The 115343-nt window shown below is 62.4% G+C and carries 102 protein-coding genes and 1 pseudogene (2 of these 103 only partly in view); 58 read left to right on the top strand and 45 right to left on the bottom strand.

The window, feature by feature from the left end:
• From ACSW29_RS01405 to ACSW29_RS01390, 4 genes are all read left to right on the top strand, one after another.
• On the top strand, positions 1-344 hold the end of the coding sequence (locus tag ACSW29_RS01405) for an alpha/beta fold hydrolase (RefSeq protein WP_448276183.1). Its footprint begins 613 nt before the window's first position; only the last 344 of its 957 coding nucleotides appear in the window; the start codon falls outside the window, past its left edge; the stop codon is at positions 342-344.
• A gap of 33 nt (positions 345-377) precedes the next feature.
• Entirely contained in the window at positions 378-1334 is a 957-nt protein-coding gene (locus ACSW29_RS01400) for an SMP-30/gluconolactonase/LRE family protein (RefSeq protein ID WP_317827075.1), read from the top strand.
• Positions 1335-1402: 68 nt separating this feature from the next.
• Positions 1403-2461, top strand: a complete 1059-nt coding sequence (locus ACSW29_RS01395; RefSeq protein ID WP_230816232.1) for a Dyp-type peroxidase — start codon at positions 1403-1405, stop codon at positions 2459-2461.
• Positions 2458-3252, top strand: coding sequence for a family 1 encapsulin nanocompartment shell protein (locus ACSW29_RS01390; protein WP_230816233.1), 795 nt, complete (start codon positions 2458-2460; stop codon positions 3250-3252). The genes ACSW29_RS01395 and ACSW29_RS01390 overlap by 4 nt, the downstream gene beginning before the upstream one ends.
• Here ACSW29_RS01390 and ACSW29_RS01385 read toward each other — a convergent pair.
• The 3 genes from ACSW29_RS01385 to ACSW29_RS01375 are packed head-to-tail and all read right to left on the bottom strand — an operon-like array spanning position 3241 to position 4905.
• Complete coding sequence (locus ACSW29_RS01385) at positions 3241-3567, bottom strand: hypothetical protein (RefSeq protein ID WP_019746170.1); 327 nt, start codon at positions 3565-3567, stop codon at positions 3241-3243. The genes ACSW29_RS01390 and ACSW29_RS01385 overlap by 12 nt on opposite strands.
• Positions 3564-4388, bottom strand: a complete 825-nt coding sequence (locus ACSW29_RS01380) for a DUF692 domain-containing protein (RefSeq protein ID WP_448276182.1) — start codon at positions 4386-4388, stop codon at positions 3564-3566. The genes ACSW29_RS01385 and ACSW29_RS01380 overlap by 4 nt, the downstream gene beginning before the upstream one ends.
• Positions 4389-4434: 46 nt before the next feature.
• Positions 4435-4905: an Lrp/AsnC family transcriptional regulator gene (locus ACSW29_RS01375; protein ID WP_230816236.1), complete on the bottom strand. Its 471-nt coding sequence runs from the start codon at positions 4903-4905 to the stop codon at positions 4435-4437.
• A gap of 154 nt (positions 4906-5059) precedes the next feature.
• Here ACSW29_RS01375 and pdhA point away from each other — a divergent pair, with 154 nt between their 5' ends.
• From pdhA to ACSW29_RS01350, 5 genes are read left to right on the top strand one after another with little or no spacing between them, the layout of a single operon-like run.
• Positions 5060-6187 (top strand): pyruvate dehydrogenase (acetyl-transferring) E1 component subunit alpha, encoded by a 1128-nt coding sequence (gene pdhA, locus ACSW29_RS01370; RefSeq protein ID WP_448276181.1) that lies wholly within the window; start codon positions 5060-5062, stop codon positions 6185-6187.
• Between the two features lie 2 nt (positions 6188-6189).
• Positions 6190-7194, top strand: a complete 1005-nt coding sequence (locus ACSW29_RS01365; protein ID WP_448276180.1) for an alpha-ketoacid dehydrogenase subunit beta — start codon at positions 6190-6192, stop codon at positions 7192-7194.
• The gene (locus ACSW29_RS01360; RefSeq protein ID WP_448276179.1) at positions 7191-8495 is read left to right on the top strand and encodes a dihydrolipoamide acetyltransferase family protein; all 1305 of its coding nucleotides are present in this window, start codon (positions 7191-7193) and stop codon (positions 8493-8495) included. Before ACSW29_RS01365 ends, ACSW29_RS01360 begins: the two co-directional genes overlap by 4 nt.
• Positions 8495-9889 (top strand): dihydrolipoyl dehydrogenase, encoded by a 1395-nt coding sequence (lpdA, locus tag ACSW29_RS01355; RefSeq protein ID WP_448276178.1) that lies wholly within the window; start codon positions 8495-8497, stop codon positions 9887-9889. The genes ACSW29_RS01360 and lpdA overlap by 1 nt, the downstream gene beginning before the upstream one ends.
• 24 nt (positions 9890-9913) lie before the next feature.
• Entirely contained in the window at positions 9914-11017 is a 1104-nt protein-coding gene (locus ACSW29_RS01350; protein WP_448276177.1) for a Glu/Leu/Phe/Val dehydrogenase dimerization domain-containing protein, read from the top strand.
• On the opposite strand, the gene ACSW29_RS01345 is transcribed toward ACSW29_RS01350, so the two are convergent.
• From ACSW29_RS01345 to ACSW29_RS01330, 4 genes are all read right to left on the bottom strand, one after another.
• Positions 10946-11854 carry a TIGR04222 domain-containing membrane protein gene (locus ACSW29_RS01345; RefSeq protein ID WP_448276176.1) on the bottom strand — a complete coding sequence of 303 codons (909 nt, stop codon included), beginning with the start codon at positions 11852-11854 and terminating at the stop codon, positions 10946-10948. The two genes, ACSW29_RS01350 and ACSW29_RS01345, sit on opposite strands and share 72 nt — an antisense overlap.
• A complete protein-coding gene (locus tag ACSW29_RS01340) occupies positions 11851-12774 on the bottom strand; it encodes a TIGR04222 domain-containing membrane protein (protein WP_448276175.1) in 924 nt (307 codons plus the stop codon). The genes ACSW29_RS01345 and ACSW29_RS01340 overlap by 4 nt, the downstream gene beginning before the upstream one ends.
• Positions 12771-13550 (bottom strand): TIGR04222 domain-containing membrane protein, encoded by a 780-nt coding sequence (locus ACSW29_RS01335; RefSeq protein ID WP_448276174.1) that lies wholly within the window; start codon positions 13548-13550, stop codon positions 12771-12773. Before ACSW29_RS01335 ends, ACSW29_RS01340 begins: the two co-directional genes overlap by 4 nt.
• A gap of 139 nt (positions 13551-13689) precedes the next feature.
• A complete protein-coding gene (locus tag ACSW29_RS01330) occupies positions 13690-14367 on the bottom strand; it encodes an SDR family oxidoreductase (protein ID WP_317827066.1) in 678 nt (225 codons plus the stop codon).
• Between the two features lie 77 nt (positions 14368-14444).
• Here ACSW29_RS01330 and ACSW29_RS01325 point away from each other — a divergent pair, with 77 nt between their 5' ends.
• From ACSW29_RS01325 to ACSW29_RS01310, 4 genes are all read left to right on the top strand, one after another.
• Positions 14445-15371, top strand: a complete 927-nt coding sequence (locus ACSW29_RS01325; RefSeq protein ID WP_448276173.1) for a metal ABC transporter substrate-binding protein — start codon at positions 14445-14447, stop codon at positions 15369-15371.
• Positions 15368-16102, top strand: coding sequence for a metal ABC transporter ATP-binding protein (locus ACSW29_RS01320; RefSeq protein ID WP_448276172.1), 735 nt, complete (start codon positions 15368-15370; stop codon positions 16100-16102). Before ACSW29_RS01325 ends, ACSW29_RS01320 begins: the two co-directional genes overlap by 4 nt.
• A gap of 3 nt (positions 16103-16105) precedes the next feature.
• Entirely contained in the window at positions 16106-16984 is an 879-nt protein-coding gene (locus tag ACSW29_RS01315; protein WP_317827064.1) for a metal ABC transporter permease, read from the top strand.
• Between the two features lie 149 nt (positions 16985-17133).
• Positions 17134-18684 carry a diguanylate cyclase gene (locus ACSW29_RS01310; protein ID WP_448276171.1) on the top strand — a complete coding sequence of 517 codons (1551 nt, stop codon included), beginning with the start codon at positions 17134-17136 and terminating at the stop codon, positions 18682-18684.
• Here the strand turns inward: ACSW29_RS01310 and ACSW29_RS01305 are convergent.
• Positions 18681-19433 (bottom strand): cyclase family protein, encoded by a 753-nt coding sequence (locus tag ACSW29_RS01305; RefSeq protein ID WP_448277388.1) that lies wholly within the window; start codon positions 19431-19433, stop codon positions 18681-18683. The two genes, ACSW29_RS01310 and ACSW29_RS01305, sit on opposite strands and share 4 nt — an antisense overlap.
• A 131-nt stretch (positions 19434-19564) precedes the next feature.
• Entirely contained in the window at positions 19565-19975 is a 411-nt protein-coding gene (locus ACSW29_RS01300; protein ID WP_347873169.1) for a TIGR03668 family PPOX class F420-dependent oxidoreductase, read from the bottom strand.
• Positions 19976-20035: 60 nt separating this feature from the next.
• Here ACSW29_RS01300 and ACSW29_RS01295 point away from each other — a divergent pair, with 60 nt between their 5' ends.
• Positions 20036-21037, top strand: coding sequence for a PHP domain-containing protein (locus tag ACSW29_RS01295; RefSeq protein WP_448276170.1), 1002 nt, complete (start codon positions 20036-20038; stop codon positions 21035-21037).
• Between the two features lie 74 nt (positions 21038-21111).
• Here the strand turns inward: ACSW29_RS01295 and ACSW29_RS01290 are convergent.
• The 4 genes and pseudogenes from ACSW29_RS01290 to ACSW29_RS01275 form a co-directional block, all read right to left on the bottom strand.
• Positions 21112-22492, bottom strand: a pseudogene (locus tag ACSW29_RS01290) (DUF222 domain-containing protein).
• A 119-nt stretch (positions 22493-22611) separates the two neighbouring features.
• Positions 22612-22878, bottom strand: coding sequence for a hypothetical protein (locus ACSW29_RS01285; protein ID WP_317827059.1), 267 nt, complete (start codon positions 22876-22878; stop codon positions 22612-22614).
• A gap of 265 nt (positions 22879-23143) precedes the next feature.
• Positions 23144-23341 (bottom strand): hypothetical protein, encoded by a 198-nt coding sequence (locus ACSW29_RS01280; RefSeq protein ID WP_448276169.1) that lies wholly within the window; start codon positions 23339-23341, stop codon positions 23144-23146.
• A gap of 114 nt (positions 23342-23455) precedes the next feature.
• The gene (locus tag ACSW29_RS01275) at positions 23456-24154 is read right to left on the bottom strand and encodes a haloacid dehalogenase type II (protein ID WP_317827057.1); all 699 of its coding nucleotides are present in this window, start codon (positions 24152-24154) and stop codon (positions 23456-23458) included.
• A 110-nt stretch (positions 24155-24264) separates the two neighbouring features.
• On the opposite strand from ACSW29_RS01275, the gene ggh reads away from it, so the two are divergent.
• The gene (gene ggh, locus ACSW29_RS01270; protein WP_317827056.1) at positions 24265-25602 is read left to right on the top strand and encodes a glucosylglycerate hydrolase; all 1338 of its coding nucleotides are present in this window, start codon (positions 24265-24267) and stop codon (positions 25600-25602) included.
• Positions 25603-25658: 56 nt separating this feature from the next.
• A complete protein-coding gene (locus ACSW29_RS01265; protein ID WP_084325600.1) occupies positions 25659-26405 on the top strand; it encodes a glycoside hydrolase family 25 protein in 747 nt (248 codons plus the stop codon).
• Between the two features lie 3 nt (positions 26406-26408).
• On the opposite strand, the gene ACSW29_RS01260 is transcribed toward ACSW29_RS01265, so the two are convergent.
• Positions 26409-28490, bottom strand: coding sequence for a PhoX family protein (locus ACSW29_RS01260; RefSeq protein WP_448276168.1), 2082 nt, complete (start codon positions 28488-28490; stop codon positions 26409-26411).
• A gap of 234 nt (positions 28491-28724) precedes the next feature.
• Between ACSW29_RS01260 and ACSW29_RS01255 the strand changes: the two genes are divergently transcribed.
• The 7 genes from ACSW29_RS01255 (at position 28725) to ACSW29_RS01225 (ending at position 34210) form a co-directional block, all read left to right on the top strand.
• Complete coding sequence (locus ACSW29_RS01255; protein WP_317827054.1) at positions 28725-28961, top strand: hypothetical protein; 237 nt, start codon at positions 28725-28727, stop codon at positions 28959-28961.
• Complete coding sequence (locus tag ACSW29_RS01250; RefSeq protein WP_317827053.1) at positions 28958-29896, top strand: ABC transporter ATP-binding protein; 939 nt, start codon at positions 28958-28960, stop codon at positions 29894-29896. Before ACSW29_RS01255 ends, ACSW29_RS01250 begins: the two co-directional genes overlap by 4 nt.
• Entirely contained in the window at positions 29893-30684 is a 792-nt protein-coding gene (locus ACSW29_RS01245; protein WP_317827052.1) for an ABC transporter permease, read from the top strand. Before ACSW29_RS01250 ends, ACSW29_RS01245 begins: the two co-directional genes overlap by 4 nt.
• A gap of 21 nt (positions 30685-30705) precedes the next feature.
• On the top strand, positions 30706-31848 hold the full coding sequence (locus ACSW29_RS01240) for a sensor histidine kinase (protein ID WP_448276167.1): 1143 nt from the start codon (positions 30706-30708) through the stop codon (positions 31846-31848).
• Positions 31845-32459, top strand: a complete 615-nt coding sequence (locus ACSW29_RS01235) for a response regulator transcription factor (protein ID WP_230817765.1) — start codon at positions 31845-31847, stop codon at positions 32457-32459. The genes ACSW29_RS01240 and ACSW29_RS01235 overlap by 4 nt, the downstream gene beginning before the upstream one ends.
• A 153-nt stretch (positions 32460-32612) precedes the next feature.
• Complete coding sequence (locus tag ACSW29_RS01230; protein ID WP_230817763.1) at positions 32613-33020, top strand: YciI family protein; 408 nt, start codon at positions 32613-32615, stop codon at positions 33018-33020.
• An 8-nt stretch (positions 33021-33028) separates the two neighbouring features.
• Positions 33029-34210 (top strand): RNA polymerase sigma factor, encoded by a 1182-nt coding sequence (locus ACSW29_RS01225; RefSeq protein WP_448277387.1) that lies wholly within the window; start codon positions 33029-33031, stop codon positions 34208-34210.
• Here ACSW29_RS01225 and ACSW29_RS01220 read toward each other — a convergent pair.
• From ACSW29_RS01220 to ACSW29_RS01170, 11 genes are all read right to left on the bottom strand, one after another.
• Positions 34196-34942, bottom strand: a complete 747-nt coding sequence (locus ACSW29_RS01220; protein WP_020909781.1) for an amino acid ABC transporter ATP-binding protein — start codon at positions 34940-34942, stop codon at positions 34196-34198. The genes ACSW29_RS01225 and ACSW29_RS01220 overlap by 15 nt on opposite strands.
• 4 nt (positions 34943-34946) lie before the next feature.
• On the bottom strand, positions 34947-36764 hold the full coding sequence (locus ACSW29_RS01215) for an ABC transporter substrate-binding protein/permease (RefSeq protein WP_317827050.1): 1818 nt from the start codon (positions 36762-36764) through the stop codon (positions 34947-34949).
• A 151-nt stretch (positions 36765-36915) separates the two neighbouring features.
• Complete coding sequence (locus tag ACSW29_RS01210; RefSeq protein WP_448276166.1) at positions 36916-37830, bottom strand: SMP-30/gluconolactonase/LRE family protein; 915 nt, start codon at positions 37828-37830, stop codon at positions 36916-36918.
• Between the two features lie 31 nt (positions 37831-37861).
• Positions 37862-39061, bottom strand: coding sequence for a GTP-binding protein (locus tag ACSW29_RS01205; protein ID WP_230817760.1), 1200 nt, complete (start codon positions 39059-39061; stop codon positions 37862-37864).
• Between the two features lie 99 nt (positions 39062-39160).
• Positions 39161-39799 carry a nitrile hydratase subunit beta gene (gene nthB / locus ACSW29_RS01200; protein ID WP_448276165.1) on the bottom strand — a complete coding sequence of 213 codons (639 nt, stop codon included), beginning with the start codon at positions 39797-39799 and terminating at the stop codon, positions 39161-39163.
• 26 nt (positions 39800-39825) lie between these two features.
• The gene (gene nthA, locus ACSW29_RS01195) at positions 39826-40449 is read right to left on the bottom strand and encodes a nitrile hydratase subunit alpha (RefSeq protein ID WP_347873161.1); all 624 of its coding nucleotides are present in this window, start codon (positions 40447-40449) and stop codon (positions 39826-39828) included.
• A gap of 73 nt (positions 40450-40522) precedes the next feature.
• Positions 40523-42088 (bottom strand): amidase, encoded by a 1566-nt coding sequence (locus ACSW29_RS01190; protein ID WP_448276164.1) that lies wholly within the window; start codon positions 42086-42088, stop codon positions 40523-40525.
• 114 nt (positions 42089-42202) lie between these two features.
• Entirely contained in the window at positions 42203-43609 is a 1407-nt protein-coding gene (locus tag ACSW29_RS01185) for a substrate-binding protein (protein ID WP_448276163.1), read from the bottom strand.
• Positions 43610-43654: 45 nt separating this feature from the next.
• Positions 43655-44023, bottom strand: coding sequence for an ArsR/SmtB family transcription factor (locus ACSW29_RS01180; protein WP_230817753.1), 369 nt, complete (start codon positions 44021-44023; stop codon positions 43655-43657).
• Positions 44024-44137: 114 nt separating this feature from the next.
• Positions 44138-45199: an aliphatic aldoxime dehydratase gene (oxdA, locus tag ACSW29_RS01175; protein ID WP_317827043.1), complete on the bottom strand. Its 1062-nt coding sequence runs from the start codon at positions 45197-45199 to the stop codon at positions 44138-44140.
• 204 nt (positions 45200-45403) lie between these two features.
• Positions 45404-46384 carry a helix-turn-helix domain-containing protein gene (locus tag ACSW29_RS01170; protein WP_448276162.1) on the bottom strand — a complete coding sequence of 327 codons (981 nt, stop codon included), beginning with the start codon at positions 46382-46384 and terminating at the stop codon, positions 45404-45406.
• Positions 46385-46559: 175 nt separating this feature from the next.
• Between ACSW29_RS01170 and ACSW29_RS01165 the strand changes: the two genes are divergently transcribed.
• From ACSW29_RS01165 to ACSW29_RS01155, 3 genes are read left to right on the top strand one after another with little or no spacing between them, the layout of a single operon-like run.
• Positions 46560-47195: a TetR/AcrR family transcriptional regulator C-terminal domain-containing protein gene (locus ACSW29_RS01165; protein WP_347873157.1), complete on the top strand. Its 636-nt coding sequence runs from the start codon at positions 46560-46562 to the stop codon at positions 47193-47195.
• A gap of 36 nt (positions 47196-47231) precedes the next feature.
• The gene (locus tag ACSW29_RS01160; protein WP_448276161.1) at positions 47232-48737 is read left to right on the top strand and encodes a class I adenylate-forming enzyme family protein; all 1506 of its coding nucleotides are present in this window, start codon (positions 47232-47234) and stop codon (positions 48735-48737) included.
• A 10-nt stretch (positions 48738-48747) separates the two neighbouring features.
• The gene (locus tag ACSW29_RS01155; protein WP_448276160.1) at positions 48748-50454 is read left to right on the top strand and encodes an acyl-CoA dehydrogenase family protein; all 1707 of its coding nucleotides are present in this window, start codon (positions 48748-48750) and stop codon (positions 50452-50454) included.
• Here the strand turns inward: ACSW29_RS01155 and ACSW29_RS01150 are convergent.
• A complete protein-coding gene (locus ACSW29_RS01150; RefSeq protein ID WP_448276159.1) occupies positions 50451-51329 on the bottom strand; it encodes a LysR family transcriptional regulator in 879 nt (292 codons plus the stop codon). The two genes, ACSW29_RS01155 and ACSW29_RS01150, sit on opposite strands and share 4 nt — an antisense overlap.
• Positions 51330-51475: 146 nt before the next feature.
• Between ACSW29_RS01150 and ACSW29_RS01145 the strand changes: the two genes are divergently transcribed.
• From ACSW29_RS01145 to ACSW29_RS01135, 3 genes are read left to right on the top strand one after another with little or no spacing between them, the layout of a single operon-like run.
• Positions 51476-52846: an MFS transporter gene (locus tag ACSW29_RS01145; RefSeq protein WP_448276158.1), complete on the top strand. Its 1371-nt coding sequence runs from the start codon at positions 51476-51478 to the stop codon at positions 52844-52846.
• Positions 52846-54561: an acyl-CoA dehydrogenase family protein gene (locus tag ACSW29_RS01140; RefSeq protein ID WP_448276157.1), complete on the top strand. Its 1716-nt coding sequence runs from the start codon at positions 52846-52848 to the stop codon at positions 54559-54561. Before ACSW29_RS01145 ends, ACSW29_RS01140 begins: the two co-directional genes overlap by 1 nt.
• A complete protein-coding gene (locus ACSW29_RS01135; RefSeq protein ID WP_347873151.1) occupies positions 54558-55787 on the top strand; it encodes a CaiB/BaiF CoA transferase family protein in 1230 nt (409 codons plus the stop codon). The genes ACSW29_RS01140 and ACSW29_RS01135 overlap by 4 nt, the downstream gene beginning before the upstream one ends.
• On the opposite strand, the gene ACSW29_RS01130 is transcribed toward ACSW29_RS01135, so the two are convergent.
• Positions 55709-56503 carry an LLM class F420-dependent oxidoreductase gene (locus ACSW29_RS01130; RefSeq protein WP_283305533.1) on the bottom strand — a complete coding sequence of 265 codons (795 nt, stop codon included), beginning with the start codon at positions 56501-56503 and terminating at the stop codon, positions 55709-55711. The genes ACSW29_RS01135 and ACSW29_RS01130 overlap by 79 nt on opposite strands.
• Before the next feature lie 248 nt (positions 56504-56751).
• On the opposite strand from ACSW29_RS01130, the gene ACSW29_RS01125 reads away from it, so the two are divergent.
• Together ACSW29_RS01125 and ACSW29_RS01120 are read left to right on the top strand one after the other, a co-directional pair.
• On the top strand, positions 56752-57360 hold the full coding sequence (locus tag ACSW29_RS01125) for a ClpP family protease (protein ID WP_020909763.1): 609 nt from the start codon (positions 56752-56754) through the stop codon (positions 57358-57360).
• Positions 57361-57364: 4 nt separating this feature from the next.
• Positions 57365-57952: an ATP-dependent Clp protease proteolytic subunit gene (locus tag ACSW29_RS01120; RefSeq protein ID WP_003945993.1), complete on the top strand. Its 588-nt coding sequence runs from the start codon at positions 57365-57367 to the stop codon at positions 57950-57952.
• Here ACSW29_RS01120 and ACSW29_RS01115 read toward each other — a convergent pair whose 3' ends face one another.
• The 3 genes from ACSW29_RS01115 to ACSW29_RS01105 all read right to left on the bottom strand — a co-directional run bounded on the left by ACSW29_RS01115 (position 57953) and on the right by ACSW29_RS01105 (position 59701).
• Positions 57953-58321: a helix-turn-helix domain-containing protein gene (locus ACSW29_RS01115; RefSeq protein WP_448276156.1), complete on the bottom strand. Its 369-nt coding sequence runs from the start codon at positions 58319-58321 to the stop codon at positions 57953-57955. It abuts the gene before it with no gap.
• A gap of 61 nt (positions 58322-58382) precedes the next feature.
• Positions 58383-58880 (bottom strand): TIGR04338 family metallohydrolase, encoded by a 498-nt coding sequence (locus tag ACSW29_RS01110; protein ID WP_347873149.1) that lies wholly within the window; start codon positions 58878-58880, stop codon positions 58383-58385.
• On the bottom strand, positions 58877-59701 hold the full coding sequence (locus ACSW29_RS01105) for a DUF2786 domain-containing protein (protein ID WP_317827033.1): 825 nt from the start codon (positions 59699-59701) through the stop codon (positions 58877-58879). Before ACSW29_RS01105 ends, ACSW29_RS01110 begins: the two co-directional genes overlap by 4 nt.
• 114 nt (positions 59702-59815) lie before the next feature.
• On the opposite strand from ACSW29_RS01105, the gene ACSW29_RS01100 reads away from it, so the two are divergent.
• The 6 genes from ACSW29_RS01100 to ACSW29_RS01075 all read left to right on the top strand — a co-directional run bounded on the left by ACSW29_RS01100 (position 59816) and on the right by ACSW29_RS01075 (position 66909).
• Positions 59816-60889, top strand: a complete 1074-nt coding sequence (locus ACSW29_RS01100) for an ABC transporter ATP-binding protein (protein ID WP_003946073.1) — start codon at positions 59816-59818, stop codon at positions 60887-60889.
• Between the two features lie 170 nt (positions 60890-61059).
• On the top strand, positions 61060-62349 hold the full coding sequence (locus ACSW29_RS01095; RefSeq protein WP_448276155.1) for an ABC transporter substrate-binding protein: 1290 nt from the start codon (positions 61060-61062) through the stop codon (positions 62347-62349).
• A gap of 20 nt (positions 62350-62369) precedes the next feature.
• A complete protein-coding gene (locus tag ACSW29_RS01090) occupies positions 62370-63545 on the top strand; it encodes a carbohydrate ABC transporter permease (protein ID WP_007735224.1) in 1176 nt (391 codons plus the stop codon).
• On the top strand, positions 63542-64378 hold the full coding sequence (locus ACSW29_RS01085) for a carbohydrate ABC transporter permease (protein ID WP_003946046.1): 837 nt from the start codon (positions 63542-63544) through the stop codon (positions 64376-64378). Before ACSW29_RS01090 ends, ACSW29_RS01085 begins: the two co-directional genes overlap by 4 nt.
• Positions 64379-64397: 19 nt before the next feature.
• Positions 64398-64607 (top strand): hypothetical protein, encoded by a 210-nt coding sequence (locus ACSW29_RS01080; protein WP_230817733.1) that lies wholly within the window; start codon positions 64398-64400, stop codon positions 64605-64607.
• Between the two features lie 112 nt (positions 64608-64719).
• A complete protein-coding gene (locus ACSW29_RS01075) occupies positions 64720-66909 on the top strand; it encodes a transglycosylase domain-containing protein (RefSeq protein ID WP_347873146.1) in 2190 nt (729 codons plus the stop codon).
• Positions 66910-66934: 25 nt separating this feature from the next.
• Here ACSW29_RS01075 and ACSW29_RS01070 read toward each other — a convergent pair whose 3' ends face one another.
• The 5 genes from ACSW29_RS01070 to ACSW29_RS01050 all read right to left on the bottom strand — a co-directional run bounded on the left by ACSW29_RS01070 (position 66935) and on the right by ACSW29_RS01050 (position 74156).
• Positions 66935-68233, bottom strand: coding sequence for a T3SS (YopN, CesT) and YbjN peptide-binding chaperone 1 (locus ACSW29_RS01070; RefSeq protein WP_448276154.1), 1299 nt, complete (start codon positions 68231-68233; stop codon positions 66935-66937).
• 160 nt (positions 68234-68393) lie between these two features.
• Positions 68394-69806, bottom strand: a complete 1413-nt coding sequence (locus ACSW29_RS01065; RefSeq protein WP_317827031.1) for a rhamnulokinase — start codon at positions 69804-69806, stop codon at positions 68394-68396.
• 4 nt (positions 69807-69810) lie between these two features.
• The gene (locus ACSW29_RS01060) at positions 69811-71856 is read right to left on the bottom strand and encodes a bifunctional aldolase/short-chain dehydrogenase (RefSeq protein ID WP_448276153.1); all 2046 of its coding nucleotides are present in this window, start codon (positions 71854-71856) and stop codon (positions 69811-69813) included.
• Between the two features lie 8 nt (positions 71857-71864).
• Entirely contained in the window at positions 71865-73031 is a 1167-nt protein-coding gene (gene rhaI / locus ACSW29_RS01055) for an L-rhamnose isomerase (RefSeq protein WP_448276152.1), read from the bottom strand.
• Positions 73032-73154: 123 nt separating this feature from the next.
• Positions 73155-74156, bottom strand: coding sequence for a LacI family DNA-binding transcriptional regulator (locus ACSW29_RS01050; RefSeq protein WP_411742546.1), 1002 nt, complete (start codon positions 74154-74156; stop codon positions 73155-73157).
• Positions 74157-74562: 406 nt separating this feature from the next.
• Between ACSW29_RS01050 and ACSW29_RS01045 the strand changes: the two genes are divergently transcribed.
• Positions 74563-76035: an AMP-binding protein gene (locus ACSW29_RS01045; RefSeq protein ID WP_230817726.1), complete on the top strand. Its 1473-nt coding sequence runs from the start codon at positions 74563-74565 to the stop codon at positions 76033-76035.
• A gap of 67 nt (positions 76036-76102) precedes the next feature.
• Here ACSW29_RS01045 and ACSW29_RS01040 read toward each other — a convergent pair whose 3' ends face one another.
• Entirely contained in the window at positions 76103-78427 is a 2325-nt protein-coding gene (locus tag ACSW29_RS01040; protein WP_448276151.1) for an alpha-L-rhamnosidase-related protein, read from the bottom strand.
• Positions 78428-78910: 483 nt separating this feature from the next.
• Between ACSW29_RS01040 and ACSW29_RS01035 the strand changes: the two genes are divergently transcribed.
• The 4 genes from ACSW29_RS01035 to ACSW29_RS01020 all read left to right on the top strand — a co-directional run bounded on the left by ACSW29_RS01035 (position 78911) and on the right by ACSW29_RS01020 (position 84102).
• On the top strand, positions 78911-80392 hold the full coding sequence (locus ACSW29_RS01035) for an ABC transporter substrate-binding protein (RefSeq protein ID WP_448276150.1): 1482 nt from the start codon (positions 78911-78913) through the stop codon (positions 80390-80392).
• Positions 80393-80501: 109 nt separating this feature from the next.
• A complete protein-coding gene (locus ACSW29_RS01030) occupies positions 80502-81443 on the top strand; it encodes an ABC transporter permease (protein ID WP_448276149.1) in 942 nt (313 codons plus the stop codon).
• The gene (locus tag ACSW29_RS01025) at positions 81440-83251 is read left to right on the top strand and encodes a dipeptide/oligopeptide/nickel ABC transporter permease/ATP-binding protein (RefSeq protein ID WP_448276148.1); all 1812 of its coding nucleotides are present in this window, start codon (positions 81440-81442) and stop codon (positions 83249-83251) included. Before ACSW29_RS01030 ends, ACSW29_RS01025 begins: the two co-directional genes overlap by 4 nt.
• Positions 83248-84102: an ATP-binding cassette domain-containing protein gene (locus ACSW29_RS01020; RefSeq protein WP_448276147.1), complete on the top strand. Its 855-nt coding sequence runs from the start codon at positions 83248-83250 to the stop codon at positions 84100-84102. The genes ACSW29_RS01025 and ACSW29_RS01020 overlap by 4 nt, the downstream gene beginning before the upstream one ends.
• A 90-nt stretch (positions 84103-84192) precedes the next feature.
• Here the strand turns inward: ACSW29_RS01020 and ACSW29_RS01015 are convergent, their stop codons facing one another.
• Positions 84193-85251 (bottom strand): SDR family oxidoreductase, encoded by a 1059-nt coding sequence (locus ACSW29_RS01015; RefSeq protein WP_448276146.1) that lies wholly within the window; start codon positions 85249-85251, stop codon positions 84193-84195.
• A gap of 91 nt (positions 85252-85342) precedes the next feature.
• Here ACSW29_RS01015 and ACSW29_RS01010 point away from each other — a divergent pair, with 91 nt between their 5' ends.
• A complete protein-coding gene (locus ACSW29_RS01010; RefSeq protein ID WP_230817715.1) occupies positions 85343-85654 on the top strand; it encodes an ArsR/SmtB family transcription factor in 312 nt (103 codons plus the stop codon).
• Between the two features lie 149 nt (positions 85655-85803).
• Positions 85804-87195, top strand: coding sequence for an amidase (locus ACSW29_RS01005; protein WP_448276145.1), 1392 nt, complete (start codon positions 85804-85806; stop codon positions 87193-87195).
• On the opposite strand, the gene ACSW29_RS01000 is transcribed toward ACSW29_RS01005, so the two are convergent.
• Entirely contained in the window at positions 87097-87918 is an 822-nt protein-coding gene (locus tag ACSW29_RS01000) for an MBL fold metallo-hydrolase (RefSeq protein WP_448276144.1), read from the bottom strand. The genes ACSW29_RS01005 and ACSW29_RS01000 overlap by 99 nt on opposite strands.
• Before the next feature lie 115 nt (positions 87919-88033).
• Here ACSW29_RS01000 and ACSW29_RS00995 point away from each other — a divergent pair, with 115 nt between their 5' ends.
• Complete coding sequence (locus ACSW29_RS00995) at positions 88034-88579, top strand: hypothetical protein (RefSeq protein ID WP_448276143.1); 546 nt, start codon at positions 88034-88036, stop codon at positions 88577-88579.
• Here the strand turns inward: ACSW29_RS00995 and ACSW29_RS00990 are convergent.
• Genes ACSW29_RS00990 through ACSW29_RS00980 form a run of 3 tightly spaced genes read right to left on the bottom strand, consistent with a single transcriptional unit; the run spans position 88547 to position 91093 of the window.
• Positions 88547-89206 carry an enoyl-CoA hydratase-related protein gene (locus ACSW29_RS00990; protein ID WP_317827019.1) on the bottom strand — a complete coding sequence of 220 codons (660 nt, stop codon included), beginning with the start codon at positions 89204-89206 and terminating at the stop codon, positions 88547-88549. The two genes, ACSW29_RS00995 and ACSW29_RS00990, sit on opposite strands and share 33 nt — an antisense overlap.
• The gene (locus ACSW29_RS00985; RefSeq protein ID WP_448276142.1) at positions 89203-89862 is read right to left on the bottom strand and encodes a TetR/AcrR family transcriptional regulator; all 660 of its coding nucleotides are present in this window, start codon (positions 89860-89862) and stop codon (positions 89203-89205) included. The genes ACSW29_RS00990 and ACSW29_RS00985 overlap by 4 nt, the downstream gene beginning before the upstream one ends.
• Positions 89863-89905: 43 nt before the next feature.
• Entirely contained in the window at positions 89906-91093 is a 1188-nt protein-coding gene (locus ACSW29_RS00980; protein ID WP_347872318.1) for a CaiB/BaiF CoA transferase family protein, read from the bottom strand.
• 283 nt (positions 91094-91376) lie between these two features.
• On the opposite strand from ACSW29_RS00980, the gene ACSW29_RS00975 reads away from it, so the two are divergent.
• From ACSW29_RS00975 to ACSW29_RS00965, 3 genes are all read left to right on the top strand, one after another.
• Positions 91377-92492 carry an XdhC family protein gene (locus tag ACSW29_RS00975; RefSeq protein ID WP_448276141.1) on the top strand — a complete coding sequence of 372 codons (1116 nt, stop codon included), beginning with the start codon at positions 91377-91379 and terminating at the stop codon, positions 92490-92492.
• Between the two features lie 102 nt (positions 92493-92594).
• Positions 92595-94238: a PucR family transcriptional regulator gene (locus ACSW29_RS00970; RefSeq protein ID WP_347872320.1), complete on the top strand. Its 1644-nt coding sequence runs from the start codon at positions 92595-92597 to the stop codon at positions 94236-94238.
• A gap of 148 nt (positions 94239-94386) precedes the next feature.
• Positions 94387-95820, top strand: a complete 1434-nt coding sequence (locus tag ACSW29_RS00965; protein ID WP_230817701.1) for a uracil-xanthine permease family protein — start codon at positions 94387-94389, stop codon at positions 95818-95820.
• 87 nt (positions 95821-95907) lie between these two features.
• Here ACSW29_RS00965 and ACSW29_RS00960 read toward each other — a convergent pair whose 3' ends face one another.
• From ACSW29_RS00960 to upp, 4 genes are all read right to left on the bottom strand, one after another.
• Positions 95908-97419: a carboxyl transferase domain-containing protein gene (locus ACSW29_RS00960; protein WP_317827013.1), complete on the bottom strand. Its 1512-nt coding sequence runs from the start codon at positions 97417-97419 to the stop codon at positions 95908-95910.
• The gene (locus ACSW29_RS00955; protein WP_230817699.1) at positions 97416-98642 is read right to left on the bottom strand and encodes a CaiB/BaiF CoA transferase family protein; all 1227 of its coding nucleotides are present in this window, start codon (positions 98640-98642) and stop codon (positions 97416-97418) included. The genes ACSW29_RS00960 and ACSW29_RS00955 overlap by 4 nt, the downstream gene beginning before the upstream one ends.
• 269 nt (positions 98643-98911) lie before the next feature.
• The gene (locus tag ACSW29_RS00950) at positions 98912-100609 is read right to left on the bottom strand and encodes a PucR family transcriptional regulator (RefSeq protein WP_003946020.1); all 1698 of its coding nucleotides are present in this window, start codon (positions 100607-100609) and stop codon (positions 98912-98914) included.
• 91 nt (positions 100610-100700) lie between these two features.
• Positions 100701-101324 (bottom strand): uracil phosphoribosyltransferase, encoded by a 624-nt coding sequence (gene upp, locus ACSW29_RS00945; RefSeq protein ID WP_230817696.1) that lies wholly within the window; start codon positions 101322-101324, stop codon positions 100701-100703.
• A gap of 223 nt (positions 101325-101547) precedes the next feature.
• On the opposite strand from upp, the gene bar reads away from it, so the two are divergent.
• From bar to ACSW29_RS00895, 10 genes are all read left to right on the top strand, one after another.
• A complete protein-coding gene (gene bar, locus ACSW29_RS00940) occupies positions 101548-102657 on the top strand; it encodes a barbiturase (protein WP_448276140.1) in 1110 nt (369 codons plus the stop codon).
• A 137-nt stretch (positions 102658-102794) separates the two neighbouring features.
• Complete coding sequence (locus tag ACSW29_RS00935) at positions 102795-104273, top strand: amidase (protein WP_347872323.1); 1479 nt, start codon at positions 102795-102797, stop codon at positions 104271-104273.
• A gap of 40 nt (positions 104274-104313) precedes the next feature.
• Positions 104314-105537, top strand: coding sequence for an aminotransferase family protein (locus ACSW29_RS00930; RefSeq protein ID WP_448276139.1), 1224 nt, complete (start codon positions 104314-104316; stop codon positions 105535-105537).
• A 292-nt stretch (positions 105538-105829) separates the two neighbouring features.
• Positions 105830-107269, top strand: a complete 1440-nt coding sequence (locus ACSW29_RS00925; RefSeq protein ID WP_448276138.1) for a uracil-xanthine permease family protein — start codon at positions 105830-105832, stop codon at positions 107267-107269.
• Positions 107270-107358: 89 nt separating this feature from the next.
• Entirely contained in the window at positions 107359-108261 is a 903-nt protein-coding gene (locus ACSW29_RS00920; RefSeq protein WP_317827006.1) for an FAD binding domain-containing protein, read from the top strand.
• Positions 108262-108263: 2 nt separating this feature from the next.
• The gene (locus tag ACSW29_RS00915; protein ID WP_029256750.1) at positions 108264-108908 is read left to right on the top strand and encodes a (2Fe-2S)-binding protein; all 645 of its coding nucleotides are present in this window, start codon (positions 108264-108266) and stop codon (positions 108906-108908) included.
• On the top strand, positions 108905-111427 hold the full coding sequence (gene cutA, locus ACSW29_RS00910) for an aerobic carbon-monoxide dehydrogenase large subunit (RefSeq protein WP_448276137.1): 2523 nt from the start codon (positions 108905-108907) through the stop codon (positions 111425-111427). The genes ACSW29_RS00915 and cutA overlap by 4 nt, the downstream gene beginning before the upstream one ends.
• On the top strand, positions 111424-112095 hold the full coding sequence (locus tag ACSW29_RS00905) for an SRPBCC family protein (protein ID WP_095971644.1): 672 nt from the start codon (positions 111424-111426) through the stop codon (positions 112093-112095). The genes cutA and ACSW29_RS00905 overlap by 4 nt, the downstream gene beginning before the upstream one ends.
• Positions 112096-112376: 281 nt before the next feature.
• Entirely contained in the window at positions 112377-114476 is a 2100-nt protein-coding gene (locus ACSW29_RS00900; RefSeq protein WP_230815769.1) for a hydantoinase/oxoprolinase family protein, read from the top strand.
• On the top strand, positions 114476-115343 hold the beginning of the coding sequence (locus ACSW29_RS00895) for a hydantoinase B/oxoprolinase family protein (protein WP_448276136.1). It continues 1073 nt past the right edge of the window; only the first 868 of its 1941 coding nucleotides appear in the window; its start codon is at positions 114476-114478; the stop codon falls past the right edge of the window. Before ACSW29_RS00900 ends, ACSW29_RS00895 begins: the two co-directional genes overlap by 1 nt.

The raw sequence follows: 115343 nt of genomic DNA, 5'->3' as shown, positions 1-115343 counted from the left end.
CATTGCCGTGGTCGTGGCTCACCGAGGACGATCTGGATGTTTATGTAAAGGCCTTTACTGCAACAGGTTTCACAGGTGGCTTGAACTGGTACCGAGCGTACGACGCCAACTGGGAACGCAGCGCGGATCTGGACGGAGCGCACATCGACGTCCCGACGCTCTTCGTCGCGGGCGCCGAGGATCCGGTCATCGCGATGAGCGGCCCCAAGGCATTGGACCGCATGAAGGACACCGTCCCCGACCTGCGGGGTGTGCACCTTCTCAGCGGCGCGGGGCACTTCGTACAACAGGAACGTGCTACCGAGGTCAATGAACTTTTGATCTCTTTCCTTCGGTCGCTCTAGGCGAAATCGGGCCGAAGGTCTAGCGTTGCGCAGATGCGCACCAGGATCTTCGATCGCGGTATTCGGGTAGGTATCACCGGTGCTCTTGTTGCCGGTTCGCTTCTGGCTCTGGGTGTGTCCGGTGCCGCGGCCGCGCCGCCCTGCCCTGGATCGTCCCCCGCAATCCTCAGCGCCCAGATTCCGGGCGCAGCCCTCGAGGGTGTCACCGTGGACGGGCAGGGTCGCCTGTACACGACAGACCTGGTGAGTGGTCGAATCTTCCGCGTCGACGCGCCTGGTCAGGCTGCAGTTCCGATCGCGACGGTTCCCGGCGGCGCGGGCGCACTCGCGTGGAGCCCGGACGGTTCACTGCTGGTGGGTACCGGAGCAAACGCCGGCGTGCTGATCGGCGATCTGACGCGTGCTGCGTCGGTCGCGCGTGTGGACGTGAACTCGGGTGCCGTGACGCCGATCGCCGGTGGTCTGAGCGCTGCAAACGGCCTCGCCGTCGCGCACGACGGAACAATCTATGCCACCAACGATTTCGGTTCGTTGATCGGTAAGGTCAGCCCAGGCGGCGCCGTCGACCCGGCGTGGGCAACCTTCCCGAGTGCAAACGGCGCCGCCCTGAGCGCCGATAATCGCTGGCTCTACGTTTCGCGCACGTTCGCAAACCCGGGTGTCAGCCGCATCTCCGTCGACAATCCAGGGTATTCGGAATCGTTGGTCGATCTCGGCGGTCTCGAAACCTTCTCTGCCCCAGATGGTTTGACCCTGGACTCGCGAGATCGCGCAATCGTTCCCACGGACATCAGTGGTGAGGTGTGGCGGATCGACGGACCCGGCCAGTACTGCTCGCTCACCAGCGGACTGCAGGCGTCGAGCGTGTTGACCTACGGGCGCGGCAATTCCGGTTTCGCGGGCGGGCATCTCTACCGCGCCGGGTTCGACGGAAAGATCTTCGAGATTCCGGCTGGCTTCGACGCGGGCGCCCAGGCGGCAACCCCGTAACGCGACATCCTGACGCGACTTACCCACTACTGATGCCGGGACTGCCGGAATCGTCCATACTGGTCTGCATGGCGGAAACGAGTGAGATCGACGAGGCCGAGGTGGCCCTTCCCGCGATACCGCAGCCGTTGCTGACCCCGCTCACGGAAGCTGCGATCTTCCTGGTTTTCACCATCGACGAGGGTGGTGAGCAGGCAGTTCACGACGTTCTGGCGGATATTTCCGGGCTGCAGCGCTCGATCGGATTCCGGGTGCCTGCAGGTGGCTTGGCCGCCGTCGTCGGCATCGGTTCGGACGCGTGGGACCGGCTTTTCGAGGGGCCACGGCCGGCAGAATTGCATCCTTTTGTCGAGTTGACCGGTGACAAACACCACGCTCCGCGTACGCCGGGCGATCTGTTGTTCCACATCCGGGCCCGTCAGATGGACCTGTGCTTCGAGTTCGCCACGGTCGTGACCAACAGGTTGGCCGGCGCCGCGTCGGTGATCGACGAGGTCCACGGGTTCAAGTACTTCGAGCAACGCGATCTCATGGGTTTTGTCGACGGCACCGAGAACCCGTCCGGGCAGGCCGCATACGTCGCGGTCACTGTCGGTGACGAGGATCCGGACTTCGCGGGCAGCAGTTATGTCATCGTCCAGAAGTACCTCCACGACATGTCTGAGTGGAACTCACTGCCCGTCGAGGAGCAGGAGAACGTCATCGGACGCTCCAAGCTCGAAGACCTCGAGATGGACGACGACACCAAACCTGCCAACTCCCACACCGCACTCACCGTCATCGAGGACGAATCCGGTGAGCAGATCCAGATCCTGCGCGACAACATGCCGTTCGGCCACGTCGGCTCCGCTGAAATGGGAACCTACTTCATCGGTTACTCGGCGTCCCCGACGGTCACCGAGCAGATGCTCACCAACATGTTCATCGGGAATCCCGTCGGGAACTACGACCGCATTCTCGACTTCTCCACCGCCGTCACCGGAATCAACTTCTTCGTTCCGACGGCGGACTTTCTCGACGATCCCCCGGACTTGCCGACCAGGCTCGTTCCCGAAGCGACGTTCACAGCGCCCATCTCTGACGGTTCTCTCGGAATCGGCAGCCTCAAAAGGAGTGCCCAGCAATGACAAACCTGCACCGCGACCTAGCACCCATTTCGGCAGCAGCCTGGGCCGAGATCGAGGAAGAGGCCAGCCGTACCTTCAAGCGTCACGTCGCCGGTCGTCGTGTCGTGGACGTGGAGGGACCGTCGGGTGACGATCTCGCGGCCATCCCGCTGGGGCATCAGGTGCCGATCAATCCCTTGGCCGACGGCGTCATCGCACATGCTCGTCAGTCGCAGCCGATCATCGAACTGCGGGTTCCGTTCACCATCAGTCGACAGGCCATCGACGACGTCGAACGCGGCGCCAAGGACTCCGACTGGCAGCCCGTCAAGGACGCGGCCAAGCAGATCGCTTTCGCCGAGGACCGCGCCATCTTCGAGGGATACCCCGCAGCCAGCATCACCGGCGTCCGGGCCAGCGGTTCCAACCCGGAACTGAAGCTCCCCATCGACGCCAAGGACTACCCGGAGGCCATCAGCCAGGCGATCACGTCGCTGCGCTTGGCCGGTGTCAACGGACCGTACTCACTGCTCCTGAATGCCGACGCGTTCACCGCGATCAACGAGACCTCCGATCACGGCTACCCCATCCGCGAGCACCTGCGACGCGTTCTCGACGGCGAGATCATCTGGGCCCCAGCCATCGACGGCGCTTTCCTGCTGTCGACGCGTGGTGGCGACTACGAACTGCATCTGGGCCAGGACCTGTCCATCGGCTATCTCTCGCACGATGCGAACTCCGTCGAGCTGTACTTCCAGGAATCGATGACGTTCCTTATGTACACCAGCGAAGCTGTTGTCTCACTTGCGTAAGAGCCTTCGAAACCTCTGATGCCAGGGCGAGCGAGGCAGTTCGCCGATGTCCTGGAGGTGGGCGACAAAGGCCTGGGCATCCGCATGCGAAGACGTCTTCGGCCGTCCGTCCGCCCACGCTGTGAACAACCGAAGATAGCGATCGCCGAGGGTGTGGCGCACGACCGGAAGGTGGTGCGCCACTTCTCCTGCGCGCTTTCGGAGCAGTGCCGTCGAGACAACGGCAGCATCGTCTTTGTCGAAGCCTTCGGGTAGTTCGCCGCCCGCCACCAGAGCGCGAATCAGCGCCTCTTGACGCTCACCGAGCGTGCTCATGTGCGTGACCAATCGGTGCCGGCCGTGATGCGATCCAGACCAGCTGCGTCGGCAATGGCATCGAGCTCGTCGAGCAATTCCACTGCCGGCGGATAGTTGCCGTCTCGCTCGAGCATGATCGCGGGATGGTGACCGGCGGCGGTGAACTGCGCAAGGAGTTCCAGCACTGCTTCGGGCACCGGATCGGTGTGCGTGTCGTGGTATTTGCCGTCGCTGATACTGCCACCGGCGATGTGGCAGTATGCGATTCGCTCGAGTGGCAGTCGGCTCAGCTCGGCCCACGGATCACGCCCGCGGTTGAGGGCATTGGCATAGACGTTCGCGATGTCGAGAACCAGCAGGGCCCCGGTTCGTTCGACGATTTCCGCGAGAAACTCCCCTTCGGTCAACTCGTCGTCGGGCCAGTCGAAAAGGGCGGCAACGTTTTCGACGGCAAACGGTACCGGTAGACCGTCCTGAGTGCGGGTGATGTTGCATACCAAGGCGTCGACGGCTTCGTAGGTGCGCGGCAGTGGGAGCAGGTGCCCGGCCTCGATGCCGCCCGCCCGCACGAAGGCGATGTGCTCGCTCGCCAAGGGAGCGCCCAGTAGCCGGGCTGCATGCGCAAGGTGATCGATCCGTGCCTGATCTACCGCCTCGGCTCCGCCAAGCGAGAGCGAGATTCCGTGCGGGATCACCGGAACTCCCAGCGAACCGAGGTGCGGCGGTACCTCGTTACCGATGGATTCGGCAATGACTTCGCAGAATGCCAGGCCGTCTAGCTGCGCGATGATTCCGGAGACCTCGGGACGCCAACCGATTCCCAATCCGTACAGGGCCATTCGAGTCACCTCCCGTGTGCAACTGCTAACGGCGACTATAGACGGATCAGGCGGGCAGCCAGTTGGGCCCCGGTCCGTTTCCCTCTTCGAAGATCAGCCACGTTTTGGTCGAGAGAACCCCGTCGAGCCCCTGGAGTTGTTCGAGAACGGTGTGGCGTAGTTCCTGATTGTCCGGGGCGCGGACCAGCACCAGAACGTCGAAGTCGCCACCGAGGAGGGAGAAATGCTCGACAAACGGCAGGGCCTTCAAGGATGCCGCCAGACCCCGCCACGAGTGCTGCCTGATCGAGAGCGCCACGTACGCCGAGGAGCCGAGCCCGGCCTTCTCGTGGGCGATCCGCGTCGTGAACCCGGTGATGATTCCGGCGTCCTCGAGCCTTTCGATGCGGACATAGGCGTGAGCGCGGGATATGTGCGCCTTTTCGGCCAGTGCACGCATGGAGATGCGACTGTCTGCGACCAGTTCGGCGATGATGCGGCGGTCGATCGCATCGAGAGCGTGCGGTTCGGTGGCCATCTGTCCATTCCTGCTTCGGTAGTTGAGTCGGTTGATGGACATATTGCTGCCCGAATCCCCATGATAAGCCGTTTGTCTTGAATCTTCGACGCCTTCTGCCATTACGTCGTCGAAGTGCGAATACTGATGGACACAACGTCTTCTGGAGGTAGAAGTGACTCTTGTCGAGCCCTTGGGGGAACTGCGGTATCAAAAGTTCCTGCCGGCCGATTCCGCGGTGCAGTACCTCGACCCTGCCGGAGAACTGACGCGCAGCGAGGCCCGCTACGCAAAACCGAGCGACGATCGCCTGATCGAGATGTATCGAAAGATGTTCCTGGGCAGGCGCTTCGACCAGCAGGCGACGGCGCTGACCAAACAGGGGCGCCTGGCCGTGTATCCGTCCTCGCGAGGGCAGGAGGCATGTCAGATCGCGGCAGCGATGAGTCTGGAGCCGAGTGACTGGCTCTTCCCCACCTATCGGGATTCGATGGCGTTGGCTGCCAGGGGTGTCGATCCGGTGCAGATTCTGAGCATGCTTGCCGGCGACTGGCACTGCGGATACGACCCGGTAGCGCTTCGCAGTGCGCCGCAGTGCACCCCGCTGGCGACGCAATTGCTGCATGCAGCGGGGGTGGCCTACGGGGAGTCCCGACGGGGCCTGAAGACCGTCGCGCTCGCGCTCTGCGGTGACGGGGCCACCAGCGAGGGTGACTTCCACGAAGCACTGAACTTCGCCGCCGTCTTCAAGGCGCCGGTGATCTTTCTGGTGCAGAACAACGGATTTGCGATCAGCGTCCCGTTGTCACGTCAAAGCGCAGCACCGACGTTGGCGCACAAGGGCGTCGGCTACGGGATCGGCAGCGAGCAGGTCGACGGCAACGATCCCGTCGCGATGATGGCCGTCATGGACGAGGCTGCGCGCTTCGTCCGCAGTGGCAACGGACCGGTGGTCGTCGAGGCACATACTTATCGCATCGACGCGCATACCAATGCCGACGACGCCACCCGCTACCGCGACAGCGCCGAGGTGGAAGCCTGGCTGGGGCGAGATCCGTTGCCGCGTCTCGAAAAGTATCTGCGCGCACACGATCTGATCGACGGCGCGTTCGTGGAATCACTGACCGCAGAGGCAGAAGCCGAGGCCGCCACACTGCGCGCCGGCATGAACGTCGACCGCCCACACGATCCGCTCGATCTGTTCCGGTACGTCTTCGCCGAGCAGACACCGCAATTGCGTGAGCAACAAGCGCAACTGGAGACCGAACTTGCCGCCGAAGCTGCTGATACAGGGGGAAACTGACAATGCCCATGCTCACGATGGCCCAGGCCCTCAACACCGCACTACGGGATGCGTTGACCGCCGACGACAACGTTGTCGTCTTCGGTGAGGACGTCGGTACCCTCGGTGGCGTATTCCGCGTCACCGACGGCCTCACCCGCGACTTCGGCGACGACCGATGCTTCGACACTCCCCTCGCCGAGTCCGGCATCATCGGATTCGCAATCGGTATGGCCATGGCCGGTTTTCGTCCGGTCGTGGAAATGCAGTTCGACGCGTTTGCCTATCCGGCATTCGAGCAGATCGCCTCCCACGTCGCAAAGATCCGCAACCGCACCAAGGGTGCGCTATCGATCCCGATCGTGATCCGCGTTCCTTTTGCCGGTGGTATCGGCGGGGTGGAGCATCACTGTGATTCCAGCGAGGGCTACTACGCACACACGCCCGGCCTGAAGGTCGTGGCGCCGTCCACGGTGGAAGATGCGTACTCGCTGCTACGTTCGGCGATCGAGGACCCCGACCCGGTGATCTTCCTCGAACCCAAGAAGCTGTATTTCTCCCGTGCAGATGTCGAACTGACCGCACGTGAGCCGATCGGTCGCGCGGTCGTCCGGCGCCCCGGCCGTGATGCGACGCTCATTGCCTACGGACCGTCCGTGGAGGTTGCACTGAAATCCGCCGAGGCCGCTGCGGCCGAGGGCCGCGACATCGAGGTGATCGACATCCGCTCGATAGTGCCGTTCGACGACGAGACGGTCACCGCGTCGGTGCGAAAGACCGGACGCTGCATCGTCATCCAGGAGGCGCAAGGTTTTGCCGGCGTTGGCGCGGAAATTGCTGCCCGCGTGCAGGAGCGGTGCTTCCACCATCTCCACGCCCCGGTGCTCCGGGTCAGCGGATTCGACATCCCCTACCCCGCGCCGAAGCTCGAGCGTCACCACCTGCCCAGCGTCGATCGCGTCCTCGATGCCGTCGATCGACTGCAGTGGAACGACACTCCCGACACCCGTTGGGCGGTGACGGCATGAGCAATCAGGTATTCATGCTCCCTGACCTGGGTGAAGGACTGGCCGAGGCCGACATTGCGGAGTGGCACGTCAAGGTAGGCGACGTGGTCACCATCGATCAGATCGTCGTCGAGGTCGAGACTGCGAAAGCTGCTGTGGATGTGCCCATCCCGTTCGCCGGGACCGTCGTCGAATTACACGGCAAGGACGGCGACACCTTGAAGGTGGGCACGCCGTTGATCACTGTGAGCGGTGGTGGCGGGGCAGACGACAGTGTCGACGTGGTCGTTTCGGCTAACCACGAGCGTTACCGTGAAGAGGAACGCGCGGGTTCGGGTAACGTCCTGATCGGCTACGGCACCAGCGAGGATGCACCGAGACGCCGACGCACCGTCGCCACACAGACTCCGCCCGCGACGACGCCGACGATACCCACAGTGTTTCCGCCTTCGTCAACCTCACGTTTTCTCTCACCTATCGTGCGCCAGCTCGCCAATCAACATGGCTTGAACGCTTCCGATCTAAAAGCAACCGGGACCGGTGGAGTCCTCGTCCGCGCGGACGTAGAACAAGCAATAAACGGTTCTCCAATTAGCATCCTGGCCACGCCTGCGCCCGGTACGGCTGTCGATACCCGGATCCCGATCAAGGGACTACGCAAGGTGGTTGCCGACAAGCTGTCCACCAGCCGCCGCGAGATCCCGGACGCAACAACCTGGGTCGACGTCGACGCCACCGAACTGTTGGCGGCGCGTGCCGAGATCAACAAGTCACTGCCCGATTCCGACAAGATCAGCCTGATGGCGCTGCTGGCTCGGCTGACCACCGCGGCGTTGGCGCAGTACCCCGAACTGAACTCGTCGGTCGACACGGCCCGAGGCGAGATCGTCCGACACGCCCGCATCCACCTGGGAATCGCCGCACAGACACCGAAGGGATTGATGGTGCCGGTCATTCGCAATGCCGATACCCTGAGCACTGTCGAACTCGCACAAGCACTTCGGGTGACCACCGACCTTGCCCGCGACGGCAAACTCGAACCCGCCCGCCTGACCGGCGGCACGTTCACACTCAACAACTACGGGGTATTCGGCGTCGACGGATCGACTCCGATCATCAACCACCCCGAGGCGGCAATTCTGGGGATCGGACGCATCATCGACAAGCCGTGGGTGGTGAACGGCGAGTTGACCGTCCGTAAGGTCACTCAGATCTCGTTGAGCTTCGACCACCGCGTCTGTGACGGCGGCGAAGCCGGCGGATTCCTGAGGCTGTTCGGTGACTACATCGAGAACCCGATCCGCATCCTGGGAAGGCTCTGATGACCAAGGCCCCGATGACTACTGGCGAACGGCACAGTGATGTCGTGATCCTCGGTGGAGGATCGGGCGGCTATGCCTGCGCCATCCGCGCCGCCCAACTCGGATTGTCGGTCACGATGATCGAGGCAGACAAGGTCGGCGGAACGTGCCTGCACCGCGGATGCATCCCGACCAAGGCACTGTTGCATTCCGCCGAGGTTGCCGATTCTGCACGCACAAGTGAGCAATTCGGAGTCCGGGCAACATTGGACGGCGTCGACATGGCAGAGGTGCACAAGTACAAGAGCGGGACAGTCGAGCGGCTGTACGCCGGCTTGCAGGGATTGCTGGCGCAACACAAGGTCACCATCGTCAACGGATGCGGAACGTACGTCGGTGAGCGAAGCATCGACGTCGACGGAACCCGCTATACCGGAACATCACTCGTTCTGGCCACCGGATCGTATCCGCGGGAACTGCCCGGCATCGAACTCGGCCGCCGGATCCTCACCAGTGACCAGGCGCTCGAACTCGACCGGGTGCCCACCAGCGCGACAGTACTCGGTGGCGGTGTCATCGGCGTCGAGTTCGCGAGCCTCTGGCGCTCGTTCGGCGCCGAAGTGACGATTGTCGAAGCACTCCCCCGACTGATCGCCGCGGAGGACCCGTGGTCGTCGAAGCAGCTCGAGCGGGCCTACCGGAAACGCGGAATCGTCTGTAAGACAGACACAAAGATCGTTTCCGCGAAAGAAGGAGCCGATTCGGTCCGCGTCGAACTGGGCGACGGAACGATATTCGATACCGACCTACTGTTGGTCGCCGTCGGCCGCGGACCTCGCACGGACGACTGCGGGTTCGCCGAAAACGGAATCAGTCTCGAGAAGGGATTTGTCGACGCCGACGAACGACTCCGTACCTCCGTAGCCGGTGTGTACGCGGTCGGCGACATCGTGCCCGGTCTTGCGTTGGCGCACCGAGGTTTCCAACAAGGAATCTTTGTGGCTGAACAGATCGCGGGGAAGGATCCGATACCGGTCGCCGAACATCTGATTCCTCGCGTGACGTACTCACATCCCGAAGTTGCATCAGTCGGGCTCGGCGAAGAGGCGGCGCGCACGCAGCACGGCGACATCTCCACCGTCACCTACGACCTGGCGGGCAACGGCAAGAGTCAGATCCTGCGAACTACCGGAGGAATCAAAGTGATTCGCCGCGGAGCGAAAGGCCCTGTTGTCGGTGTCCACTTGGTGGGAGATCGCGTTGGCGAACTGATCGGTGAGGCGCAGTTGGCCGTTGCCTGGGAAGCACTTCCCGATGAGGTGGGGCGCTTCATCCACGCACACCCCAGCCAGAACGAAGCGTTGGGCGAGGCCATGCTCGCCCTCGCGGGAACACCACTGCACGCGCACAGCTGACCCATAACCAGGAGAGGATCTGCAATGAGCATCGACGAACTGTGCTGGGACGGTGAACTGACCGTCACCCGACATGATCGGGAGACCGGCACGACATTCGTGATTCGAATCGACTCCACCCGCCTGGGACCGGCGTCGGGTGGCACGCGGGCGGCGCATTATCCCTCGATCGGTCACGCTCTGGCGGACGCCGGGAAGTTGGCCGGCGCAATGACTTTGAAGATGGCGGTCTCGGACCTGCCGATGGGTGGCGGGAAGTCGGTGATAGCACTGCCCGCACCGCGCAATCAGATCGACTCGGCGACTTGGACTCGTATCCTCGACATTCACGCGGAGAACATCGACAAGCTCGAGGGAAACTATTGGACCGGTCCTGACGTCAACACCAATTCGTCCGACATGGATCAGCTCAGTCGCACCACCAAGTACGTCTTCGGGCGTTCGGTCGACAACGGTGGCGCCGGTTCCAGCGCGCACGCTACGGCCCTGGGCGTGTTCGAAGCGATGAAGGCCACGGCGCGACGTCGTGGACTCGGAACACTCGACGGCCGAACGGTACTGGTGCAGGGACTCGGCGCCGTCGGCGGGAAAGTTGTACGTCTCGCAGCGCAGGCCGGGGCACGCCTGTTGGTTGCAGATACGGACCTGCAGCGCCTCGAGGCTGCTTCTCTCGCGGGGCACACGGTCGTTCCTGTGGACGAGGTACTCCGAACACCGTGTGATCTCTTCGCTCCCTGCGCGATGGGAGGCATCATCGATTCCACTGCTGCTGCGTCGATTCCGACTCTGGCCGTGGCGGGCGCAGCAAACAACATCTTGACCGATGCCGCGGCGGGCGAGGTTCTGCGAAGCCGCGGGGTTCTCTGTGCCCCTGATTTCGTCGCGAACGCGGGCGGAGCCTTTCATCTCGTGGGGCGAGAAGTCTTGGGGTGGAACGAAGACGACGTCGTCGAACGAACCCGAGGGATCGGTCGAACTCTGATTGAGGTGTATTCGTTGAGTGAGGAACGTGGCATCACTACCGAGGCCGCAGCGCTTCTGCTCGCCCGGGCGCGGCTATCCCCCGCATCCACCACCGCCGCCGCCACATCCGCCGCCCCCGCTGCAACTGCCGCCTCCCCCGTCTGAACTACCACCGTCCGAACCCCCGCTACCTCCGCTGCCGTCGGCACCGATTCCGGCGGCGGAGGCCAGGGCGGGATTGATCATCAGCATCGCCGATCCGGCGAAGAGGGCGGCGGACATTCCCGCCAAGCGCGGTCCGTAGGCGGAGAAGGCAGGCTTGTTGCGCGGGGACAGGTAGGCGTGTGCCGTGGTGAGTTCCGAACGTGCCGCATTGCCCGAGGTGGTGCGATCGAAGTTGAGCCCGAGCAGCGGGATGCTGAACCCGGTGACGAGTACGGCGAGAATCAGAAACTCGACGGGTTTGTCGTTGTGCAGTCCGAAAGCAATGCGGACGATACCCACGGCCACCAGGATCTTCAGCGGAACTGTGGAGAGAAAGATCGAACGCCTGGTGCTGTCGGAGGTCAGGTATCCCCGGTCCGCCAAAGAGTTTCGTAGGCGAGCTGTTTCCACCGTCATGCGCTCGGCGAGTTGCCGCCGACGATGGGGTAGAGCCTGCTGGGCCAGGCGCTGGTACACGGTGAGGGTGTACCAGTCCAGGGTTTCGTCGCCAGGGCCCAATGGGCGCAGGACAGCGCCGTCGGTGGTGATCAGATCAGCGCTACGCAGGATTGCCAATGATGCTGCGATGGCGCGTGACTCGCCGGTGAGCATTCCGACTTCCGGAGGGGTCAGCTGCTCGTCGGAATACCCGTGCTCGTCGGAATACCCGTACCGGCGTGCCCGAATCATCAGACGCCACACCAGAGTGAGAACCATGAGCGTGACCGAAACGGCTATGTAGCCGTACAGGAAATCCTCGCTGGGGATCCCCCACGTGTCGGCTGCATGAGTGCTCATCCCCCACACCCCCCGCCGCCGCAACTGCTTCCGCTGCCGCCACCGCCGTCCGAGCCGGATGATCCGGAAGAGGAGCCACAACTGTAGTAGCTCGAACTTCCGCCGCCCGGGCTGTACGCGGCGCCCGCAGCCACCGCTCCTGCCAGCGCCGGATCGATCAGAACCAGAGCGCCCGAACCGAAGAGCGCCGCCGAGAGCCCGGCGAGCGAGGGACCGTAGCTCGTGTACGCGGGCCGCAGTTTCGGTGAGAGGTAAGAGTTTTCGTGCTTGAGACGTCGAAGCTCGCTGTCGCCCAAAGCTGTCCGACGACGCTTGATGCGAAGAAGTGGAATCATCAGCGCGAGAACGATGATGGTGAGGAGCAGAAACCCGACCGGCTTACCGCCGGCGATGCCGGCGACGAGACGGACTACGCCGAGACCAATTACCGCCAGGATCGGAACGGTCCGAAGGGCAGCAGTCAGACCGTCCTGCGGGCGTTGCAAGTATCCCTCGTCGATCAGCGTCGTACGTAGTTGTGCGAGTGCGACGTTCAGTCGTCCCATCAGGCGCACCTGTCGCAGCGGTACTTTTCCGTTGCCGAGCCGCTTGTGCACCGTACGGGTGAACCAGTCGAGACGACTCTTGTCCTCAGCGGTGAGCGCCAGCTTGGTCTTGCCTTCGGTGCTGATCAGCTCGGCGCTGCGCAGAATAGCCATCGACGCCAGCACCGCTTGGTAGTCACTGGTTAAAGCGCCGATCTCGGGAGGAGAGAGCGGCCGACGCACCGCGTCGACGACCACGGGTGACCGGCGCGCAGACATTCGGCTGTAGAGCGAGAGCCCGATCGCGACGGCGGCTGCCACCAGGTACCACTGAAGGAAGGTCTGGCTGGGGATCCCCCACGTGTCAGCTGAGTAGTAGTTGTTCACAGCACTCACCCCCCACAGCTGACGGTGCTGGAGAAGGTCGAGCAACTGGACGGTGAAGACCCGCCGCCACATCCGGGTGCCCAACTGCCGTCGCGACCTGGACCGAAGAGTGCCGCCGCAATGCCCGCCGACGTCGCCCCGTAGGTGGCAAACGAGGGTCGGGAAATCGGTGTGAGGTAGGAGTATTCGTCCTTCAGGCGGCGCAGTTCGACCTGGCCGAAACGGGTGCGTCGACTCACGCGGAGAAGGGAGACGACAATCAGGGCCAGGCAGATGACAACGAGCGGAAGGTATCCCGCCGGGTTCTCGTTCACGAGAGTGAATCCGGTTCGGATCGTGCCGACCACGGCGACGATCATGACCGGTACCACGGACAACTGCATCAGAGTGCGTTCACGATTGCCGTTCAGGTAGCCGGCTTTCACCAGGTCGCTACGAAGTTCCAACAGCGGAAGGGGAAGTGTCGGCACGAGCTGCGAGGGCACGGCAGTTCCACTGGCGTCGTCGATCCGCTGGCGGACGATGCGGGTGAAGCGATCGTGTTGACCCTGGCCGGCAGGATGTGCAGCACTCTCGAGTTCTGCCACGGCAGCGCGTACTGCACGCTCGTCGCTGGTCAGTACACCCATCTCCGGCGGTGTGAGCGTGCGCAATTCCGGTGTGGGCTTGCGCAGGGCGACGCCTCTGATCACAAGCGCGATCACCACCGCTCCGGTGGCAGCGGCGACGTACCACCCAAGGAAAGCCTCGGTGGAAATTCCCCACGCATCCGTATGATTATGCATTGCCCACCACCTCTCGATGAACTCCTGAGAACCAGTCCAGTCTCTTTGTCCGACAACTGATGTCAGTATCGGGCCAGTGCCCGGAAAAGCGATATCCGGGTGGCCATCGTCATCATTCCGTTACCGGCGAACTGGGGATTTACCGGCCGGTAGGTCGGAGCACGATCTCCGTGGGGTGTGCGTCCGACGGTGTTTCGACGGCAGTGAGTACGGCACGCGCCACAGTGGAGGCCTTCAGGAAGCGCTCAGGGTCGTACTCGTTGCCCTCACCGGCGACGATGTCGCGCTGCATATCGGTGTCGATCCGGCCGGGGTGAATGGAGGTGACCCGCAAGGACTGCTCTTCCAGGCGCAGTGCGTCTCCGAAAGCGCGCAGCGCGAACTTGCTGGCCGCGTACGACCCCCATCCAGCGTTGGCGCGCAACCCGGCACCCGAATTGATCAGCACTACGTGGCCTCCGGCTGCACGAAGTGCGGGCAGGAGCACACGCGTGAGCTCGGCGACGGCGATGACGTTGGCCTCGAGGGTTCGTCGCCACTGATCGACCGAGGATTCCTCGATGGTGCCGATGTCGGCCACGCCGGCGTTGTGTACCAGCACGTCGAGCGTCGTGATGGAGGAGGCTGCGGCCGCGACGGCGTCGTAGTCCGTGAGGTCGAGGGGTAGGGGCGTAGACCCGGGCAGTTCGGCGCAGATCGGCTCGAGGGCCTGCGCGGATCGTGCACCGAGCAGCAGGTCGTGGGTCGGCGCCAGTTCGCGTGCGATGGCAGCTCCGAGGCCGCGACTGGAACCGGTGATCAAGGCAGTTGGACGCATGGTCCGAGCCTATCGAGTGGGAAATGTTCGGCTAGACGAACTTGTGTATTTGTTTACCCACATATTAGAGTTTGATCATGACGACTCGCGACGCGAAGAATTTCCGCCGCCTGGGAATTGCTGCCCTCGCCGCCCTGCTTCTTTCCAGCTGTTCGGCAATGAATTCCTCTTCCGACGACGACCGCCCGGTAGTGCTCACCACGTTCACCGTGCTCTCGGACATCGCCCAGAACGTCGCTGGCGATAATCTGCGCGTCGAGTCGATCACCAAGGCGGGAGCGGAGATTCACGGTTACGAGCCGACGCCTGGCGACATTCGCCGGGCCAACGAAGCCGATCTGATCCTCGACAACGGCATGAACCTCGAAGCATGGTTCGCCAAGTTCGTCGACGGACTGGATGCGCCACACGTCGTTGTCAGCGACGGCGTCGAAGGCATTCCGATCGCCGGCGATGCCTATGCGGGCAAGCCCAATCCGCATGCGTGGATGTCTCCATTGAATACGCAGATCTACGTCGACAACATGGTGTCGGCGTTCAGTGACCTCGATCCGGACAATGCCGCGGCATTTGCGGAGAACGGCGCGAAGTACAAGGCGGAACTGCAAGCGGTGCAAGACGGCCTGGTCAGTGGCCTGGCGGCGTTGCCCGCAGGTCAGCGGGCGCTTGTCAGCTGTGAGGGTGCGTTCTCCTATCTGGCCAGGGATGCGGGACTCGACGAGGCGTACATCTGGCCGGTCAACGCCGAGCAGCAGGCGACGCCGCAGCAGATCATCGCCGCGATCGACTTCGTCCGGGCCAATTCGGTTCCCGCAGTCTTCTGCGAGTCGACGGTCTCGGATGCTCCCATGCAGCAGGTCGTCGGGGCGACCGGGGCGAAATTCGGTGGGACGTTGTACGTCGACTCGCTGTCCGAAGCCGACGGTCCCGTGCCCACCTACCTGGACATGATTCGCCACGACACCGACGTCATCCTCGGCGGCCTCACCGGCGGTAAATCATGACGGAACAAGCCATTCGCGTCGAAAATGTCAGCGTTCACTACGGTGAGGTCCACGCACTGGACCACGTCGATCTGACCTTGAACTCGGGTAGCGTCTGCGGACTGATCGGCATGAACGGTTCAGGCAAGTCCACCTTGTTCAAGGTCATCATGGGAATGATCAAGCCGGACAACGGCTCTGTGACAATCGCCGGCCTCGACGCAGCCGCTGCGCGCAAGAGCGGGCGCGTCGGATACGTGCCGCAGAGTGAAGACGTCGACTGGACCTTCCCGATCAGTGTCCGTGACGTCGTGATGATGGGCAGGTACGGCCACCTCGGGTTCTTGCGACGTCCGCGGCGTGCAGATCGCGAGGCGGTGGCCGAGGCCCTCGAGCGGGTAGAACTCACCGAATTTGCGGATCGTCAGATCGGTCAGCTCTCGGGTGGTCAGAAGAAGCGCGCCTTCGTCGCACGCGGTATCGCACAGGACGCATCGATACTGCTGCTGGACGAGCCGTTTGCGGGCGTCGACAAGCGTTCCGAGGCAACGATTTCGACACTGCTACGAGAGTTGGCTTCCGACGGCCGATCGATCTTGGTCTCGACCCACGATCTTCACGCGGTGCCGAAACTCTGCGACGAGGCGGTACTGCTCATGCGCACGGTCTTGGTGCATTCCGACCCGGACACCGTTCTTCAACCGGAAAACCTCGCCCTGGCTTTCGGTCTCGACGTGATGGACAGGACCTGATCGATGAACCTCGTAGAACTCCTACTTGATCCTCTCCAGTACGGATTCATGGTGCGCGCGTTGGCCGTTGCCGTTGTGGCTGCGGTCGTCTGCGCGGTGCTCAGCTGTTGGTTGGTGCTCATCGGGTGGTCACTGATGGGCGATGCCGTCTCACACGCCGTCCTGCCCGGTGTTGTCCTCGCTTACGTCGTCGGCGCTCCATTTGCCATAGGGGCCTTGATCTTCGGGTTGATCGCCGTCGCACTGATCGGGCTGATCCGGAACACCAGCCGCGTCAAGGAAGACGCCGCGATCGGTATCGTCTTCACGACTCTCTTCGCGTTCGGTTTGGTTCTGATCTCGGTGACCCCCAGCCAGACCGATCTCAACCACATCATTTTCGGCAACCTGCTGGGGGTGAGTTCGTCCGATCTTATGCAGGTCGCGATACTCGGCGCGTTGGCGTTGAGCATTCTGTTGATCAAGCGTCGTGATCTGACGTTGTTCGCTTTCGACCCGGTCCATGCCAACGCGATCGGTCTCTCGCCCAAACGTCTCGGCGCCTTACTCCTCGGGGTTCTCGCACTCACCTCGGTAGTGGCGCTGCAAGCTGTCGGGGTTGTGCTGGTGGTGGCGATGCTGATCATCCCTGGGGCGACGGCCTACCTTCTCACCGACAAGTTCTCACGGATGCTGGTGATAGCTCCCGTCGTCTCCGCAATATGCGCGATTACCGGCATCTACGTCAGCTACTACCTCGACACGGCTTCCGGTGGCATGGTCGTGATGACGCAGGGCATCGTGTTCGCCCTGGTGTACCTGTTCAGTCCGTCGCAAGGGGTCATCGCGAAATGGACTTCGCAGCGGCGTAGGGCCCGGGTGGAACACAGCGCCATGGCGTAGCGGGCGGACTTGATCGTTCGTCCAGTTAACAATCCGCTACCAAATCGGGTAGGTTCGTACGGGCATTCGTCACCACAAACATTTCGGCCGCAACGATGCCGGCTGCAAGACAATCGGTGGTGACGCCTTGAACACCGATGGGTTCTTCGATGACGCAGTTCCGAGCGCGACGCACGTGGCTGGTTCTCGGCGTCGTAGTCGCGGTCATCGTCCTCGCCGGATCCGGGCTGCTCAGCCCACGAACTTCGGTTCTGGTGGACGATATCGCCCAGCTCGTCGGGGGCGCCACCGCGACTGCGGTCTGTTGGTGGACATCGCGGCGCCATCACGGCGTCGAGCGTCGATGGCGAACTCTGATGGCTCTGGGTATGGCCGGCTGGACTCTCGGGATGTTCTTTTGGGCGTTCTACCGCTCGGTTCTGCACGTTTCCCTTCCATCGCCGTCAATCGCGGACATCGGTTTCTTCATGTTCCCGGTGTTTGCCGTGCCGGCGCTTCTGTCGTTGGTGCGCCAGTCGCCCCGGCGTGAGGCGATCGGTCCGATCCATCTGTGGCTGGTGCTGACGCTCGACGGTCTTGTCGTGATCGGTGGGTTGTTCATCCTCACGTGGACGACTGCCCTCGGCGCCGTCGTTCATACCGGTCCTACGGGGTCTCTCGGGTTTCTCGTCGCGGTGATGTACCCGATTACCGACTTCGTTCTGATCGCGATGGTCTTGCTGATGGTCATCGGACCGAAGGCAGTTGCCGAGGTTCGCGAACCGCTGACGTTCCTCGGGTGCGGGTTGGTGATGCTCTCCCTTTCGGACAGCGTGTACGCGTACTTGGTGGCGATCGGCGCCGAGAGTATGCCGACCATCGCCGACGCCGGGTTCATCGCCGGCCCGCCGTTGATCGCGCTGGCGGCGTTGGCCGAACGAGCCGAGCCCCGACCGCGCGCAGCCCTACAACCTTGGCGAAGCGATCGGACTCAATTGCTGCTGCCGTATCTCTTGATCGCGGTCATCGCGACGATCGTGACGGTTCAGGCACTCATCGTCGGCAACCTCGATGTCGTGGTCGTGATACTCGGCGTCGTCGTGCTGGTTCTCGCGCTGGTGCGCCAAATTCTCACGCTCCTCGAGAACGACGCGCTCCTCCAACAGATCTCCGCTGCCCAGGACGAGCTCCGGTACCGAGCGCATCACGACCCACTTACCGAGCTCGCCAACCGGGCCGCGTTCGACGAACACTTCGCGAGTGCCGTCGAAGACTACCGCCTCACGAAGACCGGACGGGTGCTGATGCTCGTTGATCTGGACGATTTCAAGCAGGTCAACGATCGATACGGGCATCCGGCCGGTGATCGTTTACTGGTTGCTCTCAGTGCGCGTTTGCGCGAGGCGGTTCCCGAAAGTGCGTTTGTCGCTCGATTCGGGGGCGACGAGTTCACTGTGCTCCTGCAGGGCCCGCTCGACGATGCCGTCGTCGTCGCTCGGAGGATCGTCGACGCCCTCAGCAGCGATGGGATTGCAGGCGAGAAATCGGTATCGGTGGGTGCGAGCGTCGGTGTCGCGGTCTTCGGGGCCGCGGGGTTCGGGTCCGCGGATGAGCCGCTCAGCGCACACACTCTGCTTCGCCAAGCAGATGCGGCGATGTACGAGGCGAAGAGAAGTGGGAAGGGCGCTGTCGTCGTCTACGGGGATCGCGGCGAAGCCTAGCGCCGCAGGAGAGCGAAGATCGTTGCCGGCGAACCAGATCCGGCTCTGTTGATGGCGCTACCGACGAGGATGCTCGCCCCGGTGGTTGGCAGGGCGGCAAGATTGTTCAAGTTCTCCAGGCTGATTCGACGCTTGTCGTACAGGAGCGTCGAGACGGGGTAGGTTTCGTCGTTTCCGAGGTCGGGACCGAATGTGTCGGTTCCCAATGCGCCACGCGTGCCCAAGCGCCCGGTGTCTATCAGCCACTGCGCTGCGTCCACCGAGAAGCCGGGTTGGTGGGTGACACCCTCGGCGTCGGCGTTGGCATATTCTTCGGTACCCCAGCGCGATTCCCATCCGGTCCAGAGGACTACGGCCGCTCCATCGGGAATCCTGCCGTTACGCCTCTCCCACTCCTCAAGGTCTGCGACGGTGAGGGCGTAGTCCGATTCGGCGGCAGCCTTGTCCCGGATGTCGATCTTCACTGCGGGTAGGAAGAGGTCGGCCGGATCGAGTTGGTCGGCTGTGAGTCCACCTTCCTGAAAGTGCGCGGGTGCGCCCCAATGCGTACCCGTGTGTTCACCTTCCTTGACGTACTGGAGGTAGTAGCCGTCGTCGGCAATGGTTGCCGCTGTTTCGAGAGTGAACTCGGGATCGCCGGGAAAAATCGGCGTCGACGCTGGGTCGTTCACGTGTGAGAGCGAAACAACCGACAAGAGCTCGTTCAACGGCGTTGTTGCGTCTTGACTGCTTCCGGAACTGCTACCCATGTCGATCACCTGAGGCCCCGCTACCAGCGCCAGGCCTGTGGCTGCGCGCTGAAGTAACTGTCGTCGTTTCATCGATCCCCCACCATTTTGCCCGAATTGAGAGTGTTGCAATCACTTTCGCTCCCTAAACCTTAGGCTGCTGAGGACCATGACGACCACTCCACATCGCGGACAGCTATCACTTGTCCGTGCGGTCGGTGATCCACGTACTGCGGATACTTTGCGGCCAAAGCATCGATTGCGCTCTCGGACTCCTTGGTGCCGGGGTCGAGGACCTCTGCGCGGCCGTCGACGCGGACCCACCAGAGGGCGGACCAGTCGTCGTCGTAATGATCGACCAGCAGGCTCGCACGCCCCGTCTCTGTGATGTTCCGGAGCCGGCGAAGAGCAGTCGTGGTTTTCGGCTTGTGGTCGACGCAGGAATAGACGGTATCGCCGAGTAGGGCGAATACGAGGGGCACAATGTGCGGAACGCCGGCTGCGTCAGCCGTCGCCAGGTGAGCCACCCGCGCGGCTTCGAAGCGTGCTCTCGGATCGTCCATAACCACAGCGTAAGTGGATCAAGGGTTGCCGCAAGCCGCTGCTGACGGAACAGTGGTCTCATGGAACCGGATGAAGCGCTTCGGGAGATCGCCTACTGGCTCGAACGATCACGCGCCGAAACGCACCGCGTCAAGGCCTATCGCCGAGCCGCGGAGGTCTTTGCGGGATTGTCGGACGAGCAGAAGGAGTCTCGCCGGAAATCCGACAGTTGGAAGGCTCTCACCGGCATCGGGCCCAAGACTGCAATGATCATCGCCCAGTCGTACGACGGCGTCCCCGAATATCTCGCAGAATTGCGCGAGCAGGCCGAGCCCATCGGCGACAGCCCATTGCGACAAGCCCTGCGCGGCGATCTCCACACACACTCCGACTGGTCCGACGGTGGAAGCCCCATCGAAGAGATGATGCGACGCGCAGCAGCACTGGGCCACGACTACTGCGCCCTCACCGACCATTCGCCTCGGCTCACAGTCGCCAACGGGTTGTCCGCGGAGCGACTACGTTCTCAACTCGACGTCATTGCAGGGTTGAACGTCGAGCCGGCCCCCTTCCGCATCCTCACTGGAATCGAAGTGGACATTCTCGAAGACGGTTCACTCGACCAAGACCCCGATCTACTCGACGAACTCGACATCGTGGTGGCGAGCGTGCACTCGAAGCTGCGGTCCGAACGTGCGGTGATGACCCGCAGAATGCTTGCTGCAGTGCGAAACCCGCGTGTCGATATTCTCGGACACTGCACCGGGCGTCTCGTCGAGGGTGCTCGCGGAACCCGCCCCGAGTCGCAGTTCGACGCGGAAAAAGTGTTCGAGGCCTGCCGCGAATCAGGCACCGCCGTCGAGATCAACTCCCGACCGGAGCGTCGTGACCCGCCTTCGCGTTTGATCGAGTTGGCCCGCGATCTGGATTGTCTTTTCTCCATCGACACCGACGCCCATGCTCCTGGTCAGCTGGCCTGGCAGGGCTACGGCTGTGACCGGGCCGAAAAGTGCGGTGTCGAAGCGGATCGGGTGATCAATACCTGGACCGCCGAAGATCTTCTGGAGTGGGCGGGCAATTGAGATCACAGGCAGTTGAGAGCACTCCGAGCACGCCGGAATGGGTCACCGAGGCGTGTGCTCGGTGACCTCCGGGTTCAGAGTCGTGTGGTGGAGCGGCGGGGTTTTCGGTCGGGGTCGATGCCTGGCGGTGGGATGAACCAGGGCAGGTGATCAGCGCCTATCTGGATTTCCCATTGTCCGGTGAATCCGGGTTTTCGGTGCATCCGGGTTTTCGGTGCATCAGGGTGTGGTGGGTTCGGCAGAGTAGGACCAGGTTGTCCATGACGGTTGGTCCTCCTTTGGCCCAGTGTTTGATGTGGTGGGCGTCGGTCCAGGCGGGACGCAGTCGCAGCCGAGGAAGGCGCATCCTTTGTCGCGGGCGATCAGGGCGGTGCGTTGTGCCGCGGTGACAAGCCTTTTCAGTGGGGTGACATCGAGTGGGGCGCCGTTTTCGTCGAGGAGGACGGCGCCGAGCATGCAGTCGCAGGCGATCATGCGGGTGCGGCCGACGCTCAGCGGTCCCATCCAGGGCATGTGGCCGACATCGAGATCGTGCATGTCGGGATCCGGCATGCCGGGATCGTCGTCCTCGGACGGGCCAGGTGTTGAGCCATCACCCGTTGTGGCGCATTCACGGTGGTAGGCCAGGTCTTTGGCGTTGATGTGCACGTTCAGGTGCGGGCGTTGGCCGCCGTCGATACCGGTGGCAGCGTTGTCGAGGTAGCGCCGGATCAGCTCTGCCATGGCGTCTGCGTTGCGTGTGGCGGCGGGTCGTTTGTCGGGTGCGCCGTCTGTGCCGGGGGTGGGCATCGAGAGGTTGGAGAGGGCGGAGAGAAGCATCTCGCCGGTCACTCCGTCGAAATCGCCTCGGACGGCCACTCTTCCGTTGAGGGTCGCGGAGATGCGTAGTTCGTTGCGGTCGGTGTCTTCGCTTGGCGGTACGTCGTCGGATTCGAACATGTGCTCGAGGACGCTGATGGCGTAGCGCAGTTTGACCGTGGTCGCTTCGACGCCGGATGCTGCCGCGAGGAGTGTGTCGCGGCAGTACGGTAGCGCGGCGTCGGGCATTGCCTTGGGTGGGGATTCGCAGAACGCCACGATCAGTGCTGCGTGCTCGAAAGTGAGGTCGCCGGCATCGAATTGGTCCTCGACCTCAGGGAACGACCGTAGGGCTTTGCCCAGGGCTGCGATTCTTCTGCCGGCGGAGATTTGCAGCATGGTGTGGTTCGCGAGCCATTCTCCGGTGCCGCGGTAGCAGAGTACTTGTTCGTCCGGGTTCAATGTCAGGGTGTCGATGGCGGCCACTCGAATGGCTTCCAGGCGAAGGATTTCCGCTGATACGGCGATGGCGATCTCGCGGACGTCGGTGGGGTGCAGCCGCCACAATCGTCCGCGCACACCCACGGCGGAGCTGTTGACCACGTCGGTGACAGCATCTTCGCCGGTGACAGCGTCGTCGGTGATGTTGATCGTCATGAGAACCCCCCGTTCCATCTCCCATCATACTCGAACAAACTTTCGAGTCAAGGATTCTTCCGGGAAGGCGAAGACGATCGCGTTGACGTGATTCTGTTGTTCGAGAGCAGATCCCGTCGCTAGAGCATCAGCGCCGGATCTGTGGTCAGTTCGATGTTCAGCCATGGTTCGTAGGGAAGGTAGGCGAGGTTGGTGGCGAACGAGCGTCGTGCTGCGTCTTCGCCGTCGATGTCCCAGCTGTACGGTGCGACCATGAACGTCGCTTCGATATACAGCTTGCGGCCCACCTTGCTCATGGTGTGAGTCGGAACGTGTTCTCCGGGAGTGCCTTCGAGGGGTTCGGTCAGTGCGGTTCGCAGAAGTGCGTACGGTTGTGGGGCCAACATCGCGCAGCCCGAGGAGGACTAAGACGGAGTCGACATATCGGTCGGCGTCGGAGAAGTCGTTGCGGCCCAATATATTGCGACGACAGCACCGACTGCGACCAGCGCACTGAAGGCAGCCGACGCTCCCCACTGCCTGGCTTCGGCGACGAGCAGATCGGATGTGTGACGTCGGCCCCGCCCGCGAGGATGACACGAACTGCCTCGACTGTGGCGTAGGCGAGCGTCGCCAGTAGTGCCATGCCCTGGACCGCGATGACTACCGGGATCAATGCCTCCTTACCGAACGGGAAGCGCGCCGTGGGCCCGAGTCGGCTATCCGCGAGACCCATAGCGACAACGCTGTCAGCACCATTCCGATGAGGGCGGACACACCGTCGAGAAGTATCACCTGGGACTGTGAGATCCAGCCCCAGAATGCGGCGAGAACAGCCAACGCCGGGGCGACCACGAGCGAGTACCGCATGGCCTTGCTTTCGCGGGTAGCGCTGTCTTGCTTGGTTCCCCTGAATTCCAAACCGCCTGTGCGTTTCGATATTCCTTCACGTAGGGATACCAGCAACGACGCGCAGCGACGGCATCAGAGAACCAATTGCGCTGCCAGATCGAGAAAGTCCTCGGCGTTGATGTCGAACTCGTCGGAGAATGACACATCGGGATTGCCCCTGGCTCCGAATTCGAGGGGTCGGGCGATGAAGGCGGTGCGGAATCCGAGAGTTTTGGCCGCCCGAATGTCGTATTTGTGGCTGGCAACCATCATGATCTCGGCCGGGTCGTATCCGAGGTATCGAGCAGCCAGATGGTAGATCTTCGGATCGGGTTTGAACACGCCGGCCATCTCGGCGGTGAAGACGGCATGCCAGGGCAGGTTTCCGTGCCGCGAGATGCTGACTGCAGCGTTCACGTCGGCGTTGGACAAGGCAGCGACGGTGTACTGCTGACGCAGGGTTGTCAGACCGGCGACGGTGTCCGGCCAGGGGTCCAGGAATTTCCAGGCGGCGGTCAGTTCTTCCTGTTCCGCGTCCGAAAGTTCGATGTCCTCACGGGCCAGCAGCTTGCGCAGGGCCTCGCGGTACACCGAATGTACTGTCACCCACTCGCCTGTAGCGTCACCGGCGTCGGAGGTGTTCGCAAAGTATTCAGCGCGCCAGAGATTGACGAATTGCGGCCAGTCGACGTCGGCGTCGGTGATTCGACCGGCCTCTCTACAGAGAGTGCTGTGAAAATCTGTTGCTGTGCCCTGGACGTCGAACAGCAGTGCTTTGATCTTCTCGCGCACAAGGCCTCCAACCCGAGATCGCCTGACGGTGATGCCACCCTAGCGCGGGTGCAGCGCCCGATTCGTGCTCGATGAGCGCAAAGGCTCGACGCGTCGCAAAATAGACATCTATGGCCGACCGCGGATTCACCCCGACTCAGCTCGCCGCCCGAGCTGCCTACCTGCTGCGCGGAAACGACCTGGGCACGATGACCAGCGCCGCCCCGAAGCTGTATCCCCACATGTGGAGCTGGGACGCGGCGTTTGTCGCGGTAGGTTTGGCGCCGCTCAGCGTCGAACGGGCGGTGGTAGAGCTCGATACTTTGCTCTCTGCTCAGTGGAAGAACGGGATGATTCCGCACATCGTGTTCGCGAACGGTGTCGACGGCTACTTCCCCGGGCCGACGCGGTGGGACGTCAACGCCTTGGCAGCGCATGCGCCTTTGGGCACCGCTACGTCGGGAATCACCCAACCCCCCGTCCATGCGATCGCGGTGCAGCGGATTCTCGATCATTCGCGTCGGCACGGACGTACGACGCGTGCGGTGGCCGAAGAGTTTCTCGACCGTCGCTGGAGCGATCTTGTTCGGTGGCACCGGTGGTTGGCGGAGGCGCGGGATCTCGACGGTAACGGCCGCATCGCGCTCTACCACGGGTGGGAATCGGGGATGGACAATTCCCCGCGCTGGGATCTGGCCTACGCGAATGTTGTTTCGGGACGAGTGCCTGCGTATCAGCGGGCGGATCTCGCGGTGGTGACCGACCTGTCTCAGCGGCCCACAGATCACGAATACGACCGCTACCTTTGGCTTCTCGAAGAGATGAAGGCCGTGCGGTACGAGGACTCGCAGCTTGCCACGGCCATGAGTTTTGCCGTCGAGGACGTGTTTGTCAGCGCGGTTTTCTCGATGGCGTGCGACGTCCTGGCGACGATCGGCGAGGAGCATTCCCGGCCGAACTCCGACGTCCGAGATCTACGCGGGTGGGCAGATCGCTTCCGACAGGGCGTGATTGCCACCACCGATGAACGATCGGGTGCAGCAAAGGATTTCGACCTGCGCACTGGACGGTGGGTTCATACCGAGACCATCGCGATGTTTGCGCCGTTGCTCTGCGGCGGTTTGAGTCGCGATGCCGAGCGCGCTTTGTTGCGCACTTTCGAGGGGCCTAAATTCTGTGGGCACCCGGACATGCGTTTTGCCGTTCCGCCGTCGACGTCTCCGGTTTCCGGTGATTTTCGCCCGCGCGAGTATTGGCGTGGTCCGGTGTGGCCGGTCATCACGTGGTTGTTCTCGTGGGCGTTCGCGCGCCGGGGATGGGCCGAGCGATCACACGTCTTGCGTTCGGAGGGGCTGAGGCAGGCCAGCGACGGTACATTTGCCGAGTACTACGAGCCTTTCACCGGAGAACCGTTGGGGAGCATGCAACAGTCGTGGACCGCGGCGGCCGTTCTCGACTGGCTCGGTTGAGTGAACATTCCCTGAATTAGCCGACAAAACGGACCAATTGACCTTACCCTCGGGAAATGGCCGAGCGACGGATCGTCAGGACACTGGGCAAGCTCACCCCGATCGCGATGGCTGCTGCCATCGCGATCACGGCACCCGGCCTCGCCGCGGCCGACGCTCCACGCGGCCCAGACGTCTCTTCGTGGCAGCACGTGGACGGAACCGGAATCGACTGGTTCCAGGTCAAGGCGTCAGGGCACGAGTTCGCGATGGTCAAGGCCACCGAGTCGCTCAACTACGTCAATCCGTACTTCATCCAGGATTGCCTGGTCATGCGTGCTGCCGGTGTCTCGCGCGGGGCGTACCACTACGCAGATGTTCGCCAGTCCCCCGAAGCCCAGGCCGCTTTCTACTCGGCGATCGTCTTGGGTATCAACGGACCTGGCGACCTCCCGCCCGTCCTGGATCTCGAGGACGCAAAGGGACTGCCCGCCGGACAGGTCATCGACTGGACTCATCGCTACCTGAATACAGTCCAGGCACTCACCGGGCGGCAGCCCATCATTTACACGTACCCCAACTTCTGGCGCACTCAGATGGCCAACACCACTGAGTTCAACCACTACCCGCTGTGGATCGCCGATTACAACGGGCAGAATGCCCCGGGACCGCTACCCGGTGGTTGGTCCAACTGGACCTTCTGGCAGTACACCAGCACCGGACGCATCCCCGGTATCACCGGGAATACCGACATCAACGTCTACAGCGGAGCCCAGGGCGATTTCGATCGTTATGCCAACAGCGTGGGGTTCGGGAGTAGCTGACCTCTACGAGCCGAGACGAGATCCGTCCTTCTTCCACGCTGCAACTACCGACGGGCGTGGCTGTGATGAACCGCCGTCGGGCCAATGGGATGCGGGGCTTTCGATGCTGGCGTCGTCGGTCTCGCCGGGGTGCTGGACGCAGACGATGACGCGCTTCTCGTCCACAATCGGTCCGCAGGTTTCGGCGCCGACGGGGACGGTGAGGAACTGCTTGGTCTCACCCCGATTTTCGCCTTCGAGGACAACACTGAACAGTCCGTCGTTGGACTTGAGGGCGTTGCCGTCGGTGGAGATCCACAGGTTTCCGTGCGGGTCGAAGGCAAGGTTGTCCGGGCACGAGATGGGACTGACCTTGCTCTTGTCGAATCCACCGAAGTAGGTATCGGCTGTGGCTGGATCTCCGCAGACGAGAAGCAGATTCCAGCCGAAGGTGGTGCCGGCGTGGTCGTCGGTGATTTCGAGGACCTGGCCGTTCTTGTTGTTGTTGCGCGGGTTCGCCTCGTCGGCCGCTGCGCCGCCGTCGACGCCGCGCTTGGTGTTGTTGGTCAGTGCGACGTAAACCTTGCCACTCTTGGGGTTTGCCTCGAAGTCCTCGGGGCGGTCCATCTTCGTTGCCCCGACCTTGTCGCCGGCCTGGCGGGTGAAGACGGCTACCTCTTCGGCGCTCATGCCGTCGACCAGCGATTCACCCTTGCCGTCTTCGCCGGTGCGCAGGATGGCTACCCATTCGCCGCTTCCGTCGAACTTGCCGTCCGAGGGGAGCTTGCCGCTGCCGTCGATCTCACCGGCAGAGTTTCCGCTGAGCTTTGCGACGTACAGCGTTCCGGCGTCGAGCAGAGTCATGTTGTGACGCATGGCTGCTTGACTCTTGCCGTCCTGCATCTTTCGGCTGGAGACGAACTTGTACATGTAGTCGAAGCGCTCGTCGTCGCCGCTGTAGGCGACGACGGTGCCGTCCGACGTGATGTAAATGGTGGCGGCTTCGTGCTTGAAACGTCCGAGCGCTGTGTGCTTGATCGGAGTCGACGACGGATCCCAGGGATCGATCTCGACGACGTATCCGAATCGGTTGACCTCGTTAGGTTCTGCGACCAGATCGAACCGCTTGTCGTAGCGTTCCCACTTGCGCTCGGAAGCGGCGCCGGCAAGACCGTAGCGCTTCAGTCGCGCTCCGACCGTGGGATCGGTGACACCCTCGGCGTTCGCGAAGTACTGGTTGAAGTTCTCTTCGCCGGAAAGCACTGTGCCCCAAGGCGTGACGCCGCCGGCGCAGTTGTTGAGGGTGCCGAGCACTTTGGTTCCGGTGGGATCGGCGCTCGTCTTGAGGAAGTCGCTACCGGCAGCGGGGCCGGTCACGACAAATTCCGTGGTTCCGGTGATGCGGCGGTTGTTCGATCCGATCTCGGGCACCAGCTTGCCGTTGTCGGATTCTCCCTTGACCTGGACGACCGACAATCCGTGGCTGGCCAGGCCGATCTTGAACTGCTCCTCGGTCGGGTTCTCCGCATCGTAGCCGCGGAACATCGCGGGCTCGGTGGAGTATTCGTGGTTGACCACGAGTAGGTAGGTGTTGGGCTGCCCGTCGACCGGAAGCAATCCGGCGAAGTCGTTGTTGAATCCGAACTGCAGTTCCTGCGCTGCTGCAGTCTGTTTGTCGAAGTCGAAGGCCGGGGCACCGGCGAGAACGGCGTCACCCCAACGAATCACGACGGCCTGATCGTATCCGTCAGGGACGGTGACCTTGTCTTCTTTGTTGGGAGCGACAGCGCTGAAGTTCGTTCCCGCCGGTGTCGATCCGCTGCTGCTGCCACTCGTCGAACCGGTTCCCGTTTCGGCACTTGCAGATTCGTCCGAACACGCGACGAGGGCGCTACCAGCTCCCACCGCGAGGACCGCCATGCCGCTGCCCCGAAGCATGCCGCGACGAGTCAGTGCCGTGCGTGCGATGTCGCGGAAGTACTCGCCGCCCGAGGTGTTGGGGGCCTCGTGAGAGCACGCATTTCCGCACTTGTACTGGCAGGTGATCGACGCGCGTGCAGACACACCGTCGTGTTTGACGAACAAGGCCAAAGGCTTGATAGCCACCGTGAACTCCCGAGATTCGATGTACGGACTTCGGGAACCGTAGAAGCTCTAAGCGAGGGTAAAGGAACGTCAAAATGAACAGTAAAACAACGAGTCGACCCTTACCTGCAATTTGCGACGCGTCCCGGCGGGAACCTCGCATGACATTTGTCATCGCCGATCCATGACGGTGTCACCGCAGGTGATGACGCTGTGCACTGTTTTCGTGGCGGACTTCCCGCGAGGCTTGGAGGCATGAGAGAACCACATGAGGGAAGCCTCCTGACGGACCTGATGGATATCGGACCCGCACCCACGATGGGCCGCGAACTTGTAGTGATCGTCGTGAACATCGCGATCATCGGAGTGGTGTTCGCGATCATCGGTTCCAATCCGGTGTTCTGGATTCTTGTTGCCGCTCTCGCTGTCTACGCGGGTATTCGATTCGCGATCGGACTGCGCGCCTGGAACCGAGAGGAGGCGCAGCGATGAAGGGCGATCCCGTGATCGACGTTGTCGGAATGTCGCGGCGTTACGGCTCCGGTAAGGAGGCATTCGATGCTGTTCGCAATCTGGATCTGAGTGTTCAGGAAGGCGAGCTGTTCGGCCTCCTCGGAACAAATGGTGCCGGCAAGACGTCCACTCTCGAAGTAATTCAAGGTCTTTCACGAGCCAGTGCCGGTACGGTGCGCGTTCTGGGCATGGATCCGGTGCGCAACCGCAAGCAGATTCGCCCGTCGCTTGGCATCATGCTCCAGAAGGGTGGCTTGCCTCAAGACCTGACTGCTCGTGAGAGTTTGGCGATGTGGGCCGGGACGTGCTCGAATCCGCTTCCCGTCGACGAGGTGCTCGAGCGCGTGGACATGCGTGACCGTGGGGAGACCCGCGTGAAGTTCCTCTCGGGCGGTGAAGCGCGGCGACTGGATCTGGCGTGCGCGATCATCGGTCGGCCACTCGTCCTGTTTCTCGACGAACCGACTACTGGTTTGGATCCCGAAAGTCGTCGTAACACTTGGCAATTGATCGCTGATTTGAAAGCGTCGGGCGTCACCATCATGTTGACGACGCACTACCTGGACGAAGCCGAGTCCTTGTGCGACCAATTGGCGATCATGCACCGTGGGGCGGTGGTGCGTAGCGGTACCGTGGCGGACGTCGTCGCGGATCATCCTGCTCAGATCAAACTGCACCGTCCAGGTCTTCCGCTCCCCGCCCTGGTCGGCGCCGAGATACGCGTCGAAAACGATCTTGTGGTCATCACGACTCGTACAGTCCAGGAGACCCTGACGGAACTGCTGCTGTGGGCGCAGCACAACAACATCCTGCTGACCGGCTTGGATGCCCGCGCGGCATCCCTGGAGACCGTATTCCTCTCCATTGCAGACCAATTCGATCATCACGCAACTCTCGAAGGAGTGTCGGCATGAACCGCATAGCAACCTTGTCTCGTTCGGAGTTCACGCTCCTGGGACGAAATCGACTGTTGCTCTTCAACGCAATCGTCCTCCCGTTGATCTTTCCCGTGGGAATGCTGTATCTGTCGCGAGATGGCGGGCTGTCGGACAAGTCGGTGTCGGCAGGCCTCGAGGTGTTTGCGCTCTTCCTTCTCGTTTTTGTGGTCTTCTACAACCTCCTGTCGGTGTATGCGACGCGTCGTGACGAGTTGGTTCTCAAGCGACTACGCACCGGGGAATGCAGCGATGCCGAGATCCTTGCGGGCCCGGCAGTGCCGTCGTGGGTTCTCACCGGCCTGTTGACGGTGGTCATCGGAATTGCCGTGATGGTTCTCGGCGGAAGTGCTCCGGTCAATCCGGTGCTGGTGCTGGTCGCGGTGATCGGCGGCGCTGCGCTCTTCACCGCGCTGGCGTTGATCACTTCGGCTGTCACTCGGAACGCAGAGGCGGCGCAGATCACCTGCATGCCGATTCTGATTCTGGCGACGGCAGGTATGTCTTCGATCAGGAACGTCGTGCCGGACAACGTTGCTCGCATTCTCGATTTCACTCCGCTGGCCGCGATAGTCGACCTTCTCAATCTTGGATGGCTGGGGAGAACCACTGGCGAACTGGCCGATCTGGGCGATGCGCCCGGTGCTGCGGCCGGATTTGTCGACACCTTCGGTTCGGCTGGGCAACCGCTGTTGGTCATGCTGGCGTGGATCGTCGGTTCGGTTCTGATTGCGAACGTCCACTTCCGCTGGGAACCGCGTTCGTAGAACTCTGAGAAGGTAGTGGGCATGATCGCGCAGAACTTCGGACGCTGGAATCCGAGACGGACATGGCGAACCGCGTCGAACGTCGACAAGGTACGTCTCTACACGCGGCAGTCGTTCATCATGTTCGCCTTCGTCTTCGGTGGCTTCGGTACGTTCACCGAGATCGTGACGGATCGGTATCTGTCGGGGGCATTCCTGGGAATCAGTGCGATTGCGTGCGCCGTCGCCGTGTCCCGGATGCCTGATCTGGGCGGGATCGTGGCGAAGCCCGTCCAGATTCCTCTTGCCGTGATGACGTTGTCGGCGTTCTGCTCGGCGGGAATTGCCTTGGGAAGCAATGCCGAGAACGGCCCGTACTTCTGGCTGGCGGCAATCCTTGTCGTTCCCCTTGCGGGGTTGACGTCGTTGCGCTGGTTGATCGTGGGTTCGGTGGCCGCCGGGGTTGTACTGGGCCTGCTTGCGGGTCCGGAAAGTGGAGTGTCCGTCGGAATCGTCGCTGGCTTCATGGGGCTGACCGTCTACATGTCGGTGTGGCTGCTTCGCATGGTCACCGAATTGGACGAGGCACGCGGAGCCGCCGCCGCTCTGTCCGTCGCCGAGGAGCGGTTGCGATTTTCGCGCGATCTCCATGACGTCGTCGGGCGGGCACTGTCTGCAATTGCTGTGAAAAGTGAACTTGCAGCCACGCTTTCACGACGCGGCGACGATCGTGCCGCCGCGCAGATGGACGAAGTGCGCGACCTTGCGCAAGATTCACTCGACGAAGCGCGCGAGTTGGTTCGGGGATACCGGTCCATCGCCTTGGCGTCCGAGCTGGCCGGTGCGCAGTCGCTGCTCGAGGCCGCCGGAATCTCCACTGCGATACGTGGATCGGCAGATCAACTACCGGTGGAACTGGCCGAAGCCGCTGCCTGGGTCGTCCGTGAAGGCGTGACCAACATTCTCCGGCACTCCAGTGCCGAGAATTGCGGCATCGAGGTGTTCGCGGACGGCGTCGTGATCGCCAACGACGGCGCACGTATCGCAGAGCCGACCAATGGCACTGGCCTGAACGGATTGCGCGAGCGCGTCGGCGCCGTCGGAGGAACTGTCGAAACCGTGCAGGACGAAGATCGCTTCACCCTCACCGCCCACTTTCCGTCCCGAACGAAGGAGTCTCGGTGACCGAGCCGATCAAGGTACTGCTGGCCGACGACGAGAACCTGATCCGCTCGGCTCTGGCCATGATGTTGTCGCTCGAGGACGACATCGTTGTCGTGGCAGAAGCCGAATCCGGCGAGGACGCTGTGATCGCTGCTGCGAAGCATCAGCCTGACGTAGCCGTGCTCGACCTTCAGATGGCGGGTATCGACGGCATCGAGACGGCGCAGCAGATTGCGCAGACGGTCCCGGGGTGCGTCTCGATCATCGTGACTAGCCACGGGCGTCCTGGGTACCTGAAGAAGGCACTGTCAGCAGGTGTCCGCGGATTTCTACCGAAGACTACGCCTGCGGCGACGCTCGCCGAGGTGGTCCGCAGCGTCCATGCCGGCGGGCGGTACGTCGACCCGTCGTTGGCTGCCGAGGCAATCGGCGCCGGCGACTCACCGCTTACTCCGCGCGAAGCGGACGTACTCGAGTACGCGGCCGACGGAGCATCCATCGAGCAGATCGCTTCCCGGGCACACCTGTCTGCGGGTACCACCCGAAACTATTTGTCGTCAGCTGTCACGAAACTCGGTGCTGCGAATCGGCACGAGGCTGCAGTGATCGCCCGCCGGCAGGGGTGGATTTAGGGCCTCCGGCCCCCGTGCGCCTTTCTGGTTGCGGGCACTACCAAAAAGGCGCACAGGGCCGAAGGCCCTGCGATGTCGAGAATCCCCGACTTGCTTCGTCCCTGTAGTGACGTGCGACCAGAATGGGTGGCACCGACACAGAGGAGATTCACGATGGCCAAGTACTTGCTGCTCAAGCACTACCGCGGCGCTCCGGCTGCAGTCAACGACGTGCCGATGGACCAGTGGACGCCGGACGAGATCACGGCCCACGTGAAGTACATGCAGGACTTCGCGGATCGGCTCGAGGGGACGGGCGAATTCGTCGACGGTCAGGCTCTCGCTCCTGAGGGCACCTTTGTCCGGTACGACGGTGAGGGTCGCCCGCCGGTCACCGACGGCCCGTTCGCGGAAACCAAGGACCTCATTGCCGGCTGGATGGTGATCGACGTCGACAACTACGACCGCGCCGTCGAATTGGCCGGCGAGCTTTCGGCCGCACCCGGCGCAGGCGGGAAGCCGATTCACGAATGGCTCGAACTGCGTCCGTTCCTGACCGAGCCGCCGACCATCACGGACTGACCACTGTCATGGACGACGCCTTGCTTCGGAGTCTGACTCCGAGCGTGCTCGGCATCCTCGTCCGCCGCGGAGCAGATTTCGCGTCGGCCGAGGACGCCGTGCAGGACGCTCTGCTCGAGGCGGTCAGGGTCTGGCCGGACAACCCGCCGCGGGACCCGAAGGGCTGGCTGGTCACAGTGGCCTGGCGGCGGTTCCTCGACGGGATCCGGTCGGATGCGGCTCGCCGTAAGCGGGAGTTTCTTGTTGACGAGCAGCCAGGCGAGCGACCGGTCGGTGGGTCGGTGCCGGGCGTGGACGACACACTCCAGCTCTACTTTTTATGCGCGCACCCGTCGTTGACGCCGTCGTCCGCCGTTGCACTCACGCTGCGCGCTGTCGGCGGGCTGACCACTCGCCAGATTGCGCAGGCCTACCTGGTGCCCGAAGCGACGATGGCTCAACGCATCAGCCGGGCCAAGCGCACGGTCTCCGGCGTGCGGTTCGACCAACCCGGCGACGTCGCGACCGTTCTGCGCGTTCTCTATCTGGTCTTCAACGAGGGCTACTCCGGTGACGTCGACCTGGCCGCGGAGGCGATACGGCTCACCCGGCAGCTCGCGGCCGCGATCGACCATCCCGAAGTCGCGGGGTTGCTCGCGCTCATGCTCCTTCACCACGCTCGCCGCGCCGCGCGCACTGCCGCGGACGGCAGCCTGGTTCCGCTAGCGGAGCAGAATCGCAGCCGGTGGGACACCGATTCGATTGCCGAAGGAGTCGTGATCCTCCAGGCAGCTCTCGCTCGCGACCGGCTCGGTGAGTTCCAAGCCCAGGCCGCGATTGCCGCACTTCATGCCGACGCTCTCACAGCAGACGAGACCGATTGGGTGCAGATCGTGGAGTGGTACGACGAACTCGCAGCCCTGACCGACAGCCCGATCGTCCGGCTCAACCGAGCGGTGGCCGTCGGCGAGGCGGACGGACCACGCGCCGGCTTGGCAGCTCTTGCAGCGCTGGACGATTCACTTCCACGCCATGCCGCAGTCGAGGCCTATCTCCGTGAACGCGATGGAGACCTGGAGACGGCGGCGAGGTTGTATGCCGATGCAGCGCACAAGGCATCCAACCTCGCCGAACGTGACCATCTGATGCTTCAGGCGTCCAGGATCAACGCCCGTCGATCTCTGAAGCGTCCCGAGTCAGAGAACCTGTGACAGGAACGCCTGCAGTCGATCGGTTTCGGGATCGTCGAAAAGCTGCTCAGGAGTTCCGGTTTCGACGACGGCGCCACGATCCATGAAGAGCACCTTGTCGGACACCGAGCGAGCGAAGCCCATTTCGTGCGTCACGACGACCATGGTCATGCCGGACTTCGCCAGGTCGGCCATCAACGCCAGAACGCCCTTGACCAGCTCGGGGTCCAGAGCCGACGTCGCCTCGTCGAAGAACATGACCTCGGGCTTCATCGCCAAGGCGCGGGCAATGGCGACGCGCTGCTGCTGGCCTCCCGAAAGGTTGCCGGGCCGCGAGTCGGCCTTCTCCTTGAGCCCCACCAGATCCAGCTGCTCGAGTGCGAGCGCCCGAGCTTGCTCCTTGGACAACCCCTTGAGCTTGTTCGGCCCCAGTGCGATGTTCTCGGCGACGGTCTTGTGCGGGAACAGGTTGAAGTGCTGGAACACCATGCCGATTCGCTGGCGAAGCTCGTCCGGGTTGTCCTTCAAGACGGACTTCCCGTCGAGCAGTACGTCACCCTGCTCGGGCTCGTGGAGACGGTTCAGCACCCGCAGGAGCGTCGACTTGCCCGAACCGGAGGGCCCGATGACGGTGACGGTGTTTCCGGCGTCGACGTGCAGGTTGACGCCGCGAAGCACCTTGTTGGTACCGAAGGACAGATGCAGGTCCTTGCCGGTGAGCGATACGGACTTCAATTCAGAGCTGGTGGTCATGTCCTCAGCCCCTTTCCACGACGATGGCCTGCTCGAGCGGATCCAACGTGCCTGAAGTGTCGGCGCGTCCGGTCCGGAGCCGGTTGTCGATGTAGTTGACGAGGTGCGTCAGCGGGATGGTCAGAGCAAGGTAGAACAAGCCTGCCGCAACGAGCGGGGACAGGCTGCCGGTCTGGGCGTTGAGGTCACGTCCGACGGCAAAGAGTTCCCGCTGGGTGACGAGGAGACCGAGGAAGTAGATCAGCGACGAGTCCTTGATCAGCGAGATGAACTGGTTCATCAACGCCGGCAGAACGCGTCGTACACCCTGCGGGATGACGACCAGCGACATGGACTTGCGGTAGCTGAAACCGAGGGCACGTGAAGCCTCGAGCTGCCCGGACTCGACGCTCTGGATACCGGATCTGAAGATCTCACCGATGTACGCCGACGCGAGCAGCGACAGCGCCGCGACACCCAGCCAGTACGGATTGCTGCCGGTGATTCCCTTGACGATCGGTCCGACGCCGAGCCCGATGATCAAGATGATGACGACGGCGGGCAGGCCACGGAAGATGTCGGTGTAGACGCGGGCCGGCCAGCGCAGCCAACGGGTGCGCGAGATACCGGCCACAGCGAGCAGCATGCCGAGGATCGTGCCGATGATGCCCGACGCGAGCGCGAGGATCAGGGTGTTGGGCAGACCGGTCTTGAGGAGATCGGGGAATGCCTTCTTGTACAGATCCCAGTCGAAGAACGTGTCCTTGAGCTGTTCGAGCGTCGACTTCGGTTGGTACGACGCGGTATCTCCACCGTCGCCGTTGGCCGCGTTTTCTGCTGCGAGGGCTGCGAAGTCGGGCAGCTCCGGGGTGGCCGCGGCCTTGGATCCGGGCTTCCAGCCTTCGGGGAGTTGGCGCGGTACCCAGTCGGCGTACAGCTGAGACCAGGTTCCGTCGTCGATGACTGCGTCGAGGCCCGAGTTGAGGGCGTCGATCAGCGGCTGGTTCTCCTTGTTCACCGCCCAGCCGACGAAGTTGTTGACCGAGAAGGTGTTCTGGATGATCGAGGTCGGATCACCGGGAGCGATTGCGCCTTCGGCCTGCTGAGACGGAGCTACCCAGGCGTCGATCTGGCCGGACTTGAGGTTCGCGTACGCCGTGGCGTAGTCGGGGAACTTCACGGGATCGAGCTTGAGCGTGTTCACGACGTAGTCGTCCTGAACGGTTCCCTGCACGACGCCGATGCGCTTGGACGCGTCCAGGTCGCCGAAGCCGGTGATGGCGCTGCCGTTAGGTACGACGAGGGAGAAGTATCCGAAGTCGTAGCCGTTGGTGAAGCCGACGGTGTTGCGACGGTCGTCTGTGGTGGTGATGGACGACGAGCCGACGTCGAAGCGTCGGCCGGCAACCTGGGCGAGAAGCCCGGCGAACTCGGTGCCGACGAACTCGACCTTCAGGCCCAGCTTGTCCGCGACGGCTTTCAGCAGCTCGTTGTCGTATCCGGTGTACTGATTCTCGGAGTTGACGCAGATGCTCGGGGGCGCGTCACCGAGCGTGCCGACCGTGATGACCCCGGGTTTGATCAAGTTCAGCTTCGAGGTGTCGATCTGATCGACCGGGGTGACGGTGGCCGTAGTGTAGCGGTCTTCGGCGCCCGCACCCGCTGCCGCGTCCAGATTGGTGGGCGCCGCGGTTGCGGCTCCCACTCCAGGAGGTGCGCACAGGTCTGTGGGGGCTGCCGACGAATCCGAGCCACTCGAGCACGATGACAGAGTCAGCGCCAGGAGGGCAGTGAGGAGCAGTGCCACCACCAGGCGGATCTTCGCTGCGACGGAAGAAAACATGCGTGCAGCGTAAACCTAAGGGTAGCCATTTCTCCGTGTAGAACTGTTGACAGTTTGCGGACAAGCGGCCGTTGCGCTGCGGGCATGCATTCAAATCAGCGTGATTTTAAGTATCGCCAGGTCGGAGAATCTCGTGCTGAAGAGATCGGCGTCAGCGGACGGGTGCGAGTTCGACGCCCGACGGAGGTACCAGGCGACGCAGCGTCCCGTCGAACCCGGTGACGTAGAGCGCCCAGCCGTCGCCGTCCTGTCCTATACGCACTGAACTCGGTCCGGTCCACCCATTCGAAAGACCCGAAGCGACGACGCAGGACGCGCCGGTTTCAGGGTTTACGCGATAGATCGAGCCTTCGACGTGAGCTGCGGCGTAGAGCATTCCATCCTGCGACATGGTCAAATCGTCGAGGCCGGGTATCAGGCTCGGGACCGTCGCTACAACTGTCCACGAGTCAGGGGTATCCAAGGGGACCCGGATGATCTGACCGGTGAACAGATCATCTGTGTACACGGCTCGCTGATCCGGACTGAGTGCGAGTCCCTCCGAACGCGGCACTGCAGACCAATTGGGTACGACGGTTCCGGAGTCGTGGTCATAGCGCGACACACCCTTCGACTGGCCGCCTTCTGTTCCGACCCACGTGGTCAGTAGATCGCCGTCGGGTAGGCGGAGCAGGCCGTTGCCCGCGAAGTCGACGGGTGCGGACAGCTGATCCGTCGTGGTGTCCAGGTGCCACAGCTTGCCGTCCTGTCTGGTGAGGAAGGACAGCCTCGAACCATCGAGTTGCAAACCGCCAGGGGCAGCCATGCCGTCGAGGACAGTTCGCACCTGCCCTGCGGCGTCGACGTGATAGATCTTCGACTCGCCGGAGAGGTAGAACCCGCCGTTGTCATCGGCCTCGAGGTTTTCGAGCTGCTCCAACCCTTGCGCTACGGTTTCGACCCGCCACTCGCCGCACATCGGCGCGACTGTCCAGGTGGCCCCCGCCGGCGTAGCTGCGGCCACGGTCCCGGCTGCGATCGCCGCGACGATCAACAACGCCCGAGTTCGGTTGCGTGATACCCCCATTGCGCACAACTTACGGCAAACCGCACCAATATCAAACGGTCTGGTCGGTATAGCCGACGCCCAGGGGGTCGCTCCAGGTGGTCCACACGTCTGGCCCGAGTTCGATCTCGGCTGTGGTGAGTAGGCAGGCATCGAGTTCATCGTGAAGTCGAGCCGGGTCGATGGCTTGGCCGATGAAGACGAGTTCTTGTCGGCAGTCTCCGACGGGTTCTTCCCACTTGTCGAGGATCCCGTCGCGACGGTACTCGTCGGCGGGCCAATGGTCGTGGGGCAGGAATTTCCACCAACGGCCGACGTATCCGTGGCGAATGAGATGCCCGGCTTGAGAAATACTCCCGATCTCGGTGAACCGACCGGCATTCCAGTAGTAGCCCTTGGCGCGAAGTAGCTTCCCGTTGGTCCACTCGCTGCTCAGGAATTCGTGTAGCCGTTGGGGGTGGAAGGGCGCGCGCTCGCGGTACACCACCGAACTGATTCCGTACTCTTCGGTTTCGGGGATGTGTTCACCCTGGAGTTCTTGTAGCCATCCGGGGGCCTGTGCAGCTTTCTCGAGCGAGAACAAACCGGTATCGAGAATCGTGTCGAGTGGGATGCGGCCAAGCGTCATCGGCACTATCGCGGCAGTGGCATTCAAAGATCGTAGGACCGCGGTCAGCTCGATCAGATGCTCCCGCGAGACCAGATCGGCCTTGCTCACCAGGATCACATCGGCGAATTCGATCTGATCGACAAGCAGATCCGCGATGTCTCGTTCGTCTTCCGGGGCATCGGCTTCGACTCGGCCCCCTGTGGCGTAATCCTGGAGAAAACTGTGGCCGTCGACGACGGTGACCATGGTGTCGAGCCGGGCGATGTCAGCCAGAGCGTGACCGTCGGTGTCGATGAAGGTAAACGTTTCGGCGACGGGAAGCGGTTCGGAGATGCCCGAAGATTCGATGAGCAGATAGTCGAATCGGCCATCGGCGGCCAAGGCGCTGATCTCGGAGAGAAGATCCTCTCGCAGAGTGCAGCAGATGCAGCCGTTGGTCATCTCGACCAGCTTCTCCTGGGATCGACTCAGCGAGATCTCGCGTTCGACTTCCGCACTGTCGATGTTGATTTCGCTCATGTCGTTGACGATCACCGCGACTCGACGACCCTCCCGATTGCGCAGGATCTCGTTGAGTAGCGTCGTCTTCCCGGCGCCCAGGAAACCTGACAGCACCGTGACCGGAAGTCGTGTGTCGACCATGATTTCCAGTGTCCTTCCGAATGAGTGAATCGCTGTGGGCAGACGGCGGTCATGCGAAGCGCTGTGATCGCATGACCGCCGACCGGCATTGCTGGAAGATCAGGCCGCCGGCTCGAGGTAACCCTCGAAGAGGTCGACCACGACGCTCCCGCCATCGGTGTCGCTGCCGAACAGTTCCTCCGCAGCGAACGTCACGTGGTAGGTGGGCTCTTCGCCGGCGTCGTTGCGGCCGTGACCGATTGCGTCGGGGAACGGCCACTTCTCGGTGGTCCGATGAGAGACAATTCCCACCCGTCCACGGCAATAAGCAGGCATTCGAATATGCCCGGGAACGTATTCGTCTCGCACACGTACTCGCTGACCGACCTCGAAGGTGCTTGTGTCGGTGCGAGCCGGTCGGCCTTCGGATTCGCTGGGCCGTGAGAGTGGGAACGGGCCTCCCGCAAGGCTTTCGAGCTCGTCCTGCGTCAGGATTCCCTTTTCGACCATCAGAGCCGCGACGCCGATGACGTACCTCTCGTAGTACGGGGTCATCATGTAGTGGCGGGGCTCCATCCGCTCGACGACGTATCGAACTTCGTCGACGCTGAATGCTCCGAGTTCGGCGACGCCGGCGAACATCAGGCTGTACGGAAGGTGTTCCCATTCCGCGTGAAAGGTGGGGCCGATGTCGGCGTTGACGGTATGCGGGACTTTGCCGAAGCCTTGAACTCCGGCAAGATCGTGTACTCCATCCATGGTGTGCTTCCTTCTTGTCGGGGTGATCAGACGGTGGGAACCTGCGGGATTGCAACCCCGATCAGGCAGTCCTTGGTGACGATTTCCTGCAGTTGTTCCTGGTTCCAGCCTTCGGTGCCGGCGGGACGCTGCGGGAGGACCATGTAGCGAGTTTCGGCGGTGGTGTCGTAGACGCGGATCTCGATGTCCGACGCGATCTCGGTTCCCATCTCGGAGAGAACCTTCCGTGGTTCACGCACCACGCGCGCACGGTATTCGAAGCTCTTGTACCAGGTAGGTGGCAGACCGAGGATGGGCCACGCGGTGCATGAACACAGCGAGCACACGATCACGTTCTTGAGTGTCGGGGTGTCTTCGACTGCCACGATGTATTCGCCCTGGGGGCCCAGGTATCCGTACTGGGCAACCGCGGCGGTACCGTCGGTGAGAAGCAGCTGCCGGAACTCGGGGTCGGTCCATGCGCGCGCTACCAATTCCGCTCCGCGCCTTGGACTGAAGTCCTCCTCGAAGGTCTTCTTCCATCCCTCGACGTATCCGTCGGGTACCAATCCCTTGCCGTCTAGTGCGCGGAACAGTGCCCACGCCCGGTCGGAGACCGGCGCCTGGGCCGGTGCGGCGTTCTCCGTTGTGTGGTCGATCGTTACTGACATCTGGTTCACCTTTTCTATGCGGGCTGATCATGTGTGAATCGGTGGAATTCGTTGTGCAAGTGCGGATACAGAACTAGGTGAGGCTGAGTTGTGATGCAGAATCGGAGGTGCGGTATGCAGGCGTCGGAAACGCGCCGCGAAGCTTTTCGAATGCGCGCCCGACCCGGAGGACCGTCGCATCGTCGAAGGTCTTGCCGGTGATCATCATTCCGACCGGAAGCCCGTTTACCAGGCCGGCCGGAACGGACAAGGACGGATGTCCGGTCACGTCGAATGGTGCTGTGTTGGCAATCATCCCGAGAGCCTTCGTGATGAAGGTGGCGCGGTCCACGTCCTTTGCCGGCAACTCGGATGCGACGTAGGGCACTGTGGGCATCACCAGGACGTCGAACTGTCTCAAGGCAGTGTCGTAGGCGGCGCGGGCGAGCGGCACCAGGTTGCGCGCTTTGCCGTAGCTCGCGCCACCGAGGGAGGTGATGCCGTGGTGGCCGGTCAGGGCCACCAGTTTGACGGTTTCGGACAGAGCGTCGGCGTGCTGAATGCGTCGAGAAGCAAAGTGTGCCATCAGTTCCGGATCGTACAAACCCTCCGCGTTCATGCCGTATCCGTTGCCGTCGAGCATCTGGTAGGCGCCACCGTCAGTGGCGATCACGTTCCAGATATGGAAAGCATGCAGGTGCCACGGGATGCTTACTTCCTCTACTGTGCAGCCGATTTCGCTCAGACTGTGTGCCGCTGCGCGGACTGCGTCGTCGACCTCGGGTTGTGAGACCGCGTGCCCGAAACCTTCTCGAACGATCCCGATTCGCAGGCCGTCCACATCGGAGTCGAGGGTGGACAGATAGTCACTCGCTTCGACACTGTCCGGCTGACGTGGGTCGTTGCCGTCGCGGCCGGCGATAACCGAGAGCATGAGTGCGGCATCGTGGACCGTGCGTGTGATCGGGCCGAGATGGTCGATTGTTCGCTCGATGGGAAATGCACCGGTATACGGGACGAGCCCGAACGTCGGCTTGTGTCCGACGACGCCGCAGAATGCCGCCGGGATTCGGATCGATCCGCCTTGATCCCCGCCGATGGCAAAATCGACGTCACCGTTTGCGACGAGAGCTGCACTGCCACCGGATGATCCACCTGCTTCGCGCTGTGGGTCCCATGGATTGCGGACCGGTCCGCTTGCCGGCGTGAAGCTCGAACCGGAGAAACACAGGTCCTCACACACAGCTTTGCCCGCGACAGTTGCACCGGCCGCCAGTAGTCGAGTGACCACTGTCGCGTCGCGAGACGGAGTGAATCCCTCTACTGTCCGAGATCCGTTCATCATCGGAACTCCGGCCACGGTCACGTTGTCCTTGATCGCCACGCGTCGGCCGGTCAGTACGCCGTCCGACGTCGGCGGGATGCTGGTGGTCACATACCAAGCGCTCAAGGGGTTTTCGCTCGCAGTTGGCACCTCGTGCTCGCGTGGCGTGGTCGGCGGGGTTGCCTCGTCGGCATACAGTTGGTCGACTACGTCGTAGGAGCCCAGTGCTCCGTCGATCAGTGCCGGCCACTCGAGCCGGGCTGATTGGTCGAGAGTGATGCCGTAATGCCTTGCGGCGGCGTCTATTGCTTTGTCGTTCGGTCGGATTGTCGCCATGAGAAGTGTGCTCCTGATGTGATCGGCTTCACTTGTTGCTCAGACTAGGGCCAGATCTGCAATTGCGTCAATAGGTATCGACATATTGACTCGTTAAGTTCGGGTTACGCGCGCTCAGAGAGAGCGGGGGTACAGGCGCCCGCGGCGTGATTCAGCGATCAGAATCGGCCGATGCAGTGGAACTTCGTTGTCTGTAGAGCTTTTCGACGTAGTGACGAGCTGCCGAAGCACGGTTTCGGGATCGCCGATCGACGTTGTCCGGGCTGCGCGGGCGTAAGCCACGATCGCTTCGTACGTTGTCTCCGACAAAGAGCTCAGCGGAGGTAGGAGGTCGTTCGAGCTTGCGCTGTATCGCTTTTCGAGGTCGTGATTGCCGGCTGCGGTTTGAAAGTAGCCGAATGCCGCCCAGACTCCGTCGGCGTCGGAATTGCCGATGAGTTGTTGAGTGGCTTCGTCGAGGACCAGTGCAAAGGTGCGCGTGGTGGCTCGCAGTCCCTGCTGGGCGCATTGTCTTTCGAAGAAGACCTCGTCGTGACCGACCAGGGAGGAAAGTATCAGTTCGGCGCCGGAGTCGGCTATCGACTCGATGACGCGTGAGAAGTCAGTTGTCCCCAACGGTACGTAGGCTTCACCGGCTACCGATCCGGTGGATTCGGCAATCACGCGCCGGGCCGCCCAATGTGCTCCGAACGACCAAGAGTACTGCTGACCGACCAGGAACCAAGTGCGAGAATCAGTTTCGGACATCATTGCGGGTATGCCCGCTCGTGTCTGGTCGAGTGGTCGCTCCCCCAACCGAAGAACCCCTGGACGCGATCGACCTCCTTCGTTGAGAACTGTGTGCACCAACAGCACACCGGTGTTCTGCAAGGCAGCTGCAGCGGCATTGAAGGTCGACGAGGTCACACACGCGAAAACTGCGCGGCATCCGCTCTTCACCAGTCGTAGTGCGGTCGCCGCTCCGGCCGCGGAGTCGGAAGCATCGTCGCCTATCACCAAATCGACGACAACACCCCCGATACCGCCGTCGGCGTTGATCTGTTCGACAGCCAGGGCGGCGAGTGTCTCTGTGGCCTGGGCGAATACAGCTGCCGAGCCGGATTTGCTGACCAGCAGTCCAATGCGATGGCGGTCGGAGCGCGGCGGCTCGGGCGGGGCAAATCCACGCTTGTTCGCAAGCCAGGAAATGCCGTCCTGATCGAGGCTGGATTCGAGAACGATCCGGGTCCCGGTGCCGTCGGGAAAGAACCGGATCGTCAGGCGGCCGCGCCACGGTTGGTGGTGCACGATCACTACCGATCGGCCCCGCTTCACGCCGGTGACGTATCCCAACAGCGTGATCGGCATGCCGGCTAGATCTGCGCGTGCGCCGTCGCCTACGGGAAGGGAGATGGCGACAGCGGCCCCGACCGTCAGTTGCTCACATTCGAGTTCGAGCAGTTGCCCCGTTTCGAGGCGCTCGAAGGCTGACCCTGGTGGGTCGGTTGTCACGATCTGTGCCGTTACGGAGAGACCTGGCACGTTCTACTTCCTGCCTGAAATAGATGCTGGGGCTCAAACAGGGCCTCACGCCCGGCGACGCTCCGACGCGACGTCGGAATCCTCAGTCGCCGTGGTCGGTGAGTCGGAGGAGTTCGAACCGGCTTCCAATGCTCGCCCGAGGACGTCGCGCAGGAACTGGAGTGCATCGTTGGCCGGCCCCGCCGGATCGATCGAGAACAAGCGATGACGTCCTTGACGTCGTTCGACGATCACTCCGGACAGCCGCAGCGCCTTGAGATGTGTGGATACCGTGGTGCGACCGACTGTCGAAATCTGATCGCTGATGAAGCCTGCGTTGCACTCGCCGTGGGTAGCCAGAGTGTCGAGAATCTGTCGACGCACTTGGTCGGCCAGCACAGCAAATGCCAACTCTTCGTTTCGTTGAGTAGTCACTGTCTGCTGTCCGCGCTTCCTCGATGGCCTCTATTGGGATATGTCGACACTCGTCAACATATCTCGAGTTGCCTCCGAGGGAAAGAACGTGGCCGAATGCTCTGGCGTTTACGTTCAGTGTTCGGCGGTGGTCACCGCGTCGCGCAGCATTCCGGTGCCGGGATGACAATTGATGTACTCGTACAGCTGATCGCCGGCATCGAACACCGAGACCTCGTGGTAGAGGCGCAATTTCGACAGACCCGCGGCAACTCGGAAGAATGTCGTGAAGATCCGCAGATGGGTCGGGTGGGATTCCGACCACCGCTCGAGTTGGTCGAGCGAGGCCCAGTGGCCGATGTTGTAGCTCAGGTCGAGGAAGTTTCCGTCGATGTCGATGTTGCGTACGAATCGGTTGCTGTAACACCCGACGGCAGGGCCGTTGTCGCGGAGGAAATCCATGCCCGATTGAAGAGTGGGCAAAATTTCGTCCAGGTAGAGGCTGCGCTCGTCTGCTTTCGCGTCGGCCCAGTCCTGCCCGGACCGGATCAGTGCGATGTTGTCGTGCCCCCGCACTACTACGCGTCCGCCCGCGGCGGGGTCACCGGCTACGACCCGTAGTTCGCCCGAGGCCTGCATCCAGTCGGTCTGGGAGATCGGAAATCGCTCGCGCATCGAACCCCAGTAGCCGTGCTCGTTGATCTCGCCGCTGACACCGTCCATGACGGCTCCCACTCCGGGGAGATCGTCCTGGAACGCGTAGAGCGTTTCGAATTGTTCGGCTCGTGGTGCCACGATCTCTCGGAAGAACCCCAATCCGTCGGACAAGCGGTCATCGGACTCCCACCAGGATGCCACTGGAGTCGACTTGCTCCAACGATGTTGGGACGAAACATCTTTCCAGTACCCGACCACGATCAGATTCTCGTAGCCCTGGTTGTCGATGTGGTGGGTCAGATCGTGGTGTGCCGGTCCGTCCGGCAAGTCGAAGCCGGCGACGATATCCCGCATTGCCTGCAGTGCTGCCGAGCGCTGATCCTCGCCGCGGAACTGCACGCCGAGATAGCCCATCACGACCTGGTGCAATGTGTCGTCCGCACGCCCGACCCACATGGGAAATGGTGGCGAATAGGTATCCGGAACGCGCCTGGTCAGCGTGCGCGGGCATTGAAGGTGTTCACCGATTGCAGATTCCATGAGTGCTCCCTGTGATGTAGGTGGTCGGATCGGGTGCCTGGCACTTGGCAACGCCGTGCCGAAAATCTACGCCCGCGAGGCCGAGCAAACTTGGCCGTCAGCGCCCGATACTTGGCCTACCGCGCCGAGAATTGTGGATAGGCGTCGGCGACAGAACGTTTTGAACATCATGTTGAATGGGTAAGTGTCCGATGATGTTACAGATCAGCGGGCAGTGCTTGTGGGGGCCACTGCTTGCGACCGGTATTGCCGCGGGCTGATCCCGAACTCCGCCTTGAATGCGCGACTGAAGGCGGCCAGGTCGGTGAATCCCCAGCGGTGAGAAATCTGGGTCAGCGACCGCTCTACGCCGTGGCGTTGCACGATCTCACGACGGCAACCGTCGAGTCGACGGCTGCGAATCGAACGCGACACCGTTGTGCCGTGTTCGGCGAAGGCTCGGTGCAACTGGCGAATGGAGACTTTGACTGATCCCGCGATGTCCACCGGAGACAGGGCCGGGTCAGCGATGCGGGCGTCTATGACGGACAGAGCGGATTCGTACAGGCCAGTTCGCCGGGAGACGATCGGACGCGCGGTTGCGTGAAGAACCGACTTGACCAGGCTGCCGATCTCGTTGACGACTTCCTCCTCGTCTCCGCTCGCGTCGGACGTCATGCGGACGGAGGCAAGATCGTGAAGAAAGCGACCCAGCAGGCCACTCAGGCCCGCGTGTCCGTCGAAGGCAATGGCGGTCAAGCTCGTGACCTCCGCGTCGCTGAGTGACAGGTACGACCGTGGCCAGGTGAACACCTCGAGTCCCCAGATGCCGTCGTGTGCGTGTCCCTCGATCTGCCAATCGAAGGGGCGCGTGGTGTCGTACAGGACGTAGTCGCCACGTCGTAGGACGCATTCGCGGTCGTCTTGCCGCACTACCGCGCTACCGCGGCGGATCATGCCGATTTGCAGATAGTCCGCACCGTCGCTCTTGATCAGGCTGCTGCTACGGACTATTCGTTGTTCCATCGATTGAACTGCGGACACCCGAACGTGTGCGAGTTGGGCCGAGTGCACGGCCCCGCTGAATCCATCGCCGTCTTCGATATCGGATACGTCGAGCGCGACAAAATGCTCACGCAACAAATCTGCCCAGTCGCCCGTGAGAGTCGTGCGTGTGGGCAGGGAGAAGCCGGATCGCGCGAGCATTGCAGGGCGCCTCCTCGCAGAAAAGCAGAAGTTCTCGGGTGCTCGATGTTCAGAGAGTAATCCCGCACATCGGACATGTCGATAGGAGTCGACATGTCATCGCGTTGGGAGAAATTGTTTGCCATACAAACAACGCCGAGTTATTGTTTGTCATACAAACAAGTAGGAGTTCGTGATGGTCACCGAGCCAGTTCCCGCAGCGCGCGCGACGCGTGAGTCGGGCAAGCAGACGCGCATGGCGCTGTTCAACGCTGCAACCAAGCTCTTCCTCGAACATGGCGACAGCGTGTCCATCGCGCAGATCTGCACCGCCGCCGGCGCCCATCCAAACCAGGTGACCTACTACTACGGCTCAAAAGAAAAGCTCTTCGTCGAGGTGGCGTGTGCAGCCGTTCTGCGCGCAGGCAAGCGTGCCGAGGTCGACGCCGCCGACGCCGACACCGTGGGTGACTACACCGAGAAGCTGGTCGGATCACTCCTCGGCTCGGGCGCTCCCAGTGTCGAACTGTTCGTGGAAGCGATGATGATGACGGGTCGCCGTGGTGAACTCCGCGATCTGATCTCCGAGACGCTTCGCACTCTGCATTCCTCGGGTGAAACAGCCCTCCTCCGTACCTTGATCCGCACCGGCTGGCAGCTGCGCGCGGGCATCGACGTCGAATCCAAGGCCTTCTGGTCTGCGATCTTCGGCCTCGTCATTCAGAAGACTGCCACCGGCGAGAGCTTCGGTTACTCCCTCGAGGAGGCGGTCGCCGTCATCTTCGCCACTCTCCAGATACCCGACGCCGTACTCAACAGCTCGATGGAATGAACTCTCTTCGAGCGTGATTCTCCGACAAGGACTTCGATGAACATCGTTCGCGTATTCGACAGCAACGTCACCAAGACCCCGGACAAACCCTTCCTGATATTCGACGGTCACGATCACACGTACTCCCAGGTTCAGGACGGAAGTCGACGCGCCGCAGGCTATTTGCAGTCGCTGGGCGTGCAGCCGGGCGACCGCGTCGCGCTGATGTGTTACAACACTCCGGGATTCGTGTACGCGATGCTCGGTGCCTGGCGCTTGGGCGCCGTCGTGGTCCCCATCAACCACAAGATGCAGACTCCGGAAGTTGCCTACGTGCTGGGACACGCGAAGGTGTCGGTGTGCGTCTTCGACGGTGAGTTGGCGCCGGTTGTCGGTCGGCTGGAGACAACGGCCAAGCTGATCAGCACGGACTCTGTCGCAGACGGTTTCGACTTCTTCGACGACGCCATCACCCGCCAGGAGGGCGTTGACGGTATCGACATCGACGAGAACGATCCGGCTGAAATCCTCTACACCTCGGGGACTACCGGCTCGCCCAAGGGCTGCGTCCACAGCCACCGCAACGTCGTCGGTGTTGCCGTCACTGCGGCCCTCGCCGTGTCGACGACTCGGGACGAGCGCCAGCTCATGGCCGTCCCGATCTGGCACGCTTCCCCGCTCAACAACTGGTTCATGTCCACGCTCTACATGGGCGGAACCGTCGTGCTGCTGCGCGAATACCATCCCGTCAAGTTCCTGGAAACTGTTCAGGAACAACGTATTACCCTCTGCTTCGGCCCGCCGGTCATCTACACCACTGCACTCAACCTCGTGCCGAACTTTGCCGACTACAACCTCGGAAGCGTTCGTGCGTGGTTGTACGGCGGCGGACCGATCGGCGCGGATGTCGCTCGGCGACTGGTGGAGTCGTACGGCACCACCGAATTCCGGCAGGTCTACGGCATGACCGAGACCGGGCCAGTGGGCACTGTGCTGTACCCCGAGGAGCAGTTGAGTAAGGCGGGCTCGATCGGCCGCGTCGCGCTGGCCGGCGTCGACCTGCGCCTGGTTGCCGATGACGGCACCGACGCGGAGCCCGATCAGATCGGTGAGATCTGGCTGCGCGCCGACACCGTCATGCAGGGGTACCTCGACGACCCCGCTGCCACGAAGGCTGCTTTTGCCGACGGAGGTTGGTATCGCACCGGCGATCTGGCGCGCAAGGATGCGGACGGTTACCTCTTCATCGTCGACCGCGCGAAGGACATGATCATCACGGGCGGTGAGAACGTCTACTCCAAGGAGGTCGAGGACGTGATCTCCGGCCACCCGGACGTCGTCGACGTCGCCGTTGTCGGAAAACCCAACGAAGAATGGGGCGAGACCGTCGTCGCGCACGTCGTCTGGCGTGAACCGGATGTCATCAGCGCCGACGACATCAAGGACTACCTCTCGGACAAGTTGGCGCGCTACAAGATTCCGCGTGAAGTGGTGTTCGCGACGATTCTTCCGCGTACACCGACCGGCAAGATCCAGAAGCACCTCATCCGCGCAGCGAGCTGAAAGGCCTGTCATGACTGATATTTCCGAGAAGACCGTCTCCGAGAACACCGTCACCCACCCGGCTCCGCATCGCACCCATGCAGTGCTCAACCAGTCGGTACCGCGCACAGACGTCAACGAGTTCCTGCTCGATACGGTCCTGACCGAAGGGGTCGCGCGCCACGACGCGGATTGGGCCACAAGCGAACTCACCGATATCGGTGAACTGGTCGGCAGTGCTGGATTCCAGCACGACGCCGAGCTGGCCAACACGGTGATCCCCGAATTGAAGACCTTCGATCGCTGGGGAAACCGCATCGACGAGGTCGAATACCATCCGTCGTATCACCGGATCATCTCTGCCGCCGTTGCGCACGGTGCTCACACCTCTGCCTGGGCTGACCCGAAGCCGGGTGCCAACGTGGCTCGGGCCGCGGCATTCATGCTCTTCTCCCAGGTCGAACCGGGCCACGCGTGCCCAATCTCCATGACGCACGCCGTGATCCCCTCGCTCGAGCTGCAACCCGATGTAGCCGCCATCTGGACCCCGCGTGCCCTTTCTCGGAGCTACACCCCCGAGTTGGATGCTCCCGGAAAGGCATCCGCGATATTCGGAATGTCGATGACGGAAAAGCAGGGCGGCTCCGACGTGCGAGCCAACACGACCATCGCCAAGCCGGCGGGACGTGGCGGTCCGGGTGCGGACTACCTGCTCACCGGACACAAGTGGTTCTGCTCCGCGCCGATGTCCGACGCCTTCCTGGTTCTTGCTCAGGCTGAAGGTGCTGCCGGTGAGGGACTTTCCTGTTTCCTTCTCCCCCGCATCCTGCCCGACGGCACACGCAACGTCTTCCGTATCCAGCGTCTGAAGAACAAGCTGGGCAACAAGTCGAACGCGTCGTCCGAGATCGAACTCGACGGCACCGTCGGCACCATGATCGGCGAACCGGGTCGTGGCGTGCGGACCATCATCGAAATGGTGTCCCAGACGCGACTCGACTGCATCCTCGGCAGCACGGCAGGTATGCGTCAGTCGGTCGCCGAAGCGGTGTGGCATGCACGGCACCGCAGCGCTTTCGGTGCCGTCCTGGCAGATCAGCCGGCGATGACGTCGGTGCTCGCCGATCTGGCTCTCGAATCCGAAGCCGCGACCATCACCGCACTCCGATTGGCTCGCGCGCAGGACGAGGACGCGGACGAGCAGGAAAAGGCGTTCCGCCGACTCGCGACGGCGGTTGCGAAGTACTGGATCTGCAAGCGCGGCCCGCACCACTCCTACGAGGCACTCGAATGCCTGGGCGGTAACGGTTACACCGAGGACTTCCCGCTAGCCCGTCGCTACCGTGAGCAGCCCGTCATGGCCGTGTGGGAGGGGTCGGGCAACGTCATCGCGCTCGATGTCCTGCGCGCGATGACCCGTGAACCCGATTCCGTTGCAGCCTTCGACCACGAGATCAACCTCGCTCGCGGCAACAACCCGGTCCTCGATCAGCACCTCGATCGGGTACGACGCCAACTCGGTGAGCTCGCCACGATGGCGCCCGCCGACGCCCAGCTCCGCGCTCGGACCGTCGTCGAGGCTATGGCGTTGGCACTGCAGGCCTCGCTCATGGTGCGCCACTCCCCGGCCGCCTCGTCCGATGCGTTCATTGCCGCACGCCTCGGTGTCGATCGTGGTCACGAGTACGGAACTCTGCCTGTGGGGACCGATTTCGCGGGAATCCTCGCGAGAGCCTAGGGCTCCTCCCTCAGCACCCTGGTGACGGTGTGCACTGCCGGCGTCGGATTGTTCGGTCGCCATGCCATCGCGATTTTCAGCGTGGGCGTGGCCCCGGCGATCGGCAGGTACACGACCCCGTCCATGGACAGATGCGCCGTCGACTCCACGACGACGGCGATCCCGACCCCCGCTCCGACCATGGCCAACAGGCTGTACGGATCGGGGGCTTCGTGCGCGACGGTGGGCGTGAAACCTGCTGTGGCGCAGACGGACAACGTCGCATCGCGCACCACCGAGCCGTGCTCGGCGGGATACATCACGAATCGCTCGGTTGCCAGGTCTTCCGGTGACACCGAGTCCCGGGTACTGAGGTGATGCCTGGCCGGGACCGCGACCATCAAGGTTTCCTCGCGCACAGTGTGAGTCTCGAATCCGCGCGGAATGGGCAGGCCGACTATGCCCATGTCGAGTGTTCCGCGTCGGAGAGCGTCGAGCACCTCACCCGAGTACATCTGCGGCCGTAGGTCCAGTTCGATTCCCGGATGGGAGTCGGCCAGCGATCGTGTGAGGGCCGACAGCACCGTGTAGCCGCCCGTTCCGCCGAAACCCACCGTGACACGGCCTGTTTCCCCGGTTGACGCCGCTGATGCGATATCTCGTACGACGGTGATCTGCGCTTCGATGACTCGTGCGGGCGTGACCAAGGCTTCGCCGGCTGCGGTCAATTGCACTGATCTGGTGGTCCGGACAAACAGGTCGGTGCCGAGTTCGCGCTCGAGCGCCCGAATGGTCTGGCTGAGCGGGGACTGCCCGATGTGGAGTCGCTCGGCGGCCCGGCCGAAATGAAGTTCGTCGGCGACTGCGAGAAACGCGCGCAGCTGACGCAATTCCATGTCGCTCCTCCCGGGTTTCATTATGTGGTTCTTCCACATAAATGAGTCGAACTAAGTCTTGGACTCTACATGGATTTCGGACGATAGTGATTCACGCCTCACATTGCATCCCTTGGTGATGCTCGACGCGAGAATCAGGGAGAACCGTGGATCAACACCCAGGTCAAGACACCAATCCGCCTGAATACAACACCAAACAGGCACGCAAGGCCGGAATCACGGCGTTTGTCGGAACGACTATCGAGTGGTTCGACTTCTACATCTACGGAACCGCATCCGCCTTGGTGCTCGGCCCGCTGTTCTTCCCGGATGCGTCGCCGGCGGTAGGAACACTCGCAGCCTTCGCGACTTTTGCCGTGGGATTCGTGGCTCGTCCGGTCGGCGGAGTGGTGTTCGGTCATTTCGGAGACAAGTTCGGTCGCAAGAACGCCGTGATCATCACCCTCGCGCTCATGGGGTTGGGGACTGTCGGTGTCGGCCTCCTCCCTACGTACTCCCAGATCGGGATCTGGGCACCGATACTGCTTGTGGCACTGCGTGTTCTCCAGGGCATTGCCATGGGCGGCGAATGGGGTGGCGCGGTATTGATCGCCACCGAGTTCGCTCCCCCGAAGAAAAAGGTGCTCTACGGTGCGTTTGCGCAGCAGGGTTCACCGGTCGGCAACCTGCTCGCGACGCTGGCCTTCCTCGGCCTGACGTTGATGTCGGATTCCGTGTTCGAGTCGTGGGGTTGGCGTCTGCCGTTCCTCGGATCCGCAGCTTTGGTGATCGTCGCTCTCTACATCCGATTGCACATCTCCGAGACACCCGAGATGAAGAAGGCTGTTGCGGCACAAGAACGTACACGGATGCCGCTGGTCGAAGTGTTGCGTTCGCATCCCGTCGAACTTGCTCTCGGCGTCGGCGCTGTGGTTGCCGGTGTTGCCATCACGTACGTCAAGACAACCTTTGCGCTCTCGTGGGCGACAACGGATCTCGGCTTCGAGCGCAGTGACTTCCTCCTCGTGATCACCGTCGCACTGGTAGCCCAGGCGCTCGTACAGCCTTTCGGCGCTGTGCTGGCCACGCGGATCGATCCGTCGAAAGCAGTCCGTTGGATGCTGCTACCGGAACTCGTGCTCCTACCACTGATGTTCGTGCTGGTTCAGACGGGCTCCGTGCCCTTGGCAATTCTGGGTATGGTCCTCGCGACGGCGCCTCACGCAATGTATTACGCCGCGTTGGCCGGCATCCTGGCGCAGGTTTTCCCCACCAATGTTCGGTATACCGGCATCTCTCTGTCGTACCAATTGTCGACCGCCGTATTTGCCGGAACGGCCCCGATGGTCAGCCAGTATCTGCTGACGCGAACCAACTCGATCTGGCCGGTCGTAGCTCTAGGGCTCGTGTATGTCGTTCTCTCCCTGGTCTGTATGACTGCTTTGTTGCGCAGGAGTGCGCTGCACGCGCAAGGGTCGGAGTCGACGAGCTCCTCGAACATGACCGATGCTTCCACCCTGAAAGGCGTTGACCACTGATGAACTTTGCACACACCGACCCCGCTCTGACAGCGGTAGTGGACAGATGGACCGCCGGGGCGGATCGAGAGACGTTGAACGGATTGCTCGACCGACTGGGCCGAGATGCCGCCGGCCGTTTGTCCGAGCTTGCCGACATCGCGGACAAGAACCCACCTGTGCTGCAGCAATTCGACAAGGCAGGTGACCGCGTCGACCGGATTTCCTATCACCCGGCCTACCTGGAACTGTGCCGGGCGGCGTACAACGAGTACGGCCTGTCCGCCATGTCGCACCGAAAAGGGTTGCACGGATGGGACTCCGTGCATCCGCCACTCACGAAGTACCTCGCGTCGTACATCTTCGTGCAGGCAGAGTTCGGGCTGGCCTGTCCGGTGTCGATGACAGATGCTGCTGCGCGGACCCTGCGTATGTTCGGTGATCCGGCCGTGTTCTCGCCCTGGATCGACGCGTTGACGTCGACGGACCCCGAGCAGGCGAAGACGGGTGCGATGTTCATGACCGAGATTCAGGCAGGCACCGACATCGCCTGCACCGAAACACGCGCCGAGCGCGACGGTGACGGATGGGTTCTGACGGGCAAGAAGTGGTTCGCCTCCAACCCGGATGCCGATGTGATCATCACCCTCGCAAGATTCCCGGGCGGACAGGATGGTTCGACGCGTGGAGTCGGAATGTTCATGGTGCCCAAGACCTTGGGATCCGGCGAGCGCAACAACCTCACGATCGATCGTCTCAAGGACAAGCTGGGTACGCGTTCCATGCCGAGCGGCGAGGTGACGCTGAACCGCGCGCACGCACTCCAGGTCGGCGAACTCGATCGAGGATTCCGCCAGATGGCTGAGATGGTCAACACGTCTAGGCTGTCCAATGCGATGCGTTCGAGCGCTCTCATGCGCCGAGCAGTCCGCGAAGCCGTCGAACATTCGAAGAGCCGAGTCGTGTTCGGTAAGAAGCTCTTCGATCAGCCACTGATGAGGGCGACTCTTCTTCCCCTCGCACTCGATGCCGAGGCTTCGCTCGCGCTGGTGGCGTACAGCGCGCAGTGTCTTCAGGCTGCAGACGGCGGTGACGATCAAGCGCGAGCACTGATCAGGGTGCTGACGCCGATCGCCAAACATTTCGTGTGCAAACGTGCGCGAGTGGTCACCGGTGAGGCAATGGAGGTGCGCGGCGGAAACGGGTACATCGAGGAATGGGTCAATCCGCGACTCGTGCGGGACGCTCACCTCGGCTCCATCTGGGAGGGCTCGAGCAATGTCATTGCGCTGGACGTACTTCGGTGCCTACGCAAGTTCGATTCGCACCGCACGGTCGCGGGAGCGATGACGGACATCCTGTCCGCCGTCGGACCGGACTGCGAAGCCGGGGCCGGAGTTCTGTTGCGGCGCTGGGAGGAACTGGTCGATGAAGGAGATCGTCTGATCGCGGGAACTGACGATGCCGCGCAGGCTGCGAGTGCGAGGTACTCCGACGAGTTGGCTCGTACCGTCATGGCGACTCTGCTCTTCGACCTTGCGGATCACGGCATCCGAGAAGGTCGCGGGTACCGGTCACTGCTGGTGGCGAACTCCTACCTGGCCGGTCTGGCCGGGAAGGTGCCGTCGGCCGCGCTCGGCAAGCTCGACGTGATAACCGACGGCGGCGACGTCGAGCTGGATGATGCATGTGACGTCGTAGCCGAGTTCCTTTCTGTAGCAGGAGGTTACCGGTGAATACTCCAACAGGCCCCGCACCCCTGGCCGGTGTCCGCGTCCTCGATCTGTCGAAGATCCTTGCCGGGCCGTACGCAACTATGTCGCTTGCCGATCTCGGGGCGGACGTCACCAAAATCGAGCACCCCGAGGGCGGCGACCCCACACGTTCGTGGGGGCCGCCCTTCGTCGGGGTCGATGCCGCCTACTACCTCGCGATCAACCGCGGCAAGAAGTCGGTGACGATCGATCTCAAGTCTGCCGAAGGACAGGAGATCATCCACCGCATGCTCGAAGAGACCGACGTGGTCGTGGAGAACTTCAAGCCGGGCAGTGGATTACAGAAGATCTTCGACTACCAGGCACTGTCCGAGCGATACCCACATCTGATCACCCTGCACATCTCTGCCTTCGGTGAAGAAGGGCCGCTGCGCGACGAACCGGGGTACGACATGATCGCGCAAGCCGCGGGTGGGCTCATGTCGCTCACCGGTGAACCGGGTGGCGCGCCGATGAAGTCCGGATTTGCGTTGGGGGACTTGGGTGCAGCGCTGTTCGGACTGGTCGGGGTGCTGGCTGCATTGGTCGAGCGGGGCCGGACCGGGCGCGGACAGTACGTGACCACGTCGTTGTACGAGTGCCAACTCGCCATGCACGTGAACTGGGCGACCAGCTACTTCGCCACCGGTGAGCGTCCGACGGCGTTAGGCTCCGGTCACCCGAATCTTGCTCCCTACCAAGCATTTCCTGCCAGCGACGGGTACTTCGTCATCGCTGTCGGCAACGACGCGATGTGGGCGTCGCTGTGCGAGGCGATCGGTCGAAGCGAACTGGCGACCGAGCCTCGTTTTGTCCACAACCGCGAGCGGGTGGAGAACCGCGAGAGCTTGGAACGAGAACTCACCAGCGCCTTTGCGTCCGGAACCGTCGAATACTGGTGCGCTCTGCTCGCCGAACGAGCCGTACCGGTCTCTCCGATCCGGCATCTCGACGAGATCTACTCCGATCCCCACACCGCCGCGCTCGGCATGGTCGGAACCGTCGACCATCCGACGCTCGGACCGTTGAAGCAAGTGGCCTTTCCGGTCAACTTCTCCGGCCAGAGGCCACGTCTGACGTCGGCGCCGCCCGTTCTCGGCGCCGACAACGACGAGGTGTTGGGCACGACTCAGGCGAGTCCGCTCAATGCCGGTGCCGTGTTGTCATCCCGCCAGCCGATGGCCTCGACAAGCGTCGTCAGGTCGTAGTCAGGTCCGCTGACGCCGACGGTGAAGAGCGAGACGCCGTCGGCGACCAGGTCGGCAGCATTTTCGAGCCCAGGCCACGGCACCGAGTGCTCCACTTCCACCGGGTTCCGGCCCACGTCGGCGCAGTGGTCGGAGAGGATGTCTGACTTGCGCAGGTGTGTCTCGCGGTCGCCGAAGCTGTGCCAGACGTCGGCGTACTCGGCGACCAGGCGCAGAGTCTTCTTCTCGCCGCCACCCCCGATGAGGACCGGGATATTGCGCGTCGGAGGCGGGTTGCCCTTGGCCAGGCGCCCCGTGATGCGGGGGAGGTATTCGCCCAGCAGTTTCAGCCGTGAACCGGGGGTGCCGAAGTCGTATCCGAACTGGTCATAGTCCTTCTCGAACCAGCCGGCACCGATTCCGAGGATCAGGCGTCCGCCGCTGATGTGGTCGACGGTTCGCGCCATGTCGGCCAGCAGATCCGGATTGCGGTAGCCGCCGCCGGTCACCAGGGCGCCGATCTCGACGCGTTCGGTCTGCTCGGCCCAGGCTCCCAGCATTGTCCAGCATTCGAAGTGGGCGCCGTCGGGATCGCCGGTCAACGGGTAGAAGTGGTCCCAGTTGAAGACGATGTCCACCCCGGCGTCCTCGGACCGCAAGACGGCGTCGCGTATCAACCCGTAATCGGGTGCGTGCTGAGGTTGGAGTTGAACACCGATACGTACCGGACGAGTCATGCCACGCTCCTGACGAGAGGAATGGTTGTCTTCTCCCATCATGGCCGGGTGTGCGCGGTACCGCTACCGCCGCCGTCGGTGACGGGTATGCCCGCTTTGTTCCCACCCCTTTTCGAGCGAACGGTACTTTCGGCGCCTTAGATCGACTGAACGTGCCGTTCGCTCAAGAATGGGGGGCAAAACAGGGGTGGTCTGCCCACAGCAGACAGGCGGGGTCCCGACACCGCTGCGCCGGTAGGAATGGATTCATGACTACTGAAGCGCCCACCGACACCGGCTACCGTGACCTGTTGACAGACAGGCTCTTCCGACAGCGAACCATTCTGCTCACCGGCGAGGTCAACGACGCCATGGCCGAACGTGTGTGTTCGGAACTGGTACTCCTCGCCACCACCGACCCCAAGCGCGACATCGTGCTCTACATCAATTCACCCGGCGGATCGGTGTTTGCCGGTCTGGCCATCTACGACACCATGAAGCTCATCCCCAACGACGTCGTGACGGTCGCGATGGGCTTCGCCGCCAGCATGGGCCAGGTGCTTCTCTGCTCCGGCACCCACGGCAAGCGAATCAGCCTGGCGCACAGCCGCATCATGATGCACCAACCTTCGGCCGGTATCGGTGGCACTGCGGTGGACATTGCGATCCAGGCCGAGAGTCTCGAGCTGATGAAGCGTCAATCGCAGGAAATCCTCGCCGCCGAAACGGGCCGGACCGTCGAGGAGATCGAGACCGACAGCGATCGGGATCGCTGGTTCACCGCCGAGCAGGCGCGCGAGTACGGAATCGTCGACCGCGTCGTGACGTCCTTCGCCGAGATAGCACCGCAAGCCACCTTCCCCAAGATCGGATTGTGACGTCATGTCCCAGTACACGATTCCCAGTGTCATCGAGCGAACGCCAACGGGTGAGCGGTCTTTCGACATCTTCAGCAGGCTGCTCAACGAACGCATCGTTTTTCTCGGCACAGAGATCGACGACGGCGTCGCCAATGTCGTGATGGCTCAGATGCTGCATCTGCAGGCCGACAACCCGGATCGCGAAATCGGTTTGTACATCAACTCTCCCGGCGGTTCCACCACGGCGATGCTCGCGATCTACGACACCATGCAGTTCTTGAAGCCCACCATTTCCACGTACTGCATGGGGCAAGCGGCGTCGGCTGCTGCCGTGCTTCTGGCCGCCGGTACTCCCGGCCATCGGCATGTTCTCGCCCATTCGCGGGTGCTGCTGCACCAACCGTCGACGCAAGGTAGTGGCACCATCTCGGACCTCGCGCTTCAAGCCGCCGAGATCCTGCGAATCCGGGAGCAGACCGAGGCGATTCTGAGTAAGCACACCGGTCAGAGCGTCGAACGACTGCGAAAGGACACCGATCGCGACAGGATCTTCACTGCCGACGACGCTATCTCCTACGGACTGGCTGACACCCTCATCGAAGGGAACTGATCAGGCTGCCATCAGGACTGGACCGGAGATCGGTGCGGGAGAATGTCCGAAGGTGAGGGAGTTGAGCGCAACGATCCTGTTGCCCGCTCGGAACAGCAGGTGCTCGAGCGGCATCCCGAGCGCTTCGCAGATGGCGCGCAGAATTTCCGACGACGGTTCCTTCTTGCCCCGTTCGATCTCGGAGAGGTACTGCTTCGACATCCCGACCTTTGCGGCGACGTCGTCGAGAGTTCGGTCCTGGTCGCGTCGGACCTCCCTCAATACTCGTCCGTAGGCTTCACGAATCAGTGGGGGTTTGCGCACGGCAACAGCAGGATCGGGATGTTCGGACCTATCCTTGACCAGGACTAATCTGCGCGGCGCATCCATAGGCCGAGTATTCCAGTCGGCCGGTTCGGACACCACCGGGTTCGCCGAGGGCTGATAACCCTCAACTTGTCCGGACACCACCGGCAAGGAACATCGCGCGAAGAACGAAGGCCGCCTCGGGTCCGACGATCTCGCCGACCAGGTTCGTATAGCGGTCGACGAACTCGGGCCCGTGGGAAGCCTCGTCGGAAGTGGGGTCACCGAGGTGGTGCGCAAGTTCGTGCAAGACAACGAATTCGCGTAGCGCCCACCGGCCGTCACGGTCGTCTGGAACGGCGATGACGTCGTTCGAATAGTGGGCGGCAGCATTACCGGCGCGAGAGCGTACGGACACCGAAACGGTTGCGCGAGGCCAGGTCTCCCGAATCCAGTTCAGCCCGAGTAGTTGGTCGCAGTACGCCTGGACCGACTCCACGGAACCGAATTTGCGCTCGACCGGCAGGGTGATGGTGGAACCCATGACTTCGACGCTCCGAAGGCCGCGCTCGTCGGCGCGATCGAACATGGTGCGTACCAACGTCTCTGCCTCGTAGACCGCGCTGCGCTGGGTATCCCTCATGAGTCGAGTTGTCCGCGCACCCCGCCGATTTCCGGAAGGTTGCCTAGACGCGCGGAGCGCGCCGCCCGATCACCCGCCCGTCGAGCATGCGAGGAATGCCCGGCACTCGCGCGGCCACCGCCTCGCCACGTCCCACGCGCTTTGGAGTTGGACGAGTAGTAGTCCTCGAGCTCGATTTCCTTGTTACGCAGCACGAGTGCGGTTTCCGAAGATGACGCGGCCGACTCGGCGATCGCCGCCTTCTCCGTCTGCTGCTTCGTCTCGGCCAACCGAGCGCCGATGCGAGACGCATACGCCATCTGGAAGTTCAGGCGCGCCGTCACTCCGGCTACCGGCTTGCGGACCTGAGTGTTGACGCGTCGTCGTCCACGAGTTTCGACGACGGTCCGCACGGACGTTTCGCCGCGGTACGCCCCGGAGCGCACGTACGCGTCGGAGTCACGCACCATCTGGAAGAGCAAGCTCGAGTACAGGGCTTCGCACACGTCGATGTCACCGGCGAAGCCGTAGGCGTAGATGACGGCCGACGTCTGAGCGATGTCGCACTGCACGTCATTGGCAGCGGCGATCGCGATGAACAACTGAGCGTACGTTCGCAGCCCGCGCTTACCCGGTTCGCCGATGGTGATGAGCCGTTGAGTGGGCGTCGCACGTTTTTCCGAAGACGCGGTGTGCGCACGCGCGACCGCCAGATCTATGGCGGAACTGGTGGCCAACCGCTGCGCGGCGGCCATGAAGGCTTCACCTTCGTGTGGATTGTCGGTGGACTCCGCTTGGCGAAGCAGCGCACCGATGCGGGTCAGCATCTTCTCCGAACTCACCGTGAAAGACTACGCTCGCGCGCCGACACGGACGTTTATGCTGCTAGCGCACACGCTCACCCTCAACTTGGATCGTCCGGCACGTTCCTGCCGGTAGAAGGGATCAACCTCGTCATGGCTTCAGTGACTTTCGAGAGCACCACCTGCCTGTTCCCCGGCTCGAACACTCCGGCAGTGGACAAGCTCGACCTCGAGATCGAGGACGGCGAGTTCCTCGTCCTCGTCGGACCCTCCGGCTGCGGAAAATCGACAACCCTGCGCATGCTCGCCGGGCTCGAAGACGTCCACAGCGGACGCATCCTCATCGGCGACCGAGACGTCACCGGTCAGGAACCGAAAGAGCGCGACATCGCGATGGTCTTCCAGAACTACGCGCTGTACCCGCACATGTCGGTGGCCGAGAACATGGGTTTTGCGCTCAAACTCGCCGGAACCAACAAGACGGAGATCCGCGCCCGCGTCGAAGAGGTCGCGAAGATGCTCGACCTCGAGCCGTACCTCGACCGCAAGCCCAAAGCGCTGTCCGGTGGTCAGCGTCAGCGAGTGGCGATGGGCCGCGCCATCGTCCGCCAGCCGCAGGTCTTCCTGATGGACGAGCCCCTCTCGAACCTCGACGCGAAACTCCGCGTGCAGACGCGCACGCAGATCGCTCAGCTGCAACGACGCCTCGCGACGACGATGGTCTACGTGACCCACGACCAGGTCGAGGCCATGACGATGGGTGACCGCGTCGCAGTCCTCGAAAAGGGAATCCTGCAGCAGTGCGCCTCGCCGCGCGAGCTCTACAACAAGCCCAAGAACGTCTTCGTCGCCGGCTTCATGGGTTCGCCCGCGATGAACCTCTTCACCCTCCCGGTCGTCGACGGCGGCGTGGCCTTCGGCGACGGAATCGTTCCGGTGCCGCGCGAGACGATGAACGGCGTCGTCGAAACCGAGGTTGTCCTGGGTATTCGCCCCGAGCACCTCGAGATCGCCGCCGAAGGCCTGCCGATGGAGGTCGACGTCGTCGAGGAACTCGGCTCGGATGCCTACGTCTACGGCCGGACCACGATCGGCGGACGGTTGCAGCAGATCGTCTCGCGTGGTGACTGGCGTAATCCGCCGCAGAAGGGCGAGCGCGTCAACCTGCGCGTCGACCCCGAGAAGGTGCACATTTTTGCCACCACCGACGGGCGTCGCCTGGGTTAGGTGGACCTGTCAAACGACACATGACCGATTCAGGTTCGGCGTAATACCCACAAGTACGGGTGTCTCGTGCCACAGTAGGGGCCGATGCCAGGAGCCGGCACCCATGGCGCATGCCGTGAGCAGGCTCTCGGTGACCGTCTATTTGTCATACACATACGGGGAGCGAATCCATGGTTCTGAACTCGAAGGCGATGCGCCGCGCTGCAATTGCAGCCACGGCAGCGTCCATGCTGGTACTGGCGGGCTGCTCGTCCGATTCTGACAAGGACAGCGGAACCAGCACCACGGCCGCATCCGGGGGATCGTCCTCGAGCGAAGGCCGCGGACCCATCACGATCGTCGAGGGGCAGGATGCCCTGAACGAGGCGCTCGAAAACATCATCACCGACTGGAATGCCGAGCACCCGGACGAGAAGGTCACGCTCAAGCCGCTGGCCAAGGAAGCCAACGCGCAGGTCGACGACATCACCCAGCGCATGCAGGCCAAGAGCGACGAGTACGACCTCATCGGTGTCGACGTCGTCAACACCGCCCAGTTCGCCGCAAACGGCTGGCTGCAGCCGCTCGAGGGTGACCTCGCGATCGACGAGTCCGGCCTCCTGCCGTCGACCGTCGCTTCGGGCACCTACAACGGCAAGCTCTACGCAGCGCCGAAGAACACCAACGCCGCGTTCCTGTACTACCGCAAGGACCTCGTCGAGAAGGCTCCCACCACGTGGGCCGAGCTCAAGGAAAACTGCCCGAAGGCTGTCGAAGCCGGCATCTCCTGCTACATCGGTCAGTTCAAGAACTACGAGGGCCTGACGGTCAACACCACCGAGATCACCAACGCTTACGACGGCCCGTGGGTCGGCCCGGACGGACTCACCCCGGCCATCGACGACAAGACGAAGGCAGGCGTTCAGTCGATCGTCGACAACTTCGCCGACAACACGATCCCGCAGGAAGCACTGACCTACTCCGAGGGCGAGTCGCAGACCGCGTTCGGTGACGGCAAGGCACTCTTCATGCGCACGTGGTCCGGCTTCTCGGTCGACGGTGAGAAGACCTCGGTTGCCGGCAAGTACGGCTACACCGTTCTTCCGGGTGTCGACGGACCGGGCGCTTCGACGGTCGGCGGCTACAACGTCGGTATCAGCGCGTACTCGGACGCACCGGCCACGGCTCGTGACTTCCTCGAGTTCATGCAGACCAAGAAGTCGCAGACGTACTTCACCGAGGTCGGCGGCGCCCCCGTCCTCTCGGCTGTCTACGACGACCCGGCAGTGCTCGCTCAGTTCCCGTACTTCGCGACCCTGAAGGAAGCACTCGCTACCGCTCAGCCGCGCCCCGTCACGCCGTACTACACGCAGGTGTCGAAGTCGATCTCCGACAACACCTACGCTGCTATTCGCGGCGAGAAGACCGTCGAGCAGGCCTTGGCGGACACCAAGGCCGGCATCGAAACCGCCGGTAACTGATCTACCAGGAGCAATAAGCAATGGCAGAACCGCAGGATCCTTCCGCGGCTGTGCCTACCAACCCCACGGTCGGGGCCGGTTCAACCGGTCCCGACCGTTCGGGCGTTGGTGGGAGACACCGTGCACCGGAACCGCTAGAAGAGCCGTCGGCATCCGAGGCAGCAGGGACATCCCTGACCAAGGTTCTGCCTGACCTTGCAGCTACTCCACCCCCACCGACCTCGCCCCCGCCTGCGTCGGCCGACAAGCCGAAGAAGCGTCGACGAGTTCCCGTGTGGGCGTTCGTCGCACCGTCGCTGATCGTTCTCGCCGTCATCATTCTGTATCCGCTCGGACGAGCGATCTGGATGTCGATGCACAGCGACGGCAAGAAACTCGATCCCGAGACCGGCATGTTCGTCACCGGTCAGTTCACGTGGTTCGACAACTACAAGAACTGGATCACCCAGTCCTGCAACACCGCCAACGGCTCGATTCCCTGCCCGCCCGGCACACTCGGATCGCAGTTCTGGCAGTCGATCGGAAATACGTTCGGCTTCACCGTCGTCACCGTCCTGCTCGAGACGGTGATCGGTCTGTCGATGGCACTGATCATGGCCAAGACGTTCCGCGGACGCGGTTTGCTCCGCGCCTCCGTGCTGATTCCCTGGGCCATCCCCACCGCCGTCACCGCGAAGCTCTGGTTCTTCATCTTCGCCAACGACGGCATCGCCAACAAGATTCTCGGTACCAACATCTTGTGGACGGCCGATCCCTGGCCGGCACGATTTGCGATCGTCGTCGCCGACGTCTGGAAGACGGCGCCATTCATGGCGCTGCTGATCCTCGCGGGTCTGCAAATGATTCCCGCCGACGTCTACGAGGCAGCCAAGGTCGACGGCGCAACGGCGTGGCAGCGTTTCCGGATGATCACGCTCCCGCTGGTCAAGCCCGCCCTCATGGTGGCGGTGCTCTTCCGCACGATGGACGCTCTGCGGATGTACGACCTGCCCGCGATCATGATGGGATCCAACCCCGCCACCTCCACCATCTCGGTTCTGGTTGTCGATCAGATGCGCGTCGGCGCCAATTCGGCGTCGGCACTGTCCACCATCACGTTCCTCATCATCTTCGCTGTGGCCTTCATCCTGGTCCGATTCCTCGGAGCCAATGCGGTCAGCACGCAGGAAAAGCAGCGGAAGGGGGAGCCGGTATGAACAAGGCACTACGCGGCAAGATCGGCACCTACATCGGCGTCGTACTGATCATCGTGTGGGGACTCGCTCCCTGCTACTGGATGATCGTGACGGCGCTGCGCGACCCGGCGGACACGTTCTCGACGTCACTGTGGCCCACCAATCTCACGCTGTCCAACTTCACCGCGGCGCTCGATCCCGACGCCAAGGTGAACTTCACTCGTGCACTGATGAACAGCCTCATCATCGCGGGCGCGACCACGCTGATCGCCTTGGTCATCGGCGTGTTCACTGCGTACGCGCTTTCGCGTTTCGATTTCCGTGGCAAATACTTCGTCACCGGAATCATCCTCGGTGCGTCCATGTTTCCGGTCGTCGCCCTCGTGACTCCGCTGTTCCAGTTGTTCACCGACATCGGCTGGATCGGCAGCTACAAAGCGCTGATCATCCCGAACATCTCGTTCGTGCTGCCGCTGACGGTCTACACGCTGACGTCGTTCTTCTCCGAACTTCCGTGGGAGCTCGAAGAAGCGGCGCGTATCGACGGCGCCACCCGTGGCCAGGCCTTCCGTCTGATCATGCTGCCGCTCGCCGCGCCGGCACTGTTCACCACTGCGATCTTGGCTTTCATCGCAACGGTCAACGAGTACCTGCTATCGCTGCAACTCTCGAGTGACAAGACCGCGCCCGTCACGGTGGCGATGGCCAAATTCTCCGGAACCGACCCATTCGTCACGCCGTACACCTCGATCATGGCCGGCGGAACCCTCGTGATGGTCCCGCTGGTCATCATGGTTCTCATCTTCCAGCGACGCATCATCGCCGGTCTGACCGCAGGCGGCGTCAAGTCGTGATGCGGGCCGCACGGTTTCGATGAGGCGGGCTTCGCGCGCCCAGCGCATGGAGCTGATTGCCGGCTTCATCTCGGTCTTCACCCTCATGGCGTTGATCGGCGCTGTGGTCGCGATCGTCAAGGGTGACCCCGGCGTGATGCCGTCTTTGGTGTTGCTCGGTTGCGTCGTCGCTCTCGGGCTGGCGTTCCGCGGATACCGGAACGCGGTCCGAGCAGAACGTCGCGAATAGCCAGCCCGGTAGGGTGACATTTCGGTATCGCAGTTGCCGGGAGTTATCTGATCGAGATATGACCCTGGTGGAATGGTGCCGGTAAGTCCGGATCCACGACCGGGAGTGTTGAGTGAGTCCATCGAACAGATCGAGTGCGACGGGTGGCGATCAGTCGTCGGCTCGATCGGGCAAGTCGGCTAATTCGCCTCGGTCGAGTAAGTCGGCCAAGCCGGCGAAGAAGCAGCGCTCGAAGTGGCGGTACGTCCGGCGGACCATCTACGTTCTCGTGCTCCTGATGATCATCGTGCCTGCGTCGGTTTTTGCTGTCGCGTACAGCCGGACCGACGTCCCGCGCCCCTCGGACATGCAGACCAATCAGGTGTCCACCATCTACATGGCCGACGGCACGACCGTGCTCGGCAAAGTGGTGCCGCCAGAGGGAAACCGGACCGAGGTCGCGTTGTCGGCCATCCCGATTCACGTCCGCGATTCGGTGCTCTCGGCGGAGGATCGTAACTTCTACACCAACCCCGGATTCTCGATCTCGGGATTTGCTCGCGCTGCTCGCGACAACGTGATGGGCAAGGAAAGCGCCGGCGGTGGCTCGACGATCACGCAGCAATACGTGAAGAACGTGTTGGTGGGCGACAAGCGCAGTATCGACCGAAAGCTGCGTGAGCTTGTCATCTCCGCGAAGATGGCGCGCGAGTGGTCCAAGGACGACATCCTTGCCGCGTATCTCAACACCATCTACTTCGGCCGCGGTGCTTACGGCATCGCCGCCGCATCCAACGCGTACTTCGACAAGCCGGTCAGTGAGCTGAGCGTCGAGGAAGGCGCAGTTCTTGCCTCCGTCATCCAGAGCCCGTCGTTCCTGGACCCCGAGACCAATCTGTCCGCGCTGCAAGCACGCTGGGACTACGTTCTCAACGGCATGGTCGAACTGGGCAGCGTGACCAAGACGGATCGCGACGCGATGCAGTTCCCGGTTGTCGCCCCCGCCAATCGGCCGACCGATCTGAACCAGGCGCCAGGACCCGAAGGCCACATCAAGACTCAGGTGCTCAAGGAACTGGCCGAGGCGGGTATCAGCGATCAGACGCTGAACACCGCTGGTCTGCAGATCACGACGACCATCGACCCGGTTGCGCAGGAAGCTGCGCTGAACGCGGTCAAGCGGAATCTCGACGGTGAACCGGAAGATCTGCGGACCGCAGTAGTGTCCATCGACCCGAAGACCGGTGGCGTCGACGCCTATTACGGCGGTGACGACGGAGCCGGATTCGACTACGCCCAGGCGCCGCTGCAGACCGGTTCCGCGTTCAAGGTCTTCGGCCTGGTCGCAGCGTTGATGGAAGATATTCCGCTGTCCGCACGGTTCGACAGTTCGCCGCTCACGATCAACGGTGTGACGATCGGAAACGTCGGCGGCGAATCCTGTGGTCGATGCACCATCGCCGAGGCACTCAAGCGCTCGCTGAACACCAGCTTCTACCGGTTGATGCTCTCGATGGAGGACGGTCCCCAGAAGATCGCCGACGCCGCTCACCTGGCCGGACTGCCAGAACACATTCCCGGACTCGACTACCCGACGCTTACGCAAGAGGGTGGTCCGCCGGAGAACGGAATCGTGCTCGGCCAGTATCAGTCTCGCGTCATCGACATGGCGTCCGCGTATGCGACGCTCGCCAACTCCGGTGTGTACCAGCAGCCGCACTTCATCCAGAAGGTCGTGACGGCTGAAGGTGAAGTCCTGCTCGATCGCCCGGTGTCTCCCGGTGAGCGTCGTCTCGATGCGGCTGTTGCGGACAACATCACGCAGGCCATGCTCCCGATCGCGTCGTACTCCAACGGTCACGCGCTTGCCGGTGGACGCCCGTCTGCCGCCAAGACCGGCACCGCGCAGCTGGGTGACACGGGCCAGAACAAGGATGCGTGGATGGTCGGTTACACGCCGTCGCTGTCCACCGCGGTATGGATCGGAACTTCCGATGCGCAGGCCATCACTAACTCCTACGGTGGTTTGATCTACGGCTCCGGAGTGCCTGCCGACATCTGGAAGAGCACGATGGACGGCGCGCTGAAGGGATCCGACTGGGAGAGCTTCCCGTGGCCGGACCCCATCGGCGGGCAGGCCGGCGTTCCCGCGAACTCCGGTGTGACCTCGGGCGACGGAACGGGCACGCCCACGACGGGGGCGGCCCCTCCCCCAGCGCCCATCGAGGTGCCCGGCCTACCGCCGATCGAAGTGCCGCAGCTTCCCCAGTTGCCGCGTCAGATCGAGATCCTGCCTGGCATCGTCATCCCGCTCCCGGGCTGACAAGCAGCGCTCGATTCTCTGGCGCTCAGGCCTGATCGTCGAAGAGGCCGAGCTGGGTGGGCGCTGCATCTTTGGCGGGCAACACGACGACGCGCAGTCCGCGCCTGAGGTTGCGGATCGCGTGCGTCCACGCGCGCTTCTCGCCCGCACACAGGTCGGTGTCGTCGTCCTTGCGCCGGATGGACTCGGTCAACGCCTCGTGCCACGCCGTCTCCTGCTCCTGACTGATCCGCAGGTAGTCGAGAATAGTGTCGCGGTCGTGTTCACAGATCACGGCAACCTCTTCGGCGCTGAGCTCACCCGTTCCGTCGGCGTCGAGTTCGAGGAGCGCCATGAGCGCCGGAGGAAATTCGTGGCACTCGTATGACTCGTATTCGGCACCGGGATCTTCGTGCTCGGAGGCCATGCCGTCGTTGAAGGCGGTGTCTCCGGTTGCGCGAATGGGTTGCCCGCCCAGTTCTTCGGCGAGTTCGTCCGATGCTTCGGCCAATTCGGCGAACGAGCGCAGAGCCCGCAGCAGATGCTCGGCGACGAAGGGTGCGCCGTCCACGCGGACCACGCCCAGCACACTCTGCTCGACAAGAATGAGTTTGATGGTCGGCCACTGCCGATTGAGCTGGGCAAGAACAACAGCAGCGTTCTCGAGGTTCTCGACCGAATGCACGACCCGTGAGAACACCTCCACGTACTCGTCGTCCTCGAGGACACGAACATAGGTGACCTGCTCACCGCGGACCAGCGGGATGTCGCCGTCGTCGTCACGCTTGGGCGGATGACCGAGAAGGCGTTCGACGGCCCCGTCGACCAGGATCCGCAGCATGTCGCCAGAACCCGAGGGAGCGTGCGACGGCGTCGTGGCGAACGCCGGCGTCGACTCGCGTCCACTGGTGCTGGCACGCAGGAACGACGGGTGCGCAATGCTCCACATCTCGCGGAAGACGCGGAGCACCTTTGTCACCAGTTCCTCGGGACGAGCGCGGTCGACGTCGATGTAGAAGGACATGGACCCGTTGCCCTCGGGCTCGTGCTCGCACAGATCGGGAGCGTTGAACCCCATGTCGAGTAGTGAGGAGTGGTCTTCCGGTTCGAGCATCCGCAGTGGATGCAGAAACCTGTTGGAAGGAACTTCACAGCGCACGGAGGTCTGGTTCCATGCGAAGAACTGGATGCACGCGGGTGCGTCTGCCAGTTCGTCCATGCTGTCGTAATGCGACTCCACCACGAGGGTGTCGTCGTCCTCCATCACGGAGATGTAGCGAGCGAGATGAGTCTCGAAAGTAGTCCAGGCACTCAGGATTTCCAGATCGAAAGTATTGTCCGACATCGTCGCTCCTCTGGTCCGGGGGCGCATAGGCCCTATCGACGACACGCCGAAACCCCTGCTTTTCAAACCCCGCCTACGACGGTAGTCCTGGGGTCCGACAGTGACCATTGGGCGAAGAAGAAGGAGGATCGCGATATCCCTGGCAGTGCGGCGATATGACCTATTGCGGCTCGTAGTGTCGGATTCGGTGGGTGTGTGCGATCGTCTGACGAATCTCCTCCAGCGACGACGGTGCTGCTCCGCGAGAACGAGCTTGGACCAAGATGTTTCCCAGCGCCGTTGCCTCGACGGGCCCAGCAGTGACAGGGAGACCTGACTCGTCGGCGGTGAGCTGGCAGAGCAGCGAATTCTGCGAGCCCCCGCCGACGATTGCAATCGTCTCGACTTTCGCTCCGGCGAGTTCTCCGGCTGTGTGCACAGTGTGGCGGTAGGCGCTCGCCAGTGAGTCGAGAATGCAGCGGGTCACCTCGGCCGGCGTTGCCGACGTCGACAGCCCCGCGGCGTCGCTGATCCGCGCAGGCATGTCGCCCGGCGCGATGAACTTCACGTCGTCGACGTCGATTCGTTTCGTTGACGGACCCACCCCTCTTGCTTCCTCGAGCAGTTGGTGCAGCTCCAACTGCCTACCCTCTCGAGCCCACGATCGTAGGGACTCCTGAAGCAGCCACAGCCCGCCGACGTTGCGCAGGAATCGCGTTCGCCCGTCCACGCCTCGTTCGTTCGTGAAATTAGCGCGGCGTGCGTCTTCGGTGACTACCGGGCGTGCGAGTTCGAGACCAGCCAACGACCAGGTGCCGCTCGAAATGTACGCGAAACGCGTGCCGGAGGCGGGAACCGCGACCACTGCGGATGCGGTGTCGTGCGAGCCGACGGTCGTCACGACCGTGGACGGTGAAAGTCCGGTGAACCGAACAACTTCGGGCCGAATCGTGCCTCGTTGCGCGCCTGGTTGGTCGAGTGTCGGGAAGAGCGTCTCTGAAATACCGAGGTTCTCGAACAACTCCGTTGCCCACCGGCCGTTGTGCACGTCGAGTAGACCGGTTGTCGACGCGTTAGTCGATTCGGTACGAAGTTCTCCGGTGAGCCAGTACGCCAACAAGTCAGGTATGAGCACGATGTGTGCCGTTCGCCCCCAGTCGGGCGATCGCTGTTCTGCGGCAAGTTGGTAGACGGTGTTGAACGGTAGGAACTGCAGCCCGTTGACGGTGTACATCGCCTGCGGATCGACGCGTGCGTGCACCTCGCCGATCACGGCGTCAGTTCGGTTGTCGCGGTAAGAAATCGGTTCGGACAGCAAAATTCCGTCCGCGTCGAGTAGTCCGTAGTCGACAGCCCAGGTGTCGATTCCGATCGACTCGACGCTCGGAAAGGATGCAGCGAGAGCGCGCAGACCGGCGAGCACCTCACCGTAGAGATCGGTGAGGCTCCAGCGTAGGTGCCCGTCGACCGCGCTCGCGCCGTTGGCGAAACGATGAACGACGTGCAGTGTAGTAGTGCCTGCGTCGATCACGCCGGCGATCACTCGACCACTCGAAGCCCCTATGTCGACCGCTGCGAAGATTCTGGCCGGCACCGGTCTACCGGAGAAACGCGGCAGCGACGCCGGCATCGACCGGGATGTGCAATCCGGTGGTGTGACTGAACTCGTCTGATGTGATCATCGCGGCGGCGTTGGCGACGTGTTCCGGAAGGACTTCACGCTTGAGAAGGGTTCGCTGCGCATAGAACTCACCCAGCTTCTCCTCGTCGACTCCGTAGACAGCAGCTCGCTTGGCGCCCCAGCCGCCGGCGAAGATTCCGGATCCACGCACAACTCCGTCGGGATTGATACCGTTGACTTTGATGCCGTGCTCGCCGAGTTCGGCAGCGAGCAAGCGAACCTGGTGGGCCTGATCGGCTTTGACCGCGCTGTACGCGATGTTGTTCGGCCCGGCGAACACCGAGTTCTTCGACGAGATGTACACGATGTCGCCGCCGAGGCCCTGATCGATCATCGCCTTCGCCCCGGCCTGCGCCACGAGGAAGCTGCCTTTGGCCATCACGTCGTGCTGCAGATCCCAATCCTGCTCGGTGGTGTCGAGTAGTGGTTTCGAAATCGACAGTCCGGCATTGTTCACCAGTAGATCCAGGCCACCGAATGCCAGGAGTGCAGCGTTCACGGCAGCGTGGACTTGGGCGCTGTCGGTGACGTCGGCCTGCACGCCGATCGCGACGTCCCTGTTGCCGATTGCCTCCGCTGCAGCTCTGGCCTTCTCGCCGTCGAGATCGGCGATCACCACGCACGCGCCCTGGGCTGCTAAACGAGTCGCAATCGCTCGTCCGATTCCACTCGCAGCACCTGTCACCAACGCGATGCGGGAGGCGTGCGAACGTGGTGCCGGCATCCGTTGAAGCTTCGCCTCTTCCAACGCCCAGTACTCGATCCGGAACTTCTCGCTCTCGTCGATAGGCGCGTAGGTGGACACGGACTCGGCACCGCGCATGACGTTGACGGCGTTGGTGTAGAACTCACCGGCGACGCGTGCAGTTTGTTTGTCCTTGCCGTAGGAGAACATTCCGACACCGGGAACCAGAATGATCGCCGGGTCGGCTCCGCGGACGGGAGGAGTGTCCGCGGTCGCATGGCGGTCGTAGTAGGCCAGATAATCCCTGCGATATGCCTCGTGGAGCTCGGTCAGACGGGCGATGTACTGGTCGATCGTCGCCGAAGTCGGGAGCTCGAGAACGAGCGGCTTCACCTTGGTCCGCAGGAAGTGATCAGGGCATGAGGTTCCCAATTCCGCAAGTGGTGCAAGCTTTTCCGAAGCAAGGAATTCGAGTACGACGTCTGAATCACTGAAGTGCCCGACCATCGGCCGGTCGCAAGACGCGATCCTTCTCAGGTGCGGTGCGAGCGCTGCGGCCCGCGCTCGCCTTTCGTCGACGGGCAGCGCTGTGAAACCGTCGACTGTTTCACCGAACGGTGTGGCCGATCCGTTCTCGTCCAGGTACCGCTGAGCGGTCTCGATTATCCACCGAGAATTGGCTTCGGCTTCATCGCTGGATGCGCCCCACGCGGTGATTCCGTGACCGCCGAGGATGGTGCCTACCGCCTCAGGATGCGTCCTGTGCACCTCGGCGATGTCGAGGCCCAATTGAAAACCTGGTCGGCGCCACGGAATCCACACAACTTTCTCTCCGAAGACGTTCTTGGTCAGGTGTTCCCCGTCTGCGGCGGTGGCAATGGCGATGCCGGAATCCGGGTGTAGATGATCGACATGTGCGGCACTGACGAGACCGTGCATCGCGGTGTCGATCGACGGAGCGGCGCCGCCCTTGCCGTGCAAGCAGTAGTCGAAGGCGGCGACCATCTCGTCTTCGTGGTCGACGCCGCGATACACGTCGGTAAGAGCCCGCACCCGGTCCAACCGGAGTGTCGCCAAACCGTTTTCGGTCAGTGTGCCGAGATCGCCACCGGACCCTTTCACCCACAGGAGTTCGACGGTATCACCGGTGACCGGATCCGTGACGTGGCCCTTGGCCGAGGTGTTTCCACCTGCGTAGTTCGTGTTCCTCGGATCGGATCCGAGTCTGTTCGAACGGGCAAGCAGTTGCGCGACAGTGGTGTTCGTCGATTCAGTCATAGCGAGATTCAGGCTCCCCAACCGGCTTGGATTCCACCCGTCCGGGTGGAGTTGATGTGGTCTGCATATCCGCTTTCGCGGTATGCCTGCATGGGTTCGGCGGGAAGACCGCGAGATACGCGCCAATCTGCCAGGTCCGAACGGACGTCGGTGTAGAAGGCATCCATGAAGATTTCGTGTGCGCCGAGCACGTCACCGAGTTTCTCCGCCGCGGTGAGGGCGGCACGGTCGACGAGCAAGGCCCGGGTGGTCATCTCCTGGACGTTGAGGACCGAGCGTATCTGTCCGGGGATCTTTTCCTCGACGTTGTGGCACTGATCGAGCATGAACGCGACTTCGCTGTCGGGCCCGTATCCACCACCACGAATGACCTCGAACATGATGCGGAACAACTGAAATGGATCCGCAGCGCCGACGATCAGGTCGTCGTCCGCATAGAATCGCGAATTGAAATCGAAGGAGCCGAGACGGCCGAGGCGCAGTAACTGCGCAACGATGAATTCGATGTTGGTACCAGGTGCATGGTGTCCGGTGTCGAGGCAGACGAAAGCGCGCTCGCCGAGGGCGACGCTGTGGGCGTACGAGGTTCCCCAGTCCGGGACGTCGGTGGCGTAGAAGGCGGGTTCGAAGAACTTGTATTCGAGCACAAGTCGCTGATGCTCGGACAAACGGTCGTAGACCTGGCGTAGCGAATCGGCAAGTCGGTCCTGTCGATCACGCAGGTCACCTTGGCCGGGGTAGTTGGTGCCGTCCGGTAGCCAGATCTTCAGGTCGCGACTGCCGATGACATCCATGATGTCGATGCACTGATGCATGTGTGCGATTGCCTTCGCACGTACTCGTTCGTCGACATGCGTGAGGCTGCCGAACTTGTAGTCGTCATCCTGAAATGTGTTGGTATTGACGGTTCCCAGTCGCACTCCGAGGTTGGCGGCGTGGGTGCCCAACTTGTCGAAGTCATCGACGAGATCCCACGGAATGTGCAGAGCGACCGACGGTGCGAGTCCGGTCAGTTCGTGAACCTTGGCCGCGTCGGCGAGTTTTTCGTAGGGATCCCGAGGCGCGCCGGCGGAACCGAACACTTTGAATCGAGTTCCGGAGTTACCGAACGCCCACGAAGGCAATTCGATGGACTGGTCCGCGAGCGCTTCCGAGATTTCACTGAATGTAGGCATGCCGCTCCACTGAATCGAGAATGTTTGAATCGATTCAAATTATGTGATTGGCTCCACAACTGTCAACCCCAGTGCGTCTGAGTAGGGAGTAGTCGCTCGGAAGTGCGGCGGTAGAAGCCCGTGTCAGTTCGTGGATCGTGACGAGCGACGGACGACCAGTTCGGGAGAGAAAAGTACCTGCTCATGGGTGTGGTCGGGGTCCTCGACTTCACGAAAGAGGAGATTGGCCGCGGTCTCGCCCAAGAGTTTGCGTGGCTGGCGTACCGAGGTGAGTGGCACCGCTGCGGCTGCCGCGAACTCGATGTCGTCGTAGCCGACGATGGCCAGATCGTCCGGCACTCGAACTCCGAGGGCGACGCATTGCTGTAGCAATCCGAGAGCCAACAGGTCGTTGGCGCAGAACACCGCAGTCGGGCGGTTCTTCGCGCTGAGACCGAGGATGCGCTCGCCCGCCCCGATGCCCTCTGAGACTGTCAGTCCGGCGGTGTCGATTTCGATCAGGTGATCGGGTGAGAGCCCGGCTTCCGCAACGGCGTTGAGTGCGCCCTCCCGCCGATCGCGGACCTGTCCGATCGAAGGCGGTCCGCCGACGAATGCGATACTGGTATGGCCCATTTCGAGCAAATGCTCGACAGCCAGGCCCCCGCCCTCGACATCGTCGACCGTCACCGAGCAGTGAGTCGGGCGTGCCCGACGTCGATCGACGATGACAACCCGCGTACCGCGCTTGGGTAGCTCGTCGAGAATCGCGGCCTCCGGGTCCATCGGTGTGATGAGTACCCCTTGAACTCGTTGTTGTTCCAACCTGTTCAGGTAAGTCAGTTCTCGTTCGGCTCGGTTGTTGCTGTTGCAGAGGAATACCGACAGGTCATGGGCCTCGGCGGCTTCCTCGATGCCCTTGGCGACGTCGGTGAAGAAGGGATTGGCGCCGTCGAGCATGACGTACGCAAGCGTATTGCTGTGTCCCGCGCGTAGCTGACGTGCAGATTCGTTACGGACGAAGCCGAGCTCGGACATGGCTGCCTGCACCCGGGATCGAGTTTTGGCGCTGACCATCTCCGGACGGTTGAGGACATTGGAGACCGTACCCATGGAGACGCCTGCCGCAGCAGCGACATCGCGCATGCCGATGACCTGGTTCGAAGACGACCGACCGTCGTGCACTGTCACCAAGACTCCTATTGAAACGATTGCGTTCGGTCCGCTGGACTGAGCCAGCCTACAAGGCCCTCGCGGCTGCATGAATCAGCAACGCCGAACCGCTGTGTGGTCGTGTATCGGGAAATCCTACGTTCGCCTGCTGCGCATCGGAAGTAATTGTGGGGCTGAGACCTGCTCCGACTCTGCGGCGCGGCCTGCACACCTTCGCGCCAGTCGGGACCCGCCGGCGATCGGGGCCGCCGAGCCTTGACTTCACCCGGTGCCGCTGCCTACTGTCACGAAGAAACGAATGAAACGATTAAACATCGCGATTCACCTAGCTCGGAACTGACCACACTTGCGAAAAATACAACCTTCGAAAGCGCGAGGCATGAGCACCGACGAACTGACATCACTTCCTGCTCGACTGCAGACATTGGCGCTCGAGGCACCGGACAGACTGGCTGTGACCGATGATCACGAGAGCGTCACTCGCAGTGAACTGGAGCGCCGCACGAATCAATTGGCACGCCGCTTCGCAGCGCTGGGGGTCACTGCCGGTTCGATGGTGTCCATTGCGCTGCCCAACGGTGTGCGTCACATCGAATCATCCATCGCAGCATGGAAACTCGGAGCCGTTCCGCAACCACTCTCGGCCCGGCTGCCGGCCGACGAGCTGAGCCGGCTACTGGAAGTGGCGAATCCGTCGCTGGTGTTAGGACTCGAACCAGGTGATGGACGGGCTTGGATGAGCGTAAGCGCAGACGTGTCGGGCGAATCAGCTGAGCCGTTGCCGGACATGATCTCTCCGGCGTGGAAAGCTCCGACCTCAGGCGGAAGTACGGGAAGTCCGAAATTGATCGTGTCGGGGCAGGAAGCGAGCGCTGAAGCGGTGCTCGGTCGTGCCGATGCTCTGCGACTCAGGGCAGGCGGAGTCATGCTCAACACGGCACCGATGTTCCACAATGCGCCCAACATGTTCTCGCTGATGGCTTTGTTGCAGGGGCAGCACGTGGTGCTGATGGATCGATTCGACGCTGAACGTACCCTTCGTGCGATAGACCGATTCGGCGTCACGTGGCTCTACGTAGTCCCGACGATGATGGGCCGTATGCTGCGACTTCCCGACGAGATCCGCAGCGCGGCCGATGTTTCGACACTCGAAACCGTGTTGCATGTCGGGGCGCCCTGCCCGCCTGTGGTCAAACGTGGGTGGCTCGACTGGATAGGACCGGAGAAGGTCGTCGAGTTGTATTCGGGCACAGAAGCCCAGGCGAACTGCATGATCGACGGCGTCAACTGGTTGACTCACCCGGGATCGGTCGGGCCGGTGCTGTCTGGCGAAATGACCATTCGGGACGAAGAGTTTCGCGAGTTGCCGAGTGGAACGGTCGGCGAAGTGTGGATGCGTCGGGCGCCCGGCACGCCTGAAACCTATCGATACGTCGGTGCGAAATCGCGTACTCACGGCGATTGGGAGTCCTTGGGCGACCTGGGATATTTCGACGACGACAAGTTCCTCTATCTCACCGATCGCACGAGCGACATGATCTTGGTGGGTGGAGCCAACGTCTACCCGGCCGAGATCGAAGCTGCGCTCGCCGAACACCCGGCGGTGCTGACGTGCGCTGCGATCGGACTGCCCGACGAGGACCTCGGCAACGTCGTCCACGCGATCGTTCAGGTTGCCGACGATACTGGCGCGGACGAACTTCTCGCACATCTGAAAGAGCGCCTGGCGCCTTACAAGTTGCCTCGCTCGGTGGAGTTCAGTGAGACACCGTTGCGAGACGACGCAGGCAAGGTGCGACGCGGCGCTCTACGCGATGCTCGTGTGCTGAAAAGGAATTCGATCGACGGGTAGTCGGCGGAAAGAAGCGGGGCGCTGCTTGCCCTCATCAGCCAGCAGCGCCCCGCAGTAGTCGCCTAACCTACGGCGTCAGCTCGTGGGATCCGGCCGCGAGTCTTTCGACGTCACCGCCAGGTCGCCGGAAGGAGACGGGGACCGGGCTGTGCACGGTAATCGTCGACTCGGTGCACTTCAAACGGATTGCACCGAACGGGGTGGGGCAGCTTCCCGAGAGCGCGGGCAGTAGATCGTAGCGAGGGGCGACGACTGCCGATCGGTATCCGGGTTCGGCTGGGCGAATCCCCAGGATATTGGTTATCAGCGCAGAAGTCGGCGAGGAACTCCAACCGTGGCAGGGTGTTCCGAATCCCCAGCACTCTGCGAAGGTCGAATTTCCCTCCCACAGCAATTCGCTCCAATGCCGCACGCTTGTGAGAAGCGGCTCCATGGCGTTCATCCTCCCTAACGCCTCGTGCACCATTGCCTGGCCGAACGGTTCTGCTCGCGTGATTTGTGTCCTTGTGTCCCAGTCGATTTCCTGCCTGCCCTGCAGGTGCATGTGCCGGCGCTCCTTGGAGTAACCGCTGGCTCCACCGATCCAGTTGCGGTACACCGTCGCATCCTCGTCTGAAAGTGCTTTCGTCAGTGCGGAATAGCGTTCGGCCGGCGCAAATCCCGAGACGACAGCGGCAGCCTGACCCATTTGTGAACACGCATCCGGTGCGTTCTTTCCGTCGACATGGTCGATGTAGACGCCGCGCTCCTCATCCCAGAACGTTTCGAAACCGATACGCAGCGAGTCATATTCGTCACGGGCCCACCGTGCATCGCCGTTGTTGCCGATTGCCTCACTCAATTCGGCGAACTCGAGCAGCGCGCGGCCGAGTAGACCGTTCACGATGGAACTGCATCCGTCGAGGAATACTGCCGACCAGTCGGTGAGTACCCACTCGGGCAGGTTGCCGATCAGGTTTCGGTCCTCGATCTTGTAGGCGAGGAACCAGCGAAGAATGCGTTGAACGCTCGGTATTCGAGCATGAGCGAAGGCGGTGTCGCCGGAGTAGCGGTAGTACAGGGACAAGCCGTGGATCCAATAGAGCGACCAGTCCGGAATCGTGATGTTGTCGATGAATTCGACATCGCCGGATGCGGCCATCGGCAGTAGACCGTCGGATCGGGGTGAGTCGCCGAGTTCGAGGCTTCGCCGCACCAGTCGCCAGTCGTCCGAACACGTCAAATGCGTGATCGCGTGTACGTATGCGTCGCCCGCCCATGCCCGCTGCTCGCGCGTCGGACAGTCGATGAAGGCGTCATGAGAGTTCAACTCGACGGTGCGACGTCCGGCCCGATACAACTCGTTGATCTGTGCGTCCGCGCTGGTGAAGAAGTGGTCTCCGGCGAGTGTGTACAGAAATTCGTCGACGTCGAACTGCTCGAGTGAGAATCGCGTCTGCTCTGTCGATTCCACGAGCAGAAGGGCGTATCGAAATCCGTTCACCTCGATCGCCTCGAACTTCGATTTGCCCGGTTCGGACCGCATCATACTGCCGGCTACGTGGGCTTCGCCCGAGTCGCTTTCGTAGCCGAATGCTTTCTCGAGAAGTGCTACCCGCACGGTCACGGAGTGTTCCGAGTCCACCAGGTAGTTGACCCGACCGGCGACTATTTCGCCCATGTCGACTTCGATGATCACCGGACTGTGCGGTTCCACTGTCAGTTCATCGCCGGGGGCATAGTTCTGTGTTCGGTATTGCTGGGGGCGCTCGAAGATCTCACCGACTCGCCGAATCGGAGCCCCGGCCGTGAGCAGATCGGTTTCGAGATGATCGACCGACGACATGGACGTCGCGTGGACGTTCTTCTCGGTGAGTGCGCCGATCGGTCTGGGGAGCATTCGTCCGTACGGCATCGTCGGTGGCTGGGAGCGGGCGAGCCCGCCCATGTGCTTGACCGTCCGAACGAGTGCGGGTACGGCCTCACGTGGCGCCGCGGTGGCATCGAACGCTTCGAGGGGTAGTCGTGCGTCTGCGCCGAGATCGGTCGGCGCACTCCATTCGCCGAGTTCGCGTGCCGTCCAGGACTCGTCGGTCGCCAGCCAAATGTCACCGATCCGGGCTTCCAAGACCGCCACTGCTTGATTGCCGAAGCCGGCCCCGCTACGCGCGGGTGCCCAGAAGGGATTGGGCTGTCCGTAGTAGGTGACCAGGAGTTCGATGCGGTTCGGTCCGGGCACCAGGAATTCAGCGAGGTCGTATTCGTCGTAGTGCAGGCGGTCTGCCTGTGATCTGACGGGGCCACGTCCGACGACTTCACCGCCCACTGTCAGTACGTATCGTGAATCGGCACTGACCCGGCACGGGGCGTGTGGGACTGGAGTCGGCAGTTCGACTGTGGTGGCGAATTCCACGCGATGAAACGGATGCGGTGGTAGTGGCGGCTGGATTGGACCGACGACGATGTCTGTCTGTGCGCCGTTCGGGTGTGAGATCCAGTGGCCACGCCACTGCAGTGGAAAGCGTGGTGGAACGGTTGTGGGGTTCAACGGAAGTCCTGTCCTGCGCAGTGCCGGCGGCAGATCGTGCCGAAGAGATGTGTGAGCGAGTGGCTATTCCAGATAATTGAAACGCTCCATAGTGCTCAATGTCAAGAAATTTCCGCCTTCCTTCAGTCCATATATGCAGCTTGAACGGCGGATATGGAATTTCGTTCAAGATCTTGCCAAATGTGTCTCAGAACACGTATTGTTCGGCAACATTGATCGTTTCAAAAGTTCCGGTTCGCGCCGGGCAATCGGAGGTGGACATTGTTGTCGAGAACCCGTGCGGATGATTCCGGACCAAGGCGGCCTGCGCCGAGGCGCAGGCTGAAACGGCTCGTTCAAGGGGTTGCGGTGCTTGCCGCAACGTCGATGTTGGTCGCAGCCTGCGGTGGTGGGAGCAGCGAAAAGGACTCGACTGGAGGAACATTGACACTGGGTGTGGACGTGGCACCTCGATCCTGGGATCCGGCACAGCAAGTCAGCGCCGGAACGGGCGTGGTCCTGTGGCAACCGGTTTACGACACTCTTCTCAAATACGCACCCGACGGCTCCATCGAGCCGAACGCCGCTGAATCGTTCTCATACAACGAGGATCGCACCGCTCTCACTCTGAAGTTGCGAGACGGGATGACGTTCACCGACGGCGCTGCAGTCGACGCCGCAGCTGCCAAGGCTTCACTTGAACACATGCGGGACAGCGCTGGACCGGACTCGGTACGCCTGGCCGGGGTCCAGGTGGAAGCCCTCGACGATCGAACTGTCGAACTGTCGACCGAACGCCCCAATGCGTTACTTGCACAGTTCCTGACGTGGGCGCCTGGCATCCTGGCGAGCCCGGCGTCACTGGCATCGCCTGATCTCGCCACCAATCCCGTCGGAAGTGGCCCGTACACGTTCGCGAGCCAGGAAAGCACCAGCGGAACCTCGCTTGTCTACCAACGCAACCCGAACTATTGGAATGCAGATGCTTACCCGTACGACCGCGTCGTCATCCGCGTGATGGAAGACGAGACCGCGCGTCTCAATGCTCTGCGATCGGGGCAGATCGATGCCGGCCCGGTTTCGGCGGCGAATGCCGATCAAGCTGAATCGGCAGGGTTGATGCTGTTGGGAAATGCCGTCAACTGGAACGGCATGTTCATCATGGACCGCGACGGCAAGCAAGTTCCGGCACTCGGGGATGTCCGGGTGCGTCAGGCCATGAACAAGGTCTTCGACCGTGACGCGATCGTCAAGGCTATCTACCAAGGACACGGCGTCGTCAACAACCAGATCTTCAACACGAACAGCGACGCGTACAAAGCGGACCTGCTTGCAGCATCGGCCTATGACGTTGAGGCCGCCAAGAAACTCATGAACGACGCGGGATACTCCGGCGGATTCGATCTGACGATCCCGGAGATTCCCGGACGTACCGATATGCTCTCCCCGATCATCAAGCAGCAGCTGGGCCTGATCGGTATCAATGTGAATATCGAAAGCGTCCCGGCGACACAGTATCTCGACAGGTTCCTCAAGGGGGTTTACCCGGTGATCCCCTTCGGACTGCCCTCGGGCACTCCCGTAGCCGACGTCGACGCTTCACTGGCTCCGAACGCGATCTGGAACGTCTTCAAGACTCAGGATCCGAAGCTCACGCAACTCGTCGCCGACCTGCAGGTTGCTCCCGAGGACAAGCAGAAAGAGATCGTGCAGTCGATCAACGAGTTCGTAACGGATCAGGCCTGGTTCAGCGTCCTGGCTTTCCCGGAAAGCTTCTGGGCGTTCAAGGGTGGCGTCTCCGCAGAGAAGATGACCGGAAACTCTGCGCCCTACCTGTACACCTTCAAGTGAGTCGGCCCGTGCGTGGTCGCCGCACAGTGGTGACCACGCACGGGATACACCGGCACAAGCATCGCGCTGGGCAGACCGCACTCCGAAATCACGAATTCCGAGGCACCATATGTTGAACTTCCTTGGGCGAAAACTGTTTTTCGCTCTCGTACTCTTCTTGGCAGTAACAGCTTTGACCTTCATGATGGTGTTCTCCAACGGAGTTGCCAGTGTGCGTCAGTCTCTGGGCGAGACCGCAACCGATGAACAAGTTGCCGCACGCGTGGCTCAACTCGGTCTCGATCGTCCGGTGTTACTTCAATACCTGGAATGGCTCAAAGGTTTGCTGTCCGGGGACCTCGGTGCCAGCTTCGCCACCGGCGAGAGCGTCAGCAGCATGTTGACGACGCGTGTACCGGTGACGATCTCGCTGGTCGTGCTCGCCATTTTGCTGACTGCGGTCCTGAGCGTGGTCGTCGGCGTTTGTGCGGCGGTGTTCGGCGGGTGGGTCGACAAAGGCCTGCAGTTCCTTTCGATCGGCGGTCTCGCGCTCCCGAACTTCCTCGTTGCGATCGCTCTCGTCTTCGCTTTCGCAATTGCGATCCCGCTCTTCCCCGCCACCGGTTACGTGCCGATCGAGGAGAATGCAGGCGAATGGGTTGCATCACTGGTGCTCCCCGTGACCGCGATACTCGTCGGCCTGGTGGCAGGTTCGGCGCAACAGTTTCGCGGCGCCCTCATCGACACTCTCAAGCAGGACTACATCCGTACGCTTCGCTCGCGCGGCGTATCCGAGCGGGCGATCGTTCTTCGTCATGCACTGCGAAATGCGGCCAGTCCGGGACTGACAGTTCTCTCTCTCCAGACCATCGGACTTGTTGGTGGAGCGGTCCTGATCGAAAGAATCTTTGTTCTGCCCGGCGTCGGGCAGTTGACGCAGACTGCGGCGATCACCGGCGATCTTCCTGCCGTCATGGGTTGTGTCGTCTTCAGCGTGCTGGTGGTCATCGTCGTCAATGTCTGCGCCGATCTGCTCAACGGCTGGATCAACCCGAAGGTGAGGATTTCGTGAGCACTGACGCGATCATGTCGGCCGGTCCGGCATCGACGGCGCCGACAAACAAATCGGTCTGGCGACGGCTTCTGAAGAACCCGATGGCGGCGGGCTCGCTTGTCGTCTTCATCGCCATCGTGATCTTCGGGGTTGCCGCACCCTTGCTTGCCCCGTTCGACCCCAATCTCGCCAAACTCGAACTGACGAATGCGGCACCGTTCGATACGGAATTCCTGCTCGGTGGTGACCGCTCGGGTCGAGACATTCTCTCCCGCTTGATGTACGCAACGACCGGCACTTTGATGGCATGCCTCGTGGTTCTCGCCGTCTCGGCCGGCATCGGCATCGTGACGGGCCTGGTGGCAGGCTACTGGGGTGGCCGGATCGACGATGTTCTCGACTGGGTTTCGAACATCGTGCTGGCATTTCCGGGACTCATTCTTCTCATCTCGCTCTACACCGTCGTGGGTCCGAACATCACTGTCTCCATGGCGATTCTGGGCGTGCTCATTGCCCCCAACTTCTTCCGGTTGGTCCGCTCCCTCGTCCTGAGTATCCGAAGTGAGTTGTACGTCGACGCCGCCAGAGTCGCGGGTTTGTCCGACGGGAGGATCATTTCGCGGCATGTCCTGCGTTCGATCCGTGGGCCGCTGATCGTGCAGAGCTCATTCGTTCTGGCCACAGGCATCTCCGTTCAGGCCGGACTGGAGTTCCTCGGATTGGGAGACAGCAACACACCGTCCTGGGGTGGAATGCTCAACGAAGCGTTCGCGAACATCTACAACAACGGCACCGCCGTCGTCTGGCCGGCCCTGCTCATCGGTGCAACCACACTCTCGTTGGTGATCCTCGGAAATACACTGCGCGACACACTCGAAACGTCGGGCACCCGCCATCCGGCTCTGTCGGCATCGAAGGTGAAAGAAATCCGGGCCGAGCGCGAGGACACCCGTCAGCGGTCAACCACGCTCCCTACCGACACTGAGCCGAAATCCGAAGCCCTGCTGCGGATCCAGGGACTCGAACTGGGGTACCCGTCGTCGGCTGAGACGGTCGGTGTTGTGGTTCACGGCGTCGATCTCGAGGTGAGGAGCGGCGAAATACACGGTCTGGTCGGTGAATCGGGCTCGGGTAAGTCTCAGATCGCCTACTCGATTCTGGGTATCCTGCCTCCGGAAGCCGCAGTGGTCGGTGGATCCGTGTTCTTCCGCGGGCAGGACATTCTCAATGATTCGAATGCGATGAAGAAGGCGCGTGGCCGGCGTATCGCGTACATCCCGCAAGAGCCCATGACCAACCTGGACCCCACCTTCACGGTTGGGCAACAACTCACCTACGGCCTGCGTGCTGTCGCCGACATCAGCAAACACGATGCGCACGCACGGTTGCTCGATCTCCTTGCACGCGTGGGAATCAACGATCCACGTCGGATGTTCGATCTGTATCCGCACCAGATCTCCGGTGGGATGGCTCAACGTGTGCTGATCGCCGGCGCTCTCGCCGGTGAACCCGAGCTCATCGTGGCGGACGAGCCGACAACGGCACTGGATGTCACCGTTCAAGCCGACGTCCTCGACCTTCTTCGTGATCTGCAGAACGAGCGCGATTTCGGAGTTCTTCTGGTGACGCACAATTTCGGGGTCGTGGCAGATATTTGTGATCGTGTGAGCGTGATGAAGGAGGGTCGCATAGTGGAAAGCAGTGACGTACGTACATTGTTCGCTGAACCGGAGCACCAATACACCCGAATGCTGTTGGACTCCATGCCTGACCGGTTTGCCAGTCGGATCCCGTTCGGGGCCACATCAGTCGAGGTGGCGCCGTGAGTGACTCGACCGTAACTACCCCGCTGTTGTCGATCAGGGATCTTGATGTCCGGTACCCGGGCCGAACTTTCCGCTCGCCGGAAGCTCACGTGATCAAGACCGTCTCGCTCGACCTACATGCCGGCGAGACGGTCGGATTGGTCGGTGAATCCGGTTCAGGGAAGACAACTCTGGGCCGCGCGATCCTGGGACTGGCTCCGGTCAGTGGTGGATCCATCCACATGGGCAGCCGAGACATCAGCCGTTTGGGCCGCAAGGAACGACGCTCCATCGCCAGCTCCATCCAGGTGGTGTTCCAGAATCCCTATTCGTCGCTCAACCCGTCGATGACAATCGAGGACATCCTCGCTGAACCATTGCTTGCGAGCGGGCAGAAGGCAGGCCGGGAATTGGTGCGGTCGCTGCTGGACCAGGTGCATCTTCCGGCAGACGCGGGCGCCCGTACCGCCCGCGAGTTCTCCGGTGGACAGCGGCAGCGAATCGCGATCGCACGTGCACTCGCCCTGTCTCCGAGCGTGCTGATCTGCGACGAACCCACCAGTGCGCTGGACTTGTCGACCCAGGCGAAGGTCTTGGATTTGCTCGTCGAGATTCAGGAAGAAAAGGGGATTGCCTACCTGTTCATCACTCACGATCTGGCCGTCGTTCGTGCAGTCAGTCACCGAATCGCGGTGATGCTCAACGGTGAGATCGTCGAAGTGGGTGCCACGGAGCAGGTTTCCGACCGACCGGCGCACCCGTACACGCAGAAGCTGCAAATGTCAGCACCGGTGGCGGATCCCGTCGAGCAGAAGGCCCGACGCGAGCGTCGCCGTGAGTTCGCCCGAAGTGAGCGGGTAACGAGCCTCTGAGAATGCGTTGTCGAATGCCTCAGTCGCATAACGATCCTCGACGTGAGTCGCTGATCGTGACAAGAGTATCCGAAGTGACCGTGTTTTCAGTCAGGGGATTATCTTCCGAGCCTGCAGATTGGCGAAGATGTCGAGGAACATCGCTTCGGTGTCGACGTGGCGGTGAAATCCGAACCGCCGAGCTTTCGATCCGTCAGCGAAAAAGTCGTAGTCCCATCCGAATACGAAGTCACCGAACCCCCAGGACGAGACATCGGAGTACGGGGTCCGAGCAAGGTGGTGTTCCTCGACGAGTTCATCCCACACCGACTCCTTGTCCGCCATTGCGACATCGAGGGACATCGGGAGTGGAGGTGCGACGTCCATGTCGAAGAAGGCGGCGATCTTCGGCCACATTTCATGCCAGCGAAACAGGTCGCCGTTGTTGATGTTGAACGCCTGATTCGCGCACTCGGGATTAGTAGCGGCCCAGACCGTTGCTTCGGCCAGGAGTCCGGCGTCGGTCATTTCGATCAAGCTGGTGTACGCGCCGGGTTTGCCGGGGAATCGGAGTGGGACACCCAGTTTCTTCGAGATGGTTGCGTAGACGGCGATGACCATCGCGAGGTTCATCGGGTTGCCCAATCCGAATCCGGAAACGACCGAGGGTCTGATCGCCGACCATGTCCACGACTTGCCGCGCTGCCTGCGTTCGAGGAACTGCTGTTGGTCGACGTTGAACTCGGGTGGCATGTGCGGTGGATCGCTCTCGCGGGCGGGAGTTTTGAACGGTCCGAGATGTGCGCCGTAAACCTTGTAGCCCTGCATCAGGCTGACGTGCTCGAGTCCGCCGGCAACGGGCTCGATGGCGTCGAGAGTGTTGACCAACATCGCCAAGTTGGGCGGAACCAACTCGGCCCATGTCGGGCGGTCTTGATAGGCGGCGTAGAAGACGTGGGTGACGCCGTGCAGTCCGCTCAGTGCCTCCGCGGTCTGGGAAGGATCGAGCAGGTCGACTGCGATGTGTTCGACCCGGTCGGTGTCCGTGCCGCCTCGGCGCGAGAGTCCGACGATCTTCCATTCGCCGGTCGACTCGAGGTGATCGATCAAGTTTCCACCGATCACACCTCGGGCTCCGACCACGAGTGCCACTTTGTCGTGCTGCGCCATTACTGCCTCCCATTGGTATATCGCGATGTTGCGATATAGGGAGTGAACCATACATATCGGCATTTCGCGATCTAGCGGTATGCTGACGAGCATGGAAGACACAGCAACCGAGTGGGAAACGGCGTTCAAGGCGCTGGCCAACCCGATGCGTGTGCAAATCCTGCAGTGGTTGAAAGACCCGGGAAGCTTTCCCCCTCAGCTCGAGCCTGCCGAGGAGGTCGGAGTGTGCCTCAAACACATTCAGGCGAGGGCGAAGGTATCGCAATCGACTGCGTCTCAATACATGGCCGCACTCCAGGCTGCGGATCTGGTGACCACCACACGAATCGGCCAGTGGAGGCACTACAAACGAAACGAGCAACAGATCGAGAAGCTTGCTGCATTCATCAGGCAGGGTTTGTAGATACCAGCAGCTGACCGATCCCTCGGGGCTGCAGGCGTTGTGGCAAAACCTCACATCGCCGGAGCCGTCGGTATGTGCATTGTGGTCGTTTCTCGGCTCACTCGCTGTCTCTACGCTCGGCAGAGGAGTCCGGCGAGGAGAGGCGTGCGATGAGTCGTGAGAGCTGGGTGGGCCGCGATGCTCGATCCATCGCCGAGGCCGTGCAGTCGGGTCAGGTGTCGGCCCGGACCGTCGTCGAAGACCATCTCGCACGGGTCGACGAATGCAATGGCGAACTCAACGCACTGGTCACCGGGTGCGCCGAGGAGGCTCGCGCGGCCGCCGACGCCCAGGACGAGCGACGCCTTCTCGGTGAGACACTCGGCCCTCTTGCCGGGGTTCCGTTCACGGTCAAGGACCTGATCGCCACTGCCGGCGTGCGTACCACCGCGGGTTCTCGCACTCTCGCGGACAACGTCCCGACCGTCGACGCCCCGGCCGTTGCGGCGTTCAAGGCCGCCGGCGCAATTCTGATCGGCAAGACCAACACCCCGGAGTTCGGCGCGTGCGGGCTGACTCGAAACGAACTGTTCGGCACCACGGCCAGTCCGGTGCGACCCGACGGCGTCGTCCGGTCCCCCGGCGGATCGAGTGGCGGCGAGTCCGCGTCGGTTGCTGCCGGAATGAGCGTGCTCGGACTCGGTACGGATTTTGGTGGCTCGGTGCGTTGGCCCGCCCACTGCACCGGCCTCACTTCGGTTCGCCCGACGCTCGGCCGTATCGACCCTGAAGGGCAGTACCCCGGCGTGCTTTCGGATGGACGGGTGCTCGCCAACCCTGCGACGATGCACGGCACGATCCAGACCATCGGCCCACTGGCCCGCAACCTCGGTGATGCGACGCTTGCGCTGCGCGTCCTGTCGAAGCCGCATTTCTCGTGGACCGAGCCGGACTCGGTCGACGTCGAACACCTTGACATCCGCTGGGCGCCCGGCGAAGGGACCATGCCTGTCGACGAAAAAATCCTGTCGGCGGTTCGCTCGGTGGCGAACAGCCTGGACGCGAGCGAGTATGACGGTCTGGCTCTGCCGCGGGCCAACGCGCTTTTCGGCGCGTTGCGATCGGTCGAGACCCACGCGGACATCCACTCTCTCGCCGAAAATTCAGCGCACTCTTTCGACGCGGACATCACCGCCATGCTTGCGGCAGGCCGTGATCGGAGTTCCGCCGAGGTGGAAGCGCTGTGGGCGGATCGCGCGGTGTTGATCGCCGACTTCCTCGGCGAGATGGGCGACGTCCTGATTCTGCCGGTTGCGTCGGTGCTCGCTCCGCCGCTCGGTGTGGAGAGTTTCGAGGTGGGCGGTCGCAAACTCACGTGGATGGACGCGCTCGCGAATTGCCGGGCGATCAGTGTGCTCGGCCTTCCGTCGGTCGTGGTTCCGATAGGGCTCTCCCGCAACGGTTTACCGATCGGAGTGCAAGTGGTTGCGCGGCCGTTCCACGAGCACGTTGCGCTGTCCGTGGCGGTGCGAATCACGTCGAATGCGCAAGCTCTGGTCTGACTTCCACTTTTCGGTTTCGGCTGCGAAACGTGTTGCGTACGAGTCGGCAAGGTCGTGAAGCGTGGTGACGCAATCGCCGTAGTACGTCGGTGCATGCATGGTCGCCAGAATCCGCGGCTCGAGGTCGGCCAGGGCACGGATCGTGGGTTCGAGATCCGGGGTGAGGCAGGTGGCGTGGCCCAAGTCCTCGGCTTCCAAAGCGGAACTGACGATTTCGTGCTCGGTGGTCGCGGGGTGGTGCCCGAAGGCGGTGAAGAGATCTCCGCAGAACAGCGTGGACGTCGTCTCCTCGAACATCAGGCCCGCGTCCCAACCGTGTGGGACGTGCGGGGTGTCGATGTGCCGTACCCGGCGCCTGCCGGTTTCGAGTACGTCGCCGTCCTGCAAGGGAAGTGGCGCCCGATCGGCCAGATCGTTGACCTGAACGAAGCACCCCATCGCGCCGTGTGCCACTTGTGCTTCGGGGGCTGCCGCAAGCCAGGAGTTCATGGACCCGCACTCATCGGCCTCGACGTGACCGAACGTGATCCATTTCAGGCGGTCGATGTCGATCAGAGTCGAGAGTGCGTCGGAAACGGAGGTGAACAACGCTCGCTGCCCGGTGTGGAAGAGCAGGGGTTCCTCGCCGTCGACGAGAAACTGGTTCATCGTGAGGTTGGCTTCGTCCACAAACGTCGACAGTCGGTAGATGTCCGGCGCGATTTCGGTGATCGTGGTGGTCATTGCTGTGCTCCGATCAGGGCTGTAGTACTCGTCAAGCTGCCCTCTCCAGCCTTCTCGCCGCCCCGTTCCGGCACAAGGTTCTGGACATGCTCACGGCTCTGCAATAGTGGAGGACGTGTTCGTACTGCTGCTGACAGGCCCGCCGGGCGCGGGGAAGAGTTCCGTGCTGACCGCGCTTCACGATCGACTCGGCGAGGTCGGGGTGAGCAACGCGATGATCGAGGTGGACGAACTCGAGCGGTGCTACCCGCCACTGGGGACCGAACGGGCAATCGCACACGTCGGGATGCTGTGCGCGTCGTACCGGGAAGCGGGGTACGAACTCCTCTTCCTCACGGCGACTGTCGAAGACGACGACTACGGGCGTGCGCTGCTGGCCGCGACCGGCGCCGATGGGCACCTGCTGGCGCGCCTCGAGGCCGATCCGGATACATTGCGCACCAGAATCATCGAACGTGAACCGGCCGGCTGGGCCGGGCTGGACGATCTGGTGGAAGCGTCACAACTGCTGGCCGGTTCGATGCCGAGACTCAGTGGAGTCGACGTGGTTCTGGGCACCGAAGGCCGCGATGCCGAAAGTGTTGCCGATGATCTGGAAGCGGCTCTGCGAGAACGCAGTCCATCGCTTCTAGCCGTCGGTATTCAGAGCGGTGACCACTGAAGCGAACATCGTCGACTTGATGGCGCCCAGTGTGCCGGGGTTCTTCGGGCCGATCGGTGCAACCATTTCGATGGCCTTGGCGGTCAAAGCATCGACAGATGCGGTGAAGTCCACCAAACCGGCTGCGAATGCGTCACTTCCGCCGTATCGCCGCCCCGTGGTCATGGCGACGATTGCCGACGCCGGGCTGAGTTTGGCTTGGATGAGAGCTGCCATTCCTTCGGTGAACGGGATGTTGATATCCACCTCCGGGAAGCAGTAGTAGCCGCGATCATCGCGCATGACGCGGTAATCGTGCGCGATGCCGAGCATTGCGCCGGCCCCGAAGGCGTGGCCGTTGATCGCAGCGACGGTAGGCATCGGGAACGTCAACATCCGAGCGAACAGCGACTGCACCTGCTGCACATACCACTTCGCCTTGTCGCCGTTCGCGCCCAGCCAGTCGAGGTCGAGTCCGTTGGAGTAGAACTTGCCCGTCGCCGTGGTGACCAGAGCGTGTGCGCCTTCGCTGAGAGCCTGATCGAGCAGCTTGTCGACGGCATCGAGCCAATCCGGCGAGAAACGGTTCTCGTCCTCGCCGAGATCGAGAACGGCGATCTTGTCTTCGAAGCGCAGAGTTGCGGTCATGACTGGCCTTTCCTGTTGCGGGACTGTGGGAGTGGTGGATCCAAACTCAGAACGGCGCGAACCGCCACATCCAACCGCGCGCGTGCTGCAGCGTCGGGGACTCGCCAACCGTCGGCGCGTTTGGCGGGGTGAATGAGTAGCCCGGTAGGCAGGCCGACAACACAGGCCTCGATTGCCTCGACGGCTCGGCCGTCTGTGCGGCCCCAGAGCGCGGTCGACAACCGGATGAACAAGTCGACCAGAGACCGGTCGAGTTGTGTGAGTTGCTCGGCGATGTCGGCAGGGACGTCGGTGCCGAGCAGTTCGTCGCGCTGGATCGTCAACAGCAGCAACGCAGATTGGGAGTAGTCGAGCGAGAAGACGGCCGGAACTTCGGCAGCTGCGACGACGGCGGAAACCGCCGAAGTTGGCGACGGGTCCGCGAGTGCGTCGTCCACTCTCGATTGCTGAAGCGCGAGAAACCGCTGCGCTGCACGCAGCCACGCGCTACCGACCAGTCCACTGCGAGAGCCGAATGCGTGATAGATCGCCCCATTGGACACGCCGGTGGCGTCGGAGACAGCCCTGACCGTGACAGCACTCGGCCCGGCGGTGGCGGCAAGTTTTTCGGCAGCGTCGAGCAGCGTGTCGAGGTCGTGGACGCGTGGCCGAGGCATGAACGCACAGTAACAGAGCGTCTGCTCTGTTACTAGTGTGCGGTCAGATCACCGAATTCGCGCGAAGGTCTTCAATCTCCTCCGGACGCAGGCCGAAGTCGGCGAGTACGTCGTCGGCGTCGCCGCCGAGGGTCATGGGTGGTGCATTCCTGACGGGAAGAGTTTTGCCGTCCACCCAGAACGGCCCGCGGACAACAGGAATCGAGGTCCCGTCGGCGCTGTGTGTCTGCTCGACCATCTGCAATGCCTCGACCTGCGGGTCGGAGAACACCTGATCCATCGAATGGATCGGGCCGCAGGGAATTCCGGCACCGCGGATCTCGGTGATCCACTGCGCCGCGCCCTTGGTGGTCAGTAGGTCCTCGAGTTCTTTGGTCAGTTGGTCTCGGTGCGCCAAACGTTCTTTACCCGTGGCATATTCGGCACGAAAGGCGAGGTCGGGGTCTCCGAGTACCGAGCACAGAGCGATCCAGTGCTTGTCCGAGCCGGTGGCGATGTTGATCGGGAAGTCCGCGGTGTCGAAAGCGCCGTACGGCGTGATCGTCGGGTGCGTATTGCCGTTCGGCGTCGCAACGCGTCCGGTGCTCAGGTAGTCCTGGGCCTGGAAGGTCATGATCGAGATCGCGGATTCCAGCAGCGAGGTCTGCACGCGGTGTCCTCGACCGTCGCGACCGCGAGAGGCCAGCGCCGCCGTGATCCCCAACGCTGCATAGATGCCCGAGACGGTGTCGATGATGGGGATACCGACCCTCATCGGAGTCTGATCCCCGGCGCCGGTCACCGACATCAGCCCGGACATCCCCTGGGCCACCTGGTCGAGTCCGGGCGCGAACTGGTCCGGGCCCACCGGGCCGAAACCACTGATGCTCATCACGACGAGCCCCGGATTCTCCTGCTCGAGGGAATCAGGATCGAGCCCCATGTCGGCCAGCACTCCCGGACGGAAGTTCTCGACCAGCACGTCTGCGTCGAGTGCCAGGCTGCGAAGCAGTTTCCGCCCGCGGTCACTGCGCATGTCGATGGCGATCGATCGTTTGCCGCGGTTCACGGAAGCGAAGTAGAGGCTTCGATCGCCGTCGAACGGCGGCCACTGACGCGAACTGTCGCCGGAGCCACGGGTTTCGACCTTGACCACGTCGGCGCCGAAGTCGGAGAGTAGTGACGTGCACAGAGGCCCCGCGAGAGCGCGGGTGAGGTCGAGAACTTTGATACCGCTGAGCAATTGGTCCATGGGAGAAACCTCGGTTCTGTGGTGTGCAACGTCGCCCACTCGATCCGGTCGCACCATCTGCGTGAATTACCGCTGCAGTGATCGTCGGAGAGGGGAAGAATGAAGGTCAGGCCTGCTTTCGGCTGGGCTCGGTGACAACACTGGTCGAGAGCGCAAGGTGATGCGACGGCGACATTGCACAACTGCAGGGCTCGGATTTAGGCGCATTGTGTGACAGGCAGGATTGCGGTGGGCCGATACCGTGAACTCTCTACGGACGGCGATGCAAGCGGGAGGCGAGACGATGCGCGACATTTCCACTCAGCTGGCGCAGTGGCACGCCCGTGGCGAGGATTTTGCACTGGCGACGGTTGTCCGTACCTGGCGATCCTCACCACGCATGCCGGGTGCTTCGATGGCCGTCTCACGCTCCGGTGAGGTGGTCGGCAGCGTCTCGGGCGGGTGCATCGAGAGTGCGTTGTACGAGATCGCCCAGGAGGTTCTCGTTGACGGCACCAGCCGCGTCGAGGTCTTCAGCGTCTCCGATGACGACGCCATCGGAGTAGGTCTGACCTGCGGCGGAACCATCGAAGTGTTTGTCCAGGCGGTCGGAGCCGATTTCACCGAGTTCGGTCAGGTCTGTGAGCGAATCGAGCTTGATACGCCTGTCGTCGTGGTCACCGAAGTGCGTCCGGGAGCACCTGCACGGCACCTCGTCGTCGAGCACGGCCGACGCAGCGGGGATCTGGATGCCACGGAGGACGAGGTCGCCATCCTGCTGCGCACGATGGCGACCGGTGAGTCCGTAGCATTTGTCGCACCCGCGGGAACTCTCATCGATTCGCAGCACGACCTGCTGGTCGAGATCTTCGCGCCACTACCGCGGATGTACGTCTTCGGAGCCATCGACTTCGCTGCCTCGATGTGTACGTTGGGCGCCTTTGCGGGTTACCGCGTGACCGTCGTGGACGCACGGCCGGTCTTCGCGACACGGGCGCGTTTCCCCGACGCCCATGATCTGGTCGTCATGTGGCCACACAAGTTCCTCGAAACCGCACCGATCGACAACAAAACCGTCCTGGCCGTGCTCACCCACGACGAGAAGTTCGACATCCCGTTGCTCGAGATCGCGCTGCGTTCGCCGGCTGCGTACGTGGGTGCGATGGGAAGCCGTGCGACGCACGAGCGTCGCGTGGCGCTGTTGAAGGAGCGAGGCGTCACCGACGCCGAGTTGGGGCGTCTGCACTCACCGATCGGGTTGGATCTCGGTGCCAGGACGCCGGAGGAAACTGCAGTGTCGATCCTCGCCGAAATGACCAAGACCCTGCGCAATGCGTCCGGTTTGGAACTGCGGGATCTGCAGGGGCCGATCCACCCGCCACCTCAGGAGAATCCGACCGCCCTGCATCGAACGGCCTGAGTCGACTGCTCTGAATTCGGACATCTTGTGTTCGGTGGGGATAGGATCGTTTCTTTCGTGAACCATCTTCCGTGATCCGAATGAAATCGAGGTGCCTGCCAAGTGGCAAACCCGGCCGTACCGGCATCCGAGGTGAATGCTGTTCTCTCCGAACTGCTTCGAACCCCGCTCCTTCCTGGTGTTCGAAAGGTTGCCGGCGGCTGCGAGGACCCGACGGTTGCCCGGGTGGGATTCATGGCGGTTCCGGACATCGGGCCGTGGCTACGACGCGGGCAGTTGCTGATCACCACCCCGGAAACCCTCGCCCGGGTCACCGAACCCTTCAAAGCATTTGTCGGACGGTTGTCGACGCGCGGAGTTGCGGCCCTCGCCGTCCAGTTCAGCGCCGACGGGGACACTCTCGCACCGGAACTGGTCGACGCAGCCGACAGCGCCGACTTTCCGCTTCTGGTCTTTCACGGCGCATGCGATCACCCCGCGGCGAGAGGCCGTGAGCAGACGGAGTCGGCGCAGATCGACGCCATGTTCGGGGCTGAGCGGTTGCGGCGGCTACTGGTCGACGTCGTGATGGGCGGCGGCGGACTCCCGCAGTTGACCGAAGTCATCGCACGGGAGATGAAGGGTGCGGCTCTGGTCACCACCTCGGACGGACGCGAGATCTGCCGCGCCGGGGACGCCGCGGAGCGCAAGCATCTGTCAGCCTGCCCGGCTGTCGATTCCACCGGTCGTCTGCGGACCGACACCGTCGAGGGCGGGTTGGGTCTGCACGAGTTCGACGGTCAATTCATCGCGGTGTCCGCGATTTCCGCCAATCACATCGACCACGGGCGTCTCGCGTTGTTCACCGGTGAGCGCGTGATGACGAGTTACGACCAGTACCTGGTCGAGCGTGCCGCTTCGGTGTGCGCCTTGGTCATCACCCGCGAACAGGCCGTGGCGTCGGTGGAGGAACGCCATCGCGCCAACTTCGTTCACGATCTGCTCCTCGGCCGGGCCGGGGACCACGATCACGTTGTCTCCCACGCCAAGACGTTCGGGTGGGACTTCGATCGCCCGCTGGTGATCGTTTCGATCGAGCCGGATCCGGTGGACGAACCGACCTCCGCGGCGCCCGCTCGGCTGCCCGTCGTCGATCGTCAGGCGATGGCGTTCTCCGGCGCGATCGCTCACCGTGATCCCGGTGCGGCGGTGACCGCGCTGACGGGTGAGACGGTGATCGTGATGGGCGTCGGCACCGACACGATGGCATTGGTGCGGGACCTCGTCACGGTCGTTCGTGGTGAAGGTGGCGGCGGGAGAAGGCCGTTCAGTGTCGGGGTGTCCCGGCCGACGGCTGCGATCGACGCCGTCCCTGCGCTCTACAGTCAGGCGCGCACCGCACTGACCGTCGGCCGGCGGATTTCCGGTCCGTGGACGGTGACTCAGTTCGACGATCTGGGCGTGTACAGACTGCTCAGTCTGGTCGAGGACGAAAACGAGCTCGAGACGTTCGCCCGCGAGACGCTGCGGGAATTGACGGAGGAAACTGCCGAAGCGCAGGACATGCGCAAGACATTGGAAGTCCTGCTCGCGACCAACATCAACATTGCCGAGACGGCGCGCAAGCTCCACTTCCATTACAACACACTGCGTTACAGGGTCGTTAAGCTGGAGAAAATGCTGGGACCCTTCACGGCGCAACCCGAACTCCGACTCGATCTGTCTCTAGCACTGAAGATAACCGCGATGCGCGGCATCAATCACTAATATTGCCAATCCGGGTCGGTGGGTTCTGGCAGATTGTCATCACGTCGATACCCCCGCGCTGTAATAGCGTTTCACTCCAGTCACGGTGTTTTGTGAGCTGGAGCACACTCAGCGTTCGGACACCTTCCTCTGCACGAAAGGTCCCATCATGCCGATTTGGACGTTGCACGGAGATGGAAAGAACATCAAACCGGGTGAAGTGGTCGCTCCCGGCGAGCGGCTCAGCTGGGGAAGAACCATCGGGCTGGGCAGCCAGCACGTGGTGTCGATGTTCGGCGCGACGTTCGTGTTCCCGATCATCATGGGCCTCAATCCTCAACTTGCCGTGATGATGTCGGGTTTCTGTACCCTCTTCTTCCTGCTGGTGGTCAAGGGACGCATTCCCAGCTACCTCGGAACGTCGGCGGCCTTTGTCGGTGGTATCGCCGCCATTCGTGCCCAAGGTGGAACGTCCGCAGAGGTGACCGGCGCGATCTTGGTGTCCGGACTCGTCCTGGCGGCCATCGGTATCGCGATCCACTTCCTCGGCGGCCGGGTCGTGTTCAAGGTTCTTCCGCCAGTGGTGACCGGCGCGGTGGTGATGCTGATCGGATTCAACTTGGCACCCGTCGTCGCGGGGCTGTACTGGCCGCAGGACCAGTGGGTGGCCCTGATCGTCATGGTGGCCCTGATCGTCATGAGTATCGCGCTACGCGGCTTCATGGCCCGCATCGCCATCTTCCTCGCGCTGATCTTCGGCTACGCCCTCTCCTGGATCCTCGACCGCGTCTCGGGCACGATCACCTCGTACGACGCAGGCACCGGTGAAATCACCGAGCATTTCCGCGTCAACTGGGATTCGGTGCACTCGGCGTCGTGGTTCGGACTGCCCCCGTTCTCGGACGAAGCCAACGGAATCGTCGGCATCCACGCCCCGTCGTTCAGCCTCACGTTCATCATCCTGGTCCTTCCGGGTGTCATCGCGTTGATCGCGGAGAATGCGGGCCACGTCAAGGCCGTGGCCGAGATGACCGGGGACGACCTCGACCCGTACATGGGACGTGCGCTTGCCGGCGACGGTTTTGCCACCGCTATCGCCAGCAGCGTCGGCGGCTCGCCCACCACGACGTACGCCGAGAACATCGGTGTCATGGCAGCGACCCGTGTGTACTCCACCGCCGCCTACGCGGTTGCCGGCATCGTCGCCATGATGCTCGGCTTCTCCCCCAAGTTCGGTGCCGTCATCTCGGCGACGCCCGGCGGCGTTCTCGGCGGAATCACCGTGGTGCTCTACGGCATGATCGGCCTTCTCGGCGCCAAGATCTGGAAGGAGAACGGTGTCGACTTCGGTAATCCGCTCAACCTCATGCCGATCGCGGCCGGCCTCATCATCGGTATCGGCGACACGGCTCTGAAGTTCAGTGACACGTTCTCACTCAGCGGCATCGCGCTCGGCACCATCGTCGTGATCGGGATGTACCACCTGTGCCAGTTCATAGGTTCGAAGAATCCTGAACTGAATGCGAAGAATCCGGAACCGAACAAGCCGGTCTCGAAGGCTCCCGGCGGCGATCGGGAGGAACCTGCCCCACAGCTCACGTGATGTAGAGCTGAATGTGTGCTCACACCGAAGGCCGGACATCCTCCGTGGAGGATGTCCGGCCTTTTCGGTGTTCCGGGTATTGACCGATCAGACGGAGGTACTGGCTTCGACCAGGCCGATCCGGTTGATTCGTTCGGTGCGGGTGATGAGCCGTTCAGTCGCATCGGTAGCGGTGAGCACGCTCAGCTCGTAGTGCAGGACCGCTCCGATACGGGTGCAGAATGCGGCGGATTCGTCCGCGGCATCGGGAAATTCGGGGATGACCCGATCGACGATGCCGCCCGCGAGCAGATCGAAGGACCTAATCCCTTGACTGGCAGCCATGTCCGGCGCGTGCGTGATGTCGTGGAACATGATTGCGCTCGCACCTTCGGGAGGTAAGGGCGACAGCCAACCATGGCGGGCCGCCAGCACTCGATCGGCCGGAATCAGTGCCAGGGCACCGCCGCCGGTGCCCTGCCCGAGCAGGAGGGAAATGGTGGGGACCTCGAGTGAAATCATGTCGGCTATGCACCGAGCGATCTCGCCGGCCAGTCCGCCTTCTTCGGCTTCCTTCGACAGTGCCGCGCCTGCCGTGTCGATGATCGTCACCAACGGCAGGTCGAGTTCTGCGGCCAGCCGCATTCCTCGCCGAGCTTCCCGGAGAGCGCCGGGGCCGAGTGGGGAGTGAGGAGTCTGTCCGCGTCGGTCCTGTCCGAGAAGGACACAGGGCATGTCGCCGAAGCGGACGAGTGCGAGCATGATGCCGGGATCATTCTCGCCTTGGCCGGTTCCGTTGAGCGGGAGCATGTCCGAAGCGGAATTGAGCAGCACTTCACGAATCCCAGGTCGGTCTTCGCGTCGGGATGCGACGACCGATTCCCACGCCGACGTATCGGGTGGGCAGTCGTACGCGCACGGGTCACTTGGCAGTGAGTACCCACGACGCGCCCCGGTGATGATGCGCAATGCGCGTTCGACGATTTCGGCGAGCTGGTCTGGCGGCCTCACTGCATCGATGAGTCCGTGCTCGTGAAGGTTTTCGGCTGTCTGGACACCGGCAGGGAAAGGTGAGTTGTACAAGGCCTCGAACACTCGGGGGCCGAGGAATCCGACGAGGGCTCCCGGTTCCGCGATCGTCACGTGACCGAGTGATCCCCAGGACGCGAATACGCCTCCGGTGGTGGGGTTTCGGAGATAGACGATGTAGGGTAGGTGCGCTTCTTTGTGCTTGATGAGCGCCGCGGTGATCTTGACCATCTGCAAAAACGCCGTCGTCCCCTCCTGCATGCGTGTCCCCCCGGACGTGGGAAGCGCAAGAAGGGGCAGGTGCTCCTGCGTAGCTCGTCGGATGGCGACGACAAGGCGTTCGCCAGCTGCCACGCCGATCGATCCGCCGAGAAAACCGAACTCGCAGACGATGATTGCCACACGGCGGCCTCGGACGGAGGCGCTGCCCGTCAGGACGGACTCGTCGAGCCCGGTCTTCTCCTGGGCCCGCAGAAGTGCTTCCGCGTAATCGGAGTCGGTCGCGACGGGGATCGGAGGGGTATCCCACGACTCCCAGGTGCCGGCGTCGATCACCAGGTCGAGCAAGTCGCGAGCCGTCAGGCGGTTCATCGGGTGAATCCTTGAAGCCATGACATGACTTCGTCAGTGTCTTCACCGAGTACCGGAGGTGCAGTGTGGCGGGTCTCCGTCACTTCGGTTCCGTCCGGATCGAAGAATCGCAGCGGCGGACCGGGCAGAGTGATGTTGCCGAGCGTGCTGTGGTCGACATCGACGAGCAATCCCTGTGATCGGGTCTGCTCCCATTCGTACACTTCGGAGATCGTCCGAACCCGTCCTGCCGGTACTCCGATGCGGTCGAGTTCGGTCAGAAGCTCGTCACGCGAGTACGGCTTGAAGGTACGTTCGATCAATTCGACTACCTGGAAGTGATTCTCGACGCGTTCGGCGTTTGTTGCCATACCCGGGGCGTCGGGATCGAGGTCGAATCCTTCGCAGAATCTTCTCCACAGGCTCTCGCTGCCGACCGAGATCTGTACTGCGCCATCGCCGGTACGAAAGAGTCCGTACGGTGCGATCGAGGGATGGTGGTTGCCTTGCGCTGTTCCTACCTCGCCGGCGACGGTCCACTTTGTTCCTTGAAACGCATGAACACCGACCACGCTGGCCAAGAGCGACGTTCGAACGACACGGCCTCTCCCCGTCTGTTCGCGTTCCTTCAAAGCTGCGACGACACCGAAGGCGCCGTACATTCCGGCGAGAAGATCGGCGATCGGAACTCCGACCCTTTGGACGTCGTCCGGACTCGAGCCGGTCAGCGACATGAGTCCGGCTTCCCCCTGGGCGATCTGGTCGTAGCCGGCGCGACCGCCTTCCGGACCGTCGTGGCCGAAACCGCTGATGGACAGGACGATCAGTCGAGGATTCAGTTCGGCTAGCCGCTCGGTGGAGAATCCGAGTCGATCGAGCACTCCGGTGCGGAAGTTCTCCATGAGAACGTCGGCGCGGCAGACGAGATCTTCGAGGGTCGCGCGCCCACTGTCGGATTTCAGATCGAGCGTGATCGATTTCTTGTTCCGGTTCGTGGACAGGAAATACGTCGATTCCCGTTGCGTGTTCGGCGGTTCCAACGGTGGTTCCACAAAAGGCGGCCCCCACCCACGGGTATCGTCGCCACCGTGAGGTGATTCGACCTTGATCACGTCGGCACCCAGATCGCCGAGCATCATTGCCGCGTGAGGACCCGCGAGTGCGCGCGTGAGGTCGACGACAATCACGTCGTGTAACGGACCACTACGAGCACTTGTGTTGTGAGGCTTCGAAGTCGAGTTCATGTCGCACCGCCGTGTTCTGGTGTAATTGGCTGAGCCAGTTGGTGGTTGAGGCCTCCGTAGTTCGGTCGACTCCGGTCCGCTGGACCGAGAAACCGGCCAGGGCCACTGAAGGAGGTATGTGCGGCCCGTCTTTCGAACGGTAAGCGCGCACCGGTCAACGGCACATGGGTAACCTTGCCGACGACGGGTGTCAGTGGTGGGTAAGAAGTGACGAACGCTCACCGCACGGCTGGATTGCGGTTGTATCGAACCGTAATTGGGGCGTTCTGTCAGCTCATCTCGTGCATCTTCATGACCTGCAGGGCGAGTGAGACGTTCAATCGAAGGACGGGGTCGTCGGTGAACGATCCGACGACGCTCTCCAGCTTTCCGATTCTGTATCGCAAAGTGTTGTAGTGCATATGCAGTGCGCGGGACGCCTCGGCGACATTGCAATTGCAGTCGAGCAGCGTCTGGAGTGTGAGACGCAAGTCTGCGGCTTCGGCGTTGTCCGCCGACAGCGACTTCAGAACGTCATCGGTGAAGGAACGTAGTTCGCTCTTGTCCGTCTGGAGCGAGAGGAGTCTGTGTACGCCGAGTTCGTCGAAGTGCGCTATCTGGCCCGGCCCGTTGATACGTCGGCCGACGACCACGGCCGTACAGGCTTGGTCGTAGGCCGCGGGCAGATCGGCCAAGGAGTAGATCACCCGGCTCACTCCCGTGCTGAAGGATCGGCGGCCGCTGGTGCGGTCTCCGGCAACCTTGCGCACCAACCCTTCGATGTCCCGAACCGCACGGTCGGTGCTGGTCGGGAAAAGTGTGACCACCTCGTGTCGAAACCCGACGGACGGTGCCGTCCGCTCGTGGGTGCGTACCACTTGTTGCCAGCCGTCGCTGAGTCGATCTTGGTCCGTGCGAGTGGAATTCGCGTGCTGGGATTCCGGGTGGTCGACGTCGAGTTCTGCAACCACAACGGCAAGGGGGCGAGTAACGTCCCACCCCAACTGGGTGAAGTGCGCGCTCACTTCCGCCGGCGAGCCGGCTTCGCCTATCAGTGCGTCGCGGAGAAAGTCGCCGCGAAATTTGGATTCCACTGCCGCAACTGCCAACTGCTTGGTGACGGCCAGAGCAGCCACGGTGGCCGCTCGCTCCAACGCTTGTACGACGACTGCGCCGAGTTCGTGGGTACCGGCGTACGCCACCATTCGGCCGTGGTCTGTGCCGCCGGCCACCACTCGGGTGAGCGCCAACTGGCCGGGAAATCCCTTGGGCGCGTTCTGTAAACCGACAGCAACCCGCTCGGTCAGGAATCGACCGGTGCTTTCGAACAACGGAAGCGCGTTCAGCGCGGCTGAATCCCCGGCCTCGGTCAATACCCTTCCGTCCGGCGAACAGATCAGAACGCTGACGTCGAAAAGCGCGGCGAATTCTGCGGCAATCTGAGGTAGATCGCCACCTTCCAAGACGATCGACGTCAACGAGCGGTGAAGTCGATCGGCGATGTCGAGTGCCGCGGACTGCTTTGCCACCAACTTGGTGAAGACCTCCGAGATCACCTCGTCGAATCCTGCGGTGACGGGAAGAACCAATAGCGGCAGGCCCCGCTGCTCTGCCATGTGCAGCATGGCTTCCGGCAGTTCGTCGAGATAGCGGCCCGTTTTCACGGCAAGTGCCGCGACTCCTCGACGTGCAAGACCGTCGACGAGGTCACTGAGATCTGTGTCGTCGAGAAGCTCTCCGGTTCGCCCGTAGCGCAGCGGGAACCCGGTTGTCACCAACAGTTCGTTCGGCTTCACCCAAGCGAGGATGTCCGGTACTTCCATCACGTTCACCGATTGAACGAGGTGGCGCAAGCCCCCGTGCCCGGCAAGGACTTCGGCTCCACGCAGACTGGGCAGCTCGAGGACATCCCGAACCGTCAGTCTGTAGTCGCCACCTTCTGGCAAATGTTGAAGCTCTTCGCTCGAATATTTGGCAGATCTATCCATGTCGCGAGACTACGCTCGATCGCACAGTGAACATTGTCAACAGTTGACGAAAATATCCTCCCGGAATGAGTGGTCTCCGTATGTCTGCCGACTATCTTGGTCCGAATTGGCGATCGCCGGCGTCTCCGAGTCCAGGTACCAGGAACGCATTTTCGTTCAGACCGTCGTCGATGCTCGCGGTGAGGAGCCGGACCGGATGTCCGGAATTCTTCAATGCTTCGATCCCTTCCGGAGCCACGACGACGCAAATTGCAGTCACGTCGGTTGCTCCGCGTGCAATGAGCAGATCGATTGTGCGGATGATGGATCCGCCGGTTGCCAACATCGGATCGAGGACGTAGACGGGGGTGCCCGACAAATCAGCAGGCAGGGACTCCAGATACGGAACCGGCTGGTGTGTCTTCTCGTCTCGCGCCATTCCCACGAAACCGACTCCCGCCTGCGGAATCAGGGCGCTCGCTTGTTCGACCATCCCGAGGCCGGCTCGCAGGACCGGTACCAGGAGCGGTGGATTCGCCAGTCGCACTCCCTGCGTCGGAGCAACTGGCGTCTCGATGTCGAACTGTTCCACTTCTGCGCCGCGCGTGGCCTCGTAGACCAACATGTGCGTCAGTCTGCGTAGGGCGGACCGAAATGTTGCGTTGTCGCTGCGAGCGTCGCGCATGGTCGTGAGCAGAGATGCCGCCAGCGGATGGTCGACAACAGTGGTGTCCATGGTCGAATCGTAAGTGAGAACCGATGGGGCGGCGCGCAACCGGTGAATCGGAGTCGAAATAACCAATCGCGGTTTTCGTTTGGGCAAGTATTGACGATGCCGAAGGGTTCGAGTCGTCATAGCGTGGTCGGCATGGCAGTTCCGAACCGCTCGGCTGGACTGGGCGCCGGGAGCTGTCAAGGCCCAATTTTGCCTCCACGATTCCCTATACAAGGAGATGCCAATGCCCGAAGCAATCGAGGTCCGTAAGGTTCCGCTACACAGCGTCTCCGACGCCAGTGAGCTCGCCAAGCTGATCGACGACGGTGTCCTCGAGGCCGACCGCGTCATTGCAGTCATCGGCAAAACCGAGGGTAACGGCGGCGTCAACGACTACACGCGCATCATCGCGGACCGAGCGTTTCGAGAGGTTCTCTCCGCCAAGGGCAATCGCAGCCTCGAAGAGGTGGCGCAGGTACCGATCGTCTGGTCAGGTGGTACGGACGGCGTGATCAGCCCGCACGCGACGATCTTCGCGACGGTACCGGCAGACAAGGTCACCAAGACCGACGAGCCGCGACTGACCGTGGGCGTCGCCATGAGTGAGCAATTGCTGCCCGAGGACATCGGCCGTACGGCGATGATCACCAAAGTAGCTGCGGCAGTCAAAGATGCGATGGCCAATGCCGGCATCACCGATCCTGCCGACGTGCACTACGTACAGACCAAGACTCCGTTGCTGACAATCCACACCATCCGTGACGCCAAGAGCCGCGGCAAGACGGTGTGGACCGAACAGACTCATGAGTCGATGGACCTGTCCAACGGCGGTACGGCCCTCGGGATCGCGGTTGCACTCGGCGAAATCGACATGCCGTCCGACGAGGATGTCATGCACAGCCGCGAACTCTTCTCTTCTGTCGCGTCCTGCTCGTCCGGCGTCGAGCTGGACCGGGCTCAGATCGTCGTCGTCGGTAATGCACGTGGCGTCGGCGGACGCTACCGGATCGGCCACAGCGTGATGAATGATCCGCTCGATCAGGACGGCATCTGGGCGGCGATCCGTGACGCCGGCCTCGAGCTTCCGGAGCGGCCGCACTCGAGCGACCTCGACGGTCAACTCGTCAACGTGTTCTTGAAGTGCGAGGCCAGCCAGGACGGAACGGTCCGCGGCCGTCGTAATGCGATGCTCGACGATTCCGACGTGCACTGGCACCGCCAGATCAAGTCGTGTGTCGGTGGAGTCACTGCCGCTGTCACCGGTGATCCGGCTGTGTTCGTTTCGGTCTCGGCAGCGCATCAGGGCCCCGAGGGTGGCGGCCCTGTCGCCGCGATCGTCGACCTCGGTCAGTAACAGGCAAGAACCTCGCTGGAAACCTCGACAGTCGCGCCGCCACCGGCAATTCGTCACTCGAATCGGTTGCCGGTGGCGGTGAGTCCGTCCGGTGTATTTCCTGGCGCACCCCACTTCACTGCTTGAAAGGATTCACGATGGTTCATGCTGCTGACCCTGTCGACGAGAGCGTTTCCGGTGCGCCCGAGAATCGCGAGCTCGTCATGGCCGATGCGGTCACGCTCAGTGGTCTGATACGTAGGCGTGAAGTGTCGTGTGTCGAGGTGATGGACAGCTTCCTCGACCAGATCGAAGCACATAACCCGGCGGTGAACGCGATAGTTGCCTTGCGGGATCGGGAAGCATTGACGGCGGAGGCGCGCGAGCGTGATTCGCAGTTGGCGAGTGGGCAGTATCTCGGTTGGATGCACGGGTTTCCGCATGCAGTGAAGGATCTTTCGGCAGCCAAGGGTCTGCCGTTCACCTCCGGGTCGCCGATGTTCGCGGACCGAATCGCCGAAGAGGACGACCTGTTCGTCAAGCGGATCAAGTCTGCCGGTGCCATTGTGATCGGCAAGACAAACACCCCGGAGTTCGGGCTCGGATCCCAGACGTACAACCCGGTGTGGGGTACGACGGTGTCGCCGTACGACAATTCGCGCACTGCCGGCGGTAGCAGCGGAGGCGCCGCAGCGTCGTTGGCGCTTCGCATGCTGCCGGTGGCTGACGGAAGCGATTACATGGGTTCGCTCCGAAACCCGTCGGCGTTCAACAACGTCGTGGGGTTTCGACCATCGTGGGGTCGGATACCGGAGACGGGATTCATCGCGCAGGGCGCGGTTGTAGGCCCGATGGGCCGAACCGTCACCGATGTGGCTCACCTGCTCTCCACGATGGCAGGGCCCGATGCTTATGCACCGCTGGGGATTCGTGAGGATCCCGCTGTGTTCACCGAAAGCCTCGCACGTGATCTGAAAGGCTCTCGGATTGCATGGGTCGGTGACTGGAACGGTTACCTGGCAACCGAACCTGGGGTTCTCGAGTTGTGTGAATCCTCGTTCGAGGTCTTCGAACAGCTGGGATGTCACGTCGAGGCGGCGCTTCCCGACTTCAAACCCGAGGACATCTGGCAACTGTTCTTGCGATGGCGTTGGTGGGCGCAGCTCGGCTTGATCGATCAGTACAACGACCCGAGTATGCGTGAGTTGATGAAGCCCGAAATGTTGTGGGAACTCGAGCATGCCGTCACCCTCTCGGCGCTCGACGTGACCAAGGCTGCGGAGGCCCGAAACGGCTGGCTGTCGGCCGTTACCAAGATGTTCGAAACGTACGACTACATTCTTGCGCCGAGTGCTCAGGTGTTTCCTTTCGACAAGAACACTCACTGGCCCGAGACCGTCGACGGGCGGTCGATGGACACGTATCACCGGTGGATGGAGACGGTTGTTCCCTGGACGATGGCCGGAGTTCCGGTTGCGGGGATGCCGGTCGGCTTCGACGATCGTTCGCTCCCCATGGGTATCCAGATCATCGGTCGGCACGGCGCCGACGTGGACGTACTCCAACTCGCCTACGCATTCGAGCAGGCAACCAAGTGGGTCGAGCGGGTACTTCCGCCCGCACTCCGCGTGAACTGACTCATCTATTTCGAACGTATCCAGTTGGGAGAGAACGACGATGGCTTCGGCATTGTGGCACGGGTTCGCGGACATGGGTGCTGTGGAGAAGAACGGCGCGTTTGTCGTCTCTCGCGGTGAGGGCGCGTACATCTGGGACCGTGAGGGCACGCGGTATCTGGATGCGACGGCGGGCTTGTGGTTCACCAATGTCGGGCACGGGCGCACCGAGATCGCGGATGCGGTGGCGGCTCAGTTGTCGAAGATTGCTCATTTCTCCAACTTCGGTGATTTTGTTCCCGAGACCACGCAGGTGTTGGCCGAGCGTCTGGCGGCCATCGCGCCGGTTTCCGGGAGCAAGATCTTCTTCACCTCGGGTGGTTCGGATTCGGTGGACACCGCGGCGAAGCTGGCTCGCCGGTACTGGCACGAGGTGGGGCAGCCGGAGAAGACGATCATCGTCGGACGCCAGAAGGCGTATCACGGGATGCATGTTGCGGGAACGGCTTTGGCTGGTATTCCGGTGAACCGTGAGGGTTACGGCGAGCTGATGGCGGATGCGGCGACGGTTGGTTGGGATGATGCGAAGAGTCTGCTCGAGTTGATCGAGCGGGTCGGTGCGAACAAGATCGCGGCGTTTTTCGCGGAGCCGATCATCGGTGCGGGTGGGGTGTATCTTCCGCCGGAGGGGTATCTGGCCGAGGTGCGTGACATCTGCCGTGAGCACGACATCCTGTTTGTGGTCGACGAGGTCGTGACGGGTTTCGGTCGGATCGGTGGTGAGTGGTTCGCGTCCACTCGTTTCGATTTGCAGCCTGACATGATGACCACGGCAAAGGGTTTGACGTCGGGTTATGTTCCGATGGGTGCGGTGTTCATTGCGCCGCGGGTGGCGGAGCCGTTCTATGCCGGTTCGTGGTGGCGCCATGGCTACACCTACGGCGGGCATGCCGGTGCTGCGGCGGCGGCGATGGCGAACCTCGACATTGTCGAGCGTGAGAATTTGCTCGTGGAGTCGAAGCGTTTGGAGGCGTCGTTGCATACGCATTTGCAGCCGCTGGCGGAGCATCCGCGGGTGGCGGAGGTTCGTAGTGGGCTCGGTGCGGTCGCGGCTGTGCAGTTGGCTGATCCGGCGGAGGCGTTGCCGTTTGTGAAGACGTTGCGTGAGCACGGTATTTCGGGTCGTGCTGCGGGTCAGGGTGCGATGCAGATTTCGCCGACGTTTGTCATGACCGATGATCAGGTCGCGGAGATGGCCGCGGGGATCCTCGCAGCCCTCGGCTAGGTACCTCGTTTTCCGTTGACAGACATCGTGTTACGGAATCATTAAGCCGACGAAAATGTTGGGGCCTGTCGTATCACGGTCCCAATTTCCGTCGGAACTGTCTCCAGCACTGACGATGACCCCTGCCCGCATCATCTGTCACCATTGTTGCCAATCTCGGTGAGCGGGTTCTGTCAGATTGTCATCACGTCCAAATCTTGGTGCTGTATTAGCGTTTCACTCCAGACACGGTGTTTGTGAGCTGGGGCACAAAGCATTTCGAACACCTTCCTTCTTCGCGAGAGGTCTCGTCATGCCTATCTGGACGTTGCACGGAGATGGAAAGAATATCGGGCCCGGTGAGGTGGTTGCTCCCGGCGAGCGACTCAGTTGGGCGAGAACCATCGGATTGGGTGGTCAACATGTCGTGTCGATGTTCGGCGCGACGTTCGTGTTCCCGATCATCATGGGCCTCAATCCTCAACTTGCCGTGATGATGTCGGGTTTTTGTACCCTCTTCTTCCTCCTGGTGGTCAAGGGGCACGTCCCCAGTTACCTCGGTACGTCCGCGGCCTTTGTCGGCGGCGTCGCCGCTATTCGTGCCCAGGGCGGAACGACGGCGGAAGTGACCGGTGCGATTCTGGTGTCGGGGTTGGTTCTGGGGTTCGTCGGTATCGCCATCCACTTTCTCGGCGGTGGCGTCATCGGTAAAGCGCTACCGCCGGTGGTCACCGGCGCAGTGGTGATGTTGATCGGGTTCAACCTGGCGCCGGTTGTCGCGGGGCTGTACTGGCCGCAGGACCAATGGGTGGCACTGATCGTGATGGTGGCACTGATCGTGATGAGCGTTGCGCTACGCGGTTTCCTGGGACGTATCGCCATTCTCGTCGCGCTGGTTTTCGGTTACATCTTCTCGTGGGTCCTGGACCGGGTCTCCGGTCCGATCACGTCCGCCAGTGGTAGTGGCGCACCCACCGAGCACTTTCGTGTCAACTGGGATTCGGTGCACTCGGCGTCCTGGTTCGGCCTGCCGCCGTTCTCGGACGAAGCCAACGGAATCGTCGGTATTCACGCTCCCTCGTTCAGCCTCACGTTCATCGTCCTGGTCCTTCCCGGTGTCATCGCACTGGTCGCGGAAAACGCCGGCCACGTCAAGGCAGTCGCAGAGATCACGGGCGACGATCTCGACCCGTACATCGGACGCGCAATTGCCGGTGACGGTTTTGCCACCGCCATCGCCAGCGCGGTAGGCGGCTCCCCCACGACGACACACGCCGAGAACATCGGTGTCATGGCAGCCACTCGGGTGTACTCGACCGCCGCGTACGTGATTGCCGGTTTCATCGCGATCCTGCTCGGCTTCTCGCCCAAGTTCGGAGCCGTCATGGCAGCGACGCCCGGCGGCGTTCTCGGCGGAATTCTTGTGGTTCTGTTCGGCATGATCGGTCTGCTCGGCGCCAAGATCTGGAAAGAGAACGGTGTCGACTTCGGGAATCCGCTGAATCTGATGCCGATCGCGGCCGGCCTGATCATCGGTATCGGTGACACGGCTCTGAAGTTCAGTGACACGTTCTCGCTCGGAGGTATCGCGCTCGGCACCATCGTCGTGATCGTGATGTACCACCTCTGCCAGTTCGTCGGGTCCTGGAACCCCGAGCTGAACAGGCCTAAGTCCGGACGGCAACCGAGCGCAACGCCGGGGGCGAATGCGTCGGATGACGAAAGGGAAGTGCCCGTGGCGCAGCTCACGTGATGCCAAGTTGAATGTATGCCAGGTATGACCCGTGACCGTTGTCACATCTGCACAAAACGTGAAGTGACTCATAGAGGCAGGATTGAGTAATGAAACCGTCGCCGCTGACTTATCACCGACCGTCCTCGGTCGAGGACGCGTGCCGAATCCTCTCCGAGGTATCTCACGAGGGGAAGGTGCTCGCCGGTGGGCAATCGCTTGTGCCGCTGCTGTCCATGCGCCTCGCCGCCCCCGCCCACATCGTCGACATCGGATCGATTCCTGACCTCGCTTCTGTGGCCTCGTCCGAAGACGAAGGAGTGCGGTTCCAGGCCCTGGCCACGCACTCGGTGCTGGCGGCCGACGAAGGTGCTCGCCGAGTTCAGCCTCTGCTGAACCGCGCTCTGCAGTTGGTGGCGCACCCCACGATCCGTAACCGCGGGACGAGCGTCGGCTCCATCGTCCATGCCGACCCGTCGGCGGAGATGCCGGCAGTCCTGACACTGCTCGGGGGCAGCGTGACCGTCCAGTCGGTGCGTGGCACCCGCGAGATCGCGTCGCCGGATCTCTTTGTCGGTCCCCTCGAATCGAGCCTGGAATCTGACGAGATCGCGGTGTCGGTGTCGGTGCCCGCCGCCGAGCCCGGTGTGGGAACCGCTATCGACGAGATCGCCCGTCGCCACGGTGACTACGCACTGGTCGGTGTCGTCGCGCGTATTCGCGTGGTCGACGGTCTGGTGGCCGAAGCACACATGACGTACGTGTCCGCCGGAGAGCTGGGGCAGGTCGTGGACTATACGGACGTGCTGGCGGGGGCATCTGCGACGGATCAGCGAGATCCGCGCTGGCGCACCCTCGGGGAATGCGCCCGCGCGCAGATAGATACCGAGGCAGACATTCACGGGACGGCGGCGTACCGCTCGCAACTGGTGTCCGCGCTCACCGCGCGGGTCGGGTTTGCAGCGGCAACAGATGCTCTCAGTGAGAACGCAGTACTGGCAGGAAAGTGGTGACCATGTCCAAAAACGATCGCTCCATCGATGATCAACTCGCCGAGTTGGCAGCAGATACCGGTGAACACCATGTGGCCGTGACGTTCACGCTCAACGAGGTGACGAGCACTGTCGTTCTCCCCTCCCGCACTCTGGCCTCGGACGCCATTCGTCACCACCTCCGTAAGACGGGAACGCACGTCGGTTGTGAACACGGTGTGTGTGGTGCGTGCACTGTGCTGCTCGACGGAAAGCCGGTGCGATCCTGCCTCGTCCTCGCCGCCAGCCTCGAAGGTCGATCGATCACCACCGTCGAAGGACTCGTCGAGCCGGACGGCACCTTGCATCCGGTTCAGCAGGCGTTCAAGGATTGTCACGGTTTGCAGTGCGGATTCTGCACACCGGGTTTCGTGACGACCATCGCGGCATTTCTCGAGGAGAACCCCAATCCCACGCGTGAGGAAGCAACCGACGCGATAGCGGGAAACCTCTGCCGTTGTACGGGATACCAGAACATCAGGGCGTCGGTTCTACGCGCCGCCGAGATCAAGCGTGAACGAGCCGGGCAGTTCCCGCTCGGAATCGACGACGCATCCACTCGGGAGGCGTTGGATCGCAAGGTGCGGGGAACAACGAATCCCGTCGGAGGACGGGCGGGTAAGGCATGAGTACTCCGGTCAAACCAGCAAAGCGCAACGGGGCCAAGCACCCCGCTTCCGATCATTCGACGGCCGATCATTCGGTTGCCGACGACGGCAAGTTTTTCGGCAAACCGATTCCGCGCGAGGAAGATACGCGTCTGCTCAGCGGTCAGGGGCGGTATCTCGACGATCTGGGTCACAACGCGCTGATCGCGGCATTCGTCAGGTCTCCGCATGCACATGCGCGAATCATCGACATCGACATCGATCAGGCACTGGAAGTGCCTGGCGTACATGCCATCTACACCTACGAAGATCTCCTGGCCGACACCCCGGAGATGGCGGAGAACCTGCCACTGCTCATTCCGCATCCGGGAATCATCGCTCCGCGTAACGGGTACCCCCTTGCAAAGGACGAGGTGAACCACGTCGGAGAAGCCATCGCCATGGTGGTCGCCGACAATCGGTACATCGCCGAGGATGCGTGCGCGAAGATCGACGTCACGTACGAGACGCTGAAGCCGGTAGTGGGAATCGACGTCGCTCGCACTGCCGACAATGCCGTTCACACTGACGTTCCGGACAACATCGCAGCTCATCTGCAGCACGGGTTCGGTGATCCGGATGCCGAACTTGCGGCCGCGCCGCACCGACTGACGCTGGATCTCGAAATCGAGCGTTCGGCATCCATGCCGATGGAGGGCAAGGGTGTCTACGCACGCTGGGACGGCGACGAGAACACCCTCACGTTCTGGACCTCCACTCAGACGTCCACCTCCGCCCGCGCCGCCATTGCCGCGCGATTGGGTATGGCGCTGAACAAGGTTCACTGCATCGCTCCCGACGTAGGCGGTGGATTCGGTGTCAAGATCGTCCATCCGTGGCCCGAAGAAGTGATGATCACGTGGGCCGCTCGACGCCTCGGCCAGGCCGGCATCTCCTGTGAGGTGAAGTGGGTCGAGGATCGCCGTGAGCACTTCATCTCGAGCGCACACGAGCGTGGACAGATCCAGAAGATCGACATCGGATTCGACGACGAGGGCCGTCTGTTGGCTTTCGACTTCACGTTCTGGCACGACAACGGCGCGTACCTGCCGTACGGGATCATCGTCATGATCAACACCGCGACGCAGGTTCTCGGGCCGTACAAGCCGAAGTCGTTCCGGGTCAACGCCTATTCGCTGTACACCAACACAGTCATCGTGACCCCGTACCGAGGCGCCGGACGCCCGCAGGCCGTGTTCGCGATGGAGCGATCAATGGACGCCATCGCCAAGTACCTGAACAAGGACAAGATCGCGGTCCGCGAGGCGAACTTCATTCGCCCCGAGGACATGCCGTACGACTTCGGTCTGATGTTCCAGGACGGACGCCCGTTGATCTACGACACCGGTGACTACCAGGCCGGTATCGACAAGCTCAAGAAGCTCATCGACTGGGACGGATTTCCCGAGTACCAGAGGAAGGCTCGCGCCGAAGGTCGGTCGGTCGGCATCGGTATCGGTGCGTACGTCGAGGGAACCGGACCCGGACCCTACGAAGGCGCGCACGTAGTGGTCGAGACGTCCGGAAAGGTCAAGGCGGCAACGGGCTTGACGACGCAGGGCCAGGGGCACCAGACAGCGTTCGCCCAGATCGTTGCAGACGATCTCGGAGTCAAGGTCTCGGACGTCGAGATCGTCACCGGTGACACCCGCCGGTTCGGTTATGCCGTCGGCACTTTCGCCTCACGTGGCGCGGTCATGTCGGGCTCGGCTTTCCACGTCGCGGCGCAGATGGTCGCGGAGAAAGCGAAGAAGATCGCGTCCGGAATCTTGAATCTGCCGGAAGGCGAACTGGAACTCCAGGGTGGTCACGTGTGCAAACTCGGCACCGAACCCGGAGTGGAAGGTACTTCTGTGCCGCTGAGTGTTGTTGCCGTTCTGTCGAACCCGCTACGATATGCGTTCGACCGTGAGTCGAAACTGGCTACCGGTTTTGCCACGACCGACACGGACATGTCGAAGCCGCCGATTCCCGAGGGTGAGCAGCCCGGTCTGGAAGCCACCGGCTACTACTCGCCGCCCGGTTCGACTTTCGCTTCGGGAGTGCACGCGGCGATCGTCGAAACCGATCCCGTCACAGCCGAGATCACGGTCCGTCGTTACGTCGTCATCCACGACTGCGGAAACGTGATCAACCCCCGCATCGTCGAAGGCCAGGTCATGGGCGCAGTCGCGCAGGGTATCGGCGGCGCACTCTACGAGCGGATCGTCTACGACGAGCACGGCCAGATGCTCAACGCGTCGTACATGGACTTCCTGATGCCGTTTGTCACCGAGATGCCGGATTCGCTCGAGATGGATCACACCGTCACGCCGTCGGGACTCAACCCACTCGGAATGAAGGGCGCCGGTGAAGCCGGTGTGATCCCGACCAGCGCCGTCATCGCGGCCGCCATCGAGGACGCCGAAGGAATCTCGATCACGTCCATGCCCATTTCACCGTCCGAACTGTTCGAACTTCGACTCGCACATGCGGGTTCGTCATCAGAGGAGAATGCATGAGAATCGCCGGCACCGCGCAGCTGACGGCACCTCGAGAAGAGGTCTACGACAAGCTCCAGGACGGTCGTGTACTGGCCGCGACCATTCCCGGTGTGCAGTCGCTCGAGCAGCTCACGGACAATCACTACAAACTCTCGATCATGGCAGGAGTCGCGTCCATCAAGGGCGTCTACGACGGTGAAGTTGTTCTTTCGCAACAAAATCGGCCCAATTCGTTTGTCATGACGGCTTCGGGCGCTGGTGCTCCAGGCACGGTGAAGGCGGACGTCACGGTCACGTTGACGGAGAACGAGGGTGGCACGCTGCTTTCGTACGACGCCGACGCGGTAGTCGGCGGGATGGTCGGCGGCGTCGGACAGCGGATGATCACCGGTGTCGCCAAGAAGATGGCCGGGGTGTTCTTCAAGAGCATCGACGGCGTCATTGCCAACGGCATCCCCGAGAAGGTCACTGCCGCCGTGGCGGCGGCCGTACCGGCAGTTGCGGTCGAGGGGGCGCCGGTAGTTTCCGGCGCCGCCACGGCACCAGCGGTTCTTCCGGCCGGTGTGCCGGCAGCGGGCGGCGCCGACGCTCGCACGGTGATGGTCAGCGCCGTCGTCGGTGCGGCCATTGCTTTGTCAGGTGTTGCTATAGGCGGATTCCTGGCCCGTTCTGGGTGTCGCGAGTAGTTCACCGGAGTGTCAGCAGCTGTTTCACGATGAGGGAAACGCCCCGAACCGACCAGGTTCGGGGCGTTTTTCACGTCCCCGTAACCCACATGGGCGCCGGCGAAGATCCGCTCGTGATCGTGCGCCGAACCTTGGTCCCCCGATTCGGCGAATTGTGACAAAGAATCCGCTCTTCCGAACCTGTGGAATAGCACTACACGTCAGGTACGAGCCACTTACCGGCTAGGCCGCAACCGTCGATCGGTACCAGACGAGACGAGCCAAAGATCCCAGGAGGAAGCGTGGAACCCAGGAAGATTCGGGTCGGTATCGATACCGGCGGAACGTTCACCGACATCGTTGCAGTGGACGACGAAACCGGCGCCATCGTCACTACCAAGACCCCGTCCACTCCGGCGGACCCCGCCGAGGGCTTTCTCGCCGGTATCGAGAAAGTGCTCGCCAAGCTCGGCGAGAGCGGCGACTCGATCGGTGCGGTCAGCCACGGGACGACGGTCGCGACCAACAAGCTGCTCGAAGGCAAGGTCGAGAATCTCGGCTTCATCACCACCGAGGGGTACGAGCACGTTCTCGAAATCGCTCGTCAGTCGGTGCCGGACGGTTACGGCAACTCGTACTTCTGGGTCAAGCCCGAACGCATCGTTCCTGCCGATCGTGTACGCACCGTCGGTGGACGGCTTTCCTTCGACGGCAGCGAGATTCGCCCGCTCGACGAAGAGAGCGTCCGTAGCGCAGCGCAGTTCTTCAAGGACCGCGGCATCCGCACCATCGGTGTCTGCCTCATGCACTCGTACGCCGATCCGACGCACGAGGAGCGCGTACGCGACATCCTCTTCGAAGTTTTCCCCGACGCGACGGTGAGCATCTCGAGCCAGGTGCTTCGTGAGTACCGCGAGTACGAGCGGTCCATCACCACACTCGTGGACGCCGCGGTCAAGCCGAACATCCGCAACTACGTGAACAACATCGCGAATCGTCTGCGTGAGTTCTCGACCACCGACGGCGAACCTCGCGATATCCCGTTTTACGTCATGAAGTCCAACGGCGGTGTCCTCTCGGCCAAAGAGGTTGTTCACCAGCCTATTACGACAGTACTTTCCGGACCGGCTGCCGGCGCTCTCGGTGCCGCGCTGATCGCCGACGCAGCCGGCGTCGAGCAGGTGTTGACCTGTGACGGCGGCGGAACGTCGACGGACGTCACCGTCGTGGTTCGCGGCGAGCCCGCGCTGACCACCGAAGGGCGAGTGGGCAACTACCCGTCGAAGATCCCGATGATCGATGTCGTGACCGTCGGCGCCGGTGGTGGGTCGATCGCGTGGATGACGCCGGAGCACACCCTCCGAGTCGGTCCTCAGTCGGCCGGCGCCGATCCCGGACCGTTGTGCTACGGCAAGGGCGGCAGCGAACCGACCATCACCGACGCGCACGTCCTGCTCGGTCGCATCCCACCCCACCTGCTCGGTGGTGAGATCCCCCTCGACACCGAACTGGCGCGCAAGGGACTCGAAGAGCTTGCAGCACAGCTGAGTCTGGGGTACGAAGAGTGCGCGGTCGGTGTCCTCGAGGTTTCGGCGTGGAACCAGGCCAACGCCCTGCGCCAGATCACCGTCAAGCGTGGTCTCGACGTTCGCGACTTCACCCTCGTGACCTTCGGCGGCTCCGGCTCACTGCTCGCCTGCCGTCTCGTCGACATCCTGGGTCTGAAAGACGTTCTCGTCCCGCTCAATCCGGGTAACGTCTCCGCGTTCGGTCTGCTGACGGTCGATGTCCGCAACGACTACGTCCAGACGCACGTCAGTCGTCACGACCGGTTGAAGGCAGAAGACCTGCAGAGCCAGTTTGATGCGTTGGCCGGCGAAGCCGAGATCGCGCTCGCCGAAGAAGGATTCGACGAGACGCAGCGCAAGTACTCCCGTACTGCGGATCTGCGCTACCTCGGTCAGGCCTTCGAGGTGCGCGTCCCGGTGGCGGAAGGTACCGTCACGGCGCAGATCATGGACGACGCGGCCGAGGCGTTCCACCAGGCGCACCGCGAACTGTACGGCTACGACTTCCGGGGAGACCCGTCGCAGCACGTGGAATGGGTCAACCTGCGCGTGAGCGGCATCGGTCCGATCAAGCGTCCGACGCTCAAGGAGATCGCCGCCGGAAACGGTGCCGAGACCGCCCGAACCGGTTCGCGCCAATCCTATTTCGACAGCTGGGTCGAGACGGCCACCTACGATCGCACACTGCTCGGTGCGGGTGACGTCATCGAAGGGCCCGCCGTGATCGAGGAGTTCAGCTCGACTGTTCCGATCCATCCCGGATTCTCGGCACGTATCGACACCTTCGGGAACATTCGTATCTCGAAGTCTTCCGACTCGAACGGAGTGAAGTGATGACCGCCATTCTCGATGCTGCTGCTGCCACCGCGGCCAAGCCGTACCGACTCACCGCTACCGACGGCGCGTCACCTGATCCGATTCTGGTCGAGATCGTCGCCGGTTACCTCGCCAGCGTGGAAATGGAAGTCGAGACCTCCATTTCGCGCACCTCGCGTTCACCGATGATCCGTGACGCTCACGACTTCCGCGCAGGTATTCACGACCGGAACCTCCGCAAGCTCACGGGCCGTTCGTATTCCGCTCTGGTTCATCCGATCGCGCGGGACTTCCCGCTCGAGACGATGAAGCCGGGAGACGTGTACTTCCACAACGACGTCTACCTGTCCGAAGGTGGAATCGGCCATCTCCCCGACCTCTGCGTCACCGTGCCGGTCTTCGCACGCGTCACTCCCGATGCCGAACCGAAAGTTGTCGCCTTCGTTCAGGCATTCGGTCACCACGACGACATCGGCGGTTGCTGCCCCGGTTCCATGCCGTCCGGTGCGACCACGGTGTACGAAGAGGGGCTGATGGTTCCGCCGATCAAACTGTGGGACCAGGGCATTCCGAACGAGGCGGCGCTGCGCATCATGACGCGCAACTCCCGCATGCCCGACGCTCTCGCAGCCGATCTCGATGCCGAGTGCTCGGCGTGCCTGATGGGTGCGCGTCGACTCACCGAATTGTTCGAGCGCTACGGCGTCGACACTGTCGAGTCGTGCTTCGACGCGATGATGGACGCGACCACCGAGACGTACCGCCGCGAGATCCTCAGCAAGATCCCGGTCGGTGAGTACACGTGGGAGGACTACGCCGAGCATGACGGCGTCGACGAGCCGATGCTCCACATCCAGCGCATCACGCTCACGAAGACGCGGCCGG

The organism is Rhodococcus sp. GB-02 (assembly GCF_053470465.1).
This window is presented reverse-complemented; position numbering and strand designations above follow the sequence as displayed.

Coding starts and splice junctions, on each gene's coding strand:
- ACSW29_RS01165 (WP_347873157.1), top strand. CDS start 46,560: ATGGTCACCGAGCCAGTTCCCGCAGCGCGCGCGACGCGTGAGTCGGGC.
- ACSW29_RS00980 (WP_347872318.1), bottom strand. CDS start 91,093: ATGGACCAATTGCTCAGCGGTATCAAAGTTCTCGACCTCACCCGCGCT.
- ggh (WP_317827056.1), top strand. CDS start 24,265: ATGGCCGACCGCGGATTCACCCCGACTCAGCTCGCCGCCCGAGCTGCC.
- cutA (WP_448276137.1), top strand. CDS start 108,905: ATGAGTACTCCGGTCAAACCAGCAAAGCGCAACGGGGCCAAGCACCCC.
- nthA (WP_347873161.1), bottom strand. CDS start 40,449: ATGTCAGTAACGATCGACCACACAACGGAGAACGCCGCACCGGCCCAG.
- ACSW29_RS01000 (WP_448276144.1), bottom strand. CDS start 87,918: ATGACCACCACGATCACCGAAATCGCGCCGGACATCTACCGACTGTCG.
- ACSW29_RS01005 (WP_448276145.1), top strand. CDS start 85,804: ATGAGTCGTGAGAGCTGGGTGGGCCGCGATGCTCGATCCATCGCCGAG.
- ACSW29_RS00965 (WP_230817701.1), top strand. CDS start 94,387: ATGCCGATTTGGACGTTGCACGGAGATGGAAAGAACATCAAACCGGGT.
- ACSW29_RS00930 (WP_448276139.1), top strand. CDS start 104,314: ATGGCTTCGGCATTGTGGCACGGGTTCGCGGACATGGGTGCTGTGGAG.
- ACSW29_RS01285 (WP_317827059.1), bottom strand. CDS start 22,878: ATGTTGGCCCCACAACCGTACGCACTTCTGCGAACCGCACTGACCGAA.
- ACSW29_RS01330 (WP_317827066.1), bottom strand. CDS start 14,367: ATGCGTCCAACTGCCTTGATCACCGGTTCCAGTCGCGGCCTCGGAGCT.
- ACSW29_RS00925 (WP_448276138.1), top strand. CDS start 105,830: ATGCCTATCTGGACGTTGCACGGAGATGGAAAGAATATCGGGCCCGGT.
- ACSW29_RS01255 (WP_317827054.1), top strand. CDS start 28,725: ATGAGAGAACCACATGAGGGAAGCCTCCTGACGGACCTGATGGATATC.
- ACSW29_RS01240 (WP_448276167.1), top strand. CDS start 30,706: ATGATCGCGCAGAACTTCGGACGCTGGAATCCGAGACGGACATGGCGA.
- ACSW29_RS01295 (WP_448276170.1), top strand. CDS start 20,036: ATGGAACCGGATGAAGCGCTTCGGGAGATCGCCTACTGGCTCGAACGA.
- ACSW29_RS01110 (WP_347873149.1), bottom strand. CDS start 58,880: ATGAGGGATACCCAGCGCAGCGCGGTCTACGAGGCAGAGACGTTGGTA.
- ACSW29_RS01205 (WP_230817760.1), bottom strand. CDS start 39,061: ATGGTCGACACACGACTTCCGGTCACGGTGCTGTCAGGTTTCCTGGGC.
- ACSW29_RS01315 (WP_317827064.1), top strand. CDS start 16,106: ATGAACCTCGTAGAACTCCTACTTGATCCTCTCCAGTACGGATTCATG.
- ACSW29_RS01190 (WP_448276164.1), bottom strand. CDS start 42,088: ATGGCGACAATCCGACCGAACGACAAAGCAATAGACGCCGCCGCAAGG.
- ACSW29_RS01010 (WP_230817715.1), top strand. CDS start 85,343: ATGGAAGACACAGCAACCGAGTGGGAAACGGCGTTCAAGGCGCTGGCC.
- ACSW29_RS01160 (WP_448276161.1), top strand. CDS start 47,232: ATGAACATCGTTCGCGTATTCGACAGCAACGTCACCAAGACCCCGGAC.
- ACSW29_RS01120 (WP_003945993.1), top strand. CDS start 57,365: ATGTCCCAGTACACGATTCCCAGTGTCATCGAGCGAACGCCAACGGGT.
- ACSW29_RS00915 (WP_029256750.1), top strand. CDS start 108,264: ATGTCCAAAAACGATCGCTCCATCGATGATCAACTCGCCGAGTTGGCA.
- ACSW29_RS00975 (WP_448276141.1), top strand. CDS start 91,377: ATGCGCGACATTTCCACTCAGCTGGCGCAGTGGCACGCCCGTGGCGAG.
- lpdA (WP_448276178.1), top strand. CDS start 8,495: ATGACCAAGGCCCCGATGACTACTGGCGAACGGCACAGTGATGTCGTG.
- ACSW29_RS00990 (WP_317827019.1), bottom strand. CDS start 89,206: ATGACCGCAACTCTGCGCTTCGAAGACAAGATCGCCGTTCTCGATCTC.
- ACSW29_RS00905 (WP_095971644.1), top strand. CDS start 111,424: ATGAGAATCGCCGGCACCGCGCAGCTGACGGCACCTCGAGAAGAGGTC.
- ACSW29_RS01350 (WP_448276177.1), top strand. CDS start 9,914: ATGAGCATCGACGAACTGTGCTGGGACGGTGAACTGACCGTCACCCGA.
- ACSW29_RS01125 (WP_020909763.1), top strand. CDS start 56,752: ATGACTACTGAAGCGCCCACCGACACCGGCTACCGTGACCTGTTGACA.
- ACSW29_RS01390 (WP_230816233.1), top strand. CDS start 2,458: ATGACAAACCTGCACCGCGACCTAGCACCCATTTCGGCAGCAGCCTGG.
- ACSW29_RS01045 (WP_230817726.1), top strand. CDS start 74,563: ATGAGCACCGACGAACTGACATCACTTCCTGCTCGACTGCAGACATTG.
- ACSW29_RS01140 (WP_448276157.1), top strand. CDS start 52,846: ATGAACTTTGCACACACCGACCCCGCTCTGACAGCGGTAGTGGACAGA.
- ACSW29_RS01155 (WP_448276160.1), top strand. CDS start 48,748: ATGACTGATATTTCCGAGAAGACCGTCTCCGAGAACACCGTCACCCAC.
- rhaI (WP_448276152.1), bottom strand. CDS start 73,031: ATGCCTACATTCAGTGAAATCTCGGAAGCGCTCGCGGACCAGTCCATC.
- ACSW29_RS01060 (WP_448276153.1), bottom strand. CDS start 71,856: ATGACTGAATCGACGAACACCACTGTCGCGCAACTGCTTGCCCGTTCG.
- ACSW29_RS01100 (WP_003946073.1), top strand. CDS start 59,816: ATGGCTTCAGTGACTTTCGAGAGCACCACCTGCCTGTTCCCCGGCTCG.
- ACSW29_RS01305 (WP_448277388.1), bottom strand. CDS start 19,433: ATGGGTAGCAGTTCCGGAAGCAGTCAAGACGCAACAACGCCGTTGAAC.
- ACSW29_RS01210 (WP_448276166.1), bottom strand. CDS start 37,830: ATGGGGGTATCACGCAACCGAACTCGGGCGTTGTTGATCGTCGCGGCG.
- ACSW29_RS01400 (WP_317827075.1), top strand. CDS start 378: ATGCGCACCAGGATCTTCGATCGCGGTATTCGGGTAGGTATCACCGGT.
- oxdA (WP_317827043.1), bottom strand. CDS start 45,199: ATGGAATCTGCAATCGGTGAACACCTTCAATGCCCGCGCACGCTGACC.
- ACSW29_RS00985 (WP_448276142.1), bottom strand. CDS start 89,862: ATGCCTCGGCCACGCGTCCACGACCTCGACACGCTGCTCGACGCTGCC.
- ACSW29_RS01170 (WP_448276162.1), bottom strand. CDS start 46,384: ATGCTCGCGCGATCCGGCTTCTCCCTGCCCACACGCACGACTCTCACG.
- ACSW29_RS01300 (WP_347873169.1), bottom strand. CDS start 19,975: ATGGACGATCCGAGAGCACGCTTCGAAGCCGCGCGGGTGGCTCACCTG.
- ACSW29_RS01015 (WP_448276146.1), bottom strand. CDS start 85,251: ATGGCGCAGCACGACAAAGTGGCACTCGTGGTCGGAGCCCGAGGTGTG.
- ACSW29_RS00935 (WP_347872323.1), top strand. CDS start 102,795: ATGGTTCATGCTGCTGACCCTGTCGACGAGAGCGTTTCCGGTGCGCCC.
- ACSW29_RS01130 (WP_283305533.1), bottom strand. CDS start 56,503: ATGACTCGTCCGGTACGTATCGGTGTTCAACTCCAACCTCAGCACGCA.
- ACSW29_RS01030 (WP_448276149.1), top strand. CDS start 80,502: ATGTTGAACTTCCTTGGGCGAAAACTGTTTTTCGCTCTCGTACTCTTC.
- ACSW29_RS00950 (WP_003946020.1), bottom strand. CDS start 100,609: ATGGATAGATCTGCCAAATATTCGAGCGAAGAGCTTCAACATTTGCCA.
- ACSW29_RS01310 (WP_448276171.1), top strand. CDS start 17,134: ATGACGCAGTTCCGAGCGCGACGCACGTGGCTGGTTCTCGGCGTCGTA.
- nthB (WP_448276165.1), bottom strand. CDS start 39,799: ATGGATGGAGTACACGATCTTGCCGGAGTTCAAGGCTTCGGCAAAGTC.
- ACSW29_RS01050 (WP_411742546.1), bottom strand. CDS start 74,156: ATGCGCGATGTCGCTGCTGCGGCAGGCGTCTCCATGGGTACGGTCTCC.
- ACSW29_RS01325 (WP_448276173.1), top strand. CDS start 14,445: ATGACGACTCGCGACGCGAAGAATTTCCGCCGCCTGGGAATTGCTGCC.
- ACSW29_RS01090 (WP_007735224.1), top strand. CDS start 62,370: ATGGCAGAACCGCAGGATCCTTCCGCGGCTGTGCCTACCAACCCCACG.
- ACSW29_RS01085 (WP_003946046.1), top strand. CDS start 63,542: ATGAACAAGGCACTACGCGGCAAGATCGGCACCTACATCGGCGTCGTA.
- ACSW29_RS01385 (WP_019746170.1), bottom strand. CDS start 3,567: ATGAGCACGCTCGGTGAGCGTCAAGAGGCGCTGATTCGCGCTCTGGTG.
- bar (WP_448276140.1), top strand. CDS start 101,548: ATGCCCGAAGCAATCGAGGTCCGTAAGGTTCCGCTACACAGCGTCTCC.
- ACSW29_RS01220 (WP_020909781.1), bottom strand. CDS start 34,942: ATGACCACCAGCTCTGAATTGAAGTCCGTATCGCTCACCGGCAAGGAC.
- ACSW29_RS01230 (WP_230817763.1), top strand. CDS start 32,613: ATGGCCAAGTACTTGCTGCTCAAGCACTACCGCGGCGCTCCGGCTGCA.
- ACSW29_RS01245 (WP_317827052.1), top strand. CDS start 29,893: ATGAACCGCATAGCAACCTTGTCTCGTTCGGAGTTCACGCTCCTGGGA.
- ACSW29_RS00960 (WP_317827013.1), bottom strand. CDS start 97,419: ATGAACCGCCTGACGGCTCGCGACTTGCTCGACCTGGTGATCGACGCC.
- ACSW29_RS01250 (WP_317827053.1), top strand. CDS start 28,958: ATGAAGGGCGATCCCGTGATCGACGTTGTCGGAATGTCGCGGCGTTAC.
- ACSW29_RS01375 (WP_230816236.1), bottom strand. CDS start 4,905: ATGGCCACCGAACCGCACGCTCTCGATGCGATCGACCGCCGCATCATC.
- ACSW29_RS01265 (WP_084325600.1), top strand. CDS start 25,659: ATGGCCGAGCGACGGATCGTCAGGACACTGGGCAAGCTCACCCCGATC.
- ACSW29_RS01225 (WP_448277387.1), top strand. CDS start 33,029: ATGGACGACGCCTTGCTTCGGAGTCTGACTCCGAGCGTGCTCGGCATC.
- ACSW29_RS01360 (WP_448276179.1), top strand. CDS start 7,191: ATGAGCAATCAGGTATTCATGCTCCCTGACCTGGGTGAAGGACTGGCC.
- ACSW29_RS01215 (WP_317827050.1), bottom strand. CDS start 36,764: ATGTTTTCTTCCGTCGCAGCGAAGATCCGCCTGGTGGTGGCACTGCTC.
- ACSW29_RS01320 (WP_448276172.1), top strand. CDS start 15,368: ATGACGGAACAAGCCATTCGCGTCGAAAATGTCAGCGTTCACTACGGT.
- upp (WP_230817696.1), bottom strand. CDS start 101,324: ATGGACACCACTGTTGTCGACCATCCGCTGGCGGCATCTCTGCTCACG.
- ACSW29_RS01335 (WP_448276174.1), bottom strand. CDS start 13,550: ATGCATAATCATACGGATGCGTGGGGAATTTCCACCGAGGCTTTCCTT.
- ACSW29_RS01365 (WP_448276180.1), top strand. CDS start 6,190: ATGCCCATGCTCACGATGGCCCAGGCCCTCAACACCGCACTACGGGAT.
- ACSW29_RS01070 (WP_448276154.1), bottom strand. CDS start 68,233: ATGTCGGACAATACTTTCGATCTGGAAATCCTGAGTGCCTGGACTACT.
- ACSW29_RS01115 (WP_448276156.1), bottom strand. CDS start 58,321: ATGGATGCGCCGCGCAGATTAGTCCTGGTCAAGGATAGGTCCGAACAT.
- ACSW29_RS01345 (WP_448276176.1), bottom strand. CDS start 11,854: ATGAGCACTCATGCAGCCGACACGTGGGGGATCCCCAGCGAGGATTTC.
- ACSW29_RS00955 (WP_230817699.1), bottom strand. CDS start 98,642: ATGAACTCGACTTCGAAGCCTCACAACACAAGTGCTCGTAGTGGTCCG.
- ACSW29_RS01380 (WP_448276182.1), bottom strand. CDS start 4,388: ATGGCCCTGTACGGATTGGGAATCGGTTGGCGTCCCGAGGTCTCCGGA.
- ACSW29_RS00920 (WP_317827006.1), top strand. CDS start 107,359: ATGAAACCGTCGCCGCTGACTTATCACCGACCGTCCTCGGTCGAGGAC.
- ACSW29_RS01080 (WP_230817733.1), top strand. CDS start 64,398: ATGAGGCGGGCTTCGCGCGCCCAGCGCATGGAGCTGATTGCCGGCTTC.
- ACSW29_RS01395 (WP_230816232.1), top strand. CDS start 1,403: ATGGCGGAAACGAGTGAGATCGACGAGGCCGAGGTGGCCCTTCCCGCG.
- ACSW29_RS01280 (WP_448276169.1), bottom strand. CDS start 23,341: ATGCGGTACTCGCTCGTGGTCGCCCCGGCGTTGGCTGTTCTCGCCGCA.
- ACSW29_RS01095 (WP_448276155.1), top strand. CDS start 61,060: ATGGTTCTGAACTCGAAGGCGATGCGCCGCGCTGCAATTGCAGCCACG.
- ACSW29_RS01150 (WP_448276159.1), bottom strand. CDS start 51,329: ATGGAATTGCGTCAGCTGCGCGCGTTTCTCGCAGTCGCCGACGAACTT.